This is a genomic window from Streptomyces sp. MAI_2237 (assembly GCF_054189285.1).
The window spans coordinates 170,206-284,410 of sequence record NZ_JAJPGQ010000005.1 but is presented as its reverse complement, the minus strand read 5'-3'; the positions used below and the strand labels follow the sequence as shown (position 1 = coordinate 284,410).

At 70.5% G+C, this 114,205-nt stretch carries 99 protein-coding genes and 6 pseudogenes (1 of these 105 cut by a window edge); 50 read left to right on the top strand and 55 right to left on the bottom strand.

Annotated elements, in window-relative coordinates:
- Together LN251_RS29405 and LN251_RS29400 are read right to left on the bottom strand one after the other, a co-directional pair.
- Positions 1-148: pseudogene (locus LN251_RS29405) on the bottom strand (sensor histidine kinase) (its annotated part extends 29 nt beyond the left edge of the window); the annotation flags it as partial.
- 63 nt (positions 149-211) lie between these two features.
- The gene (locus LN251_RS29400; RefSeq protein WP_458247205.1) at positions 212-745 is read right to left on the bottom strand and encodes a CbrC family protein; all 534 of its coding nucleotides are present in this window, start codon (positions 743-745) and stop codon (positions 212-214) included.
- A 165-nt stretch (positions 746-910) separates the two neighbouring features.
- On the opposite strand from LN251_RS29400, the gene LN251_RS29395 reads away from it, so the two are divergent.
- Positions 911-1,747 carry a hypothetical protein gene (locus tag LN251_RS29395; RefSeq protein ID WP_458247204.1) on the top strand — a complete coding sequence of 279 codons (837 nt, stop codon included), beginning with the start codon at positions 911-913 and terminating at the stop codon, positions 1,745-1,747.
- A gap of 51 nt (positions 1,748-1,798) precedes the next feature.
- Here LN251_RS29395 and LN251_RS29390 read toward each other — a convergent pair whose 3' ends face one another.
- On the bottom strand, positions 1,799-2,791 hold the full coding sequence (locus tag LN251_RS29390; RefSeq protein ID WP_458247203.1) for a helix-turn-helix domain-containing protein: 993 nt from the start codon (positions 2,789-2,791) through the stop codon (positions 1,799-1,801).
- Positions 2,792-2,843: 52 nt separating this feature from the next.
- Here LN251_RS29390 and LN251_RS29385 point away from each other — a divergent pair, with 52 nt between their 5' ends.
- Entirely contained in the window at positions 2,844-3,239 is a 396-nt protein-coding gene (locus LN251_RS29385) for a cupin domain-containing protein (protein ID WP_458247202.1), read from the top strand.
- A 46-nt stretch (positions 3,240-3,285) separates the two neighbouring features.
- On the opposite strand, the gene LN251_RS29380 is transcribed toward LN251_RS29385, so the two are convergent.
- Positions 3,286-4,074 carry an amidohydrolase family protein gene (locus tag LN251_RS29380; protein WP_458247201.1) on the bottom strand — a complete coding sequence of 263 codons (789 nt, stop codon included), beginning with the start codon at positions 4,072-4,074 and terminating at the stop codon, positions 3,286-3,288.
- A 99-nt stretch (positions 4,075-4,173) separates the two neighbouring features.
- Between LN251_RS29380 and LN251_RS29375 the strand changes: the two genes are divergently transcribed.
- Positions 4,174-4,578 (top strand): MerR family transcriptional regulator, encoded by a 405-nt coding sequence (locus LN251_RS29375; protein WP_458247200.1) that lies wholly within the window; start codon positions 4,174-4,176, stop codon positions 4,576-4,578.
- A 28-nt stretch (positions 4,579-4,606) separates the two neighbouring features.
- On the opposite strand, the gene LN251_RS29370 is transcribed toward LN251_RS29375, so the two are convergent.
- A complete protein-coding gene (locus LN251_RS29370) occupies positions 4,607-5,503 on the bottom strand; it encodes an aminoglycoside phosphotransferase family protein (protein ID WP_458247199.1) in 897 nt (298 codons plus the stop codon).
- Positions 5,504-6,339: 836 nt separating this feature from the next.
- Between LN251_RS29370 and LN251_RS29365 the strand changes: the two genes are divergently transcribed.
- Positions 6,340-8,010 carry an FAD-dependent monooxygenase gene (locus LN251_RS29365; RefSeq protein ID WP_458247198.1) on the top strand — a complete coding sequence of 557 codons (1,671 nt, stop codon included), beginning with the start codon at positions 6,340-6,342 and terminating at the stop codon, positions 8,008-8,010.
- A 598-nt stretch (positions 8,011-8,608) separates the two neighbouring features.
- Positions 8,609-10,663 carry a SpoIIE family protein phosphatase gene (locus tag LN251_RS29360; protein WP_458247197.1) on the top strand — a complete coding sequence of 685 codons (2,055 nt, stop codon included), beginning with the start codon at positions 8,609-8,611 and terminating at the stop codon, positions 10,661-10,663.
- Positions 10,664-10,842: 179 nt separating this feature from the next.
- On the opposite strand, the gene LN251_RS29355 is transcribed toward LN251_RS29360, so the two are convergent.
- Together LN251_RS29355 and LN251_RS29350 are read right to left on the bottom strand one after the other, a co-directional pair.
- Entirely contained in the window at positions 10,843-13,296 is a 2,454-nt protein-coding gene (locus LN251_RS29355; protein ID WP_458247196.1) for a SpoIIE family protein phosphatase, read from the bottom strand.
- 147 nt (positions 13,297-13,443) lie between these two features.
- Positions 13,444-14,025 (bottom strand): PadR family transcriptional regulator, encoded by a 582-nt coding sequence (locus LN251_RS29350; RefSeq protein ID WP_458247195.1) that lies wholly within the window; start codon positions 14,023-14,025, stop codon positions 13,444-13,446.
- Between the two features lie 107 nt (positions 14,026-14,132).
- Between LN251_RS29350 and LN251_RS29345 the strand changes: the two genes are divergently transcribed.
- Both LN251_RS29345 and LN251_RS29340 read left to right on the top strand, forming a co-directional pair.
- Positions 14,133-14,810 carry an ABC transporter ATP-binding protein gene (locus tag LN251_RS29345; RefSeq protein ID WP_458247194.1) on the top strand — a complete coding sequence of 226 codons (678 nt, stop codon included), beginning with the start codon at positions 14,133-14,135 and terminating at the stop codon, positions 14,808-14,810.
- A gap of 5 nt (positions 14,811-14,815) precedes the next feature.
- Positions 14,816-17,632 (top strand): FtsX-like permease family protein, encoded by a 2,817-nt coding sequence (locus LN251_RS29340; RefSeq protein WP_458248186.1) that lies wholly within the window; start codon positions 14,816-14,818, stop codon positions 17,630-17,632.
- 51 nt (positions 17,633-17,683) lie between these two features.
- Here the strand turns inward: LN251_RS29340 and LN251_RS29335 are convergent, their stop codons facing one another.
- Positions 17,684-19,195 (bottom strand): carotenoid oxygenase family protein, encoded by a 1,512-nt coding sequence (locus LN251_RS29335; RefSeq protein ID WP_458248185.1) that lies wholly within the window; start codon positions 19,193-19,195, stop codon positions 17,684-17,686.
- Positions 19,196-19,405: 210 nt separating this feature from the next.
- Between LN251_RS29335 and LN251_RS29330 the strand changes: the two genes are divergently transcribed.
- Positions 19,406-20,011 carry a hypothetical protein gene (locus LN251_RS29330; RefSeq protein ID WP_458247193.1) on the top strand — a complete coding sequence of 202 codons (606 nt, stop codon included), beginning with the start codon at positions 19,406-19,408 and terminating at the stop codon, positions 20,009-20,011.
- A gap of 265 nt (positions 20,012-20,276) precedes the next feature.
- Here the strand turns inward: LN251_RS29330 and LN251_RS29325 are convergent, their stop codons facing one another.
- Entirely contained in the window at positions 20,277-20,879 is a 603-nt protein-coding gene (locus LN251_RS29325; protein WP_458247192.1) for a cadmium resistance transporter, read from the bottom strand.
- A 533-nt stretch (positions 20,880-21,412) separates the two neighbouring features.
- Positions 21,413-21,928 carry a TspO/MBR family protein gene (locus LN251_RS29320; protein WP_458247191.1) on the bottom strand — a complete coding sequence of 172 codons (516 nt, stop codon included), beginning with the start codon at positions 21,926-21,928 and terminating at the stop codon, positions 21,413-21,415.
- 331 nt (positions 21,929-22,259) lie between these two features.
- Here LN251_RS29320 and LN251_RS29315 point away from each other — a divergent pair, with 331 nt between their 5' ends.
- On the top strand, positions 22,260-24,422 hold the full coding sequence (locus tag LN251_RS29315) for a SpoIIE family protein phosphatase (RefSeq protein ID WP_458247190.1): 2,163 nt from the start codon (positions 22,260-22,262) through the stop codon (positions 24,420-24,422).
- 69 nt (positions 24,423-24,491) lie between these two features.
- Here the strand turns inward: LN251_RS29315 and LN251_RS29310 are convergent, their stop codons facing one another.
- Positions 24,492-25,676, bottom strand: coding sequence for a type III polyketide synthase (locus LN251_RS29310; protein ID WP_458247189.1), 1,185 nt, complete (start codon positions 25,674-25,676; stop codon positions 24,492-24,494).
- A 288-nt stretch (positions 25,677-25,964) separates the two neighbouring features.
- Complete coding sequence (locus tag LN251_RS29305) at positions 25,965-26,993, bottom strand: hypothetical protein (RefSeq protein ID WP_458247188.1); 1,029 nt, start codon at positions 26,991-26,993, stop codon at positions 25,965-25,967.
- A gap of 868 nt (positions 26,994-27,861) precedes the next feature.
- Between LN251_RS29305 and LN251_RS29300 the strand changes: the two genes are divergently transcribed.
- Positions 27,862-28,617, top strand: coding sequence for a class I SAM-dependent methyltransferase (locus LN251_RS29300; RefSeq protein ID WP_458248184.1), 756 nt, complete (start codon positions 27,862-27,864; stop codon positions 28,615-28,617).
- 83 nt (positions 28,618-28,700) lie between these two features.
- Here LN251_RS29300 and LN251_RS29295 read toward each other — a convergent pair whose 3' ends face one another.
- Entirely contained in the window at positions 28,701-28,916 is a 216-nt protein-coding gene (locus tag LN251_RS29295) for a hypothetical protein (RefSeq protein WP_458247187.1), read from the bottom strand.
- A 39-nt stretch (positions 28,917-28,955) separates the two neighbouring features.
- Here LN251_RS29295 and LN251_RS29290 point away from each other — a divergent pair, with 39 nt between their 5' ends.
- The 6 genes and pseudogenes from LN251_RS29290 to LN251_RS29265 all read left to right on the top strand — a co-directional run bounded on the left by LN251_RS29290 (position 28,956) and on the right by LN251_RS29265 (position 32,115).
- A complete protein-coding gene (locus LN251_RS29290) occupies positions 28,956-29,147 on the top strand; it encodes a hypothetical protein (RefSeq protein WP_458247186.1) in 192 nt (63 codons plus the stop codon).
- Between the two features lie 293 nt (positions 29,148-29,440).
- A pseudogene (locus tag LN251_RS29285) lies at positions 29,441-30,385 on the top strand (IS481 family transposase); the annotation flags it as partial.
- 6 nt (positions 30,386-30,391) lie between these two features.
- Positions 30,392-30,979, top strand: coding sequence for a PAS domain-containing protein (locus tag LN251_RS29280; RefSeq protein WP_458248183.1), 588 nt, complete (start codon positions 30,392-30,394; stop codon positions 30,977-30,979).
- 1 nt (position 30,980) lies between these two features.
- A pseudogene (locus LN251_RS29275) lies at positions 30,981-31,160 on the top strand (histidine kinase); the annotation flags it as partial.
- Positions 31,161-31,200: 40 nt separating this feature from the next.
- The gene (locus tag LN251_RS29270) at positions 31,201-31,668 is read left to right on the top strand and encodes a GAF domain-containing protein (RefSeq protein WP_458248182.1); all 468 of its coding nucleotides are present in this window, start codon (positions 31,201-31,203) and stop codon (positions 31,666-31,668) included.
- Positions 31,669-31,725: 57 nt separating this feature from the next.
- The gene (locus tag LN251_RS29265) at positions 31,726-32,115 is read left to right on the top strand and encodes a hypothetical protein (protein WP_458247185.1); all 390 of its coding nucleotides are present in this window, start codon (positions 31,726-31,728) and stop codon (positions 32,113-32,115) included.
- A gap of 89 nt (positions 32,116-32,204) precedes the next feature.
- On the opposite strand, the gene LN251_RS29260 is transcribed toward LN251_RS29265, so the two are convergent.
- Both LN251_RS29260 and LN251_RS29255 read right to left on the bottom strand, forming a co-directional pair.
- Positions 32,205-32,780 carry an IS630 family transposase gene (locus tag LN251_RS29260; RefSeq protein WP_458247184.1) on the bottom strand — a complete coding sequence of 192 codons (576 nt, stop codon included), beginning with the start codon at positions 32,778-32,780 and terminating at the stop codon, positions 32,205-32,207.
- 76 nt (positions 32,781-32,856) lie between these two features.
- Positions 32,857-33,204 (bottom strand): annotated as a pseudogene (locus tag LN251_RS29255) (helix-turn-helix domain-containing protein); the annotation flags it as partial.
- A gap of 183 nt (positions 33,205-33,387) precedes the next feature.
- On the opposite strand from LN251_RS29255, the pseudogene LN251_RS29250 reads away from it, so the two are divergent.
- Positions 33,388-34,130 (top strand): annotated as a pseudogene (locus LN251_RS29250) (IS5 family transposase); the annotation flags it as partial.
- A 154-nt stretch (positions 34,131-34,284) separates the two neighbouring features.
- Here the strand turns inward: LN251_RS29250 and LN251_RS29245 are convergent.
- The 5 genes from LN251_RS29245 to LN251_RS29225 form a co-directional block, all read right to left on the bottom strand.
- Positions 34,285-34,650 carry a gas vesicle structural protein GvpA gene (locus LN251_RS29245; RefSeq protein ID WP_458247183.1) on the bottom strand — a complete coding sequence of 122 codons (366 nt, stop codon included), beginning with the start codon at positions 34,648-34,650 and terminating at the stop codon, positions 34,285-34,287.
- 186 nt (positions 34,651-34,836) lie between these two features.
- On the bottom strand, positions 34,837-35,448 hold the full coding sequence (locus LN251_RS29240) for a dihydrofolate reductase family protein (protein WP_458247182.1): 612 nt from the start codon (positions 35,446-35,448) through the stop codon (positions 34,837-34,839).
- A gap of 74 nt (positions 35,449-35,522) precedes the next feature.
- Positions 35,523-36,365 (bottom strand): helix-turn-helix domain-containing protein, encoded by an 843-nt coding sequence (locus tag LN251_RS29235; protein ID WP_458247181.1) that lies wholly within the window; start codon positions 36,363-36,365, stop codon positions 35,523-35,525.
- Between the two features lie 123 nt (positions 36,366-36,488).
- Positions 36,489-37,781 (bottom strand): cytochrome P450, encoded by a 1,293-nt coding sequence (locus LN251_RS29230; RefSeq protein ID WP_458247180.1) that lies wholly within the window; start codon positions 37,779-37,781, stop codon positions 36,489-36,491.
- 85 nt (positions 37,782-37,866) lie between these two features.
- Positions 37,867-39,222 (bottom strand): glutamine synthetase family protein, encoded by a 1,356-nt coding sequence (locus LN251_RS29225; protein ID WP_458247179.1) that lies wholly within the window; start codon positions 39,220-39,222, stop codon positions 37,867-37,869.
- A 348-nt stretch (positions 39,223-39,570) separates the two neighbouring features.
- Between LN251_RS29225 and LN251_RS29220 the strand changes: the two genes are divergently transcribed.
- The 11 genes from LN251_RS29220 to LN251_RS29170 all read left to right on the top strand — a co-directional run bounded on the left by LN251_RS29220 (position 39,571) and on the right by LN251_RS29170 (position 50,781).
- Entirely contained in the window at positions 39,571-39,759 is a 189-nt protein-coding gene (locus tag LN251_RS29220; RefSeq protein ID WP_142148151.1) for a ferredoxin, read from the top strand.
- A gap of 3 nt (positions 39,760-39,762) precedes the next feature.
- Positions 39,763-40,971: an NAD(P)/FAD-dependent oxidoreductase gene (locus LN251_RS29215; protein ID WP_458247178.1), complete on the top strand. Its 1,209-nt coding sequence runs from the start codon at positions 39,763-39,765 to the stop codon at positions 40,969-40,971.
- A 30-nt stretch (positions 40,972-41,001) separates the two neighbouring features.
- Positions 41,002-41,808, top strand: coding sequence for an acetoacetate decarboxylase family protein (locus LN251_RS29210; RefSeq protein WP_458247177.1), 807 nt, complete (start codon positions 41,002-41,004; stop codon positions 41,806-41,808).
- A 34-nt stretch (positions 41,809-41,842) separates the two neighbouring features.
- Positions 41,843-43,306 (top strand): aldehyde dehydrogenase, encoded by a 1,464-nt coding sequence (locus tag LN251_RS29205; protein WP_458247176.1) that lies wholly within the window; start codon positions 41,843-41,845, stop codon positions 43,304-43,306.
- Complete coding sequence (locus tag LN251_RS29200) at positions 43,299-44,234, top strand: 3,4-dihydroxyphenylacetate 2,3-dioxygenase (protein WP_458247175.1); 936 nt, start codon at positions 43,299-43,301, stop codon at positions 44,232-44,234. The genes LN251_RS29205 and LN251_RS29200 overlap by 8 nt, the downstream gene beginning before the upstream one ends.
- A 95-nt stretch (positions 44,235-44,329) precedes the next feature.
- Positions 44,330-45,175, top strand: a complete 846-nt coding sequence (locus tag LN251_RS29195; protein ID WP_458247174.1) for a fumarylacetoacetate hydrolase family protein — start codon at positions 44,330-44,332, stop codon at positions 45,173-45,175.
- Positions 45,176-45,203: 28 nt separating this feature from the next.
- The gene (locus tag LN251_RS29190; protein WP_458247173.1) at positions 45,204-45,818 is read left to right on the top strand and encodes a TetR/AcrR family transcriptional regulator; all 615 of its coding nucleotides are present in this window, start codon (positions 45,204-45,206) and stop codon (positions 45,816-45,818) included.
- 230 nt (positions 45,819-46,048) lie between these two features.
- On the top strand, positions 46,049-47,509 hold the full coding sequence (locus LN251_RS29185; RefSeq protein WP_458247172.1) for an APC family permease: 1,461 nt from the start codon (positions 46,049-46,051) through the stop codon (positions 47,507-47,509).
- A gap of 107 nt (positions 47,510-47,616) precedes the next feature.
- Positions 47,617-49,107, top strand: coding sequence for an aldehyde dehydrogenase (locus tag LN251_RS29180; RefSeq protein ID WP_458247171.1), 1,491 nt, complete (start codon positions 47,617-47,619; stop codon positions 49,105-49,107).
- On the top strand, positions 49,104-49,829 hold the full coding sequence (locus LN251_RS29175; RefSeq protein ID WP_458247170.1) for a gamma-glutamyl-gamma-aminobutyrate hydrolase family protein: 726 nt from the start codon (positions 49,104-49,106) through the stop codon (positions 49,827-49,829). The genes LN251_RS29180 and LN251_RS29175 overlap by 4 nt, the downstream gene beginning before the upstream one ends.
- Positions 49,830-49,845: 16 nt before the next feature.
- The gene (locus LN251_RS29170) at positions 49,846-50,781 is read left to right on the top strand and encodes a hypothetical protein (RefSeq protein ID WP_458247169.1); all 936 of its coding nucleotides are present in this window, start codon (positions 49,846-49,848) and stop codon (positions 50,779-50,781) included.
- A 23-nt stretch (positions 50,782-50,804) separates the two neighbouring features.
- Here LN251_RS29170 and LN251_RS29165 read toward each other — a convergent pair whose 3' ends face one another.
- From LN251_RS29165 to LN251_RS29155, 3 genes are all read right to left on the bottom strand, one after another.
- On the bottom strand, positions 50,805-51,377 hold the full coding sequence (locus tag LN251_RS29165) for a MarR family winged helix-turn-helix transcriptional regulator (protein WP_458247168.1): 573 nt from the start codon (positions 51,375-51,377) through the stop codon (positions 50,805-50,807).
- Positions 51,378-51,583: 206 nt separating this feature from the next.
- On the bottom strand, positions 51,584-52,162 hold the full coding sequence (locus LN251_RS29160; RefSeq protein WP_458247167.1) for an SMI1/KNR4 family protein: 579 nt from the start codon (positions 52,160-52,162) through the stop codon (positions 51,584-51,586).
- 99 nt (positions 52,163-52,261) lie between these two features.
- Entirely contained in the window at positions 52,262-52,321 is a 60-nt protein-coding gene (locus tag LN251_RS29155; RefSeq protein WP_458248181.1) for a hypothetical protein, read from the bottom strand.
- Positions 52,322-53,766: 1,445 nt separating this feature from the next.
- On the opposite strand from LN251_RS29155, the gene LN251_RS29150 reads away from it, so the two are divergent.
- Positions 53,767-55,083, top strand: coding sequence for a DUF5933 domain-containing protein (locus tag LN251_RS29150; protein WP_458247166.1), 1,317 nt, complete (start codon positions 53,767-53,769; stop codon positions 55,081-55,083).
- An 84-nt stretch (positions 55,084-55,167) separates the two neighbouring features.
- Here the strand turns inward: LN251_RS29150 and LN251_RS29145 are convergent, their stop codons facing one another.
- A complete protein-coding gene (locus tag LN251_RS29145) occupies positions 55,168-55,443 on the bottom strand; it encodes a DUF3253 domain-containing protein (RefSeq protein ID WP_249835424.1) in 276 nt (91 codons plus the stop codon).
- Positions 55,444-55,600: 157 nt separating this feature from the next.
- On the opposite strand from LN251_RS29145, the gene LN251_RS29140 reads away from it, so the two are divergent.
- A complete protein-coding gene (locus tag LN251_RS29140; protein WP_458247165.1) occupies positions 55,601-55,918 on the top strand; it encodes a hypothetical protein in 318 nt (105 codons plus the stop codon).
- Between the two features lie 200 nt (positions 55,919-56,118).
- On the top strand, positions 56,119-56,346 hold the full coding sequence (locus LN251_RS29135; protein ID WP_458247164.1) for a hypothetical protein: 228 nt from the start codon (positions 56,119-56,121) through the stop codon (positions 56,344-56,346).
- Positions 56,347-56,527: 181 nt separating this feature from the next.
- On the opposite strand, the gene LN251_RS29130 is transcribed toward LN251_RS29135, so the two are convergent.
- Positions 56,528-57,592 carry an FAD-dependent oxidoreductase gene (locus LN251_RS29130; RefSeq protein ID WP_458247163.1) on the bottom strand — a complete coding sequence of 355 codons (1,065 nt, stop codon included), beginning with the start codon at positions 57,590-57,592 and terminating at the stop codon, positions 56,528-56,530.
- Between the two features lie 377 nt (positions 57,593-57,969).
- Between LN251_RS29130 and LN251_RS29125 the strand changes: the two genes are divergently transcribed.
- On the top strand, positions 57,970-59,109 hold the full coding sequence (locus tag LN251_RS29125; protein WP_458247162.1) for a DUF6183 family protein: 1,140 nt from the start codon (positions 57,970-57,972) through the stop codon (positions 59,107-59,109).
- Between the two features lie 166 nt (positions 59,110-59,275).
- Here LN251_RS29125 and LN251_RS29120 read toward each other — a convergent pair whose 3' ends face one another.
- Positions 59,276-59,656, bottom strand: coding sequence for an AQJ64_40280 family protein (locus tag LN251_RS29120; RefSeq protein ID WP_458247161.1), 381 nt, complete (start codon positions 59,654-59,656; stop codon positions 59,276-59,278).
- Positions 59,657-59,856: 200 nt separating this feature from the next.
- On the bottom strand, positions 59,857-60,675 hold the full coding sequence (locus tag LN251_RS29115) for a GntR family transcriptional regulator (RefSeq protein ID WP_458247160.1): 819 nt from the start codon (positions 60,673-60,675) through the stop codon (positions 59,857-59,859).
- 561 nt (positions 60,676-61,236) lie between these two features.
- Here LN251_RS29115 and LN251_RS29110 point away from each other — a divergent pair.
- The 3 genes from LN251_RS29110 to LN251_RS29100 all read left to right on the top strand — a co-directional run bounded on the left by LN251_RS29110 (position 61,237) and on the right by LN251_RS29100 (position 65,374).
- Positions 61,237-62,688, top strand: coding sequence for a cellulose binding domain-containing protein (locus LN251_RS29110; protein ID WP_458247159.1), 1,452 nt, complete (start codon positions 61,237-61,239; stop codon positions 62,686-62,688).
- A gap of 439 nt (positions 62,689-63,127) precedes the next feature.
- Positions 63,128-63,658 (top strand): hypothetical protein, encoded by a 531-nt coding sequence (locus LN251_RS29105; RefSeq protein ID WP_458247158.1) that lies wholly within the window; start codon positions 63,128-63,130, stop codon positions 63,656-63,658.
- A 1,110-nt stretch (positions 63,659-64,768) separates the two neighbouring features.
- On the top strand, positions 64,769-65,374 hold the full coding sequence (locus tag LN251_RS29100; protein WP_458247157.1) for a DUF2625 family protein: 606 nt from the start codon (positions 64,769-64,771) through the stop codon (positions 65,372-65,374).
- A 633-nt stretch (positions 65,375-66,007) separates the two neighbouring features.
- Here the strand turns inward: LN251_RS29100 and LN251_RS29095 are convergent.
- A complete protein-coding gene (locus tag LN251_RS29095) occupies positions 66,008-66,508 on the bottom strand; it encodes a GNAT family N-acetyltransferase (RefSeq protein WP_458247156.1) in 501 nt (166 codons plus the stop codon).
- Between the two features lie 188 nt (positions 66,509-66,696).
- Positions 66,697-67,383, bottom strand: a pseudogene (locus LN251_RS29090) (lytic polysaccharide monooxygenase auxiliary activity family 9 protein); the annotation flags it as partial.
- A 427-nt stretch (positions 67,384-67,810) separates the two neighbouring features.
- Between LN251_RS29090 and LN251_RS29085 the strand changes: the two are divergent.
- The 3 genes from LN251_RS29085 to LN251_RS29075 all read left to right on the top strand — a co-directional run bounded on the left by LN251_RS29085 (position 67,811) and on the right by LN251_RS29075 (position 70,397).
- On the top strand, positions 67,811-69,403 hold the full coding sequence (locus tag LN251_RS29085; protein ID WP_458247155.1) for a cellulose binding domain-containing protein: 1,593 nt from the start codon (positions 67,811-67,813) through the stop codon (positions 69,401-69,403).
- 151 nt (positions 69,404-69,554) lie between these two features.
- Positions 69,555-70,202 carry a DUF6461 domain-containing protein gene (locus LN251_RS29080; RefSeq protein WP_458247154.1) on the top strand — a complete coding sequence of 216 codons (648 nt, stop codon included), beginning with the start codon at positions 69,555-69,557 and terminating at the stop codon, positions 70,200-70,202.
- Between the two features lie 24 nt (positions 70,203-70,226).
- Positions 70,227-70,397: a hypothetical protein gene (locus tag LN251_RS29075; protein ID WP_458247153.1), complete on the top strand. Its 171-nt coding sequence runs from the start codon at positions 70,227-70,229 to the stop codon at positions 70,395-70,397.
- A gap of 25 nt (positions 70,398-70,422) precedes the next feature.
- Here the strand turns inward: LN251_RS29075 and LN251_RS29070 are convergent, their stop codons facing one another.
- From LN251_RS29070 to paaA, 13 genes are all read right to left on the bottom strand, one after another.
- Entirely contained in the window at positions 70,423-70,821 is a 399-nt protein-coding gene (locus LN251_RS29070; RefSeq protein ID WP_458247152.1) for a DUF4440 domain-containing protein, read from the bottom strand.
- Positions 70,822-70,977: 156 nt separating this feature from the next.
- On the bottom strand, positions 70,978-71,409 hold the full coding sequence (locus tag LN251_RS29065; protein WP_458247151.1) for a DUF4240 domain-containing protein: 432 nt from the start codon (positions 71,407-71,409) through the stop codon (positions 70,978-70,980).
- Between the two features lie 120 nt (positions 71,410-71,529).
- Positions 71,530-72,447, bottom strand: a complete 918-nt coding sequence (locus tag LN251_RS29060; RefSeq protein WP_458247150.1) for a DUF6891 domain-containing protein — start codon at positions 72,445-72,447, stop codon at positions 71,530-71,532.
- Positions 72,448-72,514: 67 nt separating this feature from the next.
- Positions 72,515-73,081, bottom strand: a complete 567-nt coding sequence (locus tag LN251_RS29055; protein ID WP_458247149.1) for a hypothetical protein — start codon at positions 73,079-73,081, stop codon at positions 72,515-72,517.
- A 151-nt stretch (positions 73,082-73,232) separates the two neighbouring features.
- A complete protein-coding gene (gene kynU / locus LN251_RS29050; RefSeq protein WP_458247148.1) occupies positions 73,233-74,501 on the bottom strand; it encodes a kynureninase in 1,269 nt (422 codons plus the stop codon).
- Complete coding sequence (locus tag LN251_RS29045) at positions 74,498-75,358, bottom strand: alpha/beta hydrolase family protein (protein ID WP_458247147.1); 861 nt, start codon at positions 75,356-75,358, stop codon at positions 74,498-74,500. The genes kynU and LN251_RS29045 overlap by 4 nt, the downstream gene beginning before the upstream one ends.
- A complete protein-coding gene (locus LN251_RS29040; RefSeq protein WP_458247146.1) occupies positions 75,348-76,196 on the bottom strand; it encodes a tryptophan 2,3-dioxygenase in 849 nt (282 codons plus the stop codon). Before LN251_RS29040 ends, LN251_RS29045 begins: the two co-directional genes overlap by 11 nt.
- 84 nt (positions 76,197-76,280) lie before the next feature.
- Positions 76,281-77,057, bottom strand: coding sequence for an SDR family oxidoreductase (locus tag LN251_RS29035; RefSeq protein ID WP_458247145.1), 777 nt, complete (start codon positions 77,055-77,057; stop codon positions 76,281-76,283).
- Positions 77,058-77,133: 76 nt separating this feature from the next.
- Positions 77,134-78,315, bottom strand: coding sequence for a 2Fe-2S iron-sulfur cluster-binding protein (locus tag LN251_RS29030; protein WP_458247144.1), 1,182 nt, complete (start codon positions 78,313-78,315; stop codon positions 77,134-77,136).
- A gap of 8 nt (positions 78,316-78,323) precedes the next feature.
- A complete protein-coding gene (gene paaD / locus LN251_RS29025; protein ID WP_458247143.1) occupies positions 78,324-78,836 on the bottom strand; it encodes a 1,2-phenylacetyl-CoA epoxidase subunit PaaD in 513 nt (170 codons plus the stop codon).
- A complete protein-coding gene (gene paaC / locus LN251_RS29020) occupies positions 78,833-79,633 on the bottom strand; it encodes a 1,2-phenylacetyl-CoA epoxidase subunit PaaC (protein ID WP_458247142.1) in 801 nt (266 codons plus the stop codon). Before paaC ends, paaD begins: the two co-directional genes overlap by 4 nt.
- On the bottom strand, positions 79,617-79,928 hold the full coding sequence (paaB, locus tag LN251_RS29015) for a 1,2-phenylacetyl-CoA epoxidase subunit PaaB (protein ID WP_058927668.1): 312 nt from the start codon (positions 79,926-79,928) through the stop codon (positions 79,617-79,619). The genes paaC and paaB overlap by 17 nt, the downstream gene beginning before the upstream one ends.
- Positions 79,925-81,079 (bottom strand): 1,2-phenylacetyl-CoA epoxidase subunit PaaA, encoded by a 1,155-nt coding sequence (paaA, locus tag LN251_RS29010; RefSeq protein ID WP_458247141.1) that lies wholly within the window; start codon positions 81,077-81,079, stop codon positions 79,925-79,927. Before paaA ends, paaB begins: the two co-directional genes overlap by 4 nt.
- Before the next feature lie 346 nt (positions 81,080-81,425).
- On the opposite strand from paaA, the gene LN251_RS29005 reads away from it, so the two are divergent.
- Genes LN251_RS29005 through LN251_RS28995 form a run of 3 tightly spaced genes read left to right on the top strand, consistent with a single transcriptional unit; the run spans position 81,426 to position 83,925 of the window.
- A complete protein-coding gene (locus tag LN251_RS29005; RefSeq protein ID WP_058927669.1) occupies positions 81,426-81,674 on the top strand; it encodes an acyl carrier protein in 249 nt (82 codons plus the stop codon).
- Entirely contained in the window at positions 81,674-83,158 is a 1,485-nt protein-coding gene (locus tag LN251_RS29000; RefSeq protein WP_458247140.1) for a class I adenylate-forming enzyme family protein, read from the top strand. Before LN251_RS29005 ends, LN251_RS29000 begins: the two co-directional genes overlap by 1 nt.
- 20 nt (positions 83,159-83,178) lie before the next feature.
- Complete coding sequence (locus tag LN251_RS28995) at positions 83,179-83,925, top strand: 4'-phosphopantetheinyl transferase superfamily protein (protein WP_458247139.1); 747 nt, start codon at positions 83,179-83,181, stop codon at positions 83,923-83,925.
- On the opposite strand, the gene LN251_RS28990 is transcribed toward LN251_RS28995, so the two are convergent.
- Positions 83,859-84,524 (bottom strand): MBL fold metallo-hydrolase, encoded by a 666-nt coding sequence (locus LN251_RS28990; protein WP_458247138.1) that lies wholly within the window; start codon positions 84,522-84,524, stop codon positions 83,859-83,861. The genes LN251_RS28995 and LN251_RS28990 overlap by 67 nt on opposite strands.
- 81 nt (positions 84,525-84,605) lie before the next feature.
- Between LN251_RS28990 and LN251_RS28985 the strand changes: the two genes are divergently transcribed.
- Positions 84,606-85,028 (top strand): MarR family winged helix-turn-helix transcriptional regulator, encoded by a 423-nt coding sequence (locus tag LN251_RS28985; RefSeq protein ID WP_458247137.1) that lies wholly within the window; start codon positions 84,606-84,608, stop codon positions 85,026-85,028.
- A gap of 63 nt (positions 85,029-85,091) precedes the next feature.
- Here LN251_RS28985 and ccrA read toward each other — a convergent pair whose 3' ends face one another.
- From ccrA to LN251_RS28970, 3 genes are all read right to left on the bottom strand, one after another.
- Positions 85,092-86,327: a crotonyl-CoA carboxylase/reductase gene (gene ccrA / locus LN251_RS28980; protein ID WP_458247136.1), complete on the bottom strand. Its 1,236-nt coding sequence runs from the start codon at positions 86,325-86,327 to the stop codon at positions 85,092-85,094.
- A gap of 74 nt (positions 86,328-86,401) precedes the next feature.
- A complete protein-coding gene (locus tag LN251_RS28975) occupies positions 86,402-90,199 on the bottom strand; it encodes a type I polyketide synthase (protein ID WP_458247135.1) in 3,798 nt (1,265 codons plus the stop codon).
- Positions 90,192-98,939 (bottom strand): amino acid adenylation domain-containing protein, encoded by an 8,748-nt coding sequence (locus LN251_RS28970; protein ID WP_458247134.1) that lies wholly within the window; start codon positions 98,937-98,939, stop codon positions 90,192-90,194. The genes LN251_RS28975 and LN251_RS28970 overlap by 8 nt, the downstream gene beginning before the upstream one ends.
- Before the next feature lie 468 nt (positions 98,940-99,407).
- On the opposite strand from LN251_RS28970, the gene LN251_RS28965 reads away from it, so the two are divergent.
- Together LN251_RS28965 and LN251_RS28960 are read left to right on the top strand one after the other, a co-directional pair.
- Entirely contained in the window at positions 99,408-100,730 is a 1,323-nt protein-coding gene (locus tag LN251_RS28965) for a phthiocerol/phthiodiolone dimycocerosyl transferase family protein (protein ID WP_458247133.1), read from the top strand.
- Between the two features lie 104 nt (positions 100,731-100,834).
- Positions 100,835-101,353, top strand: a complete 519-nt coding sequence (locus LN251_RS28960; protein WP_458247132.1) for an RNA polymerase sigma factor — start codon at positions 100,835-100,837, stop codon at positions 101,351-101,353.
- Between the two features lie 85 nt (positions 101,354-101,438).
- On the opposite strand, the gene LN251_RS28955 is transcribed toward LN251_RS28960, so the two are convergent.
- On the bottom strand, positions 101,439-102,161 hold the full coding sequence (locus tag LN251_RS28955; RefSeq protein ID WP_458247131.1) for a helix-turn-helix transcriptional regulator: 723 nt from the start codon (positions 102,159-102,161) through the stop codon (positions 101,439-101,441).
- Between the two features lie 656 nt (positions 102,162-102,817).
- Between LN251_RS28955 and LN251_RS28950 the strand changes: the two genes are divergently transcribed.
- The 4 genes from LN251_RS28950 (at position 102,818) to LN251_RS28935 (ending at position 106,728) form a co-directional block, all read left to right on the top strand.
- Positions 102,818-104,089 (top strand): helix-turn-helix domain-containing protein, encoded by a 1,272-nt coding sequence (locus LN251_RS28950; RefSeq protein ID WP_458247130.1) that lies wholly within the window; start codon positions 102,818-102,820, stop codon positions 104,087-104,089.
- Positions 104,090-104,305: 216 nt separating this feature from the next.
- A complete protein-coding gene (locus tag LN251_RS28945) occupies positions 104,306-104,623 on the top strand; it encodes a hypothetical protein (RefSeq protein ID WP_458247129.1) in 318 nt (105 codons plus the stop codon).
- Between the two features lie 678 nt (positions 104,624-105,301).
- Entirely contained in the window at positions 105,302-105,892 is a 591-nt protein-coding gene (locus LN251_RS28940; RefSeq protein WP_362994315.1) for a TetR/AcrR family transcriptional regulator, read from the top strand.
- The gene (locus tag LN251_RS28935; protein WP_458247128.1) at positions 105,889-106,728 is read left to right on the top strand and encodes an oxidoreductase; all 840 of its coding nucleotides are present in this window, start codon (positions 105,889-105,891) and stop codon (positions 106,726-106,728) included. Before LN251_RS28940 ends, LN251_RS28935 begins: the two co-directional genes overlap by 4 nt.
- Before the next feature lie 50 nt (positions 106,729-106,778).
- Here LN251_RS28935 and LN251_RS28930 read toward each other — a convergent pair whose 3' ends face one another.
- On the bottom strand, positions 106,779-107,198 hold the full coding sequence (locus tag LN251_RS28930; RefSeq protein WP_458247127.1) for a nuclear transport factor 2 family protein: 420 nt from the start codon (positions 107,196-107,198) through the stop codon (positions 106,779-106,781).
- Positions 107,199-107,347: 149 nt separating this feature from the next.
- Here LN251_RS28930 and LN251_RS28925 point away from each other — a divergent pair, with 149 nt between their 5' ends.
- Positions 107,348-107,632: a DUF7336 domain-containing protein gene (locus LN251_RS28925; protein ID WP_458247126.1), complete on the top strand. Its 285-nt coding sequence runs from the start codon at positions 107,348-107,350 to the stop codon at positions 107,630-107,632.
- 161 nt (positions 107,633-107,793) lie between these two features.
- Here the strand turns inward: LN251_RS28925 and LN251_RS28920 are convergent, their stop codons facing one another.
- Together LN251_RS28920 and LN251_RS28915 are read right to left on the bottom strand one after the other, a co-directional pair.
- Positions 107,794-108,585, bottom strand: a complete 792-nt coding sequence (locus LN251_RS28920) for an anti-sigma factor domain-containing protein (RefSeq protein WP_458247125.1) — start codon at positions 108,583-108,585, stop codon at positions 107,794-107,796.
- The gene (locus tag LN251_RS28915) at positions 108,572-109,135 is read right to left on the bottom strand and encodes a sigma-70 family RNA polymerase sigma factor (protein ID WP_458247124.1); all 564 of its coding nucleotides are present in this window, start codon (positions 109,133-109,135) and stop codon (positions 108,572-108,574) included. Before LN251_RS28915 ends, LN251_RS28920 begins: the two co-directional genes overlap by 14 nt.
- Before the next feature lie 447 nt (positions 109,136-109,582).
- Between LN251_RS28915 and LN251_RS28910 the strand changes: the two genes are divergently transcribed.
- Positions 109,583-110,176, top strand: a complete 594-nt coding sequence (locus LN251_RS28910) for a hypothetical protein (protein WP_458247123.1) — start codon at positions 109,583-109,585, stop codon at positions 110,174-110,176.
- A 136-nt stretch (positions 110,177-110,312) separates the two neighbouring features.
- Here the strand turns inward: LN251_RS28910 and LN251_RS28905 are convergent, their stop codons facing one another.
- The 5 genes from LN251_RS28905 to LN251_RS28885 form a co-directional block, all read right to left on the bottom strand.
- Complete coding sequence (locus tag LN251_RS28905; RefSeq protein WP_458247122.1) at positions 110,313-110,522, bottom strand: hypothetical protein; 210 nt, start codon at positions 110,520-110,522, stop codon at positions 110,313-110,315.
- Between the two features lie 287 nt (positions 110,523-110,809).
- Positions 110,810-111,196, bottom strand: a complete 387-nt coding sequence (locus tag LN251_RS28900; protein WP_458247121.1) for a fic family toxin-antitoxin system, toxin component — start codon at positions 111,194-111,196, stop codon at positions 110,810-110,812.
- Positions 111,193-111,495: a hypothetical protein gene (locus LN251_RS28895; RefSeq protein ID WP_458247120.1), complete on the bottom strand. Its 303-nt coding sequence runs from the start codon at positions 111,493-111,495 to the stop codon at positions 111,193-111,195. The genes LN251_RS28900 and LN251_RS28895 overlap by 4 nt, the downstream gene beginning before the upstream one ends.
- Before the next feature lie 80 nt (positions 111,496-111,575).
- The gene (locus tag LN251_RS28890) at positions 111,576-112,625 is read right to left on the bottom strand and encodes a LacI family DNA-binding transcriptional regulator (RefSeq protein WP_458247119.1); all 1,050 of its coding nucleotides are present in this window, start codon (positions 112,623-112,625) and stop codon (positions 111,576-111,578) included.
- A 102-nt stretch (positions 112,626-112,727) separates the two neighbouring features.
- The gene (locus LN251_RS28885; RefSeq protein WP_458247118.1) at positions 112,728-114,131 is read right to left on the bottom strand and encodes a GH1 family beta-glucosidase; all 1,404 of its coding nucleotides are present in this window, start codon (positions 114,129-114,131) and stop codon (positions 112,728-112,730) included.
- Between the last annotated feature and the right edge of the window lie 74 nt (positions 114,132-114,205).

The window sequence follows — 114,205 nt, the reverse complement described above, 5'->3', positions numbered from 1 at the left end:
CGGGATGGAGGGTGATGGTGCCCCCCGAGGCGTCGACGAGGTGGCGGACGATGGGCAGGCCGAGGCCGGTGCCGTCGTGGTGTGACTCGGAGGAGCGCCAGAACCGGTCGAAGGCGTGCTCCCGGGCGGCGTTCCCGTCGCTGCTCATGACGGCGGCACTGGTGCAGAAGACGAGGCGGAACCGGGGACGACTCGTCCAAGCAGACGACTTCTAGGAAGCGTCGGCGTAGGCGAGATGGGCGCCGCAGACGGTGCAGCGGAAGAGCATGGCGGTTGCCCCCTGACCCAGGTGCATCAGGAACTGTTCAAGCTGCTTCTCGTCGTGCCAGCCGTCGAGGCGCATGTCGGTCCGCAACTGATCGAGCGCTTCGGGATGCGCCGCCAACTCGGTGTAGCCGACTTCGCCCACGAAGGCCGCAGCGTTCCGGCAGTGGACGAGCCAGTGCGGGTCCTGCCAGGCGTGGAAGCCGGGGGTGCGGCGGGTGACTTCGTGCAAGACGTCCCTGCTGACACCGGCGAGCCCGTAGGAGTCGGAGAATTCACCCGCGAAGCGTTCAGCAGCGCTGCCGTCTGCGATGCACCACGGACAGAAGTGTCCGTTGACCTCGTGCGCAGTGTAGAAGGTGGCCGTATAGATCCATCCTCTGTCGCGCCTGCAGCAGACGCACGTCTCAGCGGACGCGCGGATGGACCCGCTTGCCAGAGGATCTGGGTGATAGCGAAAGAAGGGCAGGCCGGCGCTCATCGCCGGTTCCCGACCTGTGCCCTGGTGGCCACGCGTACTGATCCCACGGGGAGCAGTCTGTACCGGAGCACGTTTCCGATCAAGCGCGGTACCGGAGACCGGGCCCGTTGCGGGCGTGCTAGGCGGGCTGGGTAGGTTGGTGGCCACCGACCCAGGAGATGTTCCGTGCCCGGCCGCCCCAGCATTCTGTTCGTGACCGATCTCGCCTACGACGCCCGGGGGCGGCGTTACTGCGACGAGGACATCTTCCTCTCCTCGCGGCTGCGGAACGACTTCGACGTCGCCTTGTGCCACCCGCTGGACGCCACCGCTCTGATGGACACCTTCGACGCGGTCGTGGTCCGCAACAGCGGTCCCGTGCTGCACTACCAGACGGAATACGACGCCTTTCGGGAGCAGGCAGCAGCCCGTGAAGCCCGGGTCTACAACCCGCTGTCCGGCCGGGCCGACATGGTCGGCAAGCAGTACCTGCTGGACCTGACCGCAGCCGCATACCCGGTGATCCCCACGATCGACCGGCTGCAAGACCTTGGCCGCCTGCCCGAGGCCGACCAGTACGTCGTCAAGCCGAAGGCGGGGGCGGACTCCATCGGCCTCAGCGTCGTGCCTCAGGAGCGGCTGTCCACCCTCGCTTACGGCGACATCCTGGTCCAGCCACGCATCGACTTCCGTTACGAGGTGTCCTTCTACTTCGTGGACGATGCCTTCCAGTACGCCCTTCACGCGCCCGACCCCCAGCGGCGCTGGGTCCTCGAGCCCTACGAGCCCACCGAAGCCGACCTCGACTTCGCCCGCCGCTTCATCGACTGGAACACCCTCGATCACGGCATCCAACGTGTGGACGCCTGCCGCACCCAGGAGGGGAAGCTGCTTCTGGTCGAACTGGAGGACCTCAACCCCTACCTCTCCCTGGACCTCCTCGACGGCCCGACCCGCGACACATTCGTCACCAGCATGACGACCTCACTCCACCGGTTCCTGGGCACGGCACCGGGCCGCTGAAACAGCAGGGGACGGGCGGCGGCGAGGAGAGGACACCCCACTGTCCCGCGGTCAGTTCACGCCCGGTCCGAACCGCTCTCGGTAGGCCGACGGGGTGATCCCTGTCTCGCGGCGCATCAGCGTGCGCATATTGGCAGCCGTGCCAAGCCCGCTGCGCCGTGCCACCACCTCGAAGCGGGACTCACCTCGCTCGATCAATCGGCAGGCCAAGGCGAGGCGTTCGCCTGTGAGCCACGCCAATGGCGTCGTTCCCAGTTGTGTCCGGAACCGGCGATGCAGCGTCGCCGCACTGACCGCCGCACGGGCCGCAAGGTCGGAGACCGTCAGCGGTGTGTCCAAGCGCTCCTGGGCCCAAGCCAGAACGGGAGCCAAGGACTCGGTCGCTTGGTCGGGTATGGGCCGTTCCACGAACTGCTGCTGCCCGCCGTCCCGGTGTGCGGCGAAGACCAGCCGCCGGCTCACGGAGTTGGCGACCTCCGCGCCGTAGTCGCGGCGGACCACATGGAGTCCGAGGTCGAGTGCCGCCGCGCTTCCCGCAGCGGTGAGGATGTCTCCGTCGTCCACGAACAGCACGTCTGCTTCGAGGTGGACGCCGGGGAAGCGAGCCCGGAAGGAGTCCGCCCATTGCCAGTGCGCGGTGGCGCGCCGGCCGTCGAGGACCCCGGCTTCGGCCAGCGTGAAGGCGCCGCTGCAGAAGCCGATCAGGCGCGTACCGCGTGCGTGCGCCCGTCGGACGGCATCGAGTACGGCGGGACGGCGGGGTACCTCGATGTCGGGGCGGTTGGGGACGATCAAGGTGTCTGCCGTGTCGGCCGCGTCCAAGTCATCGACTCCGGTGAGCGTGAAGAATCCGTCGCGCATGAGCGTGCGGGGCTCGGGTGAGCAGAGCCTGAAGTCGTACAGGTCGCGACCGATCTCCGGTCGGCGCAGACCGAAGATTTCGGTCGCGCAGCCGAGCTCGAAGGGGTTGGAGTTCTCATCCACGATCACAACGACCCGGTGTGAGCCGGCCGCGTGAACCGCGTGCGAGGATTCTTTCGCCATATGCGATTCCTAGCACTCACACCGCCTGTGGGGAACGGCTCAGGATGAACCCATGAGCAACGAACCCATCCTCCTCGGCAACGCTCTGGCCTCATTCGACGCGCTGTGGAGTCCTCGCATCGTCACGCGCGTCAACGACTATGACGTCCGCATCGCCAAAGTGGAGGGCGAACACATCTGGCACGTCCACGACGACACAGACGAGTTCTTCCTGGTGCTCGAGGGAGAGCTGCACATCTCCCTGCGCGAGACCGAGGGCGAGCGCACGGTCCTTCTCCCGCAGGGGGCAGTCTTCACAGTCCCCCGAGGCACGGAACACAGGCCGTACGCTCCGTCCGGCGCCGCCATCCTCATGTTCGAGCCCGCCGGGACGCTGACCGTGGGCGACCGCCACGACGAGGTCCCGGACCACGTGGACGCAACCACCGGGCATGCGCTCAACCCCTGAGCCGACAGAGCAGCGCCAGAACCGACCAACACAGCAGATGGGTTCCTTAGCCGAGTCCGACCAGTTCGGCCATCGTCCCGCCAAGGACCCGATCGCGAACTCCGCCCGGGCTGGTGACCCGTTCGACCAGGGCTCGGGCGAGTACCGGGTCGCCGTACGGTGCGTCGGAACCGAACAGGGTCCGATCCGGGATCTCCTTGATGGCAAGCCGGACCGCGAAGACGATGTTGGCCGTGGACAGCTCCAGGTACATGTTGGGCGTGTCCCGTAGCAGTTCGATCGCCTGCATCCAGTACTGCCCTCCCAACTGGCTGACCACCAGTGGTACGTCGCGGTACCGGCGGGCCAGCGAGGCCAGCGTTGCCAAGTCCTCCGCGGTGGCCGGCGCGGATCCGTGGACGACCACGGGCAACCGCCCGTGATCGGCCGCCGCCTGGAGGACCGGTTCGATGAGCCCTGCTCCTCCCGCTGGCGGCGTCAGCTCCCCGATCCCGCACAGTCCGCGCCCGGCCACCTCCTGCTCCACGATCTCGGCTGTCGCCGGCGATCCCAGGCCCAGCGGCACTGACAGGAAGCCGATGAACCGGTCCGGCCTTGCGGCAAGCGCCGCGTCCAATTCCGCCCACGCCCCCCGGTACGCCTCGACCGTGCCGGCCCGGCCCGCGAGGGCCTTCTCCAGAATGGTCATCTCCTGGCGCAGTTCGGCCAGATCGCGAGCCCGTTCCGGGTGCGGTCGTGTGGCGAACAGGACGGCGCGGTCGACTCCGGCCTCGTCCAGCAGCTTCACGTGCATCTCGAGCGGGTCGTGGACGTGGCTGTGCGCGTCGATGATCACTGATGCGTTCCTCTCTCTTCCGGCGGCCCGGAATGCGGCCGCTCAGGGCACTGTTGCTCCCTGACACCGTTGGAAGGTCAAGTCGGAAGGAACGGATCGGTGCTGATCGGAGAGCTCTCGCGGCAAACCGGAGTGAGCGAACGGCTGCTGCGCTACTACGAGCGGACAGGACTGATCCATGCCGAGCGCCGCGCCAACGGCTACCGCGACTACGAGGAACAGACGGCCGAGACCGTACGCCGCGTGCGCGCCCTGCTGGCCGCCGGCCTCCCCACCCGCATCATCCGTCAGGTCCTGCCCTGCATGCAGGACCCGCAGACGCTGCATCCCTGCCCCGGAGTCGTCAGCAGCCTGCGCGACCAACTGGACATACTCGATCACCGCGCCGCCGAGCTGGAGACCGCCCGTCGCCTACTGCGCCAGACGATTGCCGCTACCGAGCGCACCGAAGCACCGCAGACCGAGCTCGAAAGCCGGGACCCCCGAACTGCGCGATCGCACTGACATCTCGCAGGTGAACCACAGCCGCACGTCACGCCATCGACTGCAGAATGCGGTCGAGTGTGCGGCGCCCCATTCTGCTCATCGTCGGATTGCTCTGGGCGTAGTACCAGACGAGACCCATCGCCTGTTCGAACGCCCATGCCTTGCCGCGCTCCCACTCCAGATCGCCGCAGCCCAGTGTCCGCCGGAGCACTTCTCGGGGGCCCGGCTCCAGCAGGTGCCAGGCACCGACCAGATCCAGGGCGGGGTCGGCCGGTCCGAAGCCGCCGGTGTCGAGTACCCCGCTGAGCCGGTCTCCGGTGACCAGTACATTGCCGGGGATCAGGTCACCATGGCTCATCACGTCGGCATCCTCGCGCGGCAACTCCCTGAAGGAGTTCCACATGTGGCGCAGGCGGGGTACGTCGAGCAGACTCTCGCTCTCCTCGAAGCACTCCGCCATCCAGGCGTCGTGGTGCGCGATAACGCCGCCGCGATTGTCACCGCTGAAGCGCCGCCCCCGCGTGTCGGCCTCCCGCAGGGCGGCGATGAAGGCCGCCAGGTCCTCGGCAAAGGCGTTTGACCCACTGGGGTCGGCATCGAACGCGATCGTTCCCGGCAGCCATGTCTGAACCGACCATGGCATGGGGTAACCCGCTCCCGGCTTCCCCAAGACGACGGGTTCAGGGACAGGAAACCGAGACACCTGTGCCAGCTCCGCGCTCGCCCGGGCTTCCTGTTCCAGAATCGCCAGCGCCTCATCGGCGTCGGCCAGACGCAACGGGAAGCGCGCTGAGAGGTCTTGCCCGATACGGAAGATGGCGTTGACGGTCCCGGTCGACGCAAGTCGGCGGATCTCCCTGCCGTTCCACTCAGGGAACTGTTCCTGGATCAACATCGCAACGATGTCGGGGGTCACGTCCACCTGGTCATCGTGCATGGTCATTCCGACGGCCCTTCCACTAGTCCGATGCGAAGCGCCGGAAACAGACCGGATCAACTGCGACGACAGTCAGTATTCATCCGCCAGGGTTCAGATCAACTGGGATTTTCGCCTGGCTCAAGCTGTGGAGCGCCAGTGCCCGCGTTGCTTCAAAAGCTCTGTGCAGGAGGCAACTTGCGCGGAGACAACGCAACTTCGACATGGCCCGCTCAGCGAGATGGCGCCGACTGGTGCGTTGAGTCGGCCACGCCCCACGAACCTCCGCCACCACGTGCAAGCCACCGAACCGGGTCCACACAGTTCCTCACCCAGGGAGAGACGCGTGCCCCATCCGGAGCACCTTCCCGACCATGGCTCCGCCCCGCACGCCCTTACCTTCCACTACGCGTTTGCCCCGGACGGAAACTGACCACCGCACAAAAAGGGTGGTGTCACGAGCGGTCGATGGAAGTGACCTGAGGGGACGCGGCCGCAGACCGTCTGACTCACCTGTTCGGCTGCACGACGTGTCCGGACTGCGCTTCAGAATTCTCGGTACCGGATCGGATCGCGGCTTTCCAGGCCCAGCAGCTGATGGGACCTCCTGAGGCGTCTCCACCAGATGGGTGTGCAGGCACGGAATACGAGAGTGAGTGACGGGCGGCAACCGCGACCTCAGCGGACGTACGGGACTTCTGTGGTGACCTGCGGCGACCAAGTCGTGCAGGCCGGCGAGGAATACATGCCGCATCAGACCGCCGACTCACGACGGTCCTCACGCCTGTCGTCTCCGACAGGCACGTCCCGACCTCTTGAAGCAAACTGCTCGTGACCCGAGCCGGACGACAGGGGAGCCTGACATGGGCGATGTCGACACACTCGTGGTGGGCGCTGGCCCAGTAGGCCTGACGGCAGCGGCTGAGCTGCGGCGGCATGGTGTGGACTGCCGCATCGTCGACAGACTGGCCGTCCCGGAACCCCATGCCAAGGCCATCGGTATCGTGCCCCGCACCATGGAGGTGTGGGACGCCATGGGCCTGGTCCGCCGAGTCCTGGACGAGGCGGTGCCGCACCTGGGCCAGCTGGTCTACATCGACGGCAAGCCCCGCCCCCCGGTCGAGCTGGCTCTGCCGCCCGAGATCCCCTATCCCTTCGTGACACTGCCCCAGTACGCGACCGAGCGGTTGCTCGCCGAGCACCTGGCGAGCTTCGGCACGCAGGTGGAGCGGCCGACCGAGCTCCGCTCTCTTCAGACGCACCCGGACGGCGTAGAGGCCGTTCTCGCGCATGCCGACGGACGGATCGAGCGACTGCGGGCCCGCTACGTCGTGGGCTGCGACGGCGCGCACAGCCTGGTCCGCAAGGCGGCGGGGCTGACCTACGAGGGCGATGCCTTCCCCGAGCAGTACATGATCGGTGACGTCGAAGTCGACTGGGGACTGCCCGCCGGCTACAGCATGCGGGCCGTGAACCTGGACCCGAACGGTGAAGTGGACGACATGCTCGTCTGCATTCCGATGCCGGGCGTTCGCAGGTACTGGCTGTCGATGCTGCGCCCCCGCGCCGAGGCCGAGGGTGTGGACGGCTCGAACGCACCGGAAGACGCCGGCCTCGGCTCGGGGGACGAGCAGGGACTGAACCTCGAGCAGATCCAGGCCGTGCTCGACCGGCTGTCCCCAGAGGTGACGACCGCCTCCACGCTGCGCTGGTCCTCCACCTTCCGGACCAGCCACCGCCTGGTCGACCGGTACCGCAACGGGCGTCTCCTCGTCGCCGGGGACGCCGCGCACATCCACCCGCCGATCGGCGGGCAGGGTCTGAACACCGGCGTACAGGACGCCTACAACCTCGCCTGGAAACTGGCCCTGGTCGTCCGCGGAGTAGCCACTGACGACCTGCTCGAGACGTACCACGCCGAACGGCACCCGATCGCTCGGGAAGTCGTCGACCGCACCGTCCGGCATGCCCGCAACGTCCGCAAGGCCGGCTCGGGCCCCCTCAACAACGGTGCAGACGCAGGGACGATGCTGCGGCGACAGGCCCAGCTGCTGGTCGCCTACCCGGACAGCCCGCTCACCCAGTCGCAGGCGGACGGCGCCCCTGACGCCGGCCCTGCCCCCGGTGACCGGGCACCTGACTGCCGCGGCCTGCAGAGCGAACTCGCCACCTATCCGCGGCGGCTCTTCGACCTGCTGCGCACCCCACGGCACGTGCTGCTGCTGTTCGCGGGGCCGGAGCACGCATCGGGCGACGGCGCCGCCCGGCTCGAGGCGTGTGCCGTCGAGGCGCATCGCGCCGCCCACGGTCTGCTGGACGCCTATCTGGTCACGGCCGCCGATGTTCCGCGGGACGCCCGACCGGTCGGCCTGCGTCCGCCGCTGGTGCGCGACGCGGCGGGCGAGTTCCAGGACGTCTATGCGCCGCGGGACGGCGAGGCCATCCTGATCCGTCCGGACGGCTACCTCTCCGGACGCTTCCATCCCGCCACACCGGAACGCCTGGCAGCCCACCTGGGCCGCACCTTCGCCTGATGGTCACGGCCGACTCCGGCCGGCCGCCGCACCGATGCCGTCCCCGCAGGTGGGACCGGCGGTGTGCAGCGCGGCATGCGCGAGGCGCACGGAGAGTTCGATGCGGACCTCGACCGACCGGCCGACGGAAACACCGGCAACGCCGCCCCGCCATGGGCCACGGCTATGACGAGGCCGGAGTCATGATCCCGTACGGGGGTGATCTCGTGACCGTCCACCCAACCGCGGTCGGCCGGCTGACCGCCGCCCTGCGGATGGAACAGACAGTGCTCGGCCACCCACGGTGTGCCGCCGCGCTCTCCTGTGGCGGCGACCCGGGTCTGGGCCCGCTCCTCGTATCCCCGCGCTCGGCACCGCCGTCCCCGCTGCGCGCGGCCGCCTCGCCAGCACGGTCATCCTGCGAACCGGAAAAGTGATAAAAACGGTGTTCTGGGCAGAAGCGGAGGAGTGGCGGACGCTGTCACCCCCGGGGCGCACGGCTCGCCGCCGCGCTGTTGCTCCTTCCCGCCGGAAGGCGGGAGCCGCCTGTAGGGAGCGAGGGGCCTTGACCGGTCTGGGTGATCCGAGAGCGGAAGCGGATACGAGCGCACTGGATGCCGTGTTCGCGGAGACGGTTCGCCGCACCGGCGCGTCCATCGGCGCCCTGTACCTGCTCGCCCCGGACGGCCGCCTTCTGCGTCTGGACGCGCTGTGTGGAGCACCGGTCGAGTTCGCCGCACCCTGGTCGACGGTACCGCTCGCCTCACCGGCCCCGGTGGCCGAGGCCGTCCGCGAGGAGCGCATGGTGTGGGTGGGCAGTCAGCAGGAGATGGCCCGCTCCTATCCGCGCACCGCCATGGTGCTCCCGTACCCGATGTCGCTGGCTGCCGCCCCCGTCGTCGGCGTAAGGTCCTGGGGATGCCTGCTGTTGATGTGGTCGGGTACGCGTCCGCCGCACATGACCCCGCGCGAGCGCGGCAACATCATGTCCAGCTGCCGCCGTCTGGCCCGGCTGCTGGAGGAAGCCGCGGAGCAGGGTGCCCGTCCCCGCTCCGGAGGGCCCCGCGCCGTGCCGGCGGGAATCGGCCGCCAGTACGCACCCCCGGAGCTGGCCCTCGCCGACTTCGTCGAGCGGCTGCCCGGCGGAAGCTGCGCCCTGGACCTGGAAGGCCGCTTCACCTACGTCAGTTCGAGCGCCGCCGACCTGCTCGGCCGTCAGCCGGCCCGGCTGCTGGGCACCCAGCCGTGGCAGTCGCTGCGCTGGCTCGACGACCCCGTCTACGAGGACCACTACCGGGCCGCGGTCATCAGCCGGAAGCCCGTTTCCTTCACCGCGTGCCGCCCGCCGGAGCAGTGGCTCGACATCCACCTGTATCCCGACGAGAGCGGCATCAGCGTCCGTATCCTTCCCAGCCATGCGCGGGAGCCGTCCCCGTCGGCGTCCGGCCGGTCCGCCGTCCCGGCCCGGGCCGGCCAGCTGTATCAGCTCACGCATCTGGCCGCCGCGCTGACCGAGGTCGTCGGCGTCCAGGACGTCGTCGACCTGGTCGCCGACCAGATCATGCCCGCCTTCGGCGCCCAGGGACTGGTCCTGTCCACCGCGGACGCCGGCCGACTGCGGATCACCGGCCACCGGGGGTACGCCGACCACACCATCGAGCGCCTGGACGGGCTCCCCCTCGACACCGCCTTCACTCCGGCAGGGCAGACCCTCAGCAGCGGCATCCCCGCCTTCTTCGCCGACCCGGAGGAGATGCGGCGCACCCACCCCGACGCGCCGCAGGTCAGCGGGAAACAGGCCTGGGCCTTCCTCCCGCTGATCATCTCCGGCCGCCCCGTCGGTGTCTGCGTCCTGTCCTACGACCATCCCCACACCTTCCCCGCCGAGGAACGCGCCGTTCTGACCTCGCTGGCCGGACTGATCGCCCAGGCATTCGACCGCGCCCGCCTCTACGACACCAAGCACGAACTCGCCCACGGCCTCCAGCAGGCGCTGCTGCCGCGCAGCCTCCCCACGATCGACGGACTGCGGGTGACCGCCCGCTACCTGCCCGCCACCCACGGCATGGACATCGGCGGAGACTTCTACGACCTCATCCGCCTCGGCGACACCGCGGCGGCCGCCGTCATCGGCGACGTCCAGGGCCACAACGTCGCCGCCGCCGCCCTGATGGGCCAGGTGCGCACCGGCGTGCACGCCCACGCGGCCCTCGGCACGCCCCCCGACCAGGTCCTGCACCGCGCCAACCAGCTCCTGACCGACCTCGACCCCGGCCTGTTCACCAGTTGCCTCTACGCCCACCTCGACTTCGGCCGCCGGCGTGTCACGTTGGCCAATGCCGGGCACCCCCCACCGATCCTGCGCCTCCCGGACGGTGAGACACGCCCTCTGCAGGTCCCGCCCGGGCCGCTCCTCGGCATCGATCCCGGCGCCGTCTTCCCGGTGACCGAGATCCCCCTGCTGAAGGGGATGCTGCTGGCCCTGTACACCGACGGTCTCGTCGAAGCGCCGGGCGTGGACCTCGACGACTCCATCGCCCTCCTCGCGCACGATCTCGCCGAAGCCGACGTCGGGGACCTGGAGCTGCTCCTCGACACGGTGCTGAGCAGAGCGGGCACCAACGGGCAGCGCCTGGACGACGTCGCGCTTCTCGTACTCCAGGACACCCTCTGACGGGCGGCACCCCCACGAGAGCGGTTGCTCGACACGGTGGACACCGTCGGCCGGAGGCCAGCGGACTTCCGGCCCCGCGGCGGCGAGGACGCCGGTCTCACCTCACCTCGTGTGCGGACCCGTCCGGATGGCACCAGCCACCGATCTTCCCGCCCCGTCGGCCGGCCGGTGTTCGGCTGTCATGCTGACTCCGTCCCCGGGACGGACTGCGCGCACCAGATGGTCTTGCCGTGGGTGGTGTGCCGGGTGCCCCAGCCCTGGGTGAGTTGGGCGACGAGCAGCAGGCCCCGGCCGCCCTCGTCGAGGTCGCGTGCCCGGCGCAGATGCGGGGCGGTGTTGCTGGAGTCGGAGACCTCGCAGATCAAGGCGCTGTCGCGGATGAGCCGGAGCCGGATCGGGGGCTCGCCGTAGCGGATGGCGTTGGTCACCAGCTCGCTGACGACCAGTTCGGTGACGAACGCCGCCTCCTCCAGGCCCCAGGCCTCCACCTGCTCGACGGCGACCTTCCTGAGGTGCGGTACCTGTGCGAAGTCCGGTTCGACGTCCCAGTCGGCCACGTGCTGGGGATCCAGGGCGCGCGTGCGGGCGACCAGCAGCGCGGCGTCGTCCGTGCGGAGTTCGGCCGGCGTGGCGGCGTCCATCACCGTGTCGCACAGGGACTCCAGGGAGGCCCGGGGATCCAGGACCCGTAGCAACTCGGCGATCCCCTGGTCGATGTCGAGTGCGCGGCTTTCGACCAGCCCGTCGGTGTAGAGGGCGATCAGGCTGCCTTCCGGCAGCTCGATCTCGGTCGCTTCGAACGGCAGTCCGCCGATGCCCAGGGGCGGTCCCGGTTGCGCCGAGACCGGGGCCGTGGAGCCGTCGGGGCAGAGGATCAGCGGGAGCGGATGTCCCGCGCTCGCCAGCGTCAGTCGGCGGGTGACCGGGTCGTAGACCGTATAGAGGCAGGTGGCGCCCGTCTCGCCGGTCGTCTGGGCATGGCTCGTCGACTGGAGGTCGCTGGAGAGGTGGAGGACCAGGTCGTCCAGGTAGGTCAGCAACTCGTCGGGCGGCAGGTCGACATCGGCGAGGGTACGGACCGCGGTGCGCAGCCGCCCCATGCTGGCCGAGGCGTGAAGGCCGTGGCCGACGACGTCTCCGACGATCAGCGCGACCCTGGCGCCGGACAGGGGGATCACGTCGAACCAGTCGCCGCCCACCTCCGCGCCGGTGCCCGCGGGCAGGTAGCGCGAGGCGACCTCGACGGCTTCCTGCTTCGGCAACCCCTGCGGCAGCAGGCTGCGTTGCAGGGTCAGCGCGGTGGAGCGCTCGCGGGAGTACCGGCGGGCGTTGTCGATGGCGACGGCCGCCTTGGCGGTCAGCTCTTCGGCCAGGATCAGGTCGTCCGCGGTGAAGGCCTCGGGCCGGTCGGTACGGCAGAAGGCCACCACTCCGAGCAGTGCCCCGCGTGCGCGCAGCGGCACCGTGATCCGTCCCGTCAGTCCGTCCACGGCGAGGGAGGCGTCGATCACCGGATTGCCCGGCGGCCAGCGGGCGGGGTCGGCGGCGAGTCCGGGTCCGAAGGCCCACTCGCTGCCGGGACCGGGTTCCTCGGCGACCTCGACCAGGGGGTTGCCGGTGGCCATGCAGCGGGCTGCGACGGAGTCCGGGGCGAGGGTGACCGGCGGCGGGGGTCCGGCGTGTCCGTCGGCGTCCTGCCCGGCGCTGTGCCGGGCGGCGCGGCTGAGCGTGATGGCCTCCCGGCCGGCGAGTGTCGACGCCGAGGGAGGCTCCTCTCCGCACAGCACCTCGTCGAACAGGTCCACGGTGACGAGGTCGGTGAAGCCGGGCACGGAGGCCCGCGCCAGGTCCTGGGCCGTTCCGATCACGTCGAGGGTCCGGCCGATGTCCCGGCCGGCCTCGTTGAGGATGAGCAACCGCTGCCGGGCCCAGTACTCGGCGCTCATGTCGAATCCCCAGTTGGCGACCGCACGGACCCTGCCCTCGGCATCGCGGACGGGCCAGATGCTGGTGGCCCAGGCGTTGGCGTAGTTGCTGCCCAGCGGGCGGAAGACGGTGATCAGGCGTGCGGGTTCGCCCGTCCTGGCGACCTCGGAGAGCTGGTCGGTGTAGGGCTCGTCGTCCCTTTCGGGAAACAGCGTGCGGTCGAACACGGGAAGCACCTCGCGGTACTTCTTGCCGAGGACTTGGTCCTCGGAGTGCGCGATCACCCGGCCCGACGAGGCGTTGATCCACAGGAACCGCAGGTCCGGGTCGTAGACGCCCAGGGCGAAGGGGCACTGCTCGAAGGCCCGGTCGGCGATGACCGGTCGGCCGTCCCAGCGTTGGACGGTCAGGACCTTGCCCTGTGCGTGCCCGTGAGAGCCGAACAGCGGCTGGGCGGTCATCACGGCGTCCACGGACGTGCCGTCCCGGTGACGCAGGGTGATGAGTCCGGAGGCGTCGGCATCCGTTCCGTGATGCTCGGGGAAGCCGGTGGGAGCGGGTCCGACCAGCAGGTCGGTCACGGGCCGGCCGACGGTGTCCTCAGCCGTCCAGCCCAGCAGCTGACACCCGCCCTCGCTCCAGCCGCTCACCTGGCCGTCCGGGTCGACCACGACGACGGCAGTGGGCGCGTCCTGTCGGTCGGCCATTTCCACGCACCACACCTCCGTCCGGACACGGTTGTCCGCAAGGGCTGATGTCCAGCCTAGGTGCACTCCTGCCGCACGGCGTCCCAGCCGGTACGTCCGGGCTAGGCAAGACCCGGCCTCGCACGGACCGGCAGGTGGAAAGCGCCGTCAGGCCCCTTGCCGGTCCTCCTCGGCGATGTCGGCCTGTGGGAGAGCGGTGTCGGCGCGGTCGGTGATGGGGGCGAGGCGCTGGGCGGCCGTGCCGAGGAGTTCCAGATCGGCCTTGGTGTGGGCGATCGCCGCGTCGATCAGAAGGGTGACCAGGGGATCGTCCGCTCGGGTGCGCCGCAGCCGGGTCAGGCCGGCCAGTTCGGCGACGTAGGTCTGCTGCTGTGCGGTGACGAGCGCGTCGAGGGCGTCTCGGCCGAGAGAGGAGGCGCCGAAGAGTTTGAGGAACAGCTCGTCGCGGAAGCCCCCGGTGCGCACCCAGGCACTGGTGGCCCAGTTCCGCAACTCCTCGTGACCGGCGGGCGTGAGGGTGTAGCGGGTCTTGTCGGGGCGGTCCGCCTGGTTCACATGGGAGCGGACGACATAGCCGTCCCGGACCAGGCGGTCGAGGATCTGGTAGAGGTGCCCGATGTTCAGGCCGCCCCACTGGGGGCCCATGGCCTGCTCGAATCGGCCCTTGAGCTCATAGCCGTGGTCCGGGCCGTCGGCCAGCAGCGCGAGCACCGCGTGGTGAAGCGGCATGGACCCTCCTGCAACGCCATTTACATGCCTGATGGATTGTGACAATGTACCGCTACATTGTGACAATGCAGGAGGGTGGCAGCACGGTGGATGTGACGTTACGAGGCGTGACGCGCCGGTATGCGCAGCTGGTCGCGCTGGACGCCGCCGACCTGCGCATCGAGTCGGGGACAGCCGTCGCGCTGACCGGTCCCTCGGGGTCGGGCAAGTCCACGGTGCTGCATCTGCTCGGCGGCATGGACCGTCCCAGCGGCGGGACGGTGGAGGTCGACGGCGACGAGCTCACACCGCGGCGGCTGGACGCGCACCGCCGACAAGTCGGCTTCGTCTTCCAGCGCTTCCATCTGCTGCCGGCGCTGACCGTGCTGGACAACGTCCTCGCGCCGGTGCTGCCGCGGCGCGTGGACTTCGACCGGCAGGCACGTGCGAAGGAACTCCTGGAGGCCGTCGGCCTCGCGGAGCGTGCGGACGCGCTGCCGTCGGAGCTGTCCGGCGGCCAGCAGCAACGGGTCGCCATCGCACGGGGGTTGATCAACCGCCCCGGGCTGCTGCTCGCCGACGAGCCGACCGGGAACCTGGACAGCACGACCGGGCGGGAGACAGTCGAACTGCTGCTCTCGCTGCGCGAGCGTTACGGCACGACCATGCTGGTGGCCACCCACGACGTCGAGGTGGCCGCGAACTGCGACCGGATCGTACGGCTGCACGACGGCCGGATCGTGGCCGACGACCGGGTGACGCCGGACGGCGACGTCCTCGGCCGTCTCGGAGGCCTGCGCCCGTGATCGGCATGATCCTCTCCCAGCTGCGGCGCCGGCGCGGGCGGGCCCTCGCCCTGGCCCTGGGCATCCTGGTCGCGGCCACCGGCTTCACCCTGCTGACCTCGGCCGTCAACACCAGCCGCGCCCAGACCACCGGAGTGGTCCGGCACAACGCCCGATCCGCCTACGACATCCTGGTCCGCCCGCCCACCGCGCAGACCCCCCTCGAGCGCCAACGCGGCCTGGTGCAGGCCAACTTCCTGTCCGGCGTGTTCGGCGGCATCACCCTCGACCAGTACCGGCGCATCGAAAAACTGCCAGGACTCGACACCGCGGCCCCCATCGCCAACATCGGCTACCTGATGGTGGACGGCCGCCTGCGCCTCGACGTCTCCCGCTTCCTCGATTCCCAGGCCCCCGCCCAACTGCTGCGCCTGAAGCCGACGGTGAAGGCCGGCCTCGGCAGCTACCCGGCCGCCGACCAGTACGTCTACCTGACCCGCAACCCCATCGGCATCCGCAACGACCTCATGGCCGACACCGGACTGACCGGACTGGAACAGGAGACGGCGGCCGGGCGCACGTACTGGGTGTGCTGGTACTACAACAGCGACAAGTCCGATACGACGACGGGCGTCGACGGCAAGACGCTGACACCGCAGGCCGACCCCGGCTACAACCCCGTACCGACGTCCGCCTTCGACCGGGACGCCCGGTCGCGGATGACCTGCCGGTCGGGGCAGGGCAAGGCGTCGGCGGATATCCCGGTCGCCTTCCCGGTCCTGCTGTCCGCCGTCGACCCGGAAGCCGAGGACCGGCTGGTCGGCATCGGCGACACGGTCACCTCCGGCCGGATGCTCACCGCGAAGGACCGTCCCGTGTGGGGCCCCGACCCCTTCGACAGCGGCCCGGCGGCCAACCGCCAGCACGACTACCAGGTCCCGGTCATGCTCAGCAGCCACGCCCTGACCTCCACGACCCTGACGGCGAAAGTACAGCGCCTCGAAGCGGGCGACCCGGCCGGACTGCCCAGCAGGCTGGGCAGTCCGGCCGCCCACCGGTTCGTCACCGCGCTGCGGGGCCGGACCGTCGGCACCGTCGGCGCCGACCTCGACACGGCCTTCCGCTCCGTCGACCACGCCGGCAACTTCGACGCCGGCGGCTACTGGACCGTCGGCCCGGTCGCCTACGCCACCTCCACCGACGGCCTGGTGGCGCGGACCCGCCCGCAACAGCCCGCCGACGTCTGGAAGAACAACCTCGAAGGGACCTCGGCGCTGTTGTCCGACGTGCCCGAGGAGAACGGCGGCACGCAGTACCGCACGGTCGCCGGCCACGCCTCCACGAACTGCGGGGGACACAAGACCTGCAGCGGCCCGGACAGCGGCCGCGCCCCGATCCCGGTCCTCCATCTGGTCGGCCGCTACGACACCACACGGCTGCACGGCTTCTCCGCGCTCTCCGCCGTGCCGCTGGAGACCTACCGCTCCCCACAGGTCACCGGCGCCGACGCGGTCACCCGCTCCGCGCTCGGCGGCCGACCACTGCACCCCGACCGCAACCTGGGCGGCTACCTCACCCCTCCGCCCACCCTGCTCACCACGCTGGACTCCATCGGCGCGTTCACCAAGAGCCGCCACACCCCAAGCGCCCAGGAAAGGGCGCCGGTCAGCGCCATCCGCATCCGGGTGGCCGGCGTGAGCGGCGTCGACTCCGCCTCCCGCGCCCGCGTGAACGCCGTGGCCGCGCGCATCCATGACACGTTCCCGCACCTACGCGTCGACGTCACCGTGGGCAGTTCCCCGGCACCCCAGACCGTCGCCCTCGCCGGCGGGCTCACCGTCCGGGAGAACTGGACCGCCAAGGGCGTGGCCCTGCACATCCTGCAGGCCGTGGACACCAAGAGTGCCGTGCTGTTCGTGCTCGTGCTGGTGGTCTGCGGGCTGTTCCTCACCCAGGCCGCGCTGGCCGGCGTGCGCTCCCGGCGCACCGAGATCGGCACGCTGCGCTGTACGGGGTGGAGCGCGGCGGAAGTCCTGCGCCTGATCCTCGGCGAACTCGCCGCGGTCGGCCTCGCCGCGGGCGCCCTGGGCGTGCTGTTCGCCTACGTCCTGGGCACCCTGCTCGGACTCTCCCACTCGTTCGCCAAAGCCGCCCTGGTACTGCCGGTCGCCCTGCTCCTCGCACTGGCGGCGGGGCTGCTCCCCGCCTGGCGGTCGACCCGGATCAGCCCCCTCGACGCCGTCACGCCTCCGGTCGCCCCGGCCCGCCGCTCCGTCCCCGTGCGTTCGATCGCCGGTCTCGCCCAACGCGACCTGCTGCGGGCCCGCGGACGCACCGTGCTCGGCGCGGCCGGCCTCGCCCTGGCGGTCGCGGCGTTCACCGTACTGCTCTCGGTCACCTTCGCCTTCCAGGGCGAGGTCGCGGGTTCCCTGCTGGGCGACGCGGTGGTGGCCCGGGCCCGTACCGCCGACTACCTGAGCGTCACCCTGACCCTCCTGCTCGGCGCGGCCGGCGCGGTGGACGTCCTGGTCATGTCCCAGCGGGAACGGGCAACGGACCTCGCGGTGCTGCGCGCCACCGGCTGGACCACACGCGAGCTGGCCCGGCTCACCCTCTACGAGGGCCTCGGCCTGGCCCTGCTCGGCAGCCTCACGGGCGCCGCCGCCGGACTGGGCACCGTCCTCGCACTCGGCGAAGGAGTCCTGTCCGGGCACCTGCTGCCGGTCGCCGCGGCCGCCGTGACAGCCGTCCTCGTCTCGACGGGCCTGGTCTGCGCGGCGCTGACCGTCCCCATCCGCACCCTGACCCGCATCGCTCCTTTGCGCGTTCTGACCGCGGACTGACGACGACGACAAGACGACAAGAACGTCCCCGGCGCGGGGTGAATAGTGTCCCTAGGCGTCGGCAATCCAGCTGCCGTGAAATCCCAGCGGTACGCGGCCGGGCAGCTGGATCCGGGCCAGCGGGTGTCCGCCGAAGTCCTGGGCCGACAGGATGACCAGGTCGGTCGCGCCACGGTCGGGGTCGTTCACGTACGACAGGACGTAACCGTCGTCCTCGTCCCGTGCGCCGTGCCGGGGAACGAACACCGGCTCGCCGGCCGCCGCGCCCTCGGGGAGGCGGTGTACCTGCCCACTGCCTCGCAGCATGTCCTGTTTGATCAGGTAGTTGGAGAACTTCTGGTCCGGCGGCACGCCGTCGACGGTCTCGTACGCGCGCCACATCTCGGCCGCGCTCGCGGTGTAGGCGTAGCGGTGCCGGCGTGCGACGAGGGATTCGTTGATGCGGGGGAATTCCTGCGGGCGGTCGTCCAGCCGGTCGCTGCGCACCCGGCCCGCCCGCGGGTCGATCGTCCAGCGGTCCAGTGTCGGGGCACCGGTCGCGCAGGGGCCGCCCATCCCGCGGCCGGCGGCGTAGAACGGCGCGGGGAACCCGATGTACTCCATCACGACCGTGTCGCCCTGGTCGTACGCGTTGAGCGTGTGCGAGTAGTACACCGGGTCGATCTCGAACCAGCGTGTGGTGCCACCGCTGCGCGGCAACAGGCCGATGCGCATGGGGTGTCGGTCGTTCCACACGTACGGCACGATCGCGCCCGCCTCCGCGGCGTCGGCGTCGAAGGTGATCGGCACGTCCACGATCACCACGTACTTCTCGGTGAGCGCGAAGTCGTGCATCATCGGGGCGTCCGCGACGGGAACCCGCGTGGTCCGTGCCACCCGGCCGGTTCGGTCGATCATGATATGTCGCACATGGTCCCAGGTGGGGTAGTAGGCGACCGCGTGCAACTCGTCTGCCTCCGCGTCGTACTTGGTGTGCGCGGTGAAGGCGCCCTGGAGGGTGGAGCGGAAGTCGTAGGGGCACACGGTGCCCAATTCGCCGTCCAGCTCGTACGGCAGAGGTCCGCCTTCCTGCAGCGCCAGGATGCGGCCCTTGTACGGGATCACGTGGGTGTTGCACGCGAAGTCGTCCGGCGGCACCTGCCCCGGATAGGTTTCCCCCAGTTTCGTCGTCACCCGTGAGGACCGCACCCAGCGGTTGCGGTACCACTCCGCGCGTCCGCCGCGCAGCCGGACGCCGTGCACCATTCCGTCGCCGAGCATCCAATGATGGGCCCGGACATCCTCGAGGCCCAGCGCGTTCGGGCCGTTGCGCAGATAGCGGCCGTCAAGGTCATGCGGGATGCGGCCGGTGACCTGGAGGTCAAAGGCGGTCAACTCCTCGGTGACGGGGGCGAAGGCGCCTTCCAGAAACGGCCTCGCTCCGCCTGCGCCACCTTTCCCGCCCGTGGCCGCCGCCTGGGCCGCGGTCGTGCGGAGGTTCGGCCCCAGACCGCCCCCGACGATGCCGCCCGCCGCCGCAGCCGCGGCGCCCTTGAGGACTTTCCTTCGTGTGTGACTGGCCATCATGCTTCCCCGTTCAGATGTCTGCACTGCCGCTGACGGCCGCAGGTGCGGCCGACGGAGCAACTCTCCTCTGAGGTCGCCTGTGGAGCAGTCGGCCCAAGTGCCGGATCAGGGGTGGTGCCGGCACCACCCCTGAAACCCCTGTTGAACCCCACTGGCCTCTGTCGCGTTGTGCTTCTGCAGTTCCAGCAACATCGCGGAAATGGGGTAATGGTGGACACGCTCAGGAAGATCATGGACTTGCGGCAGGATCCTGCACCGCAGGCGAGCAATCCGCGCCAGGAGGCCATGTCGTACATCCATGGAGTGCTCAACCAGGGCGGGGCGCAGGGCGTCACCGTGGGGCACGCCGTCGCGGCCGCGATCGAAGGGATTCGCTACGGGGCGGGAGAACACGGCGCACGGGATGTGCACAGGGTATTCATGGACCCGGCACTCACCAACGCGTACCTGACCCCGCTGAACAGCGAGCATGCCCCGGCGGCCCACAGGCAGATCGCTCAGGCCGAGTTCAACTACTGGGCTCAGCAGAACACGCAGGCCCCCACCCGCGGGACCCAGGTGGCAGTGTCTTTCGATGTGGATCAGCGAGTCCAACTGCAGTCCAACATCGGCCGCTTGGTGCAGGCGGGCGAATCCTTCACTCGGCACCTTGCGAACGAGCAGACCTTCAGCACGGGCACCGAAAACCCGGTCGCGCTCTATGCGGGCATGCACCTGCAGTCTGGAGCGTCCCAGCCCCGGGCGAGCCAGCAGTCGGCCAGCTCCCCGCCGCCGGCAGCTCCTGCTCCCGCCGCCAAGGGACCGCGCCGCTAGGTTGCACGGTTCGAGTCACCGGGCCGAGATGAGTTGCCCGTGAGGTGCGGTGCGGCCTGGGAGGCGAACGCGAGTCCGTTGGTTCGCGCAGTCCCAGGCCGCGCCCTTGCTTTCGTGGGCGTCGCGTCCTGGATGCTCCACGACTGCGAAGACGCCGAAGGCAAGAAGCACGCTCCGGCCGTGCCCGGCCGTCCTCCACGGAATGCCACTTCGCCAGTACGGACAGGCCAGGTGAGCGCATGACCAGGTGACGCACGGCCCGCTGTCACAGCCCGAAGGCGCCGCCCTCGACGAGGATGAGCAGGCCGATGGCGATCAGGACCAGGGGCAGCAGGATGTGGCCCCAGCGAGAGAGCGCCTTCGCGATGACGGGACGGGTGGCGAAGAACTTGCCCGCCCAGCACCACACGGCCACGAGCACGAGGAACACCACGGCGTACACGCTCATCCCGCCGATGCCCGCGGTGGCGAACACGGGCACGTAGACGCCGATGTTGTCGCCCCCGTTGGCGAAGGTGACGGCTGCGACCTCCAGCGGGCCCGGCCCGCCCTCCCTGGCCCGTTCCTCCTCGTCATCGCTGCCGCCGTGGCGGTCCCTCCATGCCCGCCAGGCGGCCTTCAGGCCCAGGGCGAGCGGCAGAAGGCCGAGGTAGGGGATGACGGCCTCGGGCAGGAACGTCGCACCGAGAGCGGCAGCCACCGCCACGGCGAGAATCACGGCGAAGCCCAGGTACTGACCCAGCATGATGCGGCGGGCGGATCCGGGGTGACCGGCGCCCTGGGCGAAGAACAGTGCCAGCACCAGGATGTCGTCGATGTTGGTGACGGCGAACAGGCCGACGGCCTGTCCGATGATGCCCAGGTGCACAGTGGCTGCTCTCCTCTGCCGCGGGTTGCCTGGTGAGGCTACCCGCAGGCGTGGGGGCACCTGGCCTGCGCGCTCGAATCGCTCGGGGGCGCCGGAGTGCGCTCCGTCGACGCCTGGGACTTCGCCGAGCAGCATCCGCCGGACAGCGGCGGTACGGCCGTATGGACCTCGCCTGCGCCGACACCTGGAGCGGACCCGGCGACGTGACCGTGACCCTGCGGACGAGCAGGGACACGCCGACCGCGCCCGCCCGCACGGTCGCGCGGGCGCGGTCGACCGCCGCCTGCAGCCGATTCGGCCAGAACATAGCGGCGACGACCGGACGGCGGTCACCGAGTGGTCACTGGTGCGTGCCGGCAGCCGGCAGCAGGGCCGTGACACGTCTGTCGGTGAGGAGGAGGGACGTATCGGCGATGAAGGAGGGACGGACCCTCGACGCGCCTGCCTCCCACAGACCCCGAACCCAGCTCCGGGCCACGCTGTCGACGGGAGAGCGACTGAACGCTCTCGGGTCCCCGTGAGGGACTGGGCCGTCAGCGCGTGGCGTTCCGCCGGACGAGGGAGGCGTTCAGACCGGTGGCGAAGGCGCACCATGCCGCATAGGGCAGGAGGGTGCGGGCCGCCGTCGCGTCGGTGCGAGCGGTGTGACGAATGAGCTGCGCGTTGCTGAGGTCGAGCAGCAGCGTGCCGACCAGAGCGGCCTTGGGGTTGCGCAGACGGAAGAAGAGCCAGTTCCAGCCCGCGTTGAGTGTCAGGTTCACGGCCAGGCTGGTGGCCAGGCGCGTGCGCTCACGCCGGTCGGGGACCGTACCGAGAGCGTGGCCGGCGGCGTAGGCGAGGGTGGCGTACAGCGGCGTCCATACGACGCCGAACGCCCACGACGGGGGCTGCCACTCCGGCTTGCGCAGCGACCTGTACCAGGCGCTGTCGGCGTCGACCGCTCCCGCGCCGGCCACAGCCGTGGCGGCCACTGCCGCGGCGCCGGCGCCGTAGCGCATCCATGGACTCGGCGCCCGCCCCGAGCTTGTACGTCCGCTGATCAGTTTCATGCTGATACGGCTTCCCTGTACTGCGCAGTGCGTACCACCGATCGCGGGACGACCTCGGACCGCGATCACGGCTCCGGGAAGGCCACGCCGGCGCTGTCAGCAGCCAGCACATGAGACGCCGCCGCGGGGGCCGGTGCCCGCAGGGTGGTCGGAGACCAGACATGCTCCATCGCCTCGCCCACGCTCACCGTGCGATCCGCTGGTGTAGGCGAAGCGGGGCCGGGTGTTATTGAATGAGGTTTGCGGTCAGGAATCCCGGACAATCCGTCGCCCGGGTTCTGGTACGGCCCCGGCGTGGTGCCGGGGTTGGCGAGCGAGCTGAGAGAGCCGCATGGACTCCACCCCACCCCCGTCGTCTGCGTCACCGTTCGACATGGTCAGCAGCGCTTTGGGGAAGTACATGCCAGCCGACGGAGCGGCAGCCGCCGCCGGTTCCGCCGACGCGCAGGGGGACAACGCCGCCCGCCACCCCGCACCCGCCGATCCCGCCCCCGCCCGTCAGGAGCAAATTCTCGGCGCGGTCAGTCTGGACCAGGATCTGAGAATCACCCGCTGCAATCTGGACGCCCCCGTCTTCTCGGGGGTGGAGGCGGTGATCGGGAACCCTTTCGTCGATCTCCTGCCTCCCTGGGACGTACCGACGGTCACCCGGCGGCTGCGGCAGGTTCTCGAGAGCGGTGAGCCGCACGTCGCCCGGGTTCAGCGGCTGCGGCGCGGCGACGGGTCGGAGCTGGTGGTCTCGATGAGCATCCTGGCCGCCGCCGCGCCTCAGGAGGGCCTGACCGTCTCGCTGATCGCCATGGCCAAGAGGCTGCACCTGTACGCCGCCGAGACCGCGATCGGCACCTCGTTGGACATCGGCGAGACCGCGCAGTCGCTGGCGGAGTCTCTGCTGGCCTGGGGAGACGTGACGGCCATCGACCTCGACTTCGCCGTATGGACGGGCGAGGTGGTCACCGAGCAGCCGCAGGGGCGCATCCGGCTGCGGCGGGCAGCCCTGGTGCCGGAGCGGGCGTGGCCCGACGGTTATGTGACTCCGGGTGACGATCTTCCCGGAGACGCGAGTCGCCTGCTGTCGCAGGTGATACGGCGTGGCGATGCCGCCCAGCCCATCGTCATACCCGACCGGGCGGCGATCGAGCGGGTCCTCGGCAGCCCGCGGCTGGTACGTGCCCTGGTTCCCGGTGACCAGGCGTCGGGCGTGGCGTGCATTCCACTGGTGCTGGAGGGCGAGCCGCCCGTCGTGCTGGGTGTGGCGGAGGTCTGGCGGCGGGCGGACCGCCCCTTCGAGGACAGCGAGCTGTTCGACCTGCAGGAGCTGGTGGCCAGGACCTCTCACCACGTCGATCTGGCCCGCCAGCACCAGCGTGAGCACACGCAGGTGCTGGCGTTGCAGCGCCGGCTGCTGCCACGGTCCAGCGGCGACACCATCGAGACGGCCAGCATCTACCAGCCCGCCACCCCCGACAGCGCGGGGGTCGGCGGTGACTGGGTGAACAGTTTCCCGCTGCCGGACGGCCGTACCGCGCTGGTGGTCGGGGACGTCGTCGGGCACGGCCTGGGGGCCGCGGCGACCATGGGGCAGCTGAGCATGGAGGCTCGCGCGCTGCTGTCCGCGGGGCTGGCACCCGACGAGGTGCTGGAGCATCTGGACGAGACGGTGTCGCTCCTGGACGAGCCCGACTCCGGGTTGGCGGCCGGTTACAGCGCCCTCGGCTCGACCTGCTGCATCGCCGTGTACGACCCGGTCAGCCACCATGTGTCGCTGGCGAGCGCCGGCCATCTCCCCCCGATCCTGGTACCTCCGGACGGGCCGGCCGGTCCGGTCGCGATCCGCCCCCACCCCGGGCTGGGCACCGAGTTCGCGCTGCGGGAGCCCTACGACGTGCACGCCTTCCCCGCGCCCCCGGGCTCGCTGCTCGCCCTCTACACCGACGGCCTGGTGGAGGATCCCGCCCTGTCGATCGACGAGGGCATCGACAGGCTGACGGCCGCCGTGTCCGCGGTGCACCCCTGGGACGCCCTCCAGGAGGCCGCGCGGCGCGTGGTCTCGGCGCTGACACCGCCGCGCCGGCGCGACGACGTGACCCTGCTGCTCGCCCGCATGATCGGTTACCGCAAGGGGGACACCGCCACCTGGCGTCTGCCCGCGCGCGGCGACGCGGCCGCGCGGGCCCGCACCCTGGCCTCCGAGCTGCTGAGGCAGTGGGGCACCAGAGACGTCATCCGGGACAGCGTGATGCTGGTGGTCGACGAACTGGTCGCCAACGCGGTCCGCTTCGCCGGCGGGCCCATCACGGTGCGGCTGATCAGGGCCGGTCACGGGCTGCTGTGCGAGGTGGGCGACACCGGCAACGGCAGGCCGCGGCGGGGTCCGGGCGGGCTGCTCGACGACGCCGGCCGTGGCCTGCACGTCGTGCATGCGCTCACCACGCGGTGGGGGGTGCGGTGGACCGACACCGGCAAGGTGGTCTGGGCGTCGATCGAGCGGTGAGGAGTCTTCGGCCGGGTACGTGCCCTGGTCAGCCGGGGTCCGGGGCGGTCCAGGTGGTGCGAGTGCGTTCTACAGCCACTGTCCTTCCAGGGCGGTGGCTGTGAGGCCGGGGGCCGCCGCGTACAGGACGGCGCGGCTGCCCGGCTCCTGCCCCGCGTCGTAGGCCCTCCGCATGATGTCGAAGACGGCGGCGCCCCCGCGGTTGCCGCTGGTGTAGCTGTCCCGGCTGTAGTCCAGCAGCCCCGACGGCCACCCGTCGGGCATCGTCTGCTCCATGTACTCCAGCACTCGCGTCCCGCCGGGGTGCGCGAGCAGGACGTCGGGGTGCCAGGAGGCGGGGTCTTCCTGGTAGCGCCGGCGCAGCCACTCCCACATCGCGGTGACCGTCTCCTGCACGGCGCGCGGCCCGCGCCGGTCCATCACGAAATGGGTGCCGTCCTCCCGCGTCTCCAGACGGTGCAGGTCCTGGGTGCCGGGCAGCGTGTGATGCCAGGAGGCGTCCAGCCGCAGCACCGACTCATGCCTCGGGCGGCCTGTGACCACCGCGGCGACCGCGGTGTCCGCGAACAGCAACCGGACGATCAGGGACTCCAGAGTGTCGTCCGCGGGCTGGTAGGTCGTGCTCAGTGCCTCCGCGATCACGACCAGGACCACGCGGTCGGGGTCCGCGGCCACGAGATCGGCCGCCAGTGCGAGGGAGCGGGTCCCGGCTATGCACGCCCACTGAGTGGCCGGCAGCAGCATGACGTCGCTCCGCAGCGGGAGCCGGTTGGCCAGAGAGACATCCAGCCCCGGCAGTGCCGGCGTGGTGGAGTGACTGGTGATCAGACAGTCGACGTCCGCGGCGTCCAGCCCGGCGATCTGCAGGGCCCCGCGTGCCGCGCGCTCCCCGTAGGACTGCACGGCCGCCCAGGCCGGCGCGGTGCGCTCCTGGACGGTCTGCGGCGCGGGTATCGACTCGAGGGCGGCGACGACGCGATCCACGTCCTGTTCGGTGAATCCGTCGTCGGCCAGCGCCTCCCGGGTCGGCCCGATGCCGGCAGCCGGCAGGCCGCTGCCCTTGCCCGGCGCGACGGCGGCCTCCAACGGCAGCATCCAGCCCCGGGTTTCGATGCCCGTACTGGCGGCGATGCCGTCGATCCGCGGCGCCCACGCCGCGTGCGGGTGCCGACTGCGCACTTCGTCAGTGATCTGGTTGGTCTTCACAGCGTGCTCGCCGTGAATCACGGCAGGCGGGCACAAGTAAGCGGCCACGATGGGCACCTTTCTCCAGAGAACGAGATGGAACGTCACGAACGCTGTGTCATGGGCCACTTAGGCAGGGTTTGAGCAAATCGACGACAGCGCGCTCAAGTTCGGGGTTCCGTGTCTGTCTCGAGCATGGATGCAAAAAGGGCATTTGCGCTGTGACCTGGGCAACTTGGGAGGGTCTGCGATGCGTGAGACGGCGCACACTGCCGCACAGGGGATCGGCGCGGTGTCGCGCCCGGCGTCCGGCCTGTCGGCCGACCACCATCAGTACAGGGGCCTGCCCCAGCCCAGCTAGTCGCCGCCGCCGTCCCCGCCGGAGTCGCCGCCGTCACCGCCGTCTTCACCCCAGCCGTCGCCGCCAGGCTCGTTGTCCTCGCCCACTCTCCCCAGGTTGCTGAACCAGGGGCGGTCCCAGTCCCCGTCGACGGCAAAAGGCTCACCGCTGTTCACCGCGCGTCGCTGCGTGCCGAACCGCGCCATCCCCGTCGCGTCTCCCAGCCCGAAGGCGACAGAGAAGACGTGAGCCATGACGGCGTCCAGGGGGTCGGTGCTCTCGTACTGCACGGGGGTCAGTGGCCGCACGACCGTGGTCGGTTCGAGCACCGGCCGGCGGGCGGGACACGTCAGGAGGGCGACGCGCCGTTCGTCGCGCAGCAACCACGAGGTCGTCATGTCCTCCCGCCGCAGCACCCAGTGCTGCCCGGGCAGCCGCGCCTCCACCGAACTCTTCGACTTGCGCCGCTTCTTGTTCAGGGTGAGCTGCGCCGGGGTGTCGCCGACGGTCAGACGCAGGCCCTGGGAGGGGTCCGAAGAGTCGCGGTGGAAGCCGTGCGGCGCCCGGATTCGTACCACGGGAGCCTGCGGCCCCCACACGTCCACGCGTGCCAGCCGCCGGTCCACGGCGACGCTGACGGGCCCGGCGGGTCCCGGCGTCTGCCGTCGCGCCATCCACAGGGGTACGTCCTCGGCGCGCGCCTGGGCCGCCAGGGCAGCGACGCGCTGTGGCCCGCCGCACTGCCGTACCGCCAATTCCCCCAGCTTGCGGGCGAACTCGGCGGCCTGCCGCACCCTCACCGGTGTGGTGGTCCCGGTGACGCGCGTCACCGGGACGATGCCGACGCCGTCAGCCAGCTGCTCCAGCGGGCGTTCCGCTCCGCCGCCCCCGAGCCAGAAGCCGCGCTGGAACGCCTCGGCCATGGCGGCGAGATTCAGCTCGCCCAGCGGCGTGCTCCTGCCGCCCCTGCGCAGGGCGGCCTCCGTCAACTCCACTGTGCGCGCGAGCGGATTCCACGACCGCTCGCCATACAGCACTTCGCTCACGACAACCCCCGCTCCTGCGGACGGCAGAACTCGCCAGGTCCCGCCCCAGGGACCGTACTACTTGCTGGCGGCGAACTCCGTAATCGGCGGGGCGTTGCGGGGTGCGGTCCCGGCGCTCAGCGCTCGAAGGTGCGGTCGGTGGCCTCGGGGGCGGTACGGCCGCCACCAGGACGCGTGCGATGTCGGCGCGCGGCCCGGTCGCACGATCGTGCAGGCGAGGCCGCTTGCCCGTACGAGACGGTCCTGCCCCAGCGAAGGAGTCGTCGGAGGCGATGGCAACGGAGTTCTGGCGTCAGCAAGACCCGGACCTGGCGGCCGATGAACCGAGTCGGGACCGACTGAAGGTCCGTGCGGACGGTGACTGGGGAGAACCGGTTGCCGCGATCTGGCCCTCGACGCCGCCTTTCTTCGTGGACGCTCTCGATTCCTGGCGTGCAGAAGAACGGCTCGATGCCGTAGTGGGACCGAAATGCGGTCCACCCGTCGGTCTCGACCCGGCGCCGCGTGCAGCCGAGCACCGACGCGACCGCGGCCTTCAGGTTGGCATACCGGATCTTGCCGACCGGCACACCGCCCAGCACCAGCGTGCTCGTGGCCCTCGAAGAACGCCTCCTGACCGTCCGAGGCGAACACCCGGTGCACCGCCTTCCCGGAGAACGACAGCCGCAGGCAGAACAAACGGCACTTCACCAGCTCGGCCCGCAAACGGACCGCGACCTCGCCGAAGGCGCTCCCGCAGGACGCGCAGGGCGCCCAGGGCCATGAGGTCAGACGCGACGAACCCTTGCGAAAACCATTGGTGCCCGGCTTGCTCCGCTGATGGACTGACGACCTACCGTGAGTCTGCCGCGTGACGGAGGTGGTGGTGGTGACGGGTTATGACGTGCTTGCCGAGGTGTACGAATGGCTCATCTCGGATGCAAAGTTGCCTCCAGCCGAGTTCGCTGCGTCGTTCGACGACGTCCTCGATCTCCTGCCGTCGAACGCTCACGTCCTCGACTGTTCGTGCGGAACCGGGCAGTTGGCGGTGGGCCTCGCTGGTCGTGGCATGCAGGTTGTCGCAACTGACGCCAGCGAGGCGATGGTTCGTCGGACTGCAGAGTTGTCTGAACAGTTCGGGGCATCCGTCCGGGCCGTACGGGCGAACTGGGAAGCGTTGCCCGACCATTTCCAGGACGACACCTTCGACATGGTGTTCTGCGTCGGCAACTCGCTTCACCATGCCACGGGCGCGACTGGCAGGGGTGCTGCTCTGGAGTCGATGTCACGGCTTCTGCGCCCCGGCGGACGCTTGGTACTCACATCCCGCACTTGGGAACTCGTGAGGGCCAGAGGTTCCCGGCTGGAGATCAGTGACCGACTCGTCCGCCGGAACGGTCGCGATGCGGTCGTGGTCTACCGCTGGGAGATCGCGCCGCATTGGGAGGAGGAGCACCACATCGAGATCGCGATCGCGCAAGTTGATGCGACCGGGGTGGTTCTTGTCCGCTCGGAACTGCTGTCCTCCTGGCCCTACCGGTACGAGGAACTCGAAGTCGAGTTGCACCGGGTCGGACTCCGGACGGAACTGAGCACCTTCGATCTTGAGGCCGAGAACTACATGGTGGTCGCGAGCAAGGTATGAACACCGGCACTCTCAGCCCCTGGCCGGACCGCGCGGTTGCTCGCGGGACCCTTGCGCCCTCTCACCGGTGCGGGTTCAAGTGGTCAGGCAGCGCCTCGGACGAGGAGTGCTCGTCGATCAGACGGCGGTAGATCCGGGGTGACGGTGTGGCGCTGTTTCCTGGTCGCATCCAGATCAATGAGCAGGATCTCGTCGATCAGCGGCGTGAAGGGATCCTGCTTCGACGGCCGCGCCGAGCGGTTGTCGTGCGTGGCTGCGGCCAAGCCGAGGTCAAGGCCTTGTTGACCGTCGTCCTCCATCACCCCGGCGTGACCTCGGCGATCATGGGGCCACGCACGATGGAGCAGTCAGAGGCGTTCCTGCCCGCCGCCGACGTCATGCTCCCGGCGGAGGTCCTCGACCGCATCGACGAGATCGTCGCCCCCGGGGTGACGATCAACCCGGCCGACAACAGTTACGGCGACTTCGTACTCCGCACCGAGCAGCGCCGACGCCGAAGACGAGCGCCAGCGGACGCCTTGTGGTCCTGAGGCACTGGCCTCGGGTGACGCTCGTCGGCATGACGCCAGTGGTGGGGGAGCGGGGGAGACCCGACCGCGTCGTCCGGTTCTGGCTCCGTGATGGTCCCGTCCCTAGACTGGGTCAATTGCACCGACGCACGGTTAGTCGCTGGGAGAGCTGATGGACAGGGCGGAAATCGACTTCAGCATGATCTAGATGTACTCGGCCGTCAGGTTGGTGACACGTAGCTGTCGGTAGTTGATCAAGGGGGGACCTCCGGGCGTAGTGGAGGTAGCCGTCTTCACTCACCTCGGAGGTCCTGGTGGCCCACGCTAATGCCCGGCTGACCTTTCACGGCAGATGTCTGCTGGTGCGTCGCGTCGTGCTCGACGGGCGTCCGGTCGCTCACGTCGCGAAGGAACTCGGCGTATCCCGCCAGTGCGCCCACCGCTGGGTGAACCGCTACCGCGCCGAGGGCTGGTCCGCACTGCACGACCGCAGCAGCAGCCCGCACCGCCGTCCCACCCGCACGCCTGCACCCGTCGAACGCCGCGTGCTCAAGGCCCGCCGCGCCCTGCGACGCGGACCGGACGTCCTGGCCGAGCACACCGGCGTTCCCGCCCGGACGGTCAGTCGGATCCTGCGCCGCCACCAGATGTCGCCGCTCGCCGCCTGCGACCCGCTGACCGGTCAGGTCATCCGTGCCACCAGAGCCAGCGGCCGACGCTACGAACATTCCCGGCCCGGCGACATGATCCATGTGGACGTCAAGAAACTCGGCAAGATCCCCGCCGGCGGCGGCCATCGCGCTCATGGCAGAGGCGAACGGCCCGGATCGCTTCGAGGCCTGGGCTACGACTACGTTCACGCGGCCGTCGACGATCACTCCCGCCTCGCCTACGCCGAGATCCTTCCCGACGAGAAGGGCGCAACCTGCGCGGGCTTCCTCACCCGCGCGGCCGAGTTCTTCCACGCCCACGGCATCACCCGTATCGAGCGGGTCATGACCGACAACGCCAAGAACTACCGGCTCTCGCACGACTTCCAGGCCGCCTGCCAAGCACTCGGCGCACGGCAGAAGTTCACCCGCCCGCACTGCCCGTGGACCAACGGAAAGGTCGAGCGGTTCAACCGCACCCTGCAAACCGAATGGGCCTACCGGAAGGTCTTCACCAGCAACGCTCAACGCACCCGAGCACTCGCACCCTGGCTCGACTTCTACAACACTGGCCGCCGACACACCGCGCTCGGCGGCCAGCCACCGATCAGAGCGGTGTTCGGCGCAGTCCCCAGTCCGTGCCTGGTGCTGACCACGGATCTCGAGATCGTCGACGCGAACCAGGCGTATCTGGAAGCCACCGGCCGTCCCTTCGAGGATCTGGCCGGTCGATTCCTGTTCGACGCGTTCCCCGACAACCCCGAGGACCCTCATGCGGACGGGACGCGGAACCTGAGTGCCTCCTTGAACCGAGTCCTGGCCACGGGGGCCCCGGACACGATGGCCGTGCAGAAGTACGACATCCCGGTGGCCGGACAGCCCGGAGTGTTCGAGGAACGGTACTGGAGCCCCGTCAACGTCCCCGTCCTGGACGCCGAGGGCAAGGTCGTGCTGCTGCTGCACCGGGTGGAAGAGATCACCGCGTTCATCCGTGCCCGCGGCGGAACCGACGTCGCGAGCCGTGCCGAGGAGATGGAGGCGGAGCTCTTCGCGCGCCCAGGAGCTGCAGCGGCTCAACGAGGAGCTGCGGGCCGCGCACGCCGAACAGGGCCGCCTGCACGAGCAGGCCGAGCAGCGGCATGCCTGGGAGCGGGCGCACGCCGAGATCACGACAGCCCTGCTGCAGGGGCGAGAGCCGGATGAGGTGCTGCGGCTGGTCGCGGAGCGGGCCCGGGAGGTCGCGCGGGCGGACATCGCCGCACTCGCGCTGCCGGGTCCCGGTACATCGATGCTCGTGGTGCGCGAGCCGGCCGGGCCGCACACGACGGGCCTCGCCGGCCTGCAGCTGCCTGTGGACAGCTCGCTGTGCGGCCAGGTCTACCGTGAGGGAGCCCCCCTGATCAGCGACAGCATGGCCACCCCCCCTGCCCGGCGGCGCTCCGTCCAATACCGGCGCGGGCCGGCTCGGGCCGGTCATGATCGCCCCGCTGGCGGAAGGGCAGCACACCACAGGGGTTCTCTTCGTGGCGCGTACTCAAGGCAAGCCGGCCTTCGATCAGCACGAGCTGGACATGCTGACACTGTTCGCCGGCCAGGCCGCTCTTGCCCTGCAAGTGGCCGCTCAGCGAGCCCACTTGGAAGCCATGCACCAGATGGAGGACCGGGAGCGCATCGCCACCGCCCTGCGTGATCGCACGATCAAAGAGGTCTTCGCCATCACCATGACACTCAACAGCCTCGCCACGGCGCTTCGGGCCGATCACCAGACGGCCGTGATGGACGTGACCGTACGCCTGGACAAAGTCATCCGCGACATCCGGACCGCGGTCTTCAGCGCAGCCCCCGACGCCGGCCTTGGCGAGGCATCTCCCGGCTCGGGGGACAGTGAGTGATCCATACCGCCCTTTCGTTGCCGCGGTCGGCACACGATGTCGCGAGGGCTGTTCGGCTTGTCTGTAAGTGACCATCTGGTGGGGCGACGGCTGCAGCGGATCGTCGCATCCTGGCACCGGTACGCGGGGGCGCGATCCATCCCGCTGGACGTGTGGCTGATCGACGGCGACGCAGTCACGACGCGCTTGACGACCGGTTCGGACTGGTGTCTGATCGTGGAGCGAGCAACCCCCTACGAGGGTTACGACATGGGGGCAGGGGGCTGCGTCGAGGTGGCGTCGGCCGAGGACGAAACGCCGTTCGCCGCTCACCTGGGGGAGACGATCGTGGCGGTACGGGAAGAAGGAGATGCTGTCACAGGGCGTATGGCGTTGGACATCACCTTCACCTCGGGGTGCGTCCGGTGCGAGAGCTGGGCCGGTGAACTACGGCTGTCCGTGTGCTGACCCGTGCATTGCCATCGCTGGGATCCGTGTGAGGCTAGCGCGGTGCCTGACGTGATCGCGGCGTCCCAGCTTTCCTACTGAGTTTTTCGTTAGTTCTGTGGGGGCTGGGCGTGGAGGGTGAGGCCGGTGTGTGTGAGGAAGGACCATGGGAGTTGTTCGCTGGAGCAGACGCGTTGGATGCCGCGTTCGGCTGCGTCAGCGACATCGGCGAGGTGGTCGCCGGCGAGGTTGGCCAGTTCGCAGGTCTTGATGGCCGACCACAGCAGTTCGACGGGGTTGAGTTCGGGCGCGCAGGCCGGCAGCCGCTCGAGCGTCAGCCAGTCCTGCTCGGCCGCCCAGGCCCGCATGCCCCGACTCCAGTGGGCGGAGAGTCCATCCCATACCAACACCACCGCCTCCCCGGCGTAGAAGGCCTTGATCTGCTCCAGCACGTCGATCAGGGACGCGGTGTCGTAGGTGCCCGGCTCGAGGTGGAAGCACAGCCGCGGGCCCCGCTCGCAGTCGGCGGCGTGGTAGCCCAGTGCGGCGGCCATCCCGGCTCGTTTCCAGTTCAGTCGGTGCCGCAGAAGCGGAGTGCGGCCGCGCGGCGCGTAGGTGCGGCGCACCTGAGGCAGCAGCGATATACCCGATTCGTCGAAGAACACGATCCAGGCACGTTTCTTCACCGCCCCTTTTTGATGCGTGGCCATTCCTGAGCGACCCATCGGGCGATCTCGGACTCGTCCCGCTCGACCGCCTGGGCCGCTGCAGGCTCCACCCCAGCCGCCCGGTCAGCAGGCGCCATACCGAGGCCCGGGCCAACTTCACCCCGGTCACCCGCTCCACCACCACGCCGGCCCGTTCCAACGTCCACAGGTCCGCCTCGAACCCGTGCGCCTGAGCGCGTTGCTCCAACGCGGCCCGAACGGCCTCGACTTGGGCATCATCCAGCTTGGGCGGCCGCCCGGTGGCCGGGCGCCGCCGCAGTGCCTGAGCACCGCCCTGCTCCCATAACCGTTTCCAGCGGCGCACGCTCTCGGCATGCATCCTCACCATCCGTGCAACCTCGGACGTGGAACGCCCCTGCTCAAACAACTCCACCGCCCGCATGCGACGGGTCTCGGCCAACTGGGGCCGTGTCAGGGGCGGAACAGACACACCGGAAACCACGGCCTGCGACTCGAAAGACACACCAACAGCCTCACACCGTTAGGGCCACTGCACCCACAGAACTAACGAAAAACTCAGTAAGACACCATTTCAGTTGGTGTGATCTTGCGGCAGTCTGGGGTGATGACTGCTGCGCTTGTCGAGCGGATGGCGCCGGAAGAGCTGTGGACGTTGTTCCGGCGGGTGGTGCCGCCGGCACCGGTTCGTCCGCAGGGCGGAGGTCACCGCCGACGCGGGGACCGTGAGGTGTTGGCGGCGATCATCTTCGTGGCCACTTCGGGCTGCACCTGGAACCAACTCCCCCCAGGCTTCGGGCTGTCGGGGGTCACTGCCTTCCGGCGGTTCACCGAGTGGACCGAGGCCAGGGTGTGGGCCAAACTTCACCGCTTGGTCCTGGACGAACTCGGCGCCCGGGGCGGGCTGGACTGGTCGCGGTGTGCGATCGACTCCGTGAGCGTCCGGGCCCTCAAAGTCAAAGGGGGCAGCTGACGGGACCGAATCCGACCGACCGCGGCAAGAAGGGATCGAAAATCCACCTCATCGTCGACCGCCAGGGCCTGCCCCTGTCTGTTGGTATCTCCGCCGCCAACCTCCATGACAGCCAGGCCCTCATCCCGCTGATCCGCGGCATTCCGCCCATCCGTTCCCGCCGCGGCCCGCGACGTCGTCGGCCCGGCAAACTGCATGGCGACAAGGGCTACGACTACCGCCACCTGCGGCAATGGCTCGCTTCCCGCGGCATCGGGCACCGCCTGGCTCGAAAGGGCATCGAGTCATCCCGACGCCTGGGCCGGCACCGCTGGGTCGTGGAGCGGACAGTGTCCTGGCTGTCCGGGTGCCGACGCCTTCACCGTCGCTACGAGCGCTAGCCGGAACACTTCCTCGCCTTCACCGCCATCGCCGCGGCCCTCATATGTCACCGCAGACTCGCCAAGTGAAATGACGTCTAAGGAGCCCCGTCCACCGGTCCGGCCCGCCCGGCATGTCGTAGATCATCGCGGGGCAGGCGGGCCAGTGCTGTTACTTCTGGCGTCCTTCCTCGCGGGCCTGGTGGAAGGCGTCTGCGATGGTTTCGGCGGCTCCGGAGAGGGCGCCTTTGGTCTTGCCGCGGGCGCCGGATTCGGTGAGCTTTTCGGGGAGTTCGGTCAGGCCGGCGGGTTTGCGTGGTCCCGATTCCAGGTCGAGGCGGTTGCAGGCTTCGGCGAAGCGCAGGTACGTGTCGACGCTGGCGACGACGACGCGGACGTCGATCTTGAGTATCTCGATGCCGACGAGGGAGACGCGGATGAACGCGTCGATCACCAGTCCCCGGTCGAGGATGAGTTCCAGTACGTCGTAGAGGCCGCTGGAGCCTCCTCCGCCGCCCTGCTGTGTTGCCACGGTCATCACGACCCACCTCTCGCCCTGCGCGGGATGTGCGCCCGCGCACCGGTCTCCGATACGGGAGCCTGTCCGCAGCTGTGTCGACGTTCCGGAGCCGCGGGCAGGAGTCGGATGTCGTGTTGCCTCTCCCCGCAAGATCAAACACGCGTACGAACGGCGGCCTGGGGTGATTCCGGTCGTTGTGGATCTCTATCGGCGGACCGTGAACTTCAGGTGCAGCACGCGCTCGCCTTGGATGACCACGTGAGGGTCGTCCAGGAGACGCTGCTCGTAGATGCCGCCGAAGTAGCGCCTGCCGGAGCCGAAGATCACCGGCACCACGTCCATGGCGACTTCGTCGACGAGTCCGGCTGCCAGCATCTGCGCGCCCACGTCGCCGGCGTTCACGGCGACGGTCCGGGCTCCGGCGAGCCGCTGGGCCGTGTCGATCGCGGCCGTGATGCCGTCTACGAAGTGATAGGAGGCCTCGGGGTGCCAGCCTGCCGGTTTGGGCCGGTGGGAGACGACGACCACGTGATCGCCCGCGGGGGGCTTGCCCTCCCAGCCGTTGACCTGGTCGAACAGGGTGCGGCCCATCACGATGGTGCCGATCGACTGCCACATCGACCGGACGTACTCCGCCGAGGCGGGGGAGACCTTGATGCGGCTTGCGGCCGCTGAGTGGTCGGCAGGTTCGTCACCGCCGACGGTGATGGGGACGTCTCCGCTGAAGTACCACTCGTGAAGGGGCCCGACGTCGCCGTTGTCGTCGGCGATGAAGCCGTCCACCGACACCACGCTGTGCATGATCACCGTGCCCACGGGTCCTCCCGGAGGTCTGTGTGCGTGCTCGGGTCGATCCTTTCCCGGTGGGAGGTGCGCGGGCATGTAAGAAATCAATCAGCGGGCATCGGGCCCCGCTCGTGCGGGCCTTCCGGCTCGGCGGCCAACCGGCGCCTGAGGGCCAGGTACTGCGTGGGGGTGTGGCCGGTGAACTCCTTGAACTCCTTGCTGAAGTGGGCGTGGTCGAAGTAGCCGGCCATGGGTGCGAGCTGCGACCAGTCGACCGGGTGCAGGGCGTCCACGGACAGGATCAGCCGTGCGAAGCGGTAGATCCTGGCCATCCGCTTCGGGGTGACACCGACGTGCGTCTTGAAGAGGTGGGCCAGGTGGTCGCCGCTCACCCCGGCTGTTTCGGCCAGTGTGCCGACCGAAATCGTGCCGTGGGAGGCCTGGAGACGGTTGCCGGTGTGCACGACCAGGCCGAGGCCGCGGGCCGGTGCCTGGGCGAGTCGCGACCGCAGCTCATCCTCCAGCACCTGCAGGAGGCCGGAGGGCGACGCGGCGTCGCCGAGCCGGTTTCGCATCCGGTCCACTGAGCGTTGCCAGACGGCGTCGACCGGCGCCCATCGGTTGCACAGCTCGCCCGTCGGTACGTCGATGAACGGCGGCATACCCCAGGGCTTGAAGTGCACCCCGACCAGCCGTACCCGGGAGGGGTACTCGAAGAGGAAGCGCCGGGTCCACACGCCCATGAACCATCCGTCGGTGAACACCGCCGGCGGCACCGAAGGATCGCTGTCCCACAGGCGGACGGGCCCGTCCAGGTGAAGGAACAGGTGGGCCGATGGCATCGGCGGGACATTCATCAGCCGGTGGTGCGGCTCCCCGGTGAGGCAGTAGATGTCGTCGATGAACCGGTCCAGCGGCGCCGCGGGTACCCGGCCGACGTATTCCATGACTCCAGTGTGGCGGGGTGCGCCGCAGGAGCAAGGGCGGCAAGGTGCTGGTTCGGGGTCCTTCGCCAAGTCGATCAGGGGCGGTCCGCGATGGGAGACCGCCCCTGCCTGGGACCGCCTGTCTCAGGCGAGTGTCACCTCTACCGGCAGCTCCTTGATGCCGTTGACGAAGTTGGAGCGCACGCGCGGGACGTCGCCGACGAGGCGGATGTCGGCGAGGCGCGGGATCAGCTCTTCGAACATGATGCGGATCTCGGTGCGGGCCAGCAGGTTGCCCAGGCACAGGTGCGGGCTGCCCTTGCCGAAGGTGACGTGGTCGTTGTCCTGCCGGGTGACGTCGAAGTCGTAGGGGTTGCCGAAGACGTCCTCGTCTCGGTTGCCGGAGGCGAACCACATGACGACCTTGTCGCCCTCCTTGATGCGCTTGCCACCGAGTTCGACGTCCCGGGTCGCGGTGCGGCGGAAGTGGTAGACGGGGGAGGCCCAGCGCAGGAACTCCTCGACGGCCACCGGGATGAGGGACGGGTCGTCCTTGAGGCGGGCGAGCTGCTCGGGGTGCTGCAGGAGGGCGAGCATGGAGTGGGTGATGGTGTGCCGGGTGGTCTCGTTTCCGGCGACCACCAGGAGCAGGAAGTAGTTGTCGAAGTCCTGCGGGGAGAGCGGCACTCCGTCGCGGGGGGTCTCGTTGACCAGCCGGGAGATCAGGTCCGTGCCGCTGCCCCCGCGCCGCTGCCGGGCCAGTTCGCGTCCGTAGGCGAAGACCTCGAGGGACGCGGGGGAGCGGAAGGGCAGGTCGCGGTACTGCTCGCTCTCCGCGCTGTGCAGCAGGACGTCGGCGTAGTCGGGGTCGGTGTTGCCGATGATCCGGTTGCCCCAGTCGATGAGCTGCTGGTTGTCCTCCGGGGGCACGTCCAGCAGGCGGGCCAGGACGTTGATGGGGAAGTCGGCGGACACCTCCTTGACGAAGTCGAAGGTGCCCTTGGTGAGCGCCGCGTCGAGGGTGGTGGCCGTCAGGCCGCGCAGGAAGTCGGCGTAGCTGTTGATGACGCTCGCGCCGAACTGCCGCTGGAGCAGGCTGCGCAGGGCGCGGTGACGGATTCCGTCCAGTTCGAGGATGGAGGCGCGCTTCTTGATCTGGTCGTCGTCCACCTCTTCGAGGTTGACGAACTTCATGGAGGTGAAGGTCTCAGCGTCGCGGTCGACACGGGCGATGTCGGCGTGCCGGGTCACGGCCCAGAACCCGGAGTTGGGGGCCTCCTCGGGCTGCCAGTGGACGGGGTCCTGGTGGCGGAGAGTGTGGAACATCCGCCAAGGGGTGACACCGTCGGTGAAGTTGTCGAGGTCCGCGAGGTCGACGTCGGCCAGCGGCAGCGGCTCGCGCGCGGCGTCGGCCTGGCGCGGGGTGGTGGTCGTCATGCGGTGGGTCTCCTCAGCAGGTCGTAAATGAGCACGTCGTAAATCAGCACGTCGTAAATCAGCACGTCGTCAAGGGGTGGCGGCGTCACAGGTGGTAGGCGTACTCGGTGAACTCCCAGTCGGTGACGTGCCGTTGGAAGCGCGCGACCTCGTCACGCTTGTACGCGAGGTAGGAAGTGGTGAAGTCCTTGCCGAGCACCTCGGTCAGTGCCGTGTCCGCTTCCAGGGCGTCGAGGGCGGCGGGCAAGGACATCGGCAGGGCGGGCGACTTCGTGGTGTCGTAGCCGTAGCCCTGCAGTGGGGCGGGAGGTTCCTCGCCGGTCAGGGCGCCCAGCAGGGCGGCCGCGACGGTGCCCGCGATGAGCAGGTAGGGGTTGGCGCTCGCGTCGCCCAGGCGCAGTTCGAGGCGGGAGCCGGAACCGCGCTCGGGCGGGATGCGGACCATGGCGCTGCGGTTGTCCAGGCCCCAGTCGATCAGCCAGGGGGCCAAGGTGTCGGGGCCGAAGCGCTTGTAGGAGTTGATCGTCGGGTTGGCGAGCGCGGCCAGCGCCGGGGCGTGGGCCAGGACGCCGGCTATCGCGTGGCGTCCGGTGGCGGACAGGCCGTAGGGGGCGGAGGGGTCGGCGAAGGCGTTGGTGCCGTGCTCGTCCACGCAGGAGAGGTGGAGGTGGAAGCCTGATCCGCCCGCACCGTTGAAGGGCTTGGCCATGAAGGTGGCGAGGCGGCCCTCCTTGCGGGCGAGTTCCTTGACCGCCGCCTTGAAGCGGAAGGCGTGGTCCGCGGCTGTCATGGCGTCGGAGTGGGTCAGGTTGATCTCGAACTGGGCGCCGTCGAACTCGTGGTTTCCGCTGGTGACGCCGATGTTCATGTCGCGCAGCAGGCGCAGGGTGCGCAGCAGGTGGTTGTCGTCGTCGGCGCGCAGGCCCGCGGTGTAGACGACACCCTCGGCGTCGCTGTACCTGCGCCATCCCGTCGGTGTGTCCGCGGCCGCGTCGCACAGGAAGTACTCCAGCTCGGGGCCGACGACGGGACGCAGGCCGTGCTCGGCACACCGGTCGAGGACGGTGCCCAGCAGGTCCCGTGGTGACTCCGGTGCCGGTCGCCCGGTGGCCGGGTCGGTGACGTCGCCGAGGCAGGTGGCGACGCCGGGTTCCCACGGCAGGGCGGTGAGCGTGTCGAGGTCGGGGCGTACGCAGATGTCGGGCAGGCCCGCGTCGAGTCCGCCGGAGACGGGGACGACGTCGCCCTGAGGGCTGGTGTGGTAGACGGCGCGGCAGAAGGCGAGGCCGTGGTCGCAGGCCGAGGGCAGGTGGTCCAGCAGGACGTCCCGGGCCCGTTCGGTGCCGATGAGGTCGGGATAGGTCACCCGGACCACGTCGATGCCCTCGGCTGCCAGGCGTTCCATGTGCCGGCGGACGGGCGGGATGTCGGATGCGCTCACCGGTGTCTCCTCGGGGAAGGGGGCGCCTCCCAGGGCTCTGGGCGCTGGGGGAGAAAGGGGAGGGTGAGGGCGGCTGCATGCTGCGGGAAGGCAGGAGGCCGCTCTGTTTGGTGCCAAACGGTAGGGAGGTTCGTCACCTCACCGCAAGGGTGTCGTCGCAAAAATTTATCCACCTGGATAGCTATTGACCAGAGGTCCAGGGCTTCCTATGTTGTTTGAAGCCAAACGAGTTGGGGTGTGGCGCATCCGCACCCTTTGGCCGGGGCCCGGCCCCCCAGCGGTCCGGGCCCCTACTTCCCTCTCTTGCTTCCCTCCCCGACGCCCCCCTCAGTACCAGGAGGACCGGCCATGAAGGTCGTCGTCGACATGAACAAGTGCCAGGACCACGGCCAGTGCGTCTTCGCAGCCCCCGACGTCTTCCGCTTCGATGACGACGGCCGCCTGGCCTACGTGCCCGACCCCGACGACGCGCTGCGCGACGAGGTCGAAGAAGCCGCCGACGTCTGTCCGCTGCAGGCCATCCGGATCGAGGACTGAGCCGTGAGCGCACCCGTCGTCGTGGCCGGGGCCTCCATGGCCGGCCTGCGCGCCGCCGAGCAACTGCGCGCCGCCGGCTGGACCGGACCGATCACCCTGGTCGGGGACGAGCCGCACATGCCCTACAACCGGCCGCCGCTGTCCAAGGAGGTCCTGGCGGGCAGGGCGTCCTTCGAGTCGCTCGCCTTCCGGCCCCGGGCCGCCGTCGCCGACGTCGTGTGGCGGCTGGGCACCAAGGCCGTCCGCGCCGACCTCGACCGGCGGACCGTCGAACTGGACGACGGTGAGGCGCTGCATTACGGCGGCCTCGTCGTCGCCACCGGCATGCGCCCCCGGCGGCTGCGCTGCCCCGGACCCGCCGTCGGCCGGCACACGGTGCGGACCCTGGCCGACGCCCGGGAGCTGCGCGAGGCCTTGACCCGGCCTGGCGCCCGCGTGGCCGTGGTCGGGGCGGGCTTCATCGGCTGCGAGGTCGCCGCCACCGCCGTCGCCCTGGGCGCCGCCGAAGTCACCGTGGCCGACCCGCTGCCGCTGCCGATGGTCGGCCCGCTCGGCGAACTGCTCGCCACGGCGCTGCGCGACCGCCATGAGCAGCGCGGCGTCCGCTTCGCCCTCGGCACCGGCGTGACCGGCTTCGAGGGCGACGACCGGGTCACCGGAGTGGTCCTGGCCGACGGCGCCGTGCTCGCCGCCGACGTCGTCGTCGAGTCCGTCGGCTCCCTCGCCAACACCGAGTGGCTCGACGGCAACGGCCTCGACCTGACCGACGGCGTCCTCACCGACGAGCACCTGCGGGTCGGCGGCCGCCCCGACGTGGTCGCCGTCGGTGACATCGCCCGTTTCCCCAACGCCCGCTACGACGGCGTACCGCGCCGCGTCGAGCACTGGTCGATCCCCACGGACACGGCCAAGCACGCCGCCCGGCTCCTCGCCGCCCACCTCAACGGCACCGACGCCGCCCTCGCTCCGTTCGCGCCGCTGCCCACGTTCTGGAGCGACCAGCACGACTTCCGGCTCCAGTCCTTCGGCGCACCCGCTCTGGGCAAGGAGGACGTACGCGTCCTGGAGGGCGACCTCGACGGGGACGTTCTGGTCGGCTACCACGCCGCCGGCCGGCTCGTCGGTGTCGTCGCCCTAGGCGGTCAGGCCGCGGCGGCCGCCGCCGCCCGCCACCGCGCCGAACTGCTCAAGCAGCCCGCCCTCACCGCGTGACGCTCCGCGCAAAACCCGTAAGGAATCCCAGTGACCCGTGTCCGTGGATACTTCCACCCCAAGACCGCGACGGGTGCCTCGTCGCTGATCCCCGCACCGCCGTGGCGCTACTCCGGCGACCTGCTCACCATCGAGTACCGCACCGACCCGGCCCGCGTACGCGAGCTGCTGCCCGAGCCGCTCCAGCTCGCCGACGAGGACCCCGGCGCGGTCGCGCTGATCTGGGCCGACTGGCAGTCCTGCTCCGCCTCGGGCGACGAACTGCTGGACCCGGTGCTCGCCCAGTACAAGGAGGCCTTCGCGGTCGTCCGCTGCCGGTACAAGGGACAGACGTACACCCGCTGCGTCCACATCTGGGTCGACAAGGACTTCGCCATCGCCCGCGGACTGCACCAGGGCTACCCGAAGAAGCTCGGCTCCATCCACCAGACCCGTCCGCACCCCTACGGTCCCGCCCCGCGCATCGAGGCCGGCGCCCGCTTCGGAGCGACCCTCGCCGCCGCCGACCGGCGGCTGGCCCAAGCCGTCGTCACCCTGCGCGAACCGTCCGAGACCAACGGCTTCGTCAACGGCCACCCCATGGCCCACCACCGCTGGCTGCCCTCCATCGAAAAGGGCAAGGGCCTCGCCCTCGACGAGCTCATCGAGTCCGGCGCCGCCTCCTTCGAGGGCGGACAGCCCTGGGTGGGCGATGCCGAACTGGAGCTGTTCGAGGCACCCACGGAGGAGCTGGCCCGGCTGGAGATCCGCGAGCCGATCGCCGCCTACTACCGCCAGGTCGGCGTGGTCTGGGACGGCGGACGCCTGCTGGAGTCCGGCACCTCCGGCGCCGAGTGAACCCGCCCCCACGACTTCCAGGAGCCCCGCGACCATGAGCGCACACCTGACCACCGTCGCCGGAGTCGCCGTCGACACCCGGCACTTCATCGGCGGCGAGCGCATCGCCTCCACCGAGACCTTCACCGACGTCTCACCCATCGACGGCAGCACCCTGGGCGAGATCTCCTGGGGGACCGCCACGGAGGCGGCCGCGGCCGTCGCCGCCGCCAAGGCCGCCTTCCCGGGCTGGGCCGCCACCCCCCGCGCCGAGCGCGCCCGCATCCTGCACGCCATCGCCGACGGCGTGGAGAAGCGACTCGAAGAACTCGCCGTCGTCGAGACCACCGACAACGGCGCCCTGCTGCGTTCGCACCGCCGTGGCGTCATGCCCCGCGTCGCCCACAACTTCCGCTTCTTCGCCGACTGGCTGCTCACCCTCCGGCATGAGGACTTCGCCACCCGCGGACACACCAACCACGTCAGCTGGGACCCGGCCGGCCCCTGCGTGCTGATCACCCCGTGGAACGCTCCGCTGATGCTGGCCACCTGGAAGGTCGCCCCCGCGCTGGCCGCCGGCAACACAGTGATCCTGAAGCCCGCCGAGTGGACACCGCTCACCGCCTCGCTGCTCGCCGACATCGCGGCCGAGGCCGGTCTGCCCGCCGGCGTCCTGAACGTGGTCCAGGGCTACGGCTCCGAGATCGGCGACGCCCTCACCTCGCACCCCGACGTACGGCGCATCAGCTTCACCGGCTCCGTGCCGACAGCCCGGCGCATCTCCGCCTCGGCGGCCGCCAACCTGACGCCCCTCAGCCTGGAGCTCGGCGGCAAGTCCCCGCTGCTCGTCTTCGCCGACGCCGACCTCGACCTCGCCCTCGATCTGGCCGTCGAGCAGTACGACAATGCCGGCCAGGTGTGTCTGGCCGCGACCCGCATCCTCGTCGAGGAGACCGTCGCCGACGAGTTCACCCGACGATTCATCGACAAAACGACCCGCCTCAGGCAGGGCGACCCGCGTGACGAGGCCACCGACATCGGCCCCAACATCCACCCCCGCCAGCTGGAGAAGATCGACGGGTTCGTGCGGCGGGCCCTGGCGGCCGGCGCCCGCGCGGTCATCGGCGGCCACCGCGGGGAGGGCCAGTACTACGCGCCGACCCTGCTCACGGACGTGGCGCAGGACAGCGAGATCGTCCAGGAAGAGGTGTTCGGCCCCGTCCTGACGCTCCAGACCTTCACCTCGGAGGACGAAGCCGTCCGGCTCGCCAACGACACCCGCTTCGGCCTGGCGGCCACCGTCGCCACCGGCGACCCCGAGCGCGCCGAACGCGTCACCGCGCAGCTGGTCGCGGGCACCGTCTGGGTCAACTGCTTCTTCGTCCGCGACCTCCAGGCCCCCTTCGGCGGCTCCCGCCACTCCGGCGTCGGCCGCGAGGGCGGCACCTGGAGCTTCGACTTCTACTGCGACCTCAAGAACACCGTCACCGCGCCGAAGGGATGGAAGGACCATGGGTGAGATCGTCGGGGCGGGCCTGCTCGCCCACGTCCCCACCATCGTGCTGCCGGAGGCGGACCGGCTCGAACTGAACGAGGGCAAGGAGATCACCCTCGTCACCGGCCTCCAGCAGCTGCGCGAGGACGTCTTCGAGCGCGACGACTACGACACCGTCGTCGTCCTGGACTCCCACTGGGCCACCACCGTGGAGTTCGTCGTCACCGCGCAGGACCGCCGGGCTGGTCTGTTCACCTCCGAGGAACTGCCCCGCGGCATGAGCCGCATGCCCTACGACTTCCCCGGCGACCCCGAACTCGCCCACAACATCGCCTCGTACGCCGACAAGCACGGCACCTGGATCACCGCGATCGACGACGCGTACCTGCCGATCTACTACGCCACCATCAACCTGTGGAAATACCTCGGCGAGGGTCTGACCGACAAGCGGTGGGTGACCATCGGCGTCTGCCAGACCGGCGACATGGAGGACCACCTGCGCCTGGGCCGCGCCCTCGCCGACGGCATCGCCGCCACCCCAGGCCGCCGCGTGCTGCTGATCGCCTCCGGGGCCCTGTCCCACACCTTCTGGCCGCTGCGCGAGCTGCGCGACCACGAGGCCAGCGACCCCGCGCACATCTTCACCCCCGAGGCACGTGAAGCGGACTCCGAGCGCATCGCCTGGTTCAAGGAGGGCCGCCACGACAAGGTCCTCGACACCATGGACGAGTTCTGGAAGCACAAGCCCGAGGCGAAGTTCTTCCACTACCTGATGATGGCCGGCGCCCTCGGCGGGCAGGCCTGCACCGCCAGGGCCCGCCAGTACGGCGCGTACGAGAACTCCATCGGCACCGGCCAGGTCCACCTCTGGTTCGACCGCCCGGCCGACGGCTGGACCGGCGGCGGCCTGCCCGCGCCGGCCGCACCCCGCACCCCGCACAGCCGCGCCTGACAACCCCCTCGGCACAGCCGCATCCAGCAGGCGCCTCCCCCCGCTCAGAAGCATCTTGCCGAGGCCGCCCAGCTCCCGCAGAAAGGCCCCCTGCCATGCCCGAGTACCGCCGCATCCTCCTCGACGGCGCTGCCGTCGAGACCGTCCGGGACGACGACGAACTCGTCGCCGGAGACGGCCGCCGCGTCAAGATCGACGACGCGCAGCACCTGCCGCCGGTCGTCCCCTCCAAGGTCATCGCCGTTCACCTCAACCACCGCAGCCGGGTCGACGAATTCCGGATCGGCCTGCCGGACACCCCGACCTACTTCCACAAGCCCACCTCCTCCCTCAACTCCCACCACGGCGCGATCGTGCGTCCCGAGGGCTGCAAGTGGCTCAACTACGAGGGTGAGGTCGCCATCGTCATCGGCAGGACCGCGCGGAACATCGCCCCGGCCGAGGCGGGGGAGTACATCGCCGGCTACACGGTCGCCAACGACTACGGACTGCACGACTTCCGCGACACCGATGCGGGCTCCATGCTGCGGGTCAAGGGCTCCGACACCCTCTGCCCCCTCGGCCCCGGCCTGGTGACCGACTGGGACTTCCGCGGCAAGCGGCTGCGTACCTATGTCAACGGCGAGGTGGTCCAGGACGGCTCGACCGACGAGATGACCTGGGACATGCACTACCTCGTCGCCGACATCGCCCGCACGATCACCCTGTACCCCGGTGACGTCCTGCTGTCCGGCACCCCGGCCAACTCCCGGCCGGTCCTGCCCGGCGACGTCGTCGAGGTCGAGGTCGAGGGCCTGGGCCGGCTCACCAACCACATCGTCACCGGGCCCACCGCCATCCGCTCGGACGTCGGCGCGCAGCCCACCGAGTCGGAGGAGGTGCTCTCCACCGCACTGGGCGGAGACTGGGAGTTCCGCGGCATCCGCCCTCCGCGGCGCTGACCCGAGGCCCGCCGGTAGGGTCGTCGGCATGACCGACTCCGTCGAGCCCGCAGGTGAGCGACGTACCCGCAAGCGGGTGACGCACTACGGGACGGGGCGGACCGCCCTGCTGGACGCCGCCGTGCGTGTGGTGGCCCGGGGCGGTCTGCGCAAGCTCACCTACCGGGCCGTCGCCGAGGAGGCCGGGGTCACCCATGGGCTGGTCGTCCACCACTTCGGCTCGCGGGACGCGCTGATCGAGGAGGCCGTCACCCACGCCATCCGCACCTCGCTGAGCAGCAGCGCGCTCGACATCGGCACCGGCAGGCCCTCCGACTTCGCCACCGGCCTGACGCAGATGGTCGAATCCGGCCCCGAACTGCAGGCGTTCCAGTACGAGCTGCTGCTGGAGGCGCGACGCAGGCCCGAGCTGTTGCCGCACCTGCGCAGCCTGTACGAGGAGTACTTCGAGGCGACCCGGCGTGAGCTGTCGCGCATGCTGCCGGAACCGGTGGAGCGGGGCACGTCGCGGCTCGTCTTCGCGGCATTGGAGGGCCTGGTGCTGCACCAGCTCGTCTTCGGTGAGCGGGAGGTCACCGAAGAGGCGCTGAAGGAGTTGCGGAACCTGCTGGAGGGGCTGGCGGAGGGCCGGGACGAGCGCTGACCCGCGCCGTGCGGACGTCCTGGTCGCAGGCCGGCGTCCGCGCTGCCCGGACGTCCCGGTGGTGAGCCGAGGCCTGCACTGCCGAGCCTTTCCCGGTACGGCGCTGTAAGAATTCGGCGAGCGGCGGGATTCCCTGCTCCCACCCCCTTGTCAAACGGATAGTTCAGTCCCAGGATGAGGCAACTCGTTTGGCCTGAAACGATCCTCCCCTTCTCTGGCAGGTGATCCGAGTGGACAGTCAGACGGCCTCCGCGGAGCGGACCGTAAGGGACGCCCCCACTTCAGCCGCACTCAAGCCCAACGCCCTGGGCGTCCTGGGCATCCTCTTCTTCGTCCTGTCCGGCCAGGCCCCGCTGACCGGAATCGCCGGCGCTGCCCCGATCTCGATCGCCATCGGCAACGGAGCCGGCACACCGGCCGCCTACGTGGTGGCCGGGGCCGTGATCCTCCTCTTCTCCGTGGGATTCGTCGCCATGGGGCGCCACGTCGTCGACGCCGGCGCCTTCTACACGTACATCGGCGCGGGCCTCGGCCGGACCGCCGGCGCCGGCAGCGCGAGCGTCGCCCTGTTCGCGTACTGCGTCATCCAGGCCGCGATGTACGGCCTGTACGGCTCGATCGTCAGCGGCCTCGTCGCCGCCCACACCGGGATCCACCTGGGGTGGTGGATGTACGCCCTGATCACCATGGCGGTCGTCCAGGCACTGGGCGCCGCCGGCATCGAGATGGGCGCCAAGATCCTGGCCGTCTTCGTCCTCGCCGAGTTCAGCATCCTGCTGGTCTTCGCGCTCGTCACCCTGTTCCAGGGCGGCGGCCCCGAAGGCCTCGGCGCGGCCGACAGCTTCTCCCCGTCCGCCGCGCTCCAAGGCGCGCCCGGAGTCGCCGTGATGTTCGCCGTCGCGTCGATGTTCGGTTTCGAGGCCACCGCCATCTACGGCGAAGAGGCCAAGGAACCGAAGAAGACCGTGCCGCGGGCCACTTACCTGTCGGTGGTCGTGGTCACCGGCTTCTTCGCCCTCACCTCCTGGTCGCTCATCTCCTCCTACGGCGCTTCGCACGCGCCCGGCGCGGCGGGCAAGGCCCTGGCCGCCGGGGACTCCGCCGGCTTCGTCTTCGCCCCCATCGCCGCCCAGTTCGGCGGCTGGGTCAACGACGTCCTGCCGATCCTGCTGGCCACCTCCCTGTTCGCCGGCATCCTGACCTTCCACAACTCCGCCAACCGCTACCTGTTCTCCCTCAGCCGTGACGGTCAGCTTCCCGCGAGCCTGTGCCGCCTCAACACCCGGCACGCCCCCTGGATCGCCGGCTGTGTCCAGACCCTGATCGCCGCCGTCCTCGTCGTACCGTTCGCGCTGGCCGGCAAGGACCCGGTGCTCACCCTGTTCTCCTGGTTCAGCGGCCTGGCCGTCCTGGCGATGATGCTGCTCTACCTCCTGACCTCGCTGTCGGTGGTGGTGTTCTTCCGCCGCCGGCGCGCGGACTCCCGCACCTGGAACACCCTCGTCGCACCGGTACTGGGCGCAGTCGGCCTCGCGGGCGCGATCTGGCTGATCCTCGCCAACTTCACCACCCTGATCGGCGGCGAGACGAGCACGGCCGTATGGCTGGTGGTCACCGTGCCCGTCGTCATGGCGCTCGGCGTGCTCAACGAGCGGATGCGCCGCCGACGAGCCGCACCCCTGACGACGTGACCTTCCCGTCTCCGGCGCGCGCCCGTTCCTCGGGCGCGCGCCCGCCGAGACGCTCTCCCCCTTCCCTCTTTCGTCAAGCGCTTCAACGACGTGGTCTGGAGGACCGCATGACCACCGCCACCCACGACGACTGGCTGCACCGCGCGAAGAACCTCGCCCCGCACACCGCCCATCTGATCGGCGGCGCCGACGAGTTCGGGGGCGGCAGCACGTTCAGCGTCGTCTCGCCCCGCGACGGCCAGGTCCTGGCCGAGGTGGCCGACGCCGGCGCGGCCGAGGTGGACGCTGCCGTAGCCGCCGCACGCAGAGCCTTCGACCACGGCCCCTGGCCCCGCCTGGCCCCCGCCGAACGCGGAGGTATCCTGATCCGCCTCGCCGACCTCCTGGAGGAACACCGCGGCGAACTGGCCCTCACCGTCAGCCTGGAGATGGGCAAACCGATCACGGACGCCCACGACATCGAGCTGCGTGCCGTGATCAACACCTTCCGCTGGTACGGCCAGCTCGCCGACAAGCTCACCGACGAGTCCCCGCACACCGCGCCGGACGCCCTCGCCCTGGTCACCCGGGAACCCGCCGGAGTCGTCGGTGCCGTCGTGCCCTGGAACTTCCCCCTGACGCTCGCCGGATGGAAGATCGCCCCCGCCCTCGCCGCCGGCTGCACGGTCGTGCTCAAACCTTCGGAGAACTCACCGCTCTCGGCGCTCCTGCTCGGCAGGCTCGCCCTGGAAGCGGGGCTGCCCGTGGGGGCGCTCAACGTCATCGCGGGGGACGGCCCGGTGGCGGGCCGCGCCCTCGGACTCCACCCCGACGTGGACGTCCTGGCCTTCACCGGCTCCACCGCCGTCGGCCGCCACTTCCTGCGCTACGCCGCCGACTCCAACCTCAAGCGCGTCTGGCTGGAACTGGGCGGCAAGTCCCCGAACATCGTCCTGCCCGACGCCCCCGACCTGGACAAGGCAGCCGCCACCGCCGCCTGGGGCATCTTCTTCAACCAGGGCGAGATGTGCACCGCGCCCTCCCGGCTGCTGGTCCACACCTCCATCGCCGAACAGGTCACCGAGGCCGTCGTGGCACGCGCCCGCGCACTGCGCGTCGGCGACCCCCTCGACCCCGCCACCGAGATGGGCGCCCTGGTCGGCCGGGGCCACCTCGACCGCGTACTCGGCCACATCCACACCGCGGTCGACGACGGAGCCCGGCTGCGCACCGGCGGCGCACGCACCCGCACCGAGACGGGCGGCGTCTACCTTCAGCCGACCGTCTTCGACCAGGTCGACCCCGCCGGCCGGCTGGCCCGCGAGGAGATCTTCGGACCCGTGCTGTCCGTCCTCACCTTCGACGAGCTCGACGAGGCCGTCGCCCTCGCCAACAGCACCAAGTACGGCCTCGCCGCCGGCCTGTGGACGTCCGACCTGTCCACCGCCCACCGGGTCTCCCGGGCGCTGAAGGCCGGCACGGTCTGGGTCAACTGCTACGAGGAGGGCGACCTGACCGTCCCCTTCGGCGGCATGAAGCAGTCCGGCAACGGCCGCGACAAGTCCGCCCACGCCCTGGAGAAGTACACCGAAGTGAAGACCACCTGGATCCGGCTGTGACCCACCGTCCGCTGATCGCGATCCCCGCTCGCTTCTCCGCCACCACCTCCGCCCTGCGCTACGCCGCCGAGGTCAACGCCCGCGCTCTGATCGAGGCCGTATGGCGGGCGGGCGGCGAGCCCGCCACCCTCCACCCGCACGCCCCCGAGGGCACCGCCGACCCCGCCGAGGTCGCCGCCCGCCTCGCCCGCTTCGACGGCCTGCTGCTCCCGGGCGGCGGCGACATCGCCCCCCACCGCTACGGAGCGGCCGACGCGCACGAGGCCGTCTACGACGTCGACGACGAGCAGGACGCCTTCGACCTCGAGCTGGCCCGGCAGGCCCTCGCGAGCGGACTTCCGACCCTGGCCGTCTGCCGCGGCCTGCAGGTCGTCAACACGGCCCTCGGAGGCACCCTGCACCAGGACATGGGCGGCCCCGAACGCGAACACCGGCATGTGCGACACCCCGTGTCCTTCGCCCCCGGCTCCGCCCTGACGAAGATCACCGGCGCCGACAAGGCCGAGGCGTCCTGCTACCACCACCAGCACGTGGACCGCCCGGGCGAGGGTCTGACCGTCACCGCCCGTGCGGCCGACGGCACTGTCGAAGCCGTCGAACTCCCCGACCGGCAGCACTGGTTCATAGGAGTGCAGTGGCACCCAGAGGACACCGCGCACGAGGACCCCGCCCAGCAGCGTCTCTTCGACGCGCTGGTACGGGTCGCGCACGGGCCCCATTGAGACGGGGCCGCTGCTGATGGCGCTCTTCGGCCGCCGCACCGGCGAAGCCCCGCGGCTGGCGCCGGAACTCGACGACGCGGCGCTCGGCCGCGTCCTTCGCGCACTGACCGGCGCGCCCGGCGCGGGACCCCAGGACATCCTGGCCACCCAGATCGAGGGACTCCTGCAGGAGGCGAACGGCGACTGGGACCGGCGCGGCCACCGGGTCACCGTACTGGCCGGGGCCGCGCCCTCCCTCGCCCGGCGCCTGCGCCTGAAACACCCGCACAGCGCCGACGCCCTCGTCCTGCACGCCTGGGCCGAGGTGCACACCGCGCGCGCCACGGGCCGCCTCGACGACGCGGCCGCCACCCTGGACACCTGCAGGCAGGCCGCCGACGCCGCACCGGCCGACCCGACACCGTGGGTGGCCCTGCTCGCCGCCCTGTGCGTCGAGGGCCGCACCAGCGCCGAACTCACCCCGGTGTGGAAGGAGATCGCGTCCCGCGACCCCTGGAACCGAGAGGCCCACCTGACGATCTTCGAGCACCTGTCACCGGACGGGCGGGGCAGCCAGGCGGCGCGAAGGGAATTCCTCGACGACGTGGCCACGGTCATGCCCCCGCGGATGCCGCCCGCCTGCCTGCCGCTGGCGGCAGCCGTGGACCAATACCACCGGGAGCTGGCCGGAAGCGGGCTGAGCGCACTGGTCGCCGCCCGCTACTGGGAACAACCGCACAACGCGCGCCTGCTGGACCGGACCGCGGCCCAGTGGCTCCAACCCGGCTTCCTGCACCACGCGGCCCGGGTCGCCGACCTCAATCTGCTGGCCTACGCCCTGGCGAAGGCAGGCCGGACCGAGGAGGCCCGGCCGGCCTTCCACGCCACGGAGAACCTGGTGTGCCCCTGGCCATGGCAGGTCGACGGCGATCCGATGGAACGCTACGGCCACTGGAGACGACGGTGCGGCTGACGGGCCGGCCCGGGAACGGGCGGTCAGCCTCGGGAGCGACGTCCGCTGCGACGCGGCGCGGGTTCCTCACCGTTCAGCAAGGAACGGCGCCTGTCCTCACCCTGCTCCTCGACCTGGAGCACCACCCGCCGCAGCCCGTCGGCGAGGCTGAGGCACTCCTCGTCGGTCAGCCGGGAGGTGACGAAGGCCTCTTCCTCGTTGAACGCCGGGAAGACCCGGCGCATGAACTCCTCGCCCTCCTCGGTCAGGGACAGCAGGACCAGCCGGCCGTCCGTGGGATGGGCGGACCGGCGCAGCAACCCGCGTGATTCGAGGGTGCGCGAGACGCCGGTGAGCGTGCCCTTCGAGATGCCCGCCTCCTCGGCGACGTGCCGAGTCTCCGACTCCCCCCAGACCCACACCACCCACAGCACGACGAACGCGGTCCAGGTCAGGTCCGAGCCGCGCAGCACGGAGTTCTCCAGGTGGTGCCGCACGGTGGAGGCGGCGCGGTAGATGTTGGCCACGGCCAGCATCTGCTCGCGCCGCAGGGGAACGCCTCCCAGCTTGGCCTCGGCGAGCTTCTCCGCTTCGGTGATGGATCGCTGGCCGGGCAAGCGTGCTCCCTGAGTCTCCTCGGCGGGACCGGAGGACCCGCGGTCCGCCCGGTCGTTCAGCACCGATTGTACGGGCGGGACCGCCACCGGTATCCGCCCGGAGGACGGCTCCCACGTCCGCCGCAAGGTTGCCGGACCTCCAGGACGAGCACTCGGCGAGCGTTCCCCGCACGGTGCCCTCCGGCGGCCGGCGCCAGGGCGACCGGTCAGAACTCCCACGTCAGCTCCATATCGGTGACGACTCGTTCGTAGCCGTTCACCGGATCCCCGGTCTTGAGCGCGCTGGCCGTCATCTCCAGAAGGTGCGGCAAGGAAGCCCACATCGGATGCGGAGCGAAGCGGCAGCCGTCCTCGTGATCAGCGTCTCCGATCCGGCCACACCGACGGGTAGGACGTTGATCGATCACCAGATAGTCGCCGGACCCGTCGGCGGCGAAGGGAATCCACTGCCGGTGCCACCACGGCCCGTACTCGTGCTCGGCGTCGCCCTCCTCGGCGTCTGAGGGTTCCTCCCCGTGGATGAGGGTCCGCGTCCTCCAGGCGTCCGCGATGGCCCGCGTACTGAGCATCGCCCAGAACGGGGGCAACAACACGCCGTACGCTGTGCCGTCATGCCTGAGGAGCGAATCCGTCAGGGCAGTGGGGAACGTCAGCCCGAGAACTTCTTCCGCGCCGGCGATCGCCGCGCGCTCGGCCGGGGGCGCCAACTTGGCGAACGTGGAAGGCGCGTTGTCCACGAGCCACGCTTCGATGCGAGTCCATGACTCAGCTACGGAGGACGTCATACGGCAGATCCTGACAGTCGGCACCGACACTCGCGCGAGGACTGAGATCGGTACCGCCGGCGCGGTGCCCACGCCCCGCCGGTTCTCGGGCCATGCCCATCAAGGCTCCAGTCGGCGGGCCAGGGCCACCCGGGAGCGGGCGCCGAGCTGCGTGAAGATGTTGCGCAGGTGGTACTCGACCGTCCGGTGTGCTGATCGACAGCTGGCGAGCCACTTCCCGGTTGGGGGCGCCCTGGGCCACAGAGCGGGCGATGCGCAACTGCTTCGGGGTCAGATGGGGCAGCGGTGGCGTGCCGGATGCGGGGGAGGGGGCGGTCGTCGGCGTCTCCCCGGCCGCCCGGAGTTCGGCGTCGGCCTGCTGTGTCCAGACGTCGGCCCCGCAGTGATCGAACCCCATGACGGCGCTGCGCAGTTGAGTGCGCGCTTCTCCGGGACGGCGTCGGCGGCGCAACCACATCCCGTACGCCAGGTGGGTACGGGCATGCTCGTAGGGGCTGTCGACCTTCTCGTGCTCTGCCGGGGCCGAGGTGAAGAGGGCCTCGCTGTCCTCGTCGCCCGCCAGCAGGGCACGGCAGCGCAGCACGATCGCGGGCGCCTGCGGGTCCGCGCCCAGGAAGGCCTACCGGGAGTACTGCCCGAAGAGGGTTTCTACGTCCGGGTGCGCGTCGATGTCGTGGCCGGCGAGGACCGCTGCCTCGATGTAGCAGGGGACCCCACCATCATCCGGAGGCCGAAATGGCCCTGTCGAGGCCCTCCACCCAGGATGGGCGCGATCGTGCCCGCGGACAACAGCCGCGAGGGCTGGCTCTGCGCGCTCAGCACGTTCAGCACCCTGCGGAGCAGAGACGCGGCATGCTCGAAGTCGCCGTGCAGCACGCTGCGCATGCCGTCGCCGTAGGCGCGCCGGCAGGCGTCGACCGGGCCCTCGGCGTCTGCCAGGAAAGGCTCGCGGGCCGGCAGTGATCCGTCCGGAGGGTGGGCCGGCGGTGATCGGTCCGGAGGGTGGGCCGGCGGTGATCCGTCCAGAAGGAAGGCCGGCGGCGAGCCGTCCGGAGGGCGCAGGGCGCCCAGTGCCGCCAGGCAACCCTCGCGGACGGGGCCGTCCGACCGCGGCGGGCGATGACGTGTTCCCAGGTGGTCCCGTGCTGACAGCTTCCGCACAGAATCGAGGCGTGCAGCCGCTGAACGCAGGGCCTGTTCCGTTCTTGACCTGCGAGGATTTCCTGTGTTTCGCTGTGTCGATCTAGGGGGCGCAGTGACTCAGGGGAGACGGACAACCGTCCGCAGTGCGAGGGCGGCGGCCGCGTCAAGCGGGCCGGCACCTCCCTCGGGAGCGCCGTAGCGGTTTGCATACGCAAGGCCTGCTCGGTGCGGCTCCCACGCCTGACAGGCCTGGCATGCCCCATTCGCGTGCCTTCGCGAGTTCGTCATGGTGAACGGAACGGCAACGAGACCGAACCAGCGACTTGCACGTCTGTGAAGCCTCCCTTGCCGCTCGCACGGACCGCAGGGGCGGTGAGCGGGACGGGTGGAGTAGTCGGCAACCAATGAAGTGGTCAGCATTGATAGACATAGGGCGACAAGCGCGAGTGAGGCCCTGGGCCGTGGCAGCAGTCATGGTTCTCGGGTTCCAGGCAGCACTGGAACTGGCCGTACGGCACTACGGCCTGTCGGGGCCGATCACCCTCATGACGCGAGAGCTTGTTCTTCCGCCGAAGTCGGGCGGGCTGCTGTACGGCGGCATGGCGTTGATGATGGTGGTGCTCACCTGGCGGCAGCGGTTCATCGCGCTGAGCACAGCGATCGGGATCGACGCCTTCTTCTGGGTCGTCCGCTACGTGGCCGGCGCCGAGGTGCCGCACGGCCAGCCCTTCGGCAGCGGCGCGCTGTGGGTGATTCTGGGCTGGGGGGTCTACGCCGTCGCCTTCCGAACCGGCCGCGACCGCGTGCTGCTGCTCAAGGGCGTCGGACTGGCCTTGTTGCTGGTGGCGGGCCGCAAGGCCGGCGATGCCTGGCTGTTCCTCACCGCCAGAAGCCGCCCCGTGGTGCTCGACCAGTACGTGGCGACCGCCGACCACGCGCTGGGCGACCCCTCCTGGATACTGGGGCGGATCGTCACCGCCCTCGGTCCCGTCGGCTTCAACTTCCTCGACTTCATCTACGGCCAGCTCGCAATAGCCGCAATCCTCGTGGCGCTGTTCCAACTGCGGCACGTGGCCGCCACCGGCTCCTTTCCGCGACACCATCTGCTGCGCACGTTCCTCGTGATCGGTCTTGTCGGGCCGGTCTTCTACATGATCTTCCCGGTGGTCGGTCCCGTCTTCGCCTTCGGCACCGGTGCCGAACATTGGGAGAGCATCAGCCTCTGGGCGCCCCACATGGCGCCCAGCGCCCAGTGGGCGGTGGCCGACGTGTGGCCGAACAGCCTGGCCCCGATCGGTGCCCCGCAGCACATGACGTTCGACGAGTTCACGCCGCGCAACTGCATGCCGAGCCTGCACACCGCGTGGGCCACCGCGATCTTCATCCACACCCGCAAGGGCCCGGCCGCCCTGCGTCACGCCGGCATCTTCTGGCTCGTCGGCACCCTCGCCGCCACCCTCGGCTTCGGATACCACTACGGCGCTGACATCATCGCCGGCGTGGTGTTCACCCTCACCATCGAGGCGGGACTACGCGCCTACGACCGCGGCTGGGACCGGTCGGGTATCCAGCTTGTCGTCGGCGGAGCGACCGTGTTCGGATCTCTTCTGCTGTCCTACCGCTATCTCCCGGTGCACATGGCCCAGTACCCCTTGCTCTTCGGGCCGGTCCTTCTCTCGGCCATGCTTGCGGTGATCTATGCCTACGTCCGGACCACTGCGGCATGGGAGCCGGCCACGATATCCGCCCCGCGTCCAGCTCCAGCCGTGGGGCTGTGAGGCAGCCGTAGGGTTGTGAGGCCGTGGGGTTGTCAGGGGTGGCTCTGCCGGCCGGCACCCAGGCCCGGCAGGAAAGGGACGGGACTACGGGCGTGCGCGACGGATGCGAATGGGCCCGCGCGCCTCGGATTCCGTGACGGGACGGCCGCCCTGGGTCACCTCGACCTCGCCGACCGCCACGAGACGCCATGCCGCCTGGCGGACCGGTTCCATCAGCGCCCGCCAGCCTTGGTCGTCACCCTCGTAGACCTCGCGCGCCACGTCGGACGGACAGATCGAGGCCGTCTCGGCGCGGCGCTCGAGCAGACTCGTGATCGCCGTCTCCAGCCGCCGGGCGAGTCGCCTGTCCGTCTCCGCCATGCATCCAGTGTGGCACTGCCTCGGGACGGCCGCGGGAGAGACCGTGCGAGCGCGGTGGCAGCGGATACGAGGGGCACGCTTCGGAGGAGCCAAGGGCGTCGCCGGAACTGCTGTGGCACCGATACGTGACCGTCTACGTGCCCGCGATACTTGGGTGATGGACAGCTACGAGGGCTCCGCGACGCTTGAGTGGTGGGCCAACCCGTCGACCTGTTGGGCCCGGTTCGGCGTGCGAGCCGCAGTCCGTGTGACCGGCGACGCCTGGACATGCGACGCGACCCTCGAACCGGCCTTGAATGCGGAAGACCGAGAGAGCCTCGACTTCCTGATGGCGCTCGATCCGCTCTTCACCCTGAGCTTCGACAACGACAGCATGCTGCACGTGAACGTCGCAGTGGCAGCTGACGGACGACTCACCCTCACCCCCTGTCAGCAAGAGCCCGCGGACCCGGCAAGTACCAGGTGGTTGCCGTAGAGCAGCCCCCGCAACCCTGCCCAGGGGGGCACGCGAAGGACTCTGGTTGCTTGCCGGGCCGAAAGGCGCACCGAAGCCTCACGCCGCGGTCAGGTCGGGTCGCGGGGCAGGTCGCCCCAGACGGTGTGACCCGCGCGGTCGTGCCTCTCACCCCGTGCGCGACAGAGCGCGTCGATGATACCGAGACCAGCGTCCCGGCCATGACGAGTGTCGTTCGAGGACTGGCCGAGGACACCTACCTCCCGGTCATGCTCCCCGCTGTGCAATACCTGGCTCGGATCGGTCACGCTGCCCGACCCGCTGCGCAGCCCCTACGCGACGTGCCGACCCGCGATCAGCGGCTCCGCAGCAACGGTGGCTGGCGGGGTTTCACCGAGGACGAAGCCATCCGTGTCGCGCTCGAAGAGCTGTTCGCCGCCTGTGACTGACCGACCGTGACCCGGCGAGCGTGTTCCCAGGTCGCGCGCTATACATCGTCAGTTCGCGCTCACGCACCATGGCCTCCGGCCACCGCACGCTCTTCGGGAGTCCACACAACCCCGGTGATCGCGCGATGGCCGTAGGCGTTTCCGCCGGGCCGCGGGGAGATCGTGGACCCGGACTGGGGTGTCAGGAGTGATCGAACAGAGTGACAACACTCCGGGGGGCTTCCTGGCCGAAGAAGCTTTTCAGGTTCTGCGCCGAGCGGCCGGCGGCGTCGCTACTGCGCAAGAACAGCCGCTCTTCGTAGGCGCTCAGCGCGACTTCGATGTCGGGCTGCTCAACCAGCTCGCCGGCCAGCTCCGCGCCGTCGTACATGGCGAGATTCGCGCCCTCGCCGGCAAAGGGCGACATCAGATGCGCGGCGTCGCCGACGAGCGTCACTCCGGGCACCGTGTCCCATGTGAGCCCGACGGGGAGGGCGTAGATGGGGCGGAGCCACGGCTCGGCGTCGCTCTCGGTCACGAAGGCAGTGAGCAGCGGCGACCAGCCGTCGAACTCGTCGGCAAGTTGCCGGAGGCCCGCGGACGGGTTGCCGAAGTCGATCGACCTCACCCACTCCTCGGGCTTGTTCAGCGCCACGTATCCGCGCACGTGCCCGTCGGCGTAGCGATGGGCGATGATCCCTTTGCCCGGCGCGACCGCCATCAGCGTGCCGCTGCCGATCGCAGCCACGCTCGCCCGGCAGCTCTGGCCGCCCGAGGTGAGGGCGATCTCGATGAAACAGGTGCCGCTGAAGACAGGCTGGGCGGCGGTGAGCAGTGGACGCACCTTCGACCAGGCGCCGTCCGCGCCGATGACGACGTCGGCGCGGACGGCGGAACCTTCCGCGAAGGTGAGGATGTTGCCGCCGTCCGCACGGCGCAGGACCGAGGTGACTTTGCGACCCCACTTGATCGTCCCGGGCGCCAGCGAGTCGATGAGCAGGCGCCTCAGTTCGCCACGATCCACTTCAGGACGGGCCGAAGCGGGGTTCGCAGGCCTGTCGAACAGGATCGTGCCGTGGCGGTCGACCACACGCTTGGCGTCCTCGCCCGGGCGAACGAGAGCGAGGAACTCGTCGTGCAGACCAGCTGCGCGTAGCGCGACCTGTCCGGTTTCTTCGTGGATGTCGAGCAGGCCGCCCTGCGCACGGGTCGTCACCGAGGCCTCGCCCTCGTAGATCGTCGCGGCGAGGCCGTGAACCTGAAGCACCCGGGCGAGCGTCAGCCCGCCCAGGCCCCGCTCCGACGACGGCGATGGTCTTCTGCATGCTGCGCTCCTCTGTAGCGCCGACACACGTCGGCGATGGTCAGCGCCGTGAGCGGACGGGATGTCCGGTCTCGGCAGGAGACGCTCACCGATCAGAACCATCTGCATCGATGTATGCGCGATGCCCGGCGGGTGGATCCGCGAGACATCGTTTTTCGCGACCCTGCGACTATAGCCCGGCCTCCACCTCGCAGCGGCCCGGGACCTCCCACGCTGGGACGCACCGCGCCCGCCACGTCCCTTTCCGTCCGCCGCCTCGACCGGCTCGGCGGTGTGAAATGCGCATGACTCGCCGGTTGGCTCGTCGGTAAGCTCGCGCTGTGACCGACCAGATACAGGAGATCGTGACCCAACTGCCCGACATGGAAAGTGTGACCGCGGTATGGGACACGGCCGAGGACAGGCTCGGCCAGGGCGACATCGCCTTCGTGGCAGATCTCGGTGTTGCTCTGGCCACCCGTTACGGCTCGTCCGGCGCTCGGATCTGGCAGTACCGCAGTGTCTTCGACCGTCTTCTGCGCCTGTTGGCTCTGACTCCGGGTCAGGAACATGCTGCGTCGGCGGAACGCCTGGTTGCCGCGGTACCCGATAGCGGGAAGTTGGCTCGGCACGCCGCGTCATTGCTTGCCGAAGGTCAGGCTCCGCAGGACCTGAAGTTCGCGTTCGCATCGGGCAGTTCGAGCGCCGACGTCCGGGACGAGCTCCGGTGCTGCCTCGTCCAGGAGTTGGTGCTGAGAGGCGTGCCGATCGCCGAGAATCCGGAAATCGAAGCCTGGGCGACCTCGCCCCACCGGCGCCGGCATCCCCTCGCTTGGCTGCCGCTCGAATTGTCGGCGATCGAGGAGACGCCGTCCCTGCCGAGCTACTCAGTGGGCGGCAGCAGCTACTGCATGCCGTACGGCGTCGAGGACCACTCTGCCGTCACACTGGGCGGTGCGGCGGACCTGCCGTCGGTGACCGACACGACGACGGAAGCGTTCCGCGAGTCGGCCGCCACGGCCGTGGCCAACTGGGCTGAGGAGTCCAACGGCCGCAACGAGGCCGGATCGTACGACCTGTCTGAGCCCATCCATGCGAAAGCCCTTCCTGATCTGCTGGTGACTCTGGGGCTGGAGTGCCTGAGCGGAACAGGTTCGCTCGAACGTCCCACACTCTCCGGCTGCCGGCCGGAAGACGCCTGGGAGGTGCTTTTCGCGGCGGCGTCTACCGGCGGGGCGTACAACAACGGTGAGTACGGCGCGTACGGCCGACTGGCGGCCTGGCGTTCCCTCGCCGCATTGTCCGGAGCAGCCACGACAGCATCGGTCGGCGAGGTGGAAGAGGGAGCCCGAGCATGCGGCTGGTACACCTTCGGCGCCGCCTCGAAGTGGTTTAGGGGAGTGGCGTGGGACATGGGCCTGCTTTCCGTCTCTCAAACAGGTCGACGGATTGCCGTCCTGGCCGCCACGGACACGGACTGATCCCGGCGCCGATGAACGAGCTGTCGGTGGCACCAACCGATCGCGTCTGCACGCCGAATGCGGCTGCGACTTCGACAATTGCTTTCGCCTGTTGTGGAAGCGTGGCATCAGACCGGTGATCGCCTGACGCGGTGTCGCCCGCGATTCTGGTCCAAAGGGATGTGTGTCAGCTGTCAGGGCGAGCACGCCATGCGTTCTGGAGCGCCGGTTGCACGTCGACCCCGAGGACGAGGTGTGTCATCATGCCCGGCAGGGTGGGCAGCTCGGCCCAGTGAGTCACCGTGTCATCGTCGGCGAGACCGTAGGGCAGATGGACGTATCCGTCGGAGTCGACGAAGCAGTCCCTGTGTTCCCTTCCGTCCTCACTGAAGTGCCGCTTCGTGAAGTACATCGGCCTTACCAGCCAGAACGCCTCCCCCAGCACGTTCTCGGACTCGGCGCTTTCGGCTGGGTACCGGCCCGTGACCGCCACAGCCACCGGCACACCGTCCCGCGGCAGCCTGTCACGTGCGTCGATCCAGGTGACCTTGCTGCTCAGATACTTCATCCCTCTCCCCGGTCGGCGTTCGGATGCCCCTTCTCCGCCGATGCGCCTGCGTATCGGCTGAGCCGTTGTGTCGGCTCGGCATCTGGTAGGACTTACCAGCGCTTGCGCAGGTTGAGTGAGCCGGAACGAACACGGGCCGAAGCCTCCCGACCGACTGCCCTCCCTCTCGGACTACCGCAGGTCGACGTCGCGTACATCGATCAGCCTTCGGTGGGGGTGGCTTTCCACTGGGTGACGTTGCCGGGTTCCATGCCCGGGAGGCCGACCGACGCGGGCGCCTGTCCGACCCTGGGGGACGAGTTCAACGTGAGGCGGGAGACGATGCGGTAGCGGTCGCCGCGATAGATGGAATGAACGTATTCCACAGGCCGACCCGTGTCGTCGTTGGTCAGTCGTTCGAAGAGCAGGGCGGGTGAAAGGTGCGGCACCTCGAGGAGCTGTGCCTCGGCCTGGCTGACGACGGTCGGCTCGATGGTCTGTACGGCGTCACTGACCTGAACACCATGGCGCTCACGCAGGTGCTCGTAGAGGTCTCCGGCCTCGAGTTCCTGCGTGGTGAGGTTCGGTACCAAGTCCGCACGGATGTGGAGGTGTTCGATGGCCATCGGGGAGCCGTCGACGAGCCGCAGTCGGGCCGCGTAGACGACGTTCGCGGCGGGGGAGAGGCTGAGCTTGCGACCTACACGGGCGCCGGCGGCGATGGTGGTGAACTCCAGCAGGCGACTGGACCAGATGCCGGACGCCTGAGGGAGCGTCATGCCGTCTGAATCGGAGACGAGTTCCTGGGTGACCTTCTCAGGTGCGACGAACATTCCGCGCCCGTGTTTCCGCACGAGCAGCCCCGCCGCGACGAGTTCGTCGACAGCCACCCGAAGGGTTGGCCGCGACACGTCCAGCTCGGCGCACAGCGACCGCTCGGAAGGAATTGAGTCCCCGGGGTGGAGCGCGTCGATGAGCTGCAGGATGTGGTCGCGCACGCGCTCGCGTTTGAGGACCGCCCCCGACTCGCCAGCTTTCATGCTGCCCGCTCTCGCTCCGCCGTCCGTGTACTGCACTGATCAGTGGCCTTGCGGTTGACCACTGTGCAAGCTGGTCAACCGCAGTGTAATCCCTTCCGGCCGAACGAGTGAGAGGGCCTTCCACTGGTGGCTCCCCAAGTCCTATGCCTGCAGCAGGGGTTGACGCTTGGATTGGTCTATGCCACCTTCATCGCGAGCAAGAGGTCACCTGTCCAGTTGTTCCACTGGTCAAATCCTTTCGCTTCTCCCTCCCGGGGGTGAAACGTGAAGCTCCGCACGCCTACAAGTGGATCTACTCCCATCGCTGCTGACGGCCTCAGCGCCACTGCTTCGCTCGGACCTGCCCCGTGACTCCGGAGACGACAGGACGGAGATCAGAACCGACGTACCGGAAACTCCAGCGACCCGCCTGTGCACCCCGGCCGATGGATGCAGGAGCGATTGCCCTCATGGCCAGGCTGCGCACCCCGCCTGCGCGTCCAGGGCTCGCGCCTCGACGTCCTACGCCATGCCTGCGCCTCACCAGCGGGCCGTACGTCAGATGCATTCGGAAGGAGCACCATGAATCCCCCCTCTACTCCCTCCAGCACCTCCGCTCGCAACAGACTGCGCGTGGCCATGGCGACCGCGGTCGCCATGGCCACCGCCGCAGGAGGTCTGGCGGCCCTCACCGGTACTGCCACGGCGGCCGGAGAGCCCGTGACCGTCCAATACCGCACCAGCGCGTCCGGCACCACAGCGGACCAGGCCGAGCCATGGTTCAAGGTCAAGAACAGCGGTTCCGCCGCCGTCCAGCTCTCCGATGTCAAGGTGCGCTACTACTTCAAGGCGGACGCCGGCAGCCCCGCTTACCGTTTCGCCTGCTCGTGGGCGGTCAAGGGCTGCGCCAACATCACCGGCACCTTCGGCACGCTCGCCCACCCGACGGCCACCGCCGACCGCTACCTCGAGGTCGGGTTCACCTCGGCGGCCGGCAGTCTTGCTCCCGGCGCCGACACCGGAGACATGCAACTGCGGTTCTACCGCGCCGACTGGCAGACTCTGAACCAGAGCGACGACTACTCCTTCGGAGCCTCTCAGGCGTCGTACGCCAACTGGACCAGGGTGACTGCCCAGTTGGCGGGCAGTACCGTGTGGGGCACCGCCCCCGAGGGCAACAACCCGACCGACCCGCCCACGGATCCGCCGACCGATCCCCCGACCGGCGGGCAGAGCCTGTTCGACGACTTCAACTACACGACCTCCAGCGACCCGAGGATTTCCACCAACGGCTGGAACGTCCGCTCCAATTCCGGAGGTCCCGGAGTACCGGGCGCCACCTGGGCTCCGGAGAACGTCACCTTTTCCAGCTCCGGCGGCAACTCCGTGATGAACCTGCGGACTTCGACCTCGGGCACCGGGGAGAGCACCAAGCAGACCGAAGTGCTCACCAAGGCGATGAAGTTCAAGAACGGCACCTATGCCGCTCGGGTGCGCTTCGCCGACGCGCCGGTCTCCGGACCCGACGGCGACCACCTCGTCCAGACGTTCTTCACCATCAACGACCTCAAGGCCCCGATGGCCGACGACTACTCGGAGTACGACTTCGAGTACCTCCCCAACGGCGGCTGGGGTGAGTCCTCCAACATCCTGTACACGACGTCCTGGGAGACCTACAATCCCGACCCCTGGCAGGCGGTCAACCAGCACACCGAGTCCCGGCAGAGCTACGCCGGCTGGCACGACCTGGTGCTGACCATCGACGACAGCACCATCAAGTACTACATCGACGGCCGGCTCTTCGGTACCCATGACGCCGCCTACCTGCCCGAACGAGGCATGTCGATCAACTTCAACCAGTGGCTGATCGACTTCGGCGGCCTGAGCAGCTCCACCGCTCGCTCGTACGACGAACAAGTCGACTACGTCCTGCACATCAAGGACCAGGTCCTGACCCCGGCACAGGTGACGGCCAAGATCAACGCCTACCGCACGGCAGGCGTCAACTTCGAGGACACCGTCCCCGGAAGCTGAGGCAGCGGCGCTCGCGATGGCCCCACCGCCGTGGGCGCGTGTCGACAGTGGTGCAGACCGGGCGAGGTGTGCCTAGCGATCGGGTCATGCGGAGGGTCGAAGCCGCTCCGGAAGACGCGAAGCGGTCTTCATGGGCCGTCGCCGACCGCCGACCGCCGGACGGCGTCCTGGGGTCCGCTCCTCGGTCTGCGCCAGTTGCAGCACGAACTTCTGCGCCGCCGCCGGGGGCCGACTCGGATGAAACGCCCTGCTATGACGTCCATGAGGGTCTCGAAAGGGTCTCGAACATGTCATGCAAGTAAGCGGGATCTATGCTGTGGCCTGCGACCGCCGGCTGATCCTATGGTCGAACGGATGATCAGCCTTGGCCGCGTCTTCGGCGTTCGCCTGCGGTAATCCGGGGCCAAGGCCCATGTGCGCGTCAGGGGAGGTGCTGGTCATGCGGTCGACCGCTTCGCGGCCGGTACTTCGCCGCTTCGCCGGTGCTGTCATGGTCGGCGCGGCCCTGGCAGCGACCTCGGGATGCACGGTCCCCGAAGATGCCGTAGCCGGCATCTCGGTGACCGATGACGGCCATCTGCTCGGCGTGATGATGGTCTGCGGACATCACATCGATGGCGCGATCCTCTACGTGGACAGCGACGATGCCACCAAGACGGCCACGGTCGGTTCATGGACCGCCGACCGTGCCCTCAGGCCCGGTCTCGTCTCCTGGACCCTCGATTCCCCTGCTGCCGGCTGGAGCGCGACCAAATCTCTGGCTCCCCTCACCACCAAGACCACGTACGCGCTCTACGGCTGGACCAAGGACGACTCGTGGTCGTCGAGCAGCGTCTCCTTCACCTTGGCCGACCGGGATCGGCTGGCGCCCGGAAAGGTGCGCTACATGAGCGTCTCGGGCAGCGGCGACGAGTCCGCGATCACTGTTTCCATGGCGGAATTCAAGGCCAGGGCCTGCCAGAACATGTGACGACGTCTTGCCTTTCCTCCGTCACCAGATCAGGCACCAGTAATTCCCCGCGTTGCCGATACCGATACGGCTCACGGGGGGTACGAGGCTGGGGTCGGGCGGACCCACGGAAGCCAGGGAGCATGCGGGATCACCGACGGTCGCGGCCAGGGCCATGCGTTGTGCGGCGGCAACGGCGGTGGGGGACGTGTACCACGTGGTGGTGACCGGCCCGCTGCTTTGAGGGTGAGGTGTTGACGTCGACGAGGGGCGGGGGGTGGGGGCCGAGGCGGTCGCCGTCGGTCGCGTCGTGGTCTCAGGCGGCTGCGTTGCCGGCTGCGAACGTTTGGTCTGAGGGGGTCGCGTTGCCGACTGCGGACGTCTGGTTTGAGGGGACGTGTGCGTCGGCTGCGGGGGATGAGCGGTACGCGAGCCGACCGCCGTGGGGCGGTCCGTGGAGGGCACCGGCTTGGGGGAGTGGGATGTCGGGGTCGCGGTCGGTTTGGATGTCGCCGACGGTGTCGAGAGCGCTGAGGTGGGGGTCTGTGGCTCGGGTGTTGCCGATGGCCTCGCTCTTGATGGGGACGCGCTCGGGGGCCGTCGCCGCTGAGTCGGGTGTGTGCCCGTTCGATTCCAGCAGCAGCCATGTTCCGGCGCCGCCGAGAACGAGAACGGCGGCGCCGCCCGCGATCCACGGGGCCCGCCGCGGCGGGCGTCGGTGACGGCTCATGGGTTCACTGTCGCATTGCTGCGGTGATCCCGCAGTGGTAAGGACTCGGAGGTCCGACCCGGTGCGACCCTGCTCCTGAGCGCGGGCCGAACGTGATCGCGGGCGTAGAGGCCCATGGGGAACGTGTGACCAGCTCCCGGATGCCGAGAACCGCAGGCCGGGCTCTCGTCCAGGTGTTCGGAATCGGCGTCTCTCGGCACGCGTACGTCCATCTGCGCCGCTATGTCCCGGTGGACTGCGCTTTCCATGGTGGTGCGACGACGCGGGGATGCGCGAGGTCACTGAGCTGCTCAACGTAGATGATCCAGCCTGGCCGCTCCTCCTCCAGGAGCTGTCCGAGGCGCTGACGTACCCGCTGAGGTGCTGCCAGGCGACACCGTGAGACCGTGAGAGGGCGCGTCTTGCCCCTGCAGCTCCAGATCTCGGCCCGGTCGAATCTGGGCGGGATCGCTTTGAATTGCGGCGGCCTGCTCGTGGACAGGGGCTGGTTGCGGATCTTCGGAAGCCCTGGTGGCGTCGACGGCGAGAGGCTGCCGGGCCTGGCGGAGGTCAATGCGACGCCCTCGGCCTTCGATCCGGCTTGGCGAGCTGGGGCGGGGCTGGAGGTGGCGCACGATGTGCTGGGCGGGGTGTTCATCCTTAACGGGGGCAACTCGCAGGGGGCCGGTCGTCCTGGCGAGCCGGGCGAGATCATCTACTTCGCCCCTGATTCCCTTGGCTGGGAGGCGCTGGGCGCCGGGCACTCGGCCTGGCTGTCCTGGATTCTCGCCGGAGGGTCGCGGGATTTCTACGGGGATCTGCGGTGGGACGGCTGGCGCACTGAGGTGTCGGCGCTGAACGGACGACACGGACTGTCCTTCTTTCCGCCGTTGTGGTCTGCCGAGGCCCGCCAGGATCTGCCGGCGACCAGCCGCCGCGCGGTGCCCGTGGCGGAACTCCTGCAGCTGAGCAGCGACGCCCGTCGTCAGTTCGACGGCGTCGACCCGGGGTTCCTCGGCGCCGTATGAACCGGCTCGCGTGCCCAGACGCCGGTCGTCGACGAGAGCGGCGACGCAGCCGGAAACCCGCCGGAACAACTCTCACGCTCCACTCTGCCGCCCCGCTGTCACGGTCGCCGGCCTGAGGGGTGTCCCGTAGATGATCTCCGAGTTGCCGCGGGGATGGGCTCCGTGTGGCCGGCTCGCCCGTGCGGCGAGGGCGATGTTGTGCAGGTTGTTTGTCGATCACTCGGCCATGGCGCCGCCCACGATGAGCACGAGGTCCGGCGCGAGGGCTTGTGGGGTAGGAGTGTCAGCTCGGCCCCGAGTGATGAAGGATTGGGTCCGCCGTCGACTTCGACACCCCGAGCGGCGAAGCGAGCTGCCACCTCGTGAGGTTCTTGCGTCAGTTACGCCGCGACCACGAGGTGCTCGAGCAACTCCTCGATGCCGAAGGCCTCGTCGAGGCAGCCTGGCCCCACATGAAGGATCGGACCCGGGCACGGACCCTGAGCGTGCTGGACTCCTACGACGTACGCCTGCCTGGTATCAACCAGCCGCTGAGCGAACGGCCCAGAGGCGGTTTCATGCTCCCACCGCACAGGGGGAGCTGTTTCGTCGCCGTGCGGTCGGAGCCGGCCTCCGGCGCACCGGCGCGCCGCCTCACTCCGACGGGATGAGAAAGCCGAATTCGGGACGGTCCCACGGCACGGCGGGCGGGTTCGCGGGCACGGTCCCGATCCGCACCGCACCGACGCGGTGATAGAAGCCCTCGGCGGGACGGTGCGACACGACCCTGACATGGTCGAGCCCGGCGGCACGAGCCTCGGACCGCATGTGCGCGACGAGCAGCCGTCCGATACCGCGTCCTTGTGCTCCGTCGGCGACGAACAGCAGGTCGAGTTCCGGTGGCGAGAGGACGAGTGAGTAGAACCCGAGGACCCGGTCTCCACGCCCGTCTCCCTGCTCGTCGGCCCCCACGGCTACGAAGGTCCGGTGCGCCTCGATGTAATCAGGACCGACCCGGTAGCCCGCGACTGCGGCTGCGTACTTCCCCTCGTAGGCCTTCGAGCCACGCACGATCCGCGTGAGTCGTTTGGCATCTCGTGCGACGGCCCTCCGTATCATGATCGGCTGGCTGGTCGGGGAAGTGCGTGTACTCATCGGCAGAGTATGTCGTACCGAAGGGTGCCGTCGTGGGGCGGGTCGGCAGCGTGCGGGTTCACGAACTGTTTCGGGTGCGGTATCAGGACGGCGGGGGATCAGTGTCTGGGCCGGCGGATGACCGGACGGGGTGACGGCCCGCCGGGTGGCCCGGCGGGCCGGGACAGCGCGTCATGCCGTGATCAGTACGTCACTTCACCGTGGCCGCCGTCGAAGACGATGTCGGAACAAGAGTAGAAGTTCTCCTGGCTGTCCGAGCGGATCCAGTGGATGAACAGTTCGTGCTGGCCCGTCTTACCGCTCGGGAGCGTGAGGTCCCAGTAGTAGTGGCCTCCCTCCGCACCGGCACGGCCGGACTGCGGCGGGTTGGTGACGGACTTGATGAGCGTGAGGTCGTCCCAGGCCAGGAGCTTGGTCGGGGACCAGCCGTCTTTGGTGATGTAGACGTTGAATGTGCCAGGGTGGGCCGCCCAGTTGCTGTACTGCACCTGGATGGCCGAGCCCGCGGTCAGGTGCGTCTTGGGCCAGTCGGCCCGGGCGGCGTTGTACGAGGAGAAGTTGAACGGGCCCGTGTGGCCGCCGCTGCAGATCTCCCCGTCGGGGATGAAGCCCTTGGTCCGCCCGCCGCCGTTGGACTCCAGGACGGCGAACCAGTTGTACAGCGGCGTGGTGCCGGTCGCCCTGACCGCGTCGGCGCAGGCCGGATTGGCCGGCATCTGGGTGCTGCTGTGGGCGACCAGGTCCTGGTAGCACAGGTAGGTGCGCGAGCCCGGGACCATGGCGACGCCGTGGGCCGACGCGGGCGAGGGCAGCGAGCTGAGGACGAGGGCGAGCAGCACCGCTCCCAGCAGGCTCGGTAAGCGAGGGCCAGGCATCGGTGTCGTGCGTCGCCTGGTGCGTGCGATCTTCATGTGGGGGGTCTCCTTGGGGTCATCCGACCGCTGCGGGGAGGACAGCACCGGGCAAGCGCCGGTCAGGCACCGTAGCTGTCGGACCGGTGACATCCGGCAGGGCCGAAGGCGGCCCTCTAGCGGGTGGTGCGACCGTGCGTGGCAGGCTCCCGCAGTCGGCACACCAAGGTCCGGGGCCGACCGGGACGACGCGTTGGGAGCGCTCCCACCTATCGGGTATAGCGCTTACTGCTGGTGCAGTAAATGCCTTGTGCCGACATTCCTGCGCGGGCGTGACCGATCGCGGTTCCGGTCGCATTATTGGCATGAACCCGACCGGTGGAGCGCGGGGACCGCGAGGCCGGGCCAGTCGACGTGCCGGTCATCGGGTCCGGCACCAGGGAGGTCACCTATGATCACCGCCCCTCTCGCACGACGCACGGGCCGACGATTACTCATCGCAGCGGTGCTCGGCGTGCTGCTGCTCGCCTCGTCGTTCCTGTACGGCCAGTCGTCCCCGTCCGCCGCCGTGTCGGTGTCCGCCGCACCGGCGGGCCGAGTCGTCCTGGCGGACTCGTCGGTCAACACCGGCAACGCCACGCACTTCGACGGCCTCGGATCTCCGTACGGCGGGTGCGGAGTACCGCAGACGGATCTCGAGTCGCAGAACTTCGTGGCGCTCAACGTGTGGGACACCCCGGGCGACTACGCCGGGCAGCCCACTCCGCGTCCCGTTCCCTCAAGCGACGCCGACAGGATGGGACCGTTCGACAACGGCCACAATTGCGGGCGCTGGGTCCGGGTGACGATCGGCGACTACTGCACCGGCACCAACGACGGCGCCGCGGGCCAGGCGTTCTGCCGCAACGGGAACTGGACGTCGGACAAGTACAACGGCGCGACGCTGGACATGCTGGTCGCCGACAGCTGCGGCGACACCAACGCATGGTGCCGGGACGACCCGTACCACCTGGACCTGGCAACCCGCTCGCTGAACGCCTTCCAACTCGGCGGCCGGCCGGTGGCGGACATGTACCCCGACCGCTGGAACAACCGGCACATCTCCTGGTCGTTCATCCCCGCGCCCGGCTACTCCGGCGACATCTCCATCGGCTTCGTCCAGAACGCGGCGACGTGGTGGCCCACCATCGACGTCACGCACCTGCCCAACGGCATCCACGGTGTGGAGTACTACGACGGCAGTGCGTGGGTGTCGGCCGGCATGGTCAGCGACCTGGGACAGCAGTACACGATCGGTCCGAATGCCGCAGGCGGATCGAGGTACACCATCCGGGTTCGTGACGTGGACGGCAAGCTCGTTCAAGGCGGGCGGACGTACACCTTCGCCATACCGAACTCCTGCACCTCCGGATGCACCCAGCCGTACACCGCGGTCGGTTACACCACCAGCGATGGCGGAAGCGGGTCGCTGGACTCGCCGACGAACCTCGCGGTGACCGCCACGAGCGCCGGCAGCGTCTCGCTGTCCTGGAGCGCCTCATCCGGTGCCAGCGGTTACGACGTCTACCGTGACGGGCAACCGGTGGGCAGCACCACCGGCACGTCCTTCACCGACACCGGCCTGTCCGCCTCGACCTCGTACACCTACACGGTCAAGGCGCACGACAGCTCGGGAGGCACCTCGGCCGCCTCGAACAGCGTTTCGGCGACCACCCAGACCTCGACGGGCGGCGGAACGGACTCGGGCTGCACCGCCAGCACCAAGCTGGTCAACTCCTGGCCCGGTGGCTTCACCGCCGAGGTCACGCTCACCAACACCGGCACGTCCACCAGCAAAGGGTGGCGGGTCGGGTGGAACTGGCCCGGCAGCCAGAAGGTGACGACCGCCTGGAGCGCCACGCTGACCCAGTCGGGTTCCTCGGTCACAGCCTCGAACGTCGACTACAACAGCGCCATCCCGCCCTCCGGCCGGACGACGTTCGGCCTCAATGCCACGGGAGACTCCTCCGGTCTGCCCGGCCACCCGGTCTGCACCCTCAACTGACCGGCAGGTGCTCAGCAAGTCGGCGGGCGGGTCGGAGGACGCGCCCGCCGCGCAACCTGCCCGGCCGCCCGTGTCAGGTGCAGGGAGGTCGCAGGCGCCAGTGGCAGCGGCGCATCGGGCGTTGTCAGAGGCAGCAGGCACACTGCGTCGTATGAATCCGGTGACAGCGCACGATTACGCCTGGATCCGCACCTCGCCGCTCTTCCGCCACATGATGGGGAGCGGATACAGCCTGACCCTGATACGAGGTCGGGCGCCGGGTGATGTACTGCGTGCGATGCAGGCGGAATCACGCGGTACCGGAGAGGGGACGGCCGGGCTGATCGCGGCGGATGATGCTCACCGCGCCGAGGGCGACTACGACTACTGGGACGAGTCCTACGTCGCGGGCGCCTTCAGCGCGTCAGGCCCGAGAGGCGACTGGACACTCGTCCTCGGCTTCGACGGCGGGCTGGGAATCGTCGACGCATGCGCGCGGAGGCTGTCGAAGGGCGGTCGGGTGGTGGCGCACTCGACCAACGGCGGCAAGCCCATTCAGCTCTTCCACTGGTTCGAGGACGGCGAACTCCGTACGACCTTTGAGGACCCCTCGGCACGTGACGGCAACGCGCCCGATCAACTGGTCCCCCTGCTACGGGAAGTCGGTTTTCCCCTGACGTCCGAGGGACGGCTCGACGAGAGCGCCCCGGACGTCGACCGTAAGGCGGCGACCCTCGCGCTGGCCGAGAGGCTCACCGGCATACGTGTCACCGAATCCCTCCTCCAGGAGGCTACGTACGAGCTGGGACTCGTTCCGTAACAGCCCGGCGAGGAGTGGACCGGCGTGGTCATCGACATCACCGACGCCCACCGCGAGCGCCTGTACAGGGAATGGACCTACAAGGAGATCGCGACGGCGTCGGACCCCGCCCGGGAGGAAGCAGATGCCCCGGTCGTGATCACGTACAACGAGCCGCCGGCCATGGGGCATCCGGAGCGTGGGCCGGGTGAGTAGCGAGTGAGCGCCGTCGGAAAGAGCTTCAGTGTTCGTCGTACCAGGCGAATGCGGAGATCCGCCACCCGTCTGACGTGCGGACGAACTGGATGGTCTTGGCGCCGCCGCCCTCGAACGGCTCACCGTCCAAGACCCCGGACTTGCGGTACTCGCCGAACCGCGACGCGATATCGCCCGCGATCTCTGTCCGTTCGGAAACCTCCCACTCGGAGAACTCGACCAGCCGACCGTCAGTCAGCAGCCGCTGACGGGGCTCGATGAACTCGTCAACGGAGTAGACCGTGAACTCCGGCCCGGTCTTGACGATCACGCCGCCTGGAAGAACCAGCCGGCGGATCCGGGCCACATCGGCAGCCTTGCCGCCCCGGTTGTCAAAGGCACCGAAGAACTCGGCGGTCACCGCGTCGATCTCGACCTTGGACATGGCGCGACAGTAACACCGGAGGGGCGCCGACGATGAGCCGTCACCTGGGCCTTTGCAGGCTATTGCCCGCGGCGGTTCCTTCGAATGGTCCGCGCCGCGGAGTACCGAAACCTAGCCGAGGGTCAGCGGACCGCGTGACACCGGGCGTTGAAGGGGCTACGCCTCGGCCCATCCGGCAGTGTTCGAGTAGGACTCGTATGAGTAGCGGGTGCTGCGATCCCACTCCTCACCGGTGATACGTCTGTATGCCATGTCTGGTACGTAGAGCAGGCCCTCTGCCCAGACGAGCCCTGCGGCGTAGGGGACGAAGAGCTCAGGCTCGCGCAGCACTGCTTCATAGGTGTCACGGCCGGCGGCCACGACCGCTGCCCTCGTGTAGAGAAAGCCGTCGCCGGACAGGTCGTGCCCGTACTCCCTGCGGTCGAGTCGGTAGAGCGCCCATGACAACTGTTCGGCAAACCCGGTCACCGTCGCCAACCGGCCTGCGGCCAGACGGTTCGTCAGTGCCGCGGCCAGTCGCACGGCGTCGGGGTCGGGTATGGGCGATGTGCAGTCGCTGATGAGCTGCCAGAAGGCGTTCTCGTTCATGGGCAGAGCATGACGGACGGCTGTGACAGCGTGGCGGCGTCTGTTATCGCCTTACAAGCGACGGCGGTTCAGCTCGCGTCGAACGACACTTCACCATGCTGAAGCAGTGGGGTGCCCTACCTAGCCGATCAGACGGCGGCGCCAGTCCAGCGGGGTGACGGTGATGGCTCGGCCGGGGTCGTGGTCCCACTCGGCGTGGAGACCGACTGCTTCGAGCGCGGCCACGACCTCGTGGCCGATGGCTCCAGTGGTCTCGGACGAGCCATCGAAGCCGCCGTACAGCAGTGTCAGTCCGTGGCCGGCTGCGGCAGAGGCCGTGCACTGGGTGTGGAAGTAGACGAAGCCACGGGCATCGGGTCCGCCTTCACCACCGATCTCGGACTGACCGCAGTTACGGCAACAGGTGAAGTTCTCGCGGGCGGTGATGCCGGCAGCCTGCAGGGCGGTGAACGCCCGGGTCAGCCGCTCAGGGTCCGTCTCGCCCTGCCACTTGGCCTGTTCGGCGACTCGCTCCAGCCACAGCCGGTCGGCCAGCGACTGAGCCTGCTCGCGCGAGACGGGCCGGCGGTCGTTGGTGACGAGGTACTCCTCAGCGAGCTCGGCCAGTTCGGCGCGTGAGGCATAGCCGCCGACCAGCACTTCTCGGACGCGCTTCTCCAATTCCTTGCGCTCGTCTTCGTCGAGGTCGAGCGGCGGCACCTCGCGGGCGGCCCCCATGTCCAGCAACGACCAGGCCAGACCTCCATCCCATCCGGCCTCCTGGCTAGCCCAGCCGGTCATCGCCGCAGTGACTGCCTCCGGTGCGTCGACCATCGCCTGGAAATGCCGGTCAGCCGCACCGTCGCGGTACTCCAGCGTGTAGTCACCACCGGTCTGGTGCCACACCTGGGCGAAAACGTCAGGAAGGTCGGGTATCCGCTGGACCACCAAGAACTGGTCACCGTCACTCCCGATCCGCCGGACCAGCCTTCCGAGCTCCTCGGCGGACACACGGACGTGCCGCTCCCAGTTCTCCGTCTTCACCACGATCTCGAGCATGCGCAGACTCTGGCATACGCCTCTGACAGCAGACACAGGAAGTCGCAGATGCGGGTCTCGATCCAGGCTATCTGGGAGAAGTAGTCGTCGGGTGGCCTCTGCCGTCCGGCGGTGTCAGGTGGCTGTTCCAGCGTTTCGCTTCGGAGTCCCACGCGAACACAAACGGGTCCCAGTTTTCGCGCACGCCGGTGGTCGCCCAGTGGTTCCCATGCCAGTAGATGGCCCCTCGCGTGCCTGGAGCCAGCTCGTCCGCAGGAACCGGCGGGGCTGCCCTGCACAGATCGAACAACTGGACCAGGCCCTCGGCGGGTAGATCGTCATTGAAGGCGACGGTCCAACCGTGTTCCGTCCGAAGGTGGATCTGCCTCGGTCCGCTGGGGCTGAGCGAGCGGGGTGCCGACCCTCTGACGCCATGCTCGTCCACCTGTCTGCGCAGGAAGCGTCGCACGATCTTGGTTGTTCTTTCGTCTACAGCTGTCGCAAGCCGGTTACCCAGGTGCGTGCTGATCGCCTGCAGGAAAGGGACGGCTGCCAATGAGGCCACGATGACTTCCCAGGAAGTAATCGCGCGCTGTTGTTCCTCCTCGTACCAGGGCACATCGCCGTCGGCTTCCGGCTCCACCTGGTCATCCATTCCGCACCCCCTGGTCTCCAGAGTGCCAGAGGGCTGACGCCGTGGTCTCGAAGTTCAAGCAGGTCGGACGCTGCCCGTCGCCGGGCTTGATCTCCGATGGTTCCGCGTTGCGGGTGGTCGGCCCGGGCGTGAGCACGCGGTAGGGGTGAGGTCATGTGACCGGGCCTGATGCCCGCGGCGCTGGGTCGTAAGCGCCCTCGGCGGCGATGTATCGGAGGCGCTGTACTGCGGTGAGCAGTTCGCGGTGGGTGGTGTAGAGGGCGTTGACGCCGAAGCGCAGCAGGTCGGGGGCGCGCATGTCCGTGATCACGCCGTGGTCGGCGAGCGCGCGCGTCAGGGCGTGGGCGTGGGGGTGACGCAGGGAGACCTGGCTGCCCCGACGGTGGGGGTCGGACGGGGTGACGGAGGTGAAACCGAAGGGGGTGAGGAGGTCGTCGGCGCAGCGCAGGAGGAATCCGGTCAGGGACAGGCTCTTGGCGCGGACCTCGGCGATGTCCACCCCGTCATAGGCACTCAGGGCGGCCTCCAGCGCGAGCAGGGACAGGATCGGGGGCGTGCCGATTCTGGCTCGGACGATGCCGGGGGCGGGGGTGTAGTCGCGGGTGAGGCCGAAGGGGTCGGCGTGTCCGGTCCAGCCCGGCAACGGCGTGCGCAGTTCCTCGTGGTGGCGGTGGGCCACGTACAGGTATGCCGGGGCGCCGGGGCCGCCGTTGAGGTACTTGTAGCCGCAGCCCACCGCGAAGTCGGCCTCAACAAGGTCGAGTTCGACGGGTAGGGCGCCGGCGGCGTGGCACAGATCCCACAGGACCAGAGCGCCGGCGCCGTGTGCGGCCCGTGTCAGGGCGCCCATGTCGAACAGCTCGCCGGTGCGGAAGTCGACGGGCGAGTAGCTGACGACGGCGACCCGGTCGCCCTCGTCCCGCAGGAAGCGGGGCAGGTCCGCCGGTGCCACCTGCCGCAGGTCCAGGTTGCGGCGCTCGGCGACGGCCGTGGCCATGAAGCGGTCGGTGGGGAAGTGGTCGGGGTCGGTGACGAGCAGCGTGCGGCCCGGCCGGAGAGAAACGGCCGCGTCCAGGGCGGTGTACGACTGCACGCTCGTGGAGTCGCCCGCGACCGTCTGCCCTGGTGCGGCGCCGATCAGCGCGCCGATGGTGTCGCCCACTCGCAGGGGCGCCTCCCACCAGCCGTTGTCGTTCCAGGAGCCGATCAGGTCGGTGCCCCACTGCCTGGTCACGACGTCGGTGAGGACCGATGGGACGGCGGCGGGCAGCGGGCCGAGGGAGTTGCCGTCGAGGTAGACGACGTCCGGGGGGAGCAGGAAGCGTTCGCGCAGGTGAGCAAGCGGGTCGTCGGCGTCGAGGCGCGCTGCGACCTCGGTCAGGTCTTCCACCTGTGCGGTGGTCGTCGGCGTGGTCGTCATCGGTGCAGGGGCTCCTCGTGTGCCGGTGCCGGTGCCGGTGCTGAGTGCTGGGCGGGGAAGGCGGCCGCCATGTCCCGCAGGGTGTCGGCGACGGCGCGGGCGCCGGGCGCGCCGGGTTCGATGAGTGTGTAGTGGCCGGTGCCGGGCAGGACGACCGTGCGGAGGTCGCGATGGACCGCCGCGTAGTCGGAGAACTGGGTGAGGGGTACCTCTTCGTCGACGGCGCCGTGCAGCAGCACGGTCGGCACTCCGGTGGTGCCCGCGTCGCGCAGCAGGGTCAGGGGGTCGACCACGGACAGGCGCTCCTCGAAGTGCTCCGGTCCGCCGAGGAGTTGCAGGGCGGCACCGTTGCTGAGGTCGTCGCGACGGGTGGCGACGAGGTCGGTGAGGGGCGCGAGGGCGAGGACGCTCGTGGGCAGGTTGCGGGTGTGCCAGCGCGAGCCGGCCGGCAGCAGCCCGCGGGCGGCGCACCACAGGGCCAGATGCCCGCCGGAGCAGTGGCCGGCCAGGACGTACGGCCGTCCCTCGGGGAGGGTGTCGACGATGCGGGCGATGTCGTCGAAGGTCTCGGGGTAGCCGCCGGCTCCTCCTGAGCGGCGGAAGCCGGGCAGCAGGACGTCGAAGCCCTGCCGGGCCAGGTAGGCGGCGAACGGGGTCAGGTGCATGCGGTCGTAGCGCCAGTAGCCGCCGTGCAGGAGGATCACCCGCGGGGCGTCGGGGGCGTCCGAGGGCCAGGCGTCGTACACCTGGTGGGGATGGTCGCCGTAGCGGCGGTGCACCGGAGCCAGGACCGGCTTGAGGCTCAGGACCCGCTGCTCCTCCTCGGCGGCGAAGGCGGAGATGACCCTAGATGCCACCGCGCACCTCCCACAGCTCGGGGAAGACCGGGCGGGCGGCGCGCTGTTCCAGCCAGGCCAGGCCCGAGGAACCGGCGCTGCCGGGCTTGGAGCCCATGGCGCGGCGGACCACCAGCACGTGCTCGAAGCGCCAGCGGGTGATCAGTTCGGCGATGTCGGTGAGCATTTCGCCCAGGGCCAGGTGAGGGTGATGCTGCGGGCCGGCGTAGATCTCCCGCCACACGTCCACCACGCCGGGGTCCGAGGTGTAGGGGTCGGTCACGTCCCGTTCGCGGACGCGGAGCGGCACGTGCAGGCCCTGCCGGTGCAGGAAGGCCAACACCTCGTCGTACAGGGACGGTTCGCGGTAGGTCTCGCTGAGCGCCTGGTGGACGGCCGGGTCTCCGCGGTGTGCGCGCAGCAGCCCGGCGGACTTGTCGCCGAGCAGGAACTCCATGTGCCGGTACATCGCCGACTGGAAACCCGAGGCCTTTCCGAACGCGGCACGGAACCCGTCGAACTGAGCCGGTGTCAGGGCGGCGATCGGTGCCCAGGCGCCGCTGAGCGCGGTCAGGGCGCGGCGGCTGCGGGTGAGGGCGTCCATGGCCGCCGGCAGGTCGTCCTTGGCGAAGGTCACCTGCGCGGTGCGCCACTCGTGAACGATGAGGGTGAACCACAGTTCCATCACCTGGGTGGTGACGAGGAAGCCCATCTCGTCGGGTGCCTCGGTGAGCGGCTGCTGCATCGAATTGAGGACGGAGGCGTGCACGTAGCGGTCGTAGGGGCTGGGGCCGGTGAAGGGCTGGGTCAAGGTGCCGTCCGTGATCGGGTCGGCGAAGGCGGTGGTCCGGTCGTTCATCGCATCTCCTGGTGCTGCGGCCGTACGGAAGGACGGGCGCGTGAGGGTGCGGCGGATGTGGGGTGAGGCCGGTGCGAGTGCGCGTCAGACACCGAGGTGGGCTCCGCCGGAGGCGTCGATCCACTGTCCGGTCACCCAGCGGGCCTCGTCGCTCGCGACGAAGGAGACCACGTCGGCGATGTCCGTCGGCTGACCGAGCCGGTTGAAGGTGGACGCCTCTGCGTACCTGCGGCGGATCTCCGGGACGGCGAGGGTGGGATTGATCTCGGTCTCGGTGTAGCCGGGAGCGACGGCGTTGACCGTGATGCCCCGAGGGCCCAGCTCCTGGGCGAGGGTCAGCGTGAGGTAGTCGAGGGCGGCCTTGGTCATGGTGTACGAGATGATCGCGGGGAAGGCGACCCGGGTGGCGACGGAGGAGATGTTGACGATCCGGCCGCCGTCGCGCAGCCGGGTGAGGCTGCGCTGGATGATGAAGAACGGGGCCCTGGTGTTGATCGCGAACACCCGGTCGTAGTCGGCCTCGCTCACCTCTGCGAGCGGGCGCGGGACGGTGATGCCCGCGTTGTTGACCAGGATGTCGAGGCCGCCGTCCGTGCCCCGGTCCGCGCCGGCCCGGTCGAAGGCGGACCACAGGGTGTCGGCGTCGCCGGGCACGCCCAGTTCGGCGTGGAGGGCGAAGGCATGGCCGCCGTCGGCCTCGATCTCCTTGACGGTCCGTTCGGCCGTGGCCGGGTCATGGCCGTAGTGCACGGCCACCAGCGCGCCGTCGCGGGCGAGACGGCGGCTGATGGCCCGGCCGATTCCCCGGCTGCCTCCGGTGACCAGGGCGGTCTTGCCTGAAAGGCGGGCGGTGGTGCTCAACGTGCGTCTCCTTCGCTGTGTGCGGACGGGATGCGGTGGTCGCGGGCGGGGGCCCCGGAGGGAAGGCAGGCGGGTGTCATGCGTCGAAGTCGAGGACGACCTCGTCGGTGTCCGGTCGTGCCCGGCACACGAGCGTGTAGCCGGCGGCGCGGTCGCGGTCGTCCAGCGCGTGCTGGTGATCGGCTCGCACGCGTCCGGAAAGGATCTTGGCGCGGCAGCTGCCGCACACGCCCTCGCGGCACGCGTAGGGCACGTCGGGGTGCGCGCGCAGCAGGGCATCGAGGATCACCGTGTCGTGGGGGCCGACGGTGGTGTGCCGACGGTGTCCGTCGAGCAGGGCGGTGATGCGGCTGGTCCCCGAGGCCGGTGACGTTTCGGTGGTGCCGTCGGCGGGGAGCCGGGACGGCGTGGGGTAGGCGGCCTGGGCCGTGGTGGTGGGAATTGCCGTGAACAACTCCCAGCGTATGAGCGATGGTTGGGCGCCCCGGGCGTCCAGGCACCTCCGTATCGTGGCGATCATTTCCGGGGGTCCGCACAGGGCGAACGAGGTGTCTTCGGCGGACTCGGCGCCGAGGGCGGTGAGCAGAGGGGACAGCATGTCGGCGTCGATCCTTCCGCGGAACGGGCCGCCGTCCGGGGCCTGCTCCTCGCGGGTGAGGACGTACAGGACGGAGAAGCGGTCGAGGAACGTGTCCTTGAGGGCGGTCAGTTCGTCGGAGAGCAGGGCGTGCGCGGCGATCGGGACCGAGTGGACGAGGGACACCCGGCAGGTGGTGTCGCGGCGCAGCGCGTCGGCGGCCAACGCGGCCAGCGGGGTGATGCCGGAGCCGCCGGCGATCAGGACGTGGTGGGCGCCGTGCACGGCCGGCAGGGCGAAGTGGCCGGTGGGGGAGGAGAGTTCGAGCAGGTCGCCGGGACTGAGGCGGGCGGCGTGGGCTCCGAAGCCGTCCGGGGCGCCGCGCTTGATCACCAGGCGGAGGGCCGTGGGGTCGTGCGGGGGCGGGCACAGGGAGTAGGCGCGGCGCAGTTCGCCGTCGGCGCTGCGGTGCCGGACGATGACGTGCTGTCCGGGCCGGTGGGCGAAGACCTCCCGCAGCCGGGCGGGCACCTCCAGGGTGACGGCCACCGCGTCCGGGGTCAGTCGGCACACCTCACCGACCGTCGCGGGATGCCATCGGGGGCTCTGGCCCCCGGGGGAGGACTGCTCGGCGGACGTCGCCTGGCGAAGGATGGTCGGTGGGGTGGCCGGGGTGTTCACGGTGTGCCTCATAGCGCGGTCAGGTGGGGGAAGGGCTCGCGGCACGTCGTGCACCACAGCATCGACTGGCAGCGGGACGGCCCGAAGGCGCTGTGCGGCCGGGTGGCGCGCGAGCCGCAGTGCGGGCAGGCGACGGCGCCCAGCTCCACGGCCACCGGGCCGTCGGCTCGGCTGGGCAGAGGCGGGGCGATGCCGTGGGCGGCGAGGGTGCGCAGTCCGCGCGGGGTGATGCGGTCGGTCGTCCAGGGCGGGGAGAGCACCTGCCGCACGCGGCCGTCGGGGTGGCCGCAGGCGTCCAGGACCTCGTGGACGGCGGCGGTGATCGCGGGCAGTGCGGGGCAGCCCAGGTAGGTGGGGGTGATCTCCACCTCCAGGGTCCCGTCCGGTCCGGGGCCGACGGAAGCCACCACCCCCAGGTCGCCGAGGGTGATCACGGGCAGCTCGGGGTCGGGCAGGTCCGCCACCCGCCCGCGCACCTCGGCCACGCCGAGGGGTGTCTCCGGGCGTGCGGCGGCGTTCACCAGGTCCCCCCGGGAAATTGCCGGTGCACCGACTGCAGTTCACCGATCAGGTCGGTGAACTCCTCGGTGTGCAGACCTGATCGGCCGCCGCGGGCCCTCCAGGAGGGCGTCGGCACGGTGAGTCCCGCGCCGGTGACGACCTCGGTGACCTCCCGCTCCCACTCGGGGCGCAACGGCGCCGGGGAGGGCACGGTACCGGTGGCGGCGAGGCGTCGTACGACGTCGTCCTCGTCGAAGAGCTCGGCCGTGTAGGGCCACACCCGCTCCAGGCCCTGCTGCATCCGGCGCGCGCTCTCCGCTGTGCCGAGGCCCAGTTGGCGGAGCCAGCGGTCGGCGTGCAGCCGGTGGAAGGCGACCTCCTTCGCGGCCCGCACGCCGAAGGCGGCGAGTTCGGGGTCCGGGCAGCCGGCCAGGGCCCCGTAGTGCAGGCAGGCGTAGTGGGTGTAGGCGAGCTGGCGTGCGAGGGTCGTCGCGAAGTCGCCGTTGGGCAGTTCCGTCAACAGGGCGTTTTTGAAGTCGCGTTCGCGGCGCGTGAAGGCCAGGTCGTCCTCGGTGCGGCCGGTGCCGTCGAGCCGGCCGGTGAGAGTGAGCAGCGCACGTGCGTGGCCGACGAGGTCGAGGGCGATGTTGGACAGGGCCAGGTCTTCCTCGATCAGGGGCGCGCGCGTGATCCAGGCGCACAGCCGCTGTCCGAGGACGAGGGCGTCGTCCCCCAGGCGCAGCAGGTACGTGGCGAGGTCGACGTCGGGTGCGGCGCTTGCTGCGGGGTTCGCCCGCTGGTCACTGGTCGTGGTCACCTTCGGGCCCCTTCTCGTTGAGCGGCGGGAAGTGTTCGGGGTAGCGGTACGGCTTGTGGCGGGCGCCCGAGAAGTACGGGTCGCGCTCGTCGGGAGAGGCCGCGTGCACGGCGTCCGAACGCACCACCCACAGGGACAGCGGGTCGCCGCGGCGCGTGTACAGATCACGGGCGGCCGCCAGCGCCGTGTCGGGGCCGGCGGCGCGCACCGAGCCGACGTGCTGGTGGGCGAGTCCGCGGCGGGCCCGCAGGAAGACCTCCCAGGACGCGGGCGCGCCCTCGTCGTTGCGGTTCATACGCGCTCCTCCTGCGCCTGCCGGTGGACGACGGTGCCGGAACCGGCCGGTGACCCGACGCTCTCCTCCCGGGCGGCGTACGCGGCGGCGGCCTCCCGGACCCAGGCGCCCTCCGCGTGGGCGGCCTTGCGGTGGTCGATGCGCCGGCGCGCCCAGTGGGTGTCCTCGCCCAGCGCCGTGCGGTAGGTGTCCCAGTCGATCGGGCTGAAGTCGTAGTGGCCGCGCTCCTCGTTCCAGCGGATGGCCGGGTCGGGCAGTGTCAGGCCCAGCCGCTCGGCCTGCGGGACGCACTGGTCGACGAAGCGCTGGCGCAGTTCGTCGTTGGTGTGGCGCTTGATGCCCCAGGCCATCGCTCGGCGGGAGACGGCCGCGCCGAGTGCGGCGGTGCGCGCGTCGGACCCGCCCGCCTCGGTGTCGGGCGGGCCGAACATCAGCGCCACGGCCGGAAGCCACCAGCGGTCCACCGCGTCCTGTGCCATCGCCTTCTGCTCGGGCGTGCCCTCGCACAGGGCGCGCATCAGGTCGTAGCCCTGGCGTACGTGGAAGGCCTCCTCCTGGCAGACCCGGCGCATCGCCCGCGCATAGGGCCCGTAGGAAGTACGGCACAGGGGCGCCTGGTTGATGACGGCGGCGCCGTCGGTCAGCCAGGCGATGGCACCGGTGTCCGCCCAGGTCAGCGCCGGGTGGTTGAAGGTGGCCGAGGCGCGCTGGCGGCCCAGGTGCAAGGCGTCGAGCAGATCGGCGCGGTCCACGCCCAGCGTCTCGGCCGCGGAGTACAGGTACAGCCCGTGACCGGCCTCGTCCTGGACCTTGGCGATGAGAACCGACTTGCGGTGCAGGGAGGGGGCGCGGGTCAGCCAGGCGCCCTCGGGCTGCATGCCGATGATCTCGGAGTGGGCGTGCTGGGCGATCTGGCGGATCAGCATGCGGCGGTAGCCGTCGGGCATCCAGTCGCGGGGCTCGATCGTCTCCCCCTGTTCGATCAACGCGTCGAAGTGGGCGAGCAGTTCGTCCTGCCCGGCACCCTGGACCGCCGACGCGGTGCTGTGGGCCTGTCCGGCTGGTGGGGCCGCCGCTGCGGTGCCTTCGGCTCGCGTGGCGTCCCGCGTCGCCTGCTCGGGCCTGTCGCCGACGGCCGGCCTCGCCTTCACGCGGCAACACTCCGGCGGACGTGGTTCGCCACGATGGCGGGGCGCACGGGCCACGCGGAACCTCCTGCGGTGGACCGGACCCGTACCGGCTGCCTGGGCACGCGCATCACTCCCTGGTTCGGGGTCCGCCCGCGTCGTGCGACGGGGGCGGACCAGGCGGAGCAGGTGTCTTCGTTCGGGTAAGGAGGCCGGGCGGGCGGCCCGGCTATCCCTGTCGGCCGTGGTTCGGGCGGGTGACAAAGCTCACGGACGGTCCGGGGGAGTGCGAGCGATGCCAGCCGCCTCTTGAGGAGGTGACACTCGAGGCCCGCACGGCGGCCGACGCGCCGCGGCGAAAGGGGAAACCATGAGCACCATCAGGGAGTTGCTGGTCGAACTCACCGGCACCGTCGAGTACGCGGAAGCGGTCGGCGACGACGTCGACCTCGCCGCCAGTGGCATCGACTCCGGCGACCTGGTGCGTCTGGTGCTGCTCGTGGAGCAGCGCCTGGGCGTGGAGATCACGGCCGAGGACATGGAGAAGCTGCACACCATCGCCGACTACGAGCGGTTCGTGGCCGAGCGCTCCGCCGCCGGCGCCGCCGGCGGTGCGTGATGTGGCTGACGCAGCTGCTGGAGCGCAACCGGCAGTGCTTCGCCGAGCGGACCGCGCTCGTCGACGAGGAACGCAGTGTCACCTGGCGGCAGTTGTACGACCGCACGGCCGAACTCGCCCGTGGCTTCGCCGAGCTGGGCATCGAGCGCGGTGATCGGGTCGCTGTTCTGTCCAAGGACCGCATCGAGGTCCTGGAGAGCTACTTCGCGCTCGCCCGCCTGGGCGCGCTGTTCGTGCCGCTGAACCACAGCCTGGCCGAGCCCGAGGTCGCCGGCATCGTCGAGCGCGTCGGAGCGTGCGCGGTGCTCGGCGAATCGGATCTGCTCGACCGCCACGCGCGGCTGCCGGCGTCGGTGCGCGTGCGTGTGGCGCTGGACAAGCTCGCCTTCGCGACGCTGGGCACGCTGGCACCGCAGCGGGAGCTGCCCCCGGTGGCGGACACCGACCCGATCGCCGTGCTGCACACCTCGGCGACCACCGGCCAGGCCAAGGGCGTCACGGTCGACAGTGCCTCGTTCCGGGCGATCGCCCTGGGCTGGCTGGTCATGGCCCGGCCCACCGACGACATCGTCATGGTCAACTGCTGCCCGCTGTACCACGGCAGCATGGTCGTCTCGCTGACGTACATGGCGGCCGGCGCCACCGTCGTGCTGATGCCCGGCTTCACCCCGCAGCGGGCACTGACCGCGGTGGAGCGCCACCGCGCCACGCACATGTGGATGGTGCCGCAGATGCTGCGGTTCATGCTCCAGGCCAAGTCGTCGCAGCGCACCGACTTCTCCTCGCTGCGGGAGATCCTCTACGGCGCCGCGCCGATGCCCCTGGACGTGTACGCCGAGGCGGTGGAGCGGCTGGGCTGCGGCTTCCGCCAGGTGTACGGCATGACCGAGGTCGGCGGCCCCTTCGTCACCCTCGGCCCCGACGAGCACCCCGCGCCGGGGGACGTCACCGCGCGCATCCCGTGCGGGCGGGTCGTGCCGGGCATGTCGGCGCGCGCCGTCGACCGGGAGGGACGACAGGTGCCGTACGGCGAGATCGGCGAGATCGTGGTGCGGGGTCCCGGCGTCATGCAGGGCTACTGGAACGATCCTGAGGCCACCCGCGAGATCATTCTCGACGGCTGGACGAGGACGGGTGACCTGGGGTTCGTCGACGACGAGGGGCGCATCAGCCTGGTGGACCGTACCAAGGACGTCATCATCCGCGCCGGCCAGAACGTGTACCCCTCGGAGATCGAGCGCACCCTGATGACCCACCCGGCGGTCCATGACGCGGCGGTCGTCGGCACGCCCGACGAGGACTACGGCGAGGTGCCGCTGGCCTACGTGGCTCTGGAGCCGGACAGGGAGGCGAGCGCGGCGGAACTGCTGAGCCACGTCGCGCGGTTGCTCGCTCCGTACAAGCGCCCCAGGAGCGTGGAGTTCATCGAGCAGGTGCCGCGCAACCCCGCCGGGAAGATCGTCAAGAAGCTGCTGCGGGCCTGACGATGAGGGGCCTGAGCCTCATGGGCGGGGCCGGCGAGGAGAAGGTGGACGGGGCCGCGGCCGTCGCCGCGCTCACACGGCTGCGTCCCCGGCTGGCCGCCGCACGGCTGGGCCTCGGTCTCGCCCACGTCGACGAGCCGCGGCTCGGCCCGGCCGGCCCGGCGGAGGCGTCCGCGGCGGCGACCATGACGCCGGGTCGCCGCCGGGAGTTCCTGGCCGGACGCGAGGCCGCCCGCAGGGCCCTGCGCGCGGTGGGCACGGCCTGCGGTGAGATCCCCCGCGAGGGCCGCCTGCCGGTGTTCGCGCCCGGGCGGGCGGCGTCGATCTCCCACAGCGCCGGGATCGCCGCCGCCGTGGCCCCTGCCCCGGGCGCGGACCTCCCGGTCGGGTGTGATCTGGAGCTGCGGCCACTGCCGTGCACCGCGGCACGGCTGGTGCTGGACCCGGACGAGGAGCCGCTGCTCGGCACCGCCTCGGGAACCCGGGGCCGGCCCCGGTCGCTGACGGATCTGTTCTCCGCCAAGGAAGCCGCGTGGAAGGCCCTGTGCCTCGCGCTGGGTGAGAGCGTGACCCCGTCGATGGGGACGCTGAGGGATCTGCGGATCGAGGCGTGCGGCGACGCGCTGCGGGTCGCTCCGCGCGCGAGTGCGTCGTACGCGGTACGGGTGCGGGTCCTGCCCGTCGGCGCGGGCGTGTTCAGTTACGCGCTGGGCTGGGCCGACGCCGAGGGAAGAGCGACGGCGCTGCCCACGGCGAGGCGGTCGTAGGGGGCGCCGGTGCCGGGGCCGCCCGCGCCGAGGAGGCCGCCGACCATGGCGACGCCGGTGTCGTTCAGGGCGCCGTCGTGGACGGCGTAGACGTGGCGGGGCGCGACCTCGCGCACGTAGTCGATCAGCCGGCCCGTGGTGGACCAGGGGCCGTGCACCGGCAGCAGCAGGGTGTCCACGCGGGTGTCCGGGACGGTCAGGGCGTCGCCGGGGTGGAAGACGCTGCCGTCGACGAGGAAGCCGACGTTGCCCACGCGCGGGATGTCGGGGTGGATGGTCTCGTGCCAGGTGCCGTGGACCTCGACGGCGAAGCCGGCGGCCTCGAACGCCTCGCCGTGGCCGACGGTCGTCACCCGGTGTCCCAGGCCCTCCAGCCGGCCGGCCACGGAGGCGTTGGTCCAGATCCGCAGGGCGGGGTTCGCCTCGGCGGCCCGGCGCAGGTTCTCCTCGGAGAAGTGGTCGAAGTGCTCGTGGGTGACCAGTACGGCCTCCGCCCGGTCGAGCACCCGCGGGTCGGTCAGACCGCCCGGGTCGACGACCAGGCGCCGGTCGTCCTCCTCCAGGCCGACGCAGGCATGTCCGTACTTGATGAGCCGCATCGCGGGCCCTCCAAACTATGCAGGTAGGTTGTACAACTTAACTGTACAGTATGGGTTCAGGAGGTCGTTAGGATGAGCGTCATGGACGACACCCTCGCCGAAGACCTGCGGCGCGCCGTCGGGGAACTGGTGCGCGCCGCGCGGACCGCCGACACCATGCCCGCAGGGGAGGCGGCCGTCCTCGGGTACCTCGACCGTGGCGGCCCGTACACCACCGCCGACCTCGCCCACCTGCGCGGCGTGACACACCAGTCCGCCGCCAAGACCGTCAAGGACCTGCTGGGCGCCGGGCTGGTGCGCGCCGAACCGCACCCCTCCGACGGCCGCAAACTGCTGCTTCACATCACCGACCGCGGGCGCGCCCGTCTCAGCGACGAGCGGGCCCGGCGCGCCGACTGGCTCGACGCGGCCATCGAGGACACGCTCAGCGCGCGGGAGCAGGAACATCTGCGCGCGTGTGTCCCCCTGATCGCCCGGCTCGCCGGCCGCCTGAACGACCGCTGAGCCCAGGACGATCGGAAAGCCCTCCGCCCGGGCGTCGCCGCCCCGACGGAGGGCCGTTGCCGCTCAGGATTCGGGGCGCGCGTTGACCAGGGCCGCCATGTTGCCCGCCGGGTGGCGGTTGTCGTGGATGAGCTGGTGGGCCAGGCCGATCTCGTCGAAGGCGAAGGTCCGTGACAGACACGGGTCGATGACACCCTGCGCGATCAGCCGGGTCACCTCGCGCGCCTCGCGGGCGCCGGCCACGTGCGAGCCCTGCAGCCGCTTCTGCCGCATCCACAGGAAGCGCAGGTCCACGTCGCCGTTGTAGCCCGTGGTGCCGCCGCACAGGACGACCATGCCGCCGTTGTCGCACAGGTACATCGACGTGGGCACGGTGTCGGCGCCGGAATGCTCCAGCACGATGCGTGGGCTGCGCCGCTCACCGAGCACCTCCCAGAACCGCCGGCCGAAGGCGCGGGCGCCGCTCAGCCAACGGGTCATGGCCGCCTCGTCGGAGGTGTCCGGCAGCCGCCCCCAGTGGTCGAACTCGCGCCGGTCGATGAAGCCCTCGGCGCCGAGCTTGAGGCAGAACTCGCCGCGCTCCTGGCTGGAGACCACCGCCACGGGGATCCCCCCGACGTGCCGCACGAGCTGGATGGCGATGCAGCCGAGGCCACCCGCGCCGCCCCAGATCAGCACCGGGTCGCCCGGGCGCACGGTGTGCGGCTGCCAGCCGAACAGCTGGCGGTAGGCGGTGGCGGCGGTCGCCATGTAGCAGGCGGCCTCCGCCCAGGACAGCCGGGCCGGCTTGGGGTGGCACATGTAGTCGTCGACGACCGCGAACTGGGCGAAGGAGCCGTAGTTCTCCTCGTAACCCCACACACGCTGGGTGGAGGAGAAGGCCGGTTCGGCGCCGAGGCGCACGTCCTCGGCCGACTCGTCCCAGCGGTTGGCCAGGACCACGACCTCGTCGCCGAGTGCGACGCCGCGTACGCCCTCGCCGACGGCCCACACGATCCCGGACAGATCCGAGCCGCCGATGTGGAAGTCCTCGGTGGCGCCCGCCTTCTGCCGGGCGGTGATCACATCGAGCGGCTCGCCCAGAGCCGCCCAGACGTTGTTGTAGTTGATGCCGGCCGCCATCACCTTCACCGCGACCTGCCCGCGGCCCACGGGCGGAACGTCCACCACCTCGGTGCGGAAGGCGTCGACGGGCTGCCCGTAGCGCTCGCGGCGGATGAGCGAGGCGTACATCCGGCGGGGGACGGTGCCGATCTCGGGCGCGTCGCCGAGCTCGTAGAGGTCCGGGGTCGCGGTCACGCGCGATCTCCTCAAGGGTCGGGGCTTACTCGTTTGGACGGTGGCCTTACGGAGCGGGAGTGCACGGCCGAGGTTCAGCCGCTCAGGGCGCGCAGCGCCTTGGCGACCGTCTCACCAATGCGGGCGATCGGTTCGGGCTCGGTCATCTCGTAGTGGCCGCAGGGCACTTGGTGGTCGTGGAGCGTGCCGTCGACGTACGGGCGCCAGGCGTCCGCCTTGCCCGGTTGGACGGCCAGGTCGACCGCGAAGTCGGTGACCGATTCCTCGGCGGCGCTGAAGAACAGCACGTCCCCGCGGAAGCGGCCCGGCCTGAACTGCGGGGCGATGCGCAGGTTGTTGCGCATGACCGCGGCGATCGCGGCGGCCTGCGCCCGGGTGATCGGCGCACTCTGCGCCTCGGCCTCGATACGGTCCAGGACCCGCTCCACGTCCGCCGCCCCGGCCCCCGGCGCCCCCGGCAGGCCGGCCACCCGGGACAGCAGGGCCGCGACCTGGCGTTCGGCCGTCTCGGGGTCGTAGGCGGTGCCGTGCGGCTGGGGTGCGTCGAGCATGGCCAGCAGATCCACCCGCTCTCCGGCCTCCTGCAGCGCGCAGGCCATGGCGTGGGCCACGAAACCGCCGTAGGACCAGCCCAGCAGCCGGTAGGGGCCGTGCGGCTGCACCCGGCACACGAGATCCAGGTAGGCCGTGACCATCGCGGCGGCGTCCGGCGCGGGCGGCCGGGTGCCGTCCAGGCCCAGTGCCTGGACGCCGTACACGGGCTGGTCGCCGCCGAGGTGGGGGAGCAGCCCGGTGTAGCGCCAGGACACACCCGCCCCGGGGTGCAGGCAGAACAGCGGGACGGCGGTGCCCTCCGCGCGCAGGGGCAGCAGGGGGCCCAGCGCGGTGGCGGGAGCTGTGCCGGGCGGGGTGTCCGCCGGTTCCTCTGCGAGCAGTCCGGCGACGGTGGGCGCGGCCAGCAATTTCGCGGCGGGCACGTCGAGGACGCCCGTCTGGCGCAGCCGGCCGGCCAGGAGCACGGCGCGCATGGAGTCGCCGCCCAGGTCGAAGAAGTTGTCGTGCACACCGATGCCCGCGATGCCGAGGGTCTCCTCCCACAGCCGGGCGACCGCCTGCTCGCGGTCGGTGCGCGGCGGCACGTGCCGCGTCGTCAGCCGAGGGCGTGGGGAGAGCGCGTCGCCGGCCGGCGCGCTGTCCTCGGACACGGTGGCGTCCGTACGGGCACCGGGCGCGTCGATCCAGTGCCGGTGGCGTTCGAAGGCGTACGGCGGCAGCGGCACCCGTCCGGCGGTGTCCGGCGCCGGGGGCAGGGCAGCGTCGACGCCGGCGCTCCACAGCCGGCCCAGGGCCTCGGCGAGCACGAAGCCGTCGGCCGCCTCGGCCTTGGCGTGCCGCATGGTGGTCACCGTCACCGGCGCCCGGTCGGCGAGCCGGTTGCCTGCCAGCTTGGTCAGGGTGTCCCCGGGGCCGATCTCCACCAGCACCGGGTGCTGGCGCTCCCACAGGGCGGCGATGCCGTCGGCGAACCGCACGGTGTGCCGGGTGTGGTCCAGCCAGTGCTGCACGGAGGTGGCCTGGGAGTCGGTGACCCAGTCGCCGGTGACGTTGGTGACGTAGGGGATGCGCGGCGGGCGCAGGGTGACCCGGCGCAGGTGGTCTTCGAAGGCGGGCAGAACCGGGTCCAGGACGTGGGAGTGGGCGGCGACGGGGATGCGCAGCCGGCGGAACGGGATGTCCCGGCGGGTGAGTTCGGCCTCGAAGCGGGCGACGGCGTTCACGTGCCCGGCGACGGTGCACGCGGTGGGGCCGTTGACGGCCGTGAGGGACAACTGCTCGTCGAGCAGCGGCAGGACGTCCTCCACCGCGGCGGCGACGCCGGTGGTGGCGCCGCCCGCCGAGCTGATCAGCCGGATGCGCTCGGTGACCAGAGGCAGCATCTCCTCCAGGTCGATCACCCCGGCCAGACAGGCCGCCGTGTACTCGCCGAGCGAGTGCCCGATGAGGGCGTCCGGGCGTACGCCCGCCTCCATCAGCGTGCGGGCGAGTGCGTACTCGGTCACCACCAGGCCGAGGAAGGCGTCCGTGTCGTCCCCCGGGCGGCGCTCGACGAGCGTTCTGCGCAGGTCGCCGCCGAGGACGGGCCGCAGGACGCGCGCGCACTCGTCGGCCGTGTCGCGGTACACGGTGTTCTCGCGGTACAGCTCCGCCCCCATGCCCGGGTACTGGGTGCCTCCGCCCGGCAGCAGGAAGGCCACGCGGGGTCGGTCGTCGCCGGCGGGCGGGGTCAGCGGCGCGGAGGCGCGGAGGGCGTCGACGGCCTCCTCGCGGGAGGAGGCGGTGACGGTCAGGCGGTGGCGCAGGGCGGGCCGTTCGGTGCGCAGGCTGTGCGCGATGTCGTCCAGGCGCAGGTCGGGACGGCGTTCGAGGTGCCGAGCGAGGGCGTCGGCCTGGCCGCGCAGGGCGCCGGGGGTGCGGGCGGACAGGGGCAGGACCAGGCGGCGGCCGTCCTCGGGCGGGCGCGGCGCGGCCGGAGGGGTGGGCGGGGGTTCCTCCAGGATGACGTGGGCGTTGGTGCCGCCGATGCCGAACGCCGAGACGGCGGCCCGGCGCGGGTGCGCGCGCTCCGGCCAGTCCTCCAGGGCGGTCGGCACCCGGAAGGGGCCCGAGTCGAAGTCGATGAGCGGGTTGGGCCGGTCGAAGTGCAGGCTCGGCGGGATCTGACGGTGCTCCAGGGCGAGCACGGCCTTGATGAGACCGGCGATGCCGGCGGCCGTCCCCAGGTGGCCGATGTTCGTCTTCACCGACCCCAGGGCGCAGAAGCCGCGCGCGTCGGTGCTGTGCCGGAACGCCTCGGCAAGGGCCGCCACCTCGATGGGATCGCCGAGCTTGGTGGCGGTGCCGTGCGCCTCGATGAGGCCGATGCTGCCCGCGTCGACCATGGCCTGGGCCTGCGCGGCGAGGATGACCTCGGTCTGTCCGGCCGTGCTGGGCGCGCTGAAGCCGACCTTGCGGCGCCCGTCGTTGTTCACGGCGCTGCCGCGGATGACGGCGCGGATGCGGTCGCCGTCGGCGAGGGCGTCCTCCAGGCGCTTGAGGACGACGGCTCCCACGCCGTCGCCGGAGGAGGTGCCGGCGGCGTCGGCGGCGAAGGCGCGGCAGTGGCCGTCGGGGGAGAACGGCCCGTCGGGTACGTGGCGGTAGCCGAGCGCCGCCGACGGGTTGAGGGATACCGCGGCCGCCAGCGCGGTGTCGCACCGGTAGTCGAGCAGGTCCTGGCAGGCGGTGTGCACGGCGACGAGCGCGGTGGAGCAGGCCGTCTGCAGCGACAGGCTCGGGCCGGTCAGACCCAGTTCGTAGGAGACGCGAGTGGCGAGTGTGCCCAGGGAGTTGGCGGTGGCCGCGTGCACCAGGGCGACCGAGCCGGGCTGTCCGGCGAAGCGCGGGTGGACATGGGCGGGGTAGTAGCGGCTGTCGCCGCTGCCCGCGTAGACGCCGAACGCCCCGGTGTCACGGTCCTCGACCAGGCATCCGGCGTCCTCCAGGGCGTGGTAGGCGGTCTCCAGCAGCAGCCGCTGCTGCGGGTCGACGACGGCGGCCTCGGCCGGGCTGTAGCCGAAGAAGCCGGAGTCGAAGCGGTCGATGCCCTCGACCACGGAGGCCATGCGCACGAGGGAGGGGTCGTCGAGGTCGCTCGGGTCGCCGCCCGCGGCGAGGAACTCCTCGTCGCTGACGGGGCGTATCGACTCCCGGCCGGCCGCCAGGTTGTCCCAGAAGGCGTCCAGGTCGTCGGCGCCGGGGAAGCGGCCCGCCATGCCGATGACGGCGACGGCGGGGGCGTCCTCCTCGGCGTGTGCTGCGGGGTTGTCATGCATGGCCGCGGTCCTTTCCGTGGCGTGCGGTGCGGCGGGCACGGGCCGCTCGCTGCCGTTGTGCTTGTTCCTTGGCGCGGTCCAGCTCGCTGGGCGCGGGTTCGGCGAACGGGTGCCCGGCCGGGCCGTCCGTCCGGGCGCCGGCGGTGTCCTGCCCCGATGACGGCTTCGCGGCGGCGGGACCGGTGGTGGCCGCCAGGTGGCGCGCCAGATCGCGGACGGTGGGGTGGGCGAACAGGTCGACCACCGACACGTCGGCGTCGAAGGCGCTGTTGACCGCGTGCTGGGCGGTGACCAGCAGCAGCGAGTTGCCGCCCAGGTCGAAGAAGTTCTCGTCCGGGCCCACCCGTTCGCGGCCCAGCACGGCGCACCACACCTCGGCGAGCCGGCTCTCCAGCCGCCGGGCGTCCCCTTGCCCGTCGGCTCGTTCCGGCTGGGAGGTGGTGCCGGCGGAGCGCAGCACCCAGCCGTCGGCCAGGCGCGCCGCACGGGCGGCGTCGCCCGCCGCGCGGTACAGAGCGCCCAGGTCGGTGCCGTCCGCCAGGCCGACGCGCGCGGCCGGGCGCCGCACCGGCCGTACCGGTGCCGCCACATGGCTGCGCACCCAGGGGGCGGTGCGGTCGGCACCGATCAGCAGGTGGGGGGCGTCGAGCGTGCGGGCCAGGTCGAAGGAGCGCAGTGCGGCCTGTGCGTCCAGCAGCCGGTAACCGCGGGCCTCGGTCAGCGCGGTGAGCCGGTAGCCGCGGCTGATGCCCCGCTCGCGCCACATGCTCCAGCCCAGGGACTGCGCGGGCAGCCCGAGGCTTCGGCGATGGACGGCGAGGGCGTCGAGCGCGGCGTTGGCCGCTGCGTAGGCGGCGTTCATGGCCCCGCCGAAGAAGCCGTTGACGGAGGAGAAGGTGACGAAGGACGTGACCGGACGGTCGGCGGTGAGCCGGTGCAGCGTCCACGCGCCGCCCGCCTTCGCGGCCACCGCCTGCCGCCAGGTGTCCTCGTCCAGCTCACCCACCGGGCATTCGAGGAGCGTCCCGGCCAGGTGCAGCACGCTCGTCAGGGGCACACCCCACGCTTGGGCGGCCGCGTCCACCGCGGCACGGACCTGGGACTCGTCGGTGACGTCGGCGCACGCGTAGCGGACCTCACCCTGCTCGCGCAGCCGCCGCAGCGCCTCCCCGCGCCGCGGCCCTTCGGCCGGGGCGTCCAGGGCGTCCTCGGGTGTGCGGCCCAGGATCAGCAGCCGGGTGCCCGGGGTGCGCAGCAGATGCGCCGCGACCTCGCCGCCGACGCCGCCCAGGCCGCCGGTGACCAGGGTGAACCCGTCGGTGGCGGCCGACCGGGGACGCGGGGGCGCCTCCGGCAGCGGGGCCAGGCGGCGCACGTGGCGGTGGCCGTCGCGGTACGCCACCTCGGCGGCGTCGGCGGGGACGTGTGCCTCCGCCAGCAGCAGCGCGGGAGCGTCCTCGTCGGCGTCCGACGGCAGGTCGACGTGCGTGCCCCGCAGCCGGCCCAGCTCCTCCGCCAGTGACTTGAGCAGGGCGCCCGCCATGGCGTGCCCCGGGTGGGGCCGGTCCTCCGCCCGCACTCCCTGGGCGCCCGCGGTGGCGTACACAAGGTCGACGGGGCGCTGCCGCGCGGTCCGGGAGGCGAGCGCCCGGGCGAGAGCGAGCAGCGACAGCGTGCCGCTCTCCTCGTGCGGTGCCGTCAGCGCGGTGGTCCAGGAGGCATCGCTGTCGTGCAGCCCGCCGAGGTGGACCACGGCGTCGACCGGCCGTTGGTCGCGTTCCAGCTGATCCAGCAGCATGGCGAGGTCGTCGTGCTCGCCGGGGCGGATCCGGTAACGGGCGGCGTCGAGGCGGGCGTAGGACGTGCCGTCGGAGGCGATGGTGCAGCGTTCGCCCGTGGCGCGCAGGGTGTCGGCGATCCGCTCCGCGATCCGCACGGAGCGCGGGTCGTCGCCCGCGAGGACCAGGGTGTGCCGGCCGGGCACGGCCTGCCGCGGGGCGTGGTGCTCCGCTCGCTGCCAGATGGGCCGCAGGAACCAGTCGGGCACGGTCGCGGCGGTGCCCAGCAGCAGTTGGGTGGCACGCACCTGCTCGTCGAACGCGCCGGCCTCGAAGCTCTTGCGCAGTTTGGTGCGCTGGATCTTGCCGATCTCCGTCTTGGGCACGGCGTCCTGGGCGACCGGGACGAGGAAGGCCGGGCTGACGCCGATCTCCCGGGTCACCTTGCCGGCGATCTCCCGCAGGGCCGCGGCGGTGTCCCCGTCGGCGGCCTCGGGGGACAGGCGGAAGAACAGGGCGAGTTCGTCGGTGGACGCCGCGGGGTCGGAGCGCACCGCGACGGCTGCGGTGAAGCTGCGCACCACGTGCGGCAGTTCCTCCACGCACGCCTCGATCTCGTGGCTGTAGTGGTTGACGCCGTTGACGATGATGACGTCCTTGGCGCGCCCGGTGATGTAGAGCTCCCCGGCGCGCAGGAACGCCAGGTCGCCGGTGTCGAACCAGCCGTCCTCGGTGAACGCCTCCGCGTTCGCGCCCGGGTTGTCGTGGTAGCCGCCGGTCACGGAGGTGCCGCGGACCTGGAGACGGCCGGCGTCGCCCTCGGCGAGGACGGTGCCGCAGTCGTCGACGACGCGCATGGCGAAGCCCGGGTAGGGCAGGCCGCAGCTGACGAACGTGCCCTCGCCGGGCCTGGGCCGGGCAGCCAGGACGGCGTCGGTGACCACCGAGCAGGTCTCGGACATTCCCCAGCCGGGGTGCATCACGTCCTGCGGCAGGCCGAACGGCTCGAGTGCGTGCAGGAAGCGGCGGGCCGCGGCGGCCACGACGACCTCGCCGGCGTTCATCACCAGCCGCATCGGCGACAGATCCCAGGTGCGGTCGGCGAAGCGGTCGGCCTGTTCGGCGAGGAGACCGAACGCGAAGTTGGGTGCCCAGGTGACGGTGACGCGGTGCCGGTCGGCCAGGTCCATCCAACGCGGCGGGTCCTGCAGGATCCAGGACGTGGGCGCGTGGATCTGGCGGCAGCCCAGGTACACGTCCCGCAGGTGGAACATCACCACCCCGGTGACGTGGTCGAGGGGGATCCAGTTCAGGGAGACGTCGGAGGCGTCGAGCGCGTTCATCTGCTCGGTGGCGGCCGAGCGGGTGAGCACGTTGCGGTGGGTGAGCCGCACCGCCTTGGGCAGGCCGGTGCTGCCGGACGTCATCAGCATGAGGATGAGGTCGTCGGGCCGGGCGGGGTGCCAGTCGTGGTCCTCCGGCGCCTCGCGCAGCTCGTCGGCGGTGGTCAGGCGCAGGCCGGGCCAGTTCTGGCGGGCTGCCAGGCCGCGCAGGCCGCTCTCGCGGTCGGCGGAGCACACGATCCAGGGCCGGCCGAGCATCCGCCAGATGCCCTCCAGCTTGGTCAGCGCCGCCGAGGGCGTGTCGTAGGAGGCGGGGACGGTCAGCGGGACGGCGACGAAACCGCCCAGGACGCAGCCCCACAGCACGGCCAGGAAGTCCTCGGTGGCGTCGCACTGGAGGATCACCTGGTCTCCGGGGCGCAGTCCGGCCCGGCGCAGGCCCGCCAGGACCCGGGAGGCCTCGGGGATGAGGGAGGCGTAGCTGCGCCGGTGCTCGCTGCCGTCGGTGTGGACGTGGACGATGTCGCCCTGCGCCCGCTCGGCGGCACGGCGCAGTGCCTGCGCCCAGCTGGAGACGGACGGTTCGACGAGCGCCGGGCCCTCGCTGAGCGCCGGTACGGCGGACGCCGGGGCGTTGCCGACGCCGGACTCGGCGCCGGCGGTGTCCGGGGCGCGGTCGGTGAGTCCGGCGTGGCGGCGGCCCAGTTCCTCGGGGATGTCCTCCACGGTCACCTCGGCGTGGGTCGCCCCCGGCAGACGGGTCAGGCGCTCGCGCCAGGCGTCGGCGGCGGTGCGGTCGACGGCGGGCAGGGCGGTGAGGGCGTCGGTGTCGAGCCGGCCGTCCTCGTCGTGGGGCAGGGCGTTGACCGCGGTGATCCGGACGGCGGTGTGGCCCGCGCGGTCAAGGACCTCCTCGACGCGTTCCGCCGCGTCGGCGCGCCCCGGCACCACGTACAGGTGCGGCGTCCGGCCGTCGGGGGCGATCAGGGCGCGGACGGCGCGGATGCCGGGCACCGACAGCGCAGCCGCCTCCAGTTCCCCGACAGCGGGCCCGGCCGGGACCGGCGTGCGCTCGGGGACCGCGGGCAACTGCCCGACGCGGACGGTGGGATCGGCGCTGACCGTGCGCAGGACGTCGTGCAGGGCGCGGCCGAAGGCCTCGGCGGTGGAGGCGTCGTAGAGGTCGGTGGCGTACTCGATGTGGAGGGTGAGGCCGTCGGGGGTGCCCTCGGGGGTGTGCCGCTCCAGGACGTCGACGAAGAGGTCGAACTTGGCGGTGCCGGTGGCGGTCGGCCGCAACCGGACGCGGTGGCCGTCGAGTTCGAGGACGGCCGGGTCGTTGTTCTGCAGGGCCAGCATCACCTGGAACAGGGGGTGCCGGCCGGGGTGGCGAGGCGGGTTGAGCTCGTCGACGAGCCGGTCGAAGGGCAGGTCCTGGTGGTCCAGGGCGGCCAGGTCGGCGGTGCGCAGCCGGGCGAGCAGGTCGCGGAAGGCGGGGTCGCCGGAGGTGTCGGCGCGCAGCACCAGCGTGTTGGTGATCAGGCCGATCAGCTGGTCCAGGGCGGGTTCGGTGCGGCCCGCGACGGGGGTGCCCAGGACGATGTCCTCGCCTGCGCCGCTGCGGGTGAGCAGGGCACTGAGGGCGGCGTGCAGCACCATGAACAGGCTGGCGCCCTCGCGGTCGGCCAAGGCGAGCAGGTCGCGGTGCAGGGCGGCGTCCACGACCGTCTCGAGGTGGGCGCCGGTGCCGCGCGGCGTCTGGGGCCGGGGCCGGTCGGCGGGCAGGGCGCACTCCTCGGACAGGTCCGCCAGCGCCGTGCGCCAGTGCGCGGTAAGCCGCTCCAAGCGGCCCGTGCCGTCGGGTGCGGGGGCCAGCAGGGCGCGCTGCCACAGGGCGTAGTCGGCGTACTGCACCGGCAGCGGCGTCCACTCGGGGGCGTGTCCGGCGCGGCGGGCCGCGTAGGCGGTGCCCAGGTCCTCGGCGAAGGGGCGCAGCGACCAGCCGTCGGCGGCGCTGTGGTGCAGCAGGAGCAGCAGCGTGCGGTCCTCGGCCGGACCCAGCAGCCAGGCGGCCAGGGGGCTTTGCGCGGTGAGGTCGAAGCGGTGGCGCAGGGCGGCGTCGACGTGGGCGGCGCTCTCAGCGGCGGGGCAGTCGACGCGGTGCAGACGCGGGTGCAGCGCACCGGGCGGCAGGACGCGCTGGTGGGGTGTGCCGTCGTGCTCGGCGACCACCGTGCGCAGGCTCTCGTGGCGGTCGGCCAGGTCGCCGAGGGCCGCTTCCAGCGCGTCGGCGTCGAGGTCGGCTGGCGCGCTCACCACGAGCGGGATGTTGTAGGTGGCGGCCCGGTCGCCGAGCCGGTGCAGGAACCACATGCGCTCCTGCGCGAACGACAGTGGCACCCGCTCGGGACGTACGGCGGTCCCCAGGACGGGCCGGGGCGGGGTGCCTGCGGGGTCGGCCGTGTCGGCGGCGAGCCGTGCCGCGAGCGCGGCCGGAGTCGGGGTCTCGAAGAGGGTGGTGATGGGGATCTCCGCGCCGGTGTCGTGCCGCAGCCGGGCCAGCAGACGGGTGGCGAGCAGCGAGTCGCCGCCCAGGTCGAAGAAGTTGACGTCGGTGCCCACGCTGTCGCGGGGCAGCTTCAGCACGTCCTCGAACAGGGCGCACACCAGGGCCTGTTGCGGGGTCCGGGGGCGGGTGCCGGAGGCGGCGGCGGTGAAGTCCGGTGCGGGCAGGGCCTGTACGTCGAGTTTGCCGTTGGCGGTCAGCGGCAGGGCGTCGACGGTGACGCAGGCGGCCGGGACCATGTGCTCGGGCAGACGGGCGGCGGCGTGGGCGCGCAACTCGGCCGGTTCGGGGGGCGTGTCGCCGGCGGTGAGGACGTAGGCGACGAGGTGCTGGGCGCCGTTGTCGGCGCGGCGGGCGACGACGGCGGCCCGGGCCACCCGGGGGTGGGCGGCCAGGACGGCCTCGATCTCGCCCGGCTCGACGCGGAAGCCGCGGATCTGCACCTGGGCGTCGGCCCGGCCGAGGTAGTCGAGAGTGCCGTCCGGGCGGCGCCGCGCGAGGTCCCCGGAGCGGTACATCCGGGTGCCGGGAGGGCCGAAGGGGTCGTCGAGGAAGCGCTCGGCGGTCAGCTCGGGCCGGTGCAGGTAGCCGGCGGCCACCCCGGCGCCGGAGACGTACATCTCGCCGCTCGCACCCGGCGGGACCGGTCGTTTCTCGCCGTCCAGGAGGTGGACGCGCAGGTCGGACAGGGGCCGGCCGATGACGCTGCCGCGCCGCGGGTCGTCGAGGTCGGCGCGGGTCAGGCGGTGGTGGGTGACGTGCACGGTGGTCTCGGTGATGCCGTACATGTTCACCAGCTGGGGCCGGTCCAGGCCGTGCCGGTCGGCCCAGGGGCGCAGCCGCGCCGGGCGCAGGGCCTCGCCGCCGAAGACGACGTAGCGCAACGCCCCGCTGTCCCCGGCGCGTTCGAGGTCGGCGTCGATCAGCTGCTCGAAGGCGGACGGCGTCTGGTTGAGGACGGTGACGTGCTCGTCGTGCAGCAGCTCGAGGAAGTCCCTGGGGGAGCGGCTGACGGCGTAGGGGACGACGACGAGGCGTCCGCCGTGCAGCAGCGCGCCCCACATCTCCCACACGGAGAAGTCGAAGGCGTAGGAGTGGAACAGCGTCCACACGTCGTCCGGGCCGAACGCGAAGTGCTCCGCTGCGGTGGAGAACAGCCGCACCACGTTGGCGTGCGGTACGGGGACGCCCTTGGGGCGGCCGGTGGAGCCGGAGGTGTGGATGATGTACGCGATGTCGGCGGGGCTCGTCTGCCCGTGCCGGTCGGCGTCGGTCAGGTCCTCGGTGGGGCGGGCGGCGAGGTCCGCCATGACCGGCGGGTCGTCCAGGAGGACGGTGGGCACCGAGGCTCCGCCGAGGTGGGCGTGGGCGCGTTCGGTGACCAGGGCGACGGGGGCGGCGTCCTCGACGACCAGCCGCAGCCGCTCGGCCGGGTGGGACGGGTCCAGAGGGAGGTAGGCGGCACCGGTCTTGAGGACGGCCAGCAGGGCGGGCAACAGTCGCACCCCGCGCTCCAGCGCCAGCGCCACCACCCGGCCGGGGCCCGCGCCGCGCTCGGTCAGCAGCCGGGCCAGGCGGTTGGCCTCGGCGTTGAGCCCGGCGTAGCTCAGTCGGACCTCGCCGCAGGTGACGGCGGTCCGTTCGGGGACGGCGGCCGCCTGTTCCTCGAAGAGCTGCGTGAGGGTGCGTTCGACCGGATATGTGCGGGCGGGCGTGTCGCGCGGGTGCTCGCCCGGCAGGAGGATGTCCAGTTCGACCAGCGCGGTCGTCGGCGCGGCCTCGGCCAGCCGGTGCAGCACGGTGAGGAATCGCTCGCGGTGCAGGGCGAGTTCGTCCTCCTCGTACAGGGCGGGGTTGGCGTCGAAGGCCAGCCACAGGCCGCCGGCCTCGGTGCCGGGCCGTACCGAGATCTGCAGGTCCTCCACGGCGCCGCCGGACAGGTGGTGCCAGGTGGTGGGGTGGCCGTCGAACACGGGCGACTCGTCGAAGGGGACGATGTTCAGCACCGGTCCGTACAGCCTCCGGCCGGTGCCCAGCAGTCCCAGGTCGCGGCGCAGGTACTCGCCGCGGTAGGCCTGGTGGCGGCGCAGAGCGCGCAGTTCTTCGGCGACGCACCGGGCCGCCTCGGTGAGCGGCGTCCTCGGGGTGGCGCGCACCCGCAGGGGCAGGACGTCGGAGGCGGTGCCCGGTGTGCGCAGCGCGGCGCTGCCGAGGCGGCTCATCGTGGCCAGGCCGAGCACCAGGTCCTCGGCCCCGGTCATGCGGTGCAGGTAGACGGCGGTGGCCGTGGCCAGCAGGTCGGCGCGGGCGACCCCGAGGCGGGAGGCCGCCGCGTCCAGGGCGGCCACTTCGGACGGCGTCAACTCGGCCGTGCGGCGCAGGAAAGGTGCGGTCGCGGCGGCCGTACGGGAGGTGAGGCGCGCCGGTTCGGGCAGCCCGGCCAGGCGCTCGGCCCAGTGGGCGCGGTCCCGGCTGTGGCGGTCGCCGGCGCGGTAGGCGGCCTCCTCCTCCTGGAGTCGGCCCACCGGGGCGAAGCCGGAGGCGTCCGGTTCGCGTCCGGCGGCGAGCGCGTTGTACACCTCGGCGAGACGTCGGCCCAGGAGCTTGTAGCTGTAGCCGTCCAGCAGGATGTGATGGGCCCGCAGCAGCCAGATGTACCGGTCTGTGGCCAGCGTCAGCAGCGCGTGCGAGAACAGCGGGCCCTTCTCCAGGTCCACCGGGGTCGCCAGGTCCGCGTGGATCCATTCCCAGGCGGCCGCCCCGGGGTCGTCGGCGTCCCGGACGTCGACGTGGTGCAGGGGCCAGTCGTCCGGGTCGGCGGCCCGGTGGCAGCGGGGGCCGTCCTCGGTGTCGACGAACCGCAGGGCGAAGGTGCCCGCCTCGGCGACCGTTCGGCGCAACGCGACCTCGAACAGGCCCGTGTCGAGCGGCCCGTGGATCTCCACCGCCTCGCCGGTGTTGTACGCGGCGCTGTCCGACGCGAGCCGACCGGCGTACCAGAGACCCTCCTGGGCCCCGGACAGCGGACTCCGCTCGTCCTGCTGGAGTGACATAGCACAACCCTCACGTGGCAAGCCGAAGTGTCCCGGCCGGCGACGGCACGACCGGATCGAAGCAGTGCGGCCGCCGCCTCGTGCCGCCCTCGCGTCTGAGTGCGCGCAGGGGGCCGACCAAGCGGGAAAGGCAGGTCGCACAGAGGGGACCGGGTGAACGCGTCACCCTGGCTCCGGTTCTACGGGACATCACGGTGCGCCACCGAGATCGGCCCGGTCAAGGCGGCACCGACCCACGAGCGGTAATTCAGGGAATTCCCCAAAGAACGCCGGGCCGGGGAGTGTGCATGCGGCACGAACTTTTAGGGAAATCACGAGACTTCGCTTTTCGACGCCTGCCCGGGTGGATTCGGCGACGGCGCGCGGTGCACTCTCGAATGCGACTCCCCACACCCGCGGCCGCATTCGGGCGACAGACCGACCGTGCCGCAGGGCCACCCGTTGGACGATCGAAAGAGGGCTTTGGTCATGCACCGTCCGCTGTGTCCGGTCGAGACGCTCTATGTGGGCCAGCGCAGCAGGGCGGTGCTGTCCTGCGCGCTGCGCGGACGCGTCGACGCCGAGGCGCTGGCCGCCGCGTTCGACGCTGTGACGCAGGCGCACCCGACCCTGCGTTCGCGGATCGTCGCGGACGGCGGCGGCCATGCGCTGAACCTGCTCGACGAGACCGAGCGGCCCCGCCTGGAGACACGCACCGCAGACCTGGAGGAGGCCTACGCGACGGAGCTGAACAGACCCCTCACGGTGGGCGGCCCGTTGTCACGCGCGGCCCTGGTCAGCGCGCCGGGTGGCACGGAGCACCTGTTCGTCCTGGTCGTCGACCACACCGTGACCGACGGGCACAGCAGCATCACACTCCACAACACGGTGTGGGACCACTACCGCGCGCTCGTTTCCGACGAACGGCCACAGCCCGGACCTGCCGACGCCGGCATGGCGGACGCCCCGCAGTGGCCCGAGCCCGTCAGCGCCCTGCTGCCGCCCGCCGACGAGGCCGACACCGCCGCGTACCTCGACGCCCGCATCGCGCAGGCCAAGAAGAGTCCGGTCGAACTCGTCCGCTACAACCCTGCACGCACCGGCGGGGGAGCGGGCGACGAGGGGCACATCGAGGTCTGCCGGCTCACCCTGGACACCGATCGCACCGCACGCCTGCGCGGGCGGGCGCGGGAGGCGGGTGTCTCCGTGCACGCGCTCATCGCCGCCGCCCTGCTGAGAACCGCCCGACGACGACTGGAGGGCGACGGTCCGCGCACCCTGGGTTGTCTGTCTCCCGTCGACCTGCGCTCCCGGCTGACTCCGCCGCTGCCGGCGTCCGTCGTGGTGCCCGCGGTCACCACGCATCTGCAGACCCTGGAGGTGTCCGAGACCTCCGACCCGCTGGATCTGGCGCGCACCGTCCACGCCCGGGTGAACGACTTCATCGCAAGGGGCGACCACTTCCACGAGATGCGCATCACCCCGGAGATCCCCCGCAACCCCGCCCTCCAAATGGCCACGGTCATCGCCACCAACATGGGCGTCGTCCCCGGGCCACGGCTGCCCGACGGCCTGCGCGCCGTCGACGTCCGCCTGGTGCCGGGGCGCGAGAACTACTTCCCGCAGGCCGGGCGCAGTCCCGTCATGGCATGCGTGGTCTCCTTCGAAGGACGTCTGTCCATCGAGTTCCCGCACTGCACCGCCTGCTTCAGCCCCACCTTCATGCGGGCCTTCCGCGACGAGGTGCTCGACGACCTTCTCGCCTTCGCGTCCGAGCCCCGCCGCGAGCCCGCCACCACGGACGTGGGCTGAACACCCTCTTCCCGCACACGGGGTGGACACCGCCACGCCCTCGACGGGGACGGTCGCCCCCTCCCCGCATACGCCCGGTCGCTCATAAGGAGCCGTCCTCCGACATGCCCACCGTCAGCGAACTCCCCTCCCCTCTGACCCTGTTGCCGCGCGCCCAGGCGGGCGACGAACACGCCATGAACCACCTGCTGAACCACATCACGCCTTACGTGGCCCGCATCTGCCGGTCCATCACCCGGGCCGACGCGGCCGACGCCACCCAGGAGGCCCTGCTCGCCATCTACCGCGGTCTGGGCTCGCTGCGCGAACCGGTGGCCTTCTACGGGTGGGTGCGCGCCGTGACGGTCCGCGAGGCCGTGCGCACCGCCAAGCGCTTCGGCGAGGAACAGACCTGCTCGCAGGTCGAGTCACAGCATCCGGCCAACCCGCTGGACGCCGTGCACATCTCCGACGTACTGGACCGCCTGTCCCGGGCGCACCGGCAGGTTCTGACGCTGCGGGCCTACGGCCTCAACGAGGAGGAGATGGCGGAAGTGCTGGAGCTGCCCCTCGGTACCGTGCGCTCCCGGCTCTTCCGGGCTCGCCGCCGCTTCCAGGAGGCGTGGCAGCCCTCGGCAGCCTGAACCGCGTCCGTCGCGACAGCCCGGCGCGACGAGGGGCCGTGGCACCATCGGTGATGGTCACGGCCCTCGTCGAGGGGACTCCGCCCTATGGCTTGATGCGTGTGGGCAGCACGCGCGGTGGCCACTGTCCGGAGGCGAAGACTCCTAACGCATGGGCGCGGGAGACCAGCGCGGGGCGGTTCGGGGCGTCGAACCTGCGCAGCATCTGACCGATGCGGTACTCGATGCCCTGTCGGCTCAGGTACAGGCGCGAGGCAAGTTGGACGGTCGACTCGCCTCGGGCCACACCCTCCAGTACCTGCGCGTCGAGCGCGTTGAGCACCGGTTCGTCATCGGCCGGGCTCGGCTCGGAGTCCGGTAATGGTGCGGGCGCGGCGGAGGTGGAGTGGTGCAGGAGGACGACGACGCCGGAGGTCTCACCCCTCCGCCCTCGCACGGAGATCGCTGTGATGTCCGCGTGGAAGAGTCCGCCGGCCCCGTCCTTTCCCGTGACCTTTTCGGTGAATCGGGGGCGACGGCCCGAGGAGAGAGCGATGAATTGTTCCTGCAGACGACTGGGCGCGGGCGAGTACAGGAGGTCGAGAAGGCGGCGCCCGCATATCTCCCGTGTGCTGAGGCCGAATTGGCCGGCGAATTCCGGCTCCGCGGCCGTGATGACGAGGTTTCCGGGAAAGGCACGGGCCGTGCAGACGGCTCTGGAAGCGGGAGGCGAGGAGTCGGCGACGGAGGTGCGGTGCGCGGGGGGAGCCGGTTCGGCGGCTCGGTGGTGCTTGCGGGGCGAGGCGTCGGGGAAACTCGTGGTTGCCACGGACGTACCGTCCTTCTGCTGCGCAATGGATGCGGAGGGGGGTGGGCGCGGAACGAACCGGCGCGTCGGTGCCGGGTGTCGGCGGGGTCCGGCGCGCAGGATGCGTGCCACCTTGTCGGCGGCCGCGGTGTGACGTTCCGTCGGAATGGGGACGGGGGGCGCGAAAGCCCGGACGGCCGGTCAGGGCGAGCGAATGCTCCCGGTGGAGATCGGCCGATGGCCGGATAACGTTGTCACGACCATCAGAGGTCGCCGCTCGGTCCGAAGACCAGGCTCGGCCGTACAGCGAATGCAGCGCCGTTCGGCGTTCGATCCGGTCGACCATGGTGTGGCACGAGAACCTCCACGAGACGAACGAGGGCGTCACATCAAGTCGGCGCCTTTGAGGCTAAGCTGCGGCAACCCCCCTGGCAAGGGTTTGCCAAGTGACATGGGCAACGTGTCAACTCCCCTTCAGCGAAGAGAGTTTGGGAACCATGCTGACGTGTCGAGGTCGGGTCGTCACACCGCGACACGCGGTCTCGACCGGGCAGGTGCTGGGCTGATTTTGCCTTGCAAGCCCTTTCGCGGGCTTCGTAGAGTGCTGACAACTTCAGGTCTCCGATCGAACAGGCCGAGGGCGGAGGCCTGGCGCGTCAAGGGAGCAGAGGTGGGAGATGCTCGAGCAGCCGCACTTCGGCCGTCGACTCAAGAGGCTCCGGCTGGAGCGGGGACTGAGTCAGGCAGGACTGGTCGGTGACGGCATGTCGACCGGGTACCTGTCACGCTTGGAGTCGGGAGAACGGCCGCCCACCCAGCGTGCGACGGCGTATCTCGCCGAGCGGTTGGGTGTCGAGGTCTCCGAGTTGACGGCGCCGCCGCCCCCGCAGTCCCTGACCCGCGAACTGGCGGTCGCGCTGTCGGCGCCGTCCGGCACGAGCGACGTCGCCGCCCTCTCCCGGGCGGTCGACGAGGACCCGGGCGACGATCCCGCCGCGCGCTGGCAGGCGTTGTGGCTGCTGAGCCGCACCGCCGGCCGCCTCGGTGACTACGTGCAGCAGCAGGCTCGTCTGTCGCAGCTCCTGGAGCTGAGCGAGCTGTTGGACGTTCCCGAACTGCTGGTTCGGTCCCAAGTGGCGTACGCCGAGTGCGCCCGCTCCATGGGTGACATGCGCACGGCAGAAACGGGGGCTGGTCAGGCATGGTCCCTCGCCCGCTCGCAGGACCTGTCGGTGTCCGACACCGCGGCGGCCTTGACCCTGCTCGCCGGCATCGAGGCGGAGCTGGGCAGACTGGACGCGGCCGCACAGCACATCGACGAACTCGAACGGGACCTGCTTCCCGCGGCCACGCCGACGCAGGCGGCCGAGGGATGGTGGACCGCCGCCACCGTCAGCAACCGCCACGGCGACCACGCCGCCGCCCGGACCAAGCTGCACAAGGCCCTCCACCTCCTGAAGAGCACGGACGACCTGCCCCTGTGGACCCGCCTGCGGCTCGCCGCGACCGCAGCGGCGCTCGAAATGACACCACCCCAACTGAAGTCTGCGGAGCGCTGGTTGGCCGAGGTCGCCTTCGCCGTGGACCCGAGCGGCACCCCCGTACAGGCCCAGGAACTGCGTGCACTGCGGGCCCACCTCGCCTTCCACCGCGGCCGGTTGGACGAGGCCCGCGCGATCAGCGGCCAACTCCTGGCCGAGGGAGAGAATTCGCTGTTGCCCTACCGCGACCGCGTACGGCTGTCGGTCCTCGACGGCCGACTGATGATCCTCTCCGGACGGGCCGAGGAAGGCATCGCCGTCCTGCAGCGGCTGGGCCGTCAGGCGACGGAGTCCCACAACCTGGACCTGGCCGCGCACGTCTGGCAGGCCTTGGCCCAGACGCTGGCGGACCTGCGCCTCGCGTCCCCTGCGAACGCCGCCCACGGCGCACCGCGTCCGTCGGGGTGAGCCGTAGAGGTGTCGCGGGCGCCCCTTTGCCGTGGACGGTCAGCGCGGCCGATGTCCCGTTCCTGCCCGACCGGCCATGGATCAGCGTTGGCCCTCGGACCTGCCGGGAGGTTCGGTGCCCTTGCCCCACGCCCTCGAAGGAGAGCCCTTTTGGCAGAACCACGGGCACCCCTGCGCTTGGAGGAGACTGCGTGACTCGAACTCCGGGGAGGCGCGTTGAAGATCGAAGAGCGGGACTCGGCCCACCGCTACGCAGCAGGCAAGGGCTGGAGGCTGGAGTCCGCGGAGATGACGTGGCAGGGCATCACCACGTACATCGACCGATGGACCAAAGCGGGCACGGACATGACGGTGACCGTGGTGTGGGTGCACTCTCCCGATGTGTATCCCCACCCGTACTGGGCCAAGGGGCATTGGGAGGCCGGCGGGAAGAAGGGGCGTATCGAGTCGATGATGTCCGGGTCCCACGTGCCGAACGTGAGCCTGCAACGGGCCCTGGACGGTCTGGCGTTGACTCCGAACACGACCTCGTGATCCCTGCCGGCCCGCAGGGGACCGGACGGAGGCCCCTGTGGGTGACGGCCCCACTCTGGAGGTGTACGGTCCGGCGGTGGCCGGCTCACGAGAGACGGTCACGTTGCTGACCGCCCACACCGACGCGCACGTGCGCGTACGGCCCGCCGTCGTCGCCGCGCTGTGGGCGATCGGCGGCGAAGCCGAGCCCCCAGCCGTCCTGGACGTCCTCCTGCAGGCCTGGAAACTGAACGGGGCGACGGCGACCACGTCGTGGCCTGCCTGGACCGCATGGGCTCCTTCGAAAGGTCCGCTCTTCCGCTGCTCCGCCAGCAGCTCGTTCTGCCCCGCCGCGGCGGCCGATTCGACAGCGTCGACAGCGACGAGGAACTCCAGCGGGTCGGCTGCGCACTCATCGCCCGGGCACGATCCTTCCGCGGCGGTATCCCCTCCGGCGACGTCGCCCTGGTCAGCCTCGGACCGGCTGATGTCCACGTACTGACGACGGCTTCGAGGTCGGTGCCGAGCGAGCGACGAACTGGCCGCCGCGCACCCGTGATGACGTCCCACCGGCACTCTGCGCTTCGGGGACGTCGTGTCCGTCCTCGAAGCGCACGGCTGCCCCGGTCGGAGTGAGGTAGACCGCGTCTCCCACGCGCTCATTTGAACATGCTGACATTCCATGCAAAGATTGTCAGCATGTTCGATGACGAGGATCGGCTCGATCAGATCCTGAATGCTGCCTACGCGTGCTTCACCCGCCATGGCGTGCGGCGCAGCACGATGGACGACATCGCCCGCGAGGCGGGCATGTCGCGCCCCGCTGTCTACCAGTACGTCCGCAACAAGCAGGACGCCTTCCGTCGCCTGGCCGCCAGGCTGCTGGACGCGGCCCTCGCCGACGCCCGCGCCGCGACCGCCACCCCGGGAGACCTGACGGAGCAGCTGACCGGAGTGCTGGAGGCGAAGCTGGGGCTGGCCGCCCGGCTCTGGCACGACAGCCCCGCGCACGCGGCCGAGCTCCTCGGCGTCGAGACCCGTCAGTCGGCGGACCTCGTCGAGGGCTACAACGACGCGATGCGTGACCTGCTCATCTCGGCGATCGCCACCGCCCGCCCCGATCTGGGCAAGGCGGACGCCGGTGAGGTGGCGGAACTGCTCCTGGCGTTCACCCGCGGTCTGGAGGCCGACCTCACCGACCCCGAGGCCCCAGCTCGGCGACTGCGGCACGGCGTCGCGCTGTTCGTCACCGGCTTGGACCATCCCCACCCCGACAAGGAAGCATCATGACCACCACCGCCGTACTGATCACCGGAACCTCCTCGGGCATCGGGCGGGCCACGGCCCTGCGCCTGGCCGCCCACCCGGAACTGACCGTCTACGCAACCGCCCGACGCCCGGAATCCCTCACCGATCTCGCCGCGGCCGGAGCGCGCACCCTGGCCCTGGACGTCACGGACGAACAGTCGATGTCCGATGCCGTCAAGACGATCGAGACCGAGCACGGCTCGGTGGGTGTGCTGGTCAACAACGCCGGTTACGGCGCGTACGGCACCGTCGAGGAGACCGGCCTGGACGCGGTGCGCCGCCAGTTCGAGACCAACGTCTTCGGTCTGGCCCGGATGAGTCAACTGGTGCTGCCCGGCATGCGTTCCGCCGGGCGGGGCCGCATCGTCAACGTCGGTTCCATGGGAGGCCGGCTCGTCTTCCCCGCAGGCGGCTACTACCACGCCAGCAAGTACGCCGTCGAAGCCCTCACCGACGCACTGCGCTTCGAGGTCGCCCCCTTCGGGATCAAGGTAAGCCTGATCGAACCGGGCCTGATCCGCACCGGCTTCGGTGACACCGCGGCCCACACCCTGGCCGACTCCGCAGCCCCGACCGGACCCTACGACAGCCTCAACGAGGCTGCCGACCGGCAGATGGCCCAGGGCTACCAGTCGAAGCTGCTGTCCGCTCCGCCCGAGGCCGTCGCCGAAGTCATCGAGCACGCCGCCACCGGTGCGCACCCGCGCAGCCGCTACGTCGTCACGCCCGCCGCCAAGTTCCTGGTCCACAGCCGGCGCCTGCTCGGCGCCCGATTCTTCGACGCCTACCTGCGCCGCCAGTTCAAGGTTGCGGCGTAACTGCGCGCCGTCCATGCGGGAAGGGGTAGACGGCCGCCCCAGGACGGCCCTTACGGCCTGGCCGTCTCATCCGGTACCGGCGTGGCCTGGTGATAGTAGACCCGGAACTCCCCGGCGGCGTCGCGGCGCCAGATCGACGAACGGCGGGCGTGCCGGTCCCCGATGCGGGTCTGGTAGGTCAGGTGGACGATGCCGGGGGCCAGGATCGCACCCTCGAAGCGCTCTGCAGTGATGGGCGTGCTGTTCTCGGCGCCGCCATGGAGCGTGGGCAGGGCGGCGACCATCTCCGTGCGCGTCCACCGCCGCCCGGATGCGCCGACCTCAATGAAATCGGGGTCGAAGAGGGCTTCGGCGAGGGGGCCGGAGACGCGGGCGGAGGGGTCGTGGAGGCGCCGCTCCCGGACGATCGCCTCGGTGACGTCGGGATGCTGCGGGGTCGCGTCGGGCGCGTGCCGGTCGTTCTGGATCATGGCGACATGATGCACGGTCGCGGCCCGCAAGCCCTCGGCGGTCGTGAGGCTTTGAACGGCGGCGGTCTCTGGCGCTGCCTGAGTCCCTGGAAGTATGAGCGCCGAACCTCGCAAGCATCACGGACTCGCGTGCTGATAGCTTCGCGCCTGTGATCGTGTATCCGCTGTGGCATGTCGGCCACCAGAACGAAGCTGGCGACGACGGCTCAACTGTGCACGTCGATGAGGGCGGGGTGTTCTGCGACGAGGTGGACGGCGACGACGTAAAGCTGCTCGGTATCTACTCAACCCTTGAACGGGTTGAAGAGCGTGTGCGTCAGGCTCGGCTGCTACCGGGCTTCCGTGATGAACCGGAGTGCTTCTACTTCGACGCCTGCGAGCTCGACAAGGACGATTGGGCCCAGGGCTTCGTGCGAGTTCCGCCGCGCGAGTAGGCCGGGTGGCCAGAGGGCAAACCCCGCCTGACGGCCCTTCGCGGGGGGCGGCACCCACCTGCGTGCAGTCCGCCCGGCAACCATCCGAGAGAGTCAAAAGTGATCCGCACACAGGAAGGCCGCACTCCATGGGGGCGGCCTTCCGTCGCGCGCCCCGGCCCTCAACTGGCGTACGGTCCTCGGACGATGCTCTTGCCGGAGTGATCGGGCTTGCCGTTGTAGGGCTGTACGGAAACGTCGACGACCGAGTACTGCCTGAGGTCGATGTTCTCCGGCACCGGCAGGGTCGCTTTTCCGTCGGGGTTCAGGACCCCCATGGAGACGAGCTTGGTGTGGGAGCGGTCCATGAGCCACACCTCGAAGTAGCCTGAGGTGGTGGGGAGTTCCGTGACCTGTACGGTCAGGCTGCGGTGTGCTCCTGTACCGCGCAGGCCGGCGTAGCCCTTCGACGCGGGCCGCAGGGAGTCGAGCGCTCTGGTGTGGACGGCGGAGGCCGTACTGTCCCCGCGAGTCACCCACCAGGTGATCGCGCTTCCTGCCGTAGCGCCAAGCAGCGCCGCGCACGCAGCCAGGGCGACACTGAAGCGCGCTCGGCGCGAAAGCAGTGGCCGGCGCACGGCTCGTGAGGTAGGTGCACTGTGCTCGGCGGGAGATGCGACGTGGTCATCGTTGTCGGCGGTGACGTCATGAGGGCCGTCGTGCACGGCGCCTGCGTCGTCGGTCGGCGCGTGGGCAAGGGCGAGTTCGGTTGCGATGTCGGTCCACAACTCGGCTGGCGGCTGTAGGAGTTCGACGTCATCGAGCTCCGATGCCCGAGCCGTCATGACGACGTGGCGGAGCGCTTCGAGTTCGCTGCGACAGGCCGGACACGTCTGCAGGTGAAGGTCGTCACTGTCCGAAGGGAGCTCTCCGAGCGCCATCAAGGTCAGCGTCTCCTCGTCAGTGTGCTTCACCGTCCACCTCCAGTCGATGCTTCAAGCGCATCATCCCGCGCCGTGTATGACTCTTGACCGTTCCTAGCGGCATGCCCGTCCGCTCGGCGATCTGCGACAGACTCAAGCCGTCGTAGAACGCCATTCGAAGCACTGCCTGTTGAGGGGCGGGCAACTGGCCGAGTTCATCCGTGATCACGACGTGGTCGACGACCGCTTCCGCCGCCGTGATGGAATCCGCTTCGCTGTCGAGGGACGCGAACTCGGCGACAGCCTCCTGGCCCCGCAGAGCTCGCGACCGCCGCTCCAGCGCGTCAGCGATCTTCTTGTCCGTGATGCCCACCAGCCACGTCTTGAGCGAGCCACGGTCCCGATCGAAGCCCTTGCGCCCCCTCCACGCTCCGACGAACACCTGCTGGGTGACATCCCTCGCCTCTTCAGAGTCACCGAGCCTGCGCAGGGCGATCGTGAAAAGCAGTGCCCCCCAACGCTGGTAGGCCTCGTTGAGACAGGCCTCGTCCCCGTCGGCGAAGCCCTGCGCCAGCAGGTCATCGGACAATGGTCTGGTCACCGTCGCCACCCTAGCCGCGAGTACGTCAGATCCGGTCCGGAGCGCCGTCATCGGTTCTCCCCTCCCGCCACGAGTTCCAGGTCGTTTCGGGAGCCCATCGCGCCGGCGTGGTGCATCCCGGTGTGCGTACCGCGCGGCAACGCCGCCGCCCCCCGCCGGACGCTCCCGCGACGTGCCGACCCGATGACGCCTCGCACCATCGCGGCTCCTACGGACTCACATTCCGCCTCCGAGCCGTATCGGTTGCAGGCCACCGAACGACCTAAGAGGAAGGGAGGGTTTCAGCATCGGAGGTCACTTTGTGCATCAGCACATTGCATACCAAAGGGATTAATCGCCCACCTCTGATTTCCTGGGCTGCCGGCTGCATCCACTCCCTCCGCAGTGGCGGAATACGTCCCCGTCATCCGCTTCACCCGGTACAACAAGCCTCAGGAGTGAACTGCCATGACCCGCACCGTACTTGTCTCCGCCGCGTCCACCGTCGCGGCCCTGGTGATCGCGGCGCCCACCGCCTCGGCAACCCCGCACACCGTCCACGTCAAGGGTGGCCAGACCTCCGTGACGGTGGCTCCGGCGATTGCCAAGGCGCTGCTGTCCAACGGGATCGCCCCCATCGTCACCCGCCCCGGCAAGCCCAGCCTCACCACCGTCGGCGGCCGGCCCACCTTGAAGGCCGGCTACCCGATCACCGGCGGCTCCCTGACCACCAGCCCCCTCGGCGGAACGATCAAGCACAGCGGCGGCCTGAAGTTCACCAACGTCTTCAACGGCCGCTCGCTGGAGGTCAAGAACTTCACCATCGACCTCACCAAGGGACGACTGACCGGCCTCGTCGCCGGTACCAAGACCCGGGTCCCCGTCTTCAAGCTCGACCTGTCCACTGCCCACGTCAGGCTCGGCAAGCACAAGGCCGACGCCACCAACGTCACGCTCAAGCTCACCAAGGAAGCGGCCGGCGCGCTCAACTCCACCCTCAAGACCAAGGTCTTCAGCACCGGTCTGAACGTCGGGACCGCCGACACCCACCCCTGCTTCTGACCCACTCACGCGACAGCAGGCGGTGCCGCCACTTCCCGGCACCGCCTGCACGACCTCTGTTCAGAGGCGCACGCGCAGTCCGGCCCGCCTCACCTGAGCTCGTGGACTCCGCCGCGGCCGCCGCGGAGCTGATTCCTCAGATCGCGGGGATGACGTCCCAGACGATTTCAACGCCTGTCATCGACTCACCGATATGGGCCGCTTGAGCGTGGGAGCGAGCTCGGACGAAGACGGTATTCACGTCTTCATCCACCGTGACCACCTCTCCCATGAAACGGCAAGCAGCGCACACCGCATACATCACTGCGACTGCGCGGTCCGGCTGGACGAACTCCGACTGTTCCATCGTTCACCTCTCGGCCTGATTCCGCGGCGGACAGCGGATCGGATGCGCAGGGCAGGTGTGCGACGGACCCATGTCGTGACGTCGTCACCCTCCCTCTGGAACGAGCAGTCCGGCCCAAACGGCACGGGCGCCAGGAGGTTGAACGACTGCGGAGCGCGCAGATGACGGGGGAGAACCCTCCGGCTCAGAAGTGAGGAGAAGGGCCGGGTGAGTACCTCGACCGCTTGCTCGGCCGCGGGTAGAGACGGGAAGCCCGAGGCAGGGCAATACGTTCGGCTGCCCCAGGGTTACGTGACGGTCCAGTCGCGCAGCTGGCGGGCGATCAGGGCGACGCCGAGCGCTTCGGATGCCGCGTCACGCACCAGGGCGACGGCTGCCTTGGGCTGGTAGTCGAGTTCGCGTGCGTTGAGAAGCAGGTAGGCCTCGGTCGCGTGCCAGGCGAAGCGTTCGTTGGAGTGTTCCAGACACGGCAGTCTCGCCAGGGTCTGCAGCAGTGCGGCGGCCTTGAGGTACAGCGAACCGTAGATGTCCCGCTCCATCGCCCTGGCGCTGACTCGGGCGACCGCGGCGTACAGCGGTCCGAAGTCGTCGACCTGTGGATCGCCGTCGAGCAGCTCAGCGGCGTGCAGGAGGAAGGTCACGTCGAGCGGGTGGAGCCGGTCGGGTTGGCTCACGCGGCATTGCCTCGTTCCTGGTGCTGGTCGAGGTCTCGACGCGCCTCCTGCTCGGCAGCACGCTGGTCGGCTGTGGGATCCACGCTGCTGGGCTCGGACGCGAAAGCCGCGCCACTGCGGGCCATGGACGCCTGGAAGCCGTCCAGGAACTTCCGCTCCACGGCGGTCGCACGGTCGTAGGCGGCAGAGAGGATGTACTCCTGCATGCTGACCCCCGCCTGCTTGGCCGCCGCCGCGATGGCGGCCTGCTGCGCGGGGTCGGGGAAACGCAGGCTCATCGCCTTCTTGGATTCCGACATGGTATCGACGGTAGCAGTGATACCGCGCGTCCGTCTCGTGAGAGGCAAAAGGCCCCGTCCGGCGACGCGGGCCGGCATCGTCACGCTGTCGCGCGCCGCACCAGCCGGGTGGGGATGATCACGGAAGACAGCGGACGGCCGACGGGGGCGTCCTTCGCCTGGCGGTCGAGGCTGCGCAGCAGCAGTCGCACCATCAGCCGGCCCATCTCCTCGATGTCTTGGCGGACGGTGGTCAGTGGTGGGTCGGTGTGCTCGGCCACCTTGGCCATGTCGTCGAAGCCGACGACCGCCACGTCCGCCGGTACCCGGTAACCGCGCTCCCGCAGGACGCGCAGGGCGCCCAGGGCCATGAGGTCAGACGCGACGAAGACGGCGTCCAGGTCGGGGGCGCGGTCGAGCAGTGCGGTCATCGCACGTGCGCCGCCCGGCTCGGAGAAGTCGCCTTCCACGATGAGCCGGGGATCGGCGTCCATGAGCATGTCGTGGTAGCCGTCGAGCCGGTCCACCGACGCCACCTGGTCCATCGGACCCGTGATCGTCGCGATGCGGCCGCGGCCCAGCGAGATGAGATGATTCACCGCCTCGCGTGCGCCGCCGCGGTTGTCGGAGTCGACGTACAGCAGGCTGCGGTCCGCCTCCGCGCCCGGCCATCCGGGGCGGCCCCCGAAGACGGTCGGGATGCCGACCCGGCGGACGATCTCCGGCAGCGGATCGTCGTTGTGCAGGGAGAACAGCACGGCGCCGTCCACGTGGCCGCCGGCGAGGTAGCGCCCGACCCGCTCGTAGTCGGCCGCTTCCTCCGTCAGCAGCAGCACGAGCTGGTGGTCGTGCGCGGCCAGCTCCCGGCTGATGCCGAGCAACTGCTCGGCGAAGAAGGGGTTGGTGAAGACCTCGGTCTCCGGCTCCGCGGCGATGACGGCGACCGCGCCGGTGCGCCGGGTGACCAGGGTGCGAGCCGCCTGGTTCGGCACGTACCCCAGTTCCTCGACGGCGCGGCGCACCTTGTCCACCAGAGCCTCGCGCACCCCGCTGCCTCCGTTCACCACGCGGGAGACGGTGGCTCGGGAGACACCGGCCCGTTCGGCGACGGCTTCCAGGGTGGGGCGACGAGCGAAGATCTGGTCGGACAAAGAACGCTCCTCTCAGGGACGGGAACAGCGTAGCTTCCCGTGACCTGCGGAGTGCACCTGATTTTAGAGAGCGCTCTCAATGATTCTCGGCTCGTCGGCCGCTCACTCGCGGGGCAGCCCGCCGGAGGCCACCACCTGCGCGTACCACAGCGCACTGTCCTTCGGAGTGCGGCGCTGGCTCGCGTAGTCCACGTGCACCATGCCGAACCGCTTGCCGTAGCCGTAGGCCCACTCGAAGTTGTCCAGCAGCGACCACAGGAAGTAGCCGCGGACGTCGGCCCCGGCCTCCATCGCACGGTGGACGGCCTCCAGGTGTTCACGCAGGTAGGTGATCCGCTCGGGGTCGTGCACCGCTCCGCTCGGGTCGACGTAGTCGTCGTAGGCGGCGCCGTTCTCCGTCACGAGCACCGGCGTGTGCGGCAGTTCGTCGCGCAGCCGCGTCAGCAGTTCGTACAGGCCGCCTGCGTCCACCGGCCAGTCCATGGCCGTGCGGGGGCCCGGGGCCGGCACGAACCGCACGTGGTCCTGGGCGGCGGGCCAAGGGGAGGGCAGGGGGTGGGAGCCGGCGGCCACCACCGTGGGGGAGTAGTAGTTGATGCCGAGACTGTCGAGAGGGCGGGAGATCACTCGCAGGTCCTCGTCCTGAACGAAGGCCCAGTCGGTGAGGTCCGCGGTGTCGGCGAGCAGGTCCTCGGGGTAGCGGCCGTGGAAGACGGGATCCAGGAAGACGCGGTTGGCCAGCGCGTCGATGCGGCGCGCCGCATCGACGTCGGCGGGGCTGTTGGTGAGCGGACGCACGGCCGCGAGGTTCAGCGTCAGCGACACCTCCGCCGACGTGGGGATCGTGTCGCGCAGCACACCGACGGCCAGACCGTGGCCCAGGTTCAGGTGGTGGGCAGCCCGCAGCGCCGCCGCCGGTTCCGTGCGACCCGGCGCGTGGACGCCGTCGGCGTAGCCGAGGAAGGCCGCGCACCACGGTTCGTTCAGCGTCGTCCAGGTCTGTACGCGGTCACCGAGCGCCCCGGCGACCAGCTCGGCGTACTCGGCGAACCGGTATGCGGTGTCGCGCTCGGGCCAGCCGCCGGCGTCCTCCAGTTCCTGCGGAAGGTCCCAGTGGTAGAGGGTCAGCACGGGGCGGATGCCGCGGGAGAGCAACTCGTCGGCGAGGGCACGGTAGAAGTCCAGGCCCTTCTGGGAGGCCGGGCCACGCCCGGTCGGCTGGACGCGGGGCCAGGAGACGGAGAAGCGGTAGTCGGTCAGTCCCAAGGAGGCCATGAGCGCCACGTCGTCCCGCATGCGGTGGTAATGGTCGGCCGCGATGTCCCCGGTGTCGCCGTTGCGGACCTTGCCGGGCGTCCGGCTGAAGGTGTCCCAGATGGATGGTGTCCGGCCGTCCTCGTTCGCGGCTCCCTCGATCTGGTAGGCGGCGGTGGCGGCACCCCAGCGGAACGCCGGTGGAAAGGTCGCTCCGGCCGCGGGGGTGGTGTGGGGGGCGGTGGTGGTCATCCGGGCTCCGTGGTGTCGTGGCGAACGAGAGTCGTGACGAGGAAAGGTCGCGACCAGGAAGGGTCGTGAAGAGA

Coding starts and splice junctions, on each gene's coding strand:
- LN251_RS29400 (WP_458247205.1), bottom strand. CDS start 745: ATGAGCGCCGGCCTGCCCTTCTTTCGCTATCACCCAGATCCTCTGGCA.
- LN251_RS29390 (WP_458247203.1), bottom strand. CDS start 2,791: ATGGCGAAAGAATCCTCGCACGCGGTTCACGCGGCCGGCTCACACCGG.
- LN251_RS29385 (WP_458247202.1), top strand. CDS start 2,844: ATGAGCAACGAACCCATCCTCCTCGGCAACGCTCTGGCCTCATTCGAC.
- LN251_RS29370 (WP_458247199.1), bottom strand. CDS start 5,503: ATGACCATGCACGATGACCAGGTGGACGTGACCCCCGACATCGTTGCG.
- LN251_RS29365 (WP_458247198.1), top strand. CDS start 6,340: ATGGGCGATGTCGACACACTCGTGGTGGGCGCTGGCCCAGTAGGCCTG.
- LN251_RS29355 (WP_458247196.1), bottom strand. CDS start 13,296: ATGGCCGACCGACAGGACGCGCCCACTGCCGTCGTCGTGGTCGACCCG.
- LN251_RS29350 (WP_458247195.1), bottom strand. CDS start 14,025: ATGCCGCTTCACCACGCGGTGCTCGCGCTGCTGGCCGACGGCCCGGAC.
- LN251_RS29340 (WP_458248186.1), top strand. CDS start 14,816: ATGATCCTCTCCCAGCTGCGGCGCCGGCGCGGGCGGGCCCTCGCCCTG.
- LN251_RS29335 (WP_458248185.1), bottom strand. CDS start 19,195: ATGGCCAGTCACACACGAAGGAAAGTCCTCAAGGGCGCCGCGGCTGCG.
- LN251_RS29330 (WP_458247193.1), top strand. CDS start 19,406: ATGGTGGACACGCTCAGGAAGATCATGGACTTGCGGCAGGATCCTGCA.
- LN251_RS29320 (WP_458247191.1), bottom strand. CDS start 21,928: ATGAAACTGATCAGCGGACGTACAAGCTCGGGGCGGGCGCCGAGTCCA.
- LN251_RS29315 (WP_458247190.1), top strand. CDS start 22,260: ATGGACTCCACCCCACCCCCGTCGTCTGCGTCACCGTTCGACATGGTC.
- LN251_RS29295 (WP_458247187.1), bottom strand. CDS start 28,916: ATGGAGGACGACGGTCAACAAGGCCTTGACCTCGGCTTGGCCGCAGCC.
- LN251_RS29290 (WP_458247186.1), top strand. CDS start 28,956: ATGGAGCAGTCAGAGGCGTTCCTGCCCGCCGCCGACGTCATGCTCCCG.
- LN251_RS29245 (WP_458247183.1), bottom strand. CDS start 34,650: ATGACCGTGGCAACACAGCAGGGCGGCGGAGGAGGCTCCAGCGGCCTC.
- LN251_RS29235 (WP_458247181.1), bottom strand. CDS start 36,365: ATGGAATACGTCGGCCGGGTACCCGCGGCGCCGCTGGACCGGTTCATC.
- LN251_RS29230 (WP_458247180.1), bottom strand. CDS start 37,781: ATGACGACCACCACCCCGCGCCAGGCCGACGCCGCGCGCGAGCCGCTG.
- LN251_RS29220 (WP_142148151.1), top strand. CDS start 39,571: ATGAAGGTCGTCGTCGACATGAACAAGTGCCAGGACCACGGCCAGTGC.
- LN251_RS29205 (WP_458247176.1), top strand. CDS start 41,843: ATGAGCGCACACCTGACCACCGTCGCCGGAGTCGCCGTCGACACCCGG.
- LN251_RS29200 (WP_458247175.1), top strand. CDS start 43,299: ATGGGTGAGATCGTCGGGGCGGGCCTGCTCGCCCACGTCCCCACCATC.
- LN251_RS29195 (WP_458247174.1), top strand. CDS start 44,330: ATGCCCGAGTACCGCCGCATCCTCCTCGACGGCGCTGCCGTCGAGACC.
- LN251_RS29190 (WP_458247173.1), top strand. CDS start 45,204: ATGACCGACTCCGTCGAGCCCGCAGGTGAGCGACGTACCCGCAAGCGG.
- LN251_RS29180 (WP_458247171.1), top strand. CDS start 47,617: ATGACCACCGCCACCCACGACGACTGGCTGCACCGCGCGAAGAACCTC.
- LN251_RS29170 (WP_458247169.1), top strand. CDS start 49,846: ATGGCGCTCTTCGGCCGCCGCACCGGCGAAGCCCCGCGGCTGGCGCCG.
- LN251_RS29160 (WP_458247167.1), bottom strand. CDS start 52,162: ATGACGTCCTCCGTAGCTGAGTCATGGACTCGCATCGAAGCGTGGCTC.
- LN251_RS29145 (WP_249835424.1), bottom strand. CDS start 55,443: ATGGCGGAGACGGACAGGCGACTCGCCCGGCGGCTGGAGACGGCGATC.
- LN251_RS29140 (WP_458247165.1), top strand. CDS start 55,601: ATGGACAGCTACGAGGGCTCCGCGACGCTTGAGTGGTGGGCCAACCCG.
- LN251_RS29135 (WP_458247164.1), top strand. CDS start 56,119: ATGACGAGTGTCGTTCGAGGACTGGCCGAGGACACCTACCTCCCGGTC.
- LN251_RS29120 (WP_458247161.1), bottom strand. CDS start 59,656: ATGAAGTATCTGAGCAGCAAGGTCACCTGGATCGACGCACGTGACAGG.
- LN251_RS29115 (WP_458247160.1), bottom strand. CDS start 60,675: ATGAAAGCTGGCGAGTCGGGGGCGGTCCTCAAACGCGAGCGCGTGCGC.
- LN251_RS29110 (WP_458247159.1), top strand. CDS start 61,237: ATGAATCCCCCCTCTACTCCCTCCAGCACCTCCGCTCGCAACAGACTG.
- LN251_RS29105 (WP_458247158.1), top strand. CDS start 63,128: ATGCGGTCGACCGCTTCGCGGCCGGTACTTCGCCGCTTCGCCGGTGCT.
- LN251_RS29095 (WP_458247156.1), bottom strand. CDS start 66,508: ATGAGTACACGCACTTCCCCGACCAGCCAGCCGATCATGATACGGAGG.
- LN251_RS29085 (WP_458247155.1), top strand. CDS start 67,811: ATGATCACCGCCCCTCTCGCACGACGCACGGGCCGACGATTACTCATC.
- LN251_RS29080 (WP_458247154.1), top strand. CDS start 69,555: ATGAATCCGGTGACAGCGCACGATTACGCCTGGATCCGCACCTCGCCG.
- LN251_RS29070 (WP_458247152.1), bottom strand. CDS start 70,821: ATGTCCAAGGTCGAGATCGACGCGGTGACCGCCGAGTTCTTCGGTGCC.
- LN251_RS29065 (WP_458247151.1), bottom strand. CDS start 71,409: ATGAACGAGAACGCCTTCTGGCAGCTCATCAGCGACTGCACATCGCCC.
- LN251_RS29060 (WP_458247150.1), bottom strand. CDS start 72,447: ATGCTCGAGATCGTGGTGAAGACGGAGAACTGGGAGCGGCACGTCCGT.
- LN251_RS29055 (WP_458247149.1), bottom strand. CDS start 73,081: ATGGATGACCAGGTGGAGCCGGAAGCCGACGGCGATGTGCCCTGGTAC.
- kynU (WP_458247148.1), bottom strand. CDS start 74,501: ATGACGACCACGCCGACGACCACCGCACAGGTGGAAGACCTGACCGAG.
- LN251_RS29040 (WP_458247146.1), bottom strand. CDS start 76,196: ATGAACGACCGGACCACCGCCTTCGCCGACCCGATCACGGACGGCACC.
- paaB (WP_058927668.1), bottom strand. CDS start 79,928: ATGAACCGCAACGACGAGGGCGCGCCCGCGTCCTGGGAGGTCTTCCTG.
- LN251_RS29005 (WP_058927669.1), top strand. CDS start 81,426: ATGAGCACCATCAGGGAGTTGCTGGTCGAACTCACCGGCACCGTCGAG.
- LN251_RS29000 (WP_458247140.1), top strand. CDS start 81,674: ATGTGGCTGACGCAGCTGCTGGAGCGCAACCGGCAGTGCTTCGCCGAG.
- LN251_RS28995 (WP_458247139.1), top strand. CDS start 83,179: ATGGGCGGGGCCGGCGAGGAGAAGGTGGACGGGGCCGCGGCCGTCGCC.
- LN251_RS28990 (WP_458247138.1), bottom strand. CDS start 84,524: ATGCGGCTCATCAAGTACGGACATGCCTGCGTCGGCCTGGAGGAGGAC.
- LN251_RS28985 (WP_458247137.1), top strand. CDS start 84,606: ATGGACGACACCCTCGCCGAAGACCTGCGGCGCGCCGTCGGGGAACTG.
- LN251_RS28975 (WP_458247135.1), bottom strand. CDS start 90,199: ATGCATGACAACCCCGCAGCACACGCCGAGGAGGACGCCCCCGCCGTC.
- LN251_RS28970 (WP_458247134.1), bottom strand. CDS start 98,939: ATGTCACTCCAGCAGGACGAGCGGAGTCCGCTGTCCGGGGCCCAGGAG.
- LN251_RS28965 (WP_458247133.1), top strand. CDS start 99,408: ATGCACCGTCCGCTGTGTCCGGTCGAGACGCTCTATGTGGGCCAGCGC.
- LN251_RS28960 (WP_458247132.1), top strand. CDS start 100,835: ATGCCCACCGTCAGCGAACTCCCCTCCCCTCTGACCCTGTTGCCGCGC.
- LN251_RS28950 (WP_458247130.1), top strand. CDS start 102,818: ATGCTCGAGCAGCCGCACTTCGGCCGTCGACTCAAGAGGCTCCGGCTG.
- LN251_RS28940 (WP_362994315.1), top strand. CDS start 105,302: ATGTTCGATGACGAGGATCGGCTCGATCAGATCCTGAATGCTGCCTAC.
- LN251_RS28935 (WP_458247128.1), top strand. CDS start 105,889: ATGACCACCACCGCCGTACTGATCACCGGAACCTCCTCGGGCATCGGG.
- LN251_RS28930 (WP_458247127.1), bottom strand. CDS start 107,198: ATGATCCAGAACGACCGGCACGCGCCCGACGCGACCCCGCAGCATCCC.
- LN251_RS28910 (WP_458247123.1), top strand. CDS start 109,583: ATGACCCGCACCGTACTTGTCTCCGCCGCGTCCACCGTCGCGGCCCTG.
- LN251_RS28905 (WP_458247122.1), bottom strand. CDS start 110,522: ATGGAACAGTCGGAGTTCGTCCAGCCGGACCGCGCAGTCGCAGTGATG.
- LN251_RS28895 (WP_458247120.1), bottom strand. CDS start 111,495: ATGTCGGAATCCAAGAAGGCGATGAGCCTGCGTTTCCCCGACCCCGCG.
- LN251_RS28885 (WP_458247118.1), bottom strand. CDS start 114,131: ATGACCACCACCGCCCCCCACACCACCCCCGCGGCCGGAGCGACCTTT.